96 protein-coding genes and 5 pseudogenes (1 of these 101 running past the window's edge) are annotated in these 115343 nt (G+C 44.4%); 40 read left to right on the top strand and 61 right to left on the bottom strand.

Annotated features, from left to right (window positions below; translation table 11 throughout):
* Both mfd and AC55NX_RS08990 read left to right on the top strand, forming a co-directional pair.
* Positions 1 to 1243: the 3' end of a transcription-repair coupling factor gene (mfd, locus tag AC55NX_RS08995; protein WP_496995411.1), read on the top strand. 2222 nt of this gene lie to the left of the window's left edge; only the last 1243 of its 3465 coding nucleotides appear in the window; the start codon falls outside the window, past its left edge; it ends in the stop codon at positions 1241 to 1243.
* Positions 1244 to 1299: 56 nt separating this feature from the next.
* Entirely contained in the window at positions 1300 to 2082 is a 783-nt protein-coding gene (locus AC55NX_RS08990; protein WP_496995410.1) for a peptidoglycan binding protein CsiV, read from the top strand.
* Between the two features lie 99 nt (positions 2083 to 2181).
* Here the strand turns inward: AC55NX_RS08990 and AC55NX_RS08985 are convergent, their stop codons facing one another.
* The 7 genes from AC55NX_RS08985 to hinT all read right to left on the bottom strand — a co-directional run bounded on the left by AC55NX_RS08985 (position 2182) and on the right by hinT (position 8188).
* Positions 2182 to 3471 carry an NAD(P)/FAD-dependent oxidoreductase gene (locus tag AC55NX_RS08985; protein WP_496995409.1) on the bottom strand — a complete coding sequence of 430 codons (1290 nt, stop codon included), beginning with the start codon at positions 3469 to 3471 and terminating at the stop codon, positions 2182 to 2184.
* Between the two features lie 333 nt (positions 3472 to 3804).
* Positions 3805 to 4344, bottom strand: a complete 540-nt coding sequence (gene ycfP / locus AC55NX_RS08980) for an alpha/beta hydrolase YcfP (protein WP_496995408.1) — start codon at positions 4342 to 4344, stop codon at positions 3805 to 3807.
* Between the two features lie 135 nt (positions 4345 to 4479).
* Entirely contained in the window at positions 4480 to 5349 is an 870-nt protein-coding gene (locus tag AC55NX_RS08975; RefSeq protein WP_496995407.1) for a phosphotransferase, read from the bottom strand.
* A gap of 23 nt (positions 5350 to 5372) precedes the next feature.
* Positions 5373 to 5963: a penicillin-binding protein activator LpoB gene (gene lpoB, locus AC55NX_RS08970; RefSeq protein WP_496995406.1), complete on the bottom strand. Its 591-nt coding sequence runs from the start codon at positions 5961 to 5963 to the stop codon at positions 5373 to 5375.
* A gap of 18 nt (positions 5964 to 5981) precedes the next feature.
* A complete protein-coding gene (locus tag AC55NX_RS08965) occupies positions 5982 to 6371 on the bottom strand; it encodes a YcfL family putative periplasmic lipoprotein (RefSeq protein ID WP_496995459.1) in 390 nt (129 codons plus the stop codon).
* Positions 6371 to 7774, bottom strand: a complete 1404-nt coding sequence (locus tag AC55NX_RS08960) for a COG3014 family protein (RefSeq protein WP_496995405.1) — start codon at positions 7772 to 7774, stop codon at positions 6371 to 6373. Before AC55NX_RS08960 ends, AC55NX_RS08965 begins: the two co-directional genes overlap by 1 nt.
* A gap of 63 nt (positions 7775 to 7837) precedes the next feature.
* Positions 7838 to 8188, bottom strand: coding sequence for a purine nucleoside phosphoramidase (hinT, locus tag AC55NX_RS08955; RefSeq protein WP_496995404.1), 351 nt, complete (start codon positions 8186 to 8188; stop codon positions 7838 to 7840).
* A gap of 395 nt (positions 8189 to 8583) precedes the next feature.
* On the opposite strand from hinT, the gene AC55NX_RS08950 reads away from it, so the two are divergent.
* A complete protein-coding gene (locus AC55NX_RS08950) occupies positions 8584 to 9747 on the top strand; it encodes a Card1-like endonuclease domain-containing protein (protein WP_496995403.1) in 1164 nt (387 codons plus the stop codon).
* A gap of 92 nt (positions 9748 to 9839) precedes the next feature.
* On the opposite strand, the gene fadR is transcribed toward AC55NX_RS08950, so the two are convergent.
* Positions 9840 to 10685: a fatty acid metabolism transcriptional regulator FadR gene (fadR, locus tag AC55NX_RS08945; RefSeq protein ID WP_496995402.1), complete on the bottom strand. Its 846-nt coding sequence runs from the start codon at positions 10683 to 10685 to the stop codon at positions 9840 to 9842.
* Positions 10686 to 11312: 627 nt separating this feature from the next.
* On the opposite strand from fadR, the gene nhaB reads away from it, so the two are divergent.
* Positions 11313 to 12893 carry a Na(+)/H(+) antiporter NhaB gene (gene nhaB, locus AC55NX_RS08940; RefSeq protein ID WP_496995401.1) on the top strand — a complete coding sequence of 527 codons (1581 nt, stop codon included), beginning with the start codon at positions 11313 to 11315 and terminating at the stop codon, positions 12891 to 12893.
* Between the two features lie 75 nt (positions 12894 to 12968).
* Complete coding sequence (gene dsbB / locus AC55NX_RS08935; protein WP_496995458.1) at positions 12969 to 13505, top strand: disulfide bond formation protein DsbB; 537 nt, start codon at positions 12969 to 12971, stop codon at positions 13503 to 13505.
* A 53-nt stretch (positions 13506 to 13558) separates the two neighbouring features.
* Here the strand turns inward: dsbB and AC55NX_RS08930 are convergent, their stop codons facing one another.
* Positions 13559 to 16309, bottom strand: coding sequence for a DNA translocase FtsK (locus AC55NX_RS08930; protein ID WP_496995400.1), 2751 nt, complete (start codon positions 16307 to 16309; stop codon positions 13559 to 13561).
* A gap of 175 nt (positions 16310 to 16484) precedes the next feature.
* Positions 16485 to 16979 carry a leucine-responsive transcriptional regulator Lrp gene (gene lrp / locus AC55NX_RS08925; RefSeq protein ID WP_021020090.1) on the bottom strand — a complete coding sequence of 165 codons (495 nt, stop codon included), beginning with the start codon at positions 16977 to 16979 and terminating at the stop codon, positions 16485 to 16487.
* A 149-nt stretch (positions 16980 to 17128) separates the two neighbouring features.
* Between lrp and AC55NX_RS08920 the strand changes: the two are divergent.
* Positions 17129 to 17447, top strand: a pseudogene (locus AC55NX_RS08920) (alanine dehydrogenase); the annotation flags it as partial.
* Between the two features lie 28 nt (positions 17448 to 17475).
* Here the strand turns inward: AC55NX_RS08920 and cysB are convergent.
* Positions 17476 to 18450: an HTH-type transcriptional regulator CysB gene (gene cysB / locus AC55NX_RS08915; protein WP_496995399.1), complete on the bottom strand. Its 975-nt coding sequence runs from the start codon at positions 18448 to 18450 to the stop codon at positions 17476 to 17478.
* 300 nt (positions 18451 to 18750) lie between these two features.
* Here cysB and AC55NX_RS08910 point away from each other — a divergent pair, with 300 nt between their 5' ends.
* Positions 18751 to 19512 (top strand): DNA repair protein, encoded by a 762-nt coding sequence (locus AC55NX_RS08910; RefSeq protein WP_496995398.1) that lies wholly within the window; start codon positions 18751 to 18753, stop codon positions 19510 to 19512.
* 73 nt (positions 19513 to 19585) lie between these two features.
* Positions 19586 to 20356 carry a tRNA isopentenyl-2-thiomethyl-A-37 hydroxylase MiaE gene (miaE, locus tag AC55NX_RS08905; RefSeq protein WP_496995397.1) on the top strand — a complete coding sequence of 257 codons (771 nt, stop codon included), beginning with the start codon at positions 19586 to 19588 and terminating at the stop codon, positions 20354 to 20356.
* A 124-nt stretch (positions 20357 to 20480) separates the two neighbouring features.
* On the opposite strand, the gene pyrF is transcribed toward miaE, so the two are convergent.
* From pyrF to cmk, 6 genes are all read right to left on the bottom strand, one after another.
* Positions 20481 to 21179 (bottom strand): orotidine-5'-phosphate decarboxylase, encoded by a 699-nt coding sequence (gene pyrF / locus AC55NX_RS08900; RefSeq protein WP_496995396.1) that lies wholly within the window; start codon positions 21177 to 21179, stop codon positions 20481 to 20483.
* 60 nt (positions 21180 to 21239) lie between these two features.
* A complete protein-coding gene (lapB, locus tag AC55NX_RS08895; protein ID WP_059120485.1) occupies positions 21240 to 22409 on the bottom strand; it encodes a lipopolysaccharide assembly protein LapB in 1170 nt (389 codons plus the stop codon).
* A gap of 9 nt (positions 22410 to 22418) precedes the next feature.
* Positions 22419 to 22703: a LapA family protein gene (locus AC55NX_RS08890; RefSeq protein ID WP_496995395.1), complete on the bottom strand. Its 285-nt coding sequence runs from the start codon at positions 22701 to 22703 to the stop codon at positions 22419 to 22421.
* 136 nt (positions 22704 to 22839) lie between these two features.
* Positions 22840 to 23124 carry an integration host factor subunit beta gene (ihfB, locus tag AC55NX_RS08885; protein ID WP_496995394.1) on the bottom strand — a complete coding sequence of 95 codons (285 nt, stop codon included), beginning with the start codon at positions 23122 to 23124 and terminating at the stop codon, positions 22840 to 22842.
* An 86-nt stretch (positions 23125 to 23210) separates the two neighbouring features.
* The gene (rpsA, locus tag AC55NX_RS08880) at positions 23211 to 24881 is read right to left on the bottom strand and encodes a 30S ribosomal protein S1 (protein ID WP_496995393.1); all 1671 of its coding nucleotides are present in this window, start codon (positions 24879 to 24881) and stop codon (positions 23211 to 23213) included.
* A gap of 117 nt (positions 24882 to 24998) precedes the next feature.
* On the bottom strand, positions 24999 to 25682 hold the full coding sequence (gene cmk / locus AC55NX_RS08875; protein ID WP_496995392.1) for a (d)CMP kinase: 684 nt from the start codon (positions 25680 to 25682) through the stop codon (positions 24999 to 25001).
* Positions 25683 to 25936: 254 nt separating this feature from the next.
* Here cmk and AC55NX_RS08870 point away from each other — a divergent pair, with 254 nt between their 5' ends.
* Together AC55NX_RS08870 and AC55NX_RS08865 are read left to right on the top strand one after the other, a co-directional pair.
* The gene (locus tag AC55NX_RS08870) at positions 25937 to 27097 is read left to right on the top strand and encodes an acyl-homoserine-lactone synthase (protein ID WP_496995391.1); all 1161 of its coding nucleotides are present in this window, start codon (positions 25937 to 25939) and stop codon (positions 27095 to 27097) included.
* A gap of 165 nt (positions 27098 to 27262) precedes the next feature.
* Entirely contained in the window at positions 27263 to 29656 is a 2394-nt protein-coding gene (locus tag AC55NX_RS08865) for a response regulator (RefSeq protein ID WP_496995390.1), read from the top strand.
* 66 nt (positions 29657 to 29722) lie between these two features.
* Here the strand turns inward: AC55NX_RS08865 and AC55NX_RS08860 are convergent, their stop codons facing one another.
* The 7 genes from AC55NX_RS08860 to tig form a co-directional block, all read right to left on the bottom strand.
* The gene (locus AC55NX_RS08860; RefSeq protein ID WP_496995389.1) at positions 29723 to 30031 is read right to left on the bottom strand and encodes a helix-hairpin-helix domain-containing protein; all 309 of its coding nucleotides are present in this window, start codon (positions 30029 to 30031) and stop codon (positions 29723 to 29725) included.
* Positions 30032 to 30165: 134 nt separating this feature from the next.
* Positions 30166 to 32019, bottom strand: a complete 1854-nt coding sequence (ppiD, locus tag AC55NX_RS08855; RefSeq protein ID WP_496995388.1) for a peptidylprolyl isomerase — start codon at positions 32017 to 32019, stop codon at positions 30166 to 30168.
* 249 nt (positions 32020 to 32268) lie between these two features.
* The gene (locus tag AC55NX_RS08850) at positions 32269 to 32541 is read right to left on the bottom strand and encodes an HU family DNA-binding protein (protein WP_038178520.1); all 273 of its coding nucleotides are present in this window, start codon (positions 32539 to 32541) and stop codon (positions 32269 to 32271) included.
* A gap of 192 nt (positions 32542 to 32733) precedes the next feature.
* Positions 32734 to 35085 (bottom strand): endopeptidase La, encoded by a 2352-nt coding sequence (gene lon / locus AC55NX_RS08845; protein ID WP_496995387.1) that lies wholly within the window; start codon positions 35083 to 35085, stop codon positions 32734 to 32736.
* A gap of 116 nt (positions 35086 to 35201) precedes the next feature.
* Positions 35202 to 36476 carry an ATP-dependent protease ATP-binding subunit ClpX gene (gene clpX / locus AC55NX_RS08840; RefSeq protein WP_059120473.1) on the bottom strand — a complete coding sequence of 425 codons (1275 nt, stop codon included), beginning with the start codon at positions 36474 to 36476 and terminating at the stop codon, positions 35202 to 35204.
* Positions 36477 to 36562: 86 nt separating this feature from the next.
* The gene (gene clpP, locus AC55NX_RS08835) at positions 36563 to 37189 is read right to left on the bottom strand and encodes an ATP-dependent Clp endopeptidase proteolytic subunit ClpP (protein WP_059120472.1); all 627 of its coding nucleotides are present in this window, start codon (positions 37187 to 37189) and stop codon (positions 36563 to 36565) included.
* 106 nt (positions 37190 to 37295) lie between these two features.
* Positions 37296 to 38600: a trigger factor gene (gene tig, locus AC55NX_RS08830; RefSeq protein ID WP_059120471.1), complete on the bottom strand. Its 1305-nt coding sequence runs from the start codon at positions 38598 to 38600 to the stop codon at positions 37296 to 37298.
* A 501-nt stretch (positions 38601 to 39101) separates the two neighbouring features.
* Here tig and AC55NX_RS08825 point away from each other — a divergent pair.
* Together AC55NX_RS08825 and AC55NX_RS08820 are read left to right on the top strand one after the other, a co-directional pair.
* On the top strand, positions 39102 to 40904 hold the full coding sequence (locus AC55NX_RS08825; protein ID WP_496995386.1) for a sensor histidine kinase: 1803 nt from the start codon (positions 39102 to 39104) through the stop codon (positions 40902 to 40904).
* A 9-nt stretch (positions 40905 to 40913) separates the two neighbouring features.
* Positions 40914 to 42257: a sigma-54-dependent transcriptional regulator gene (locus AC55NX_RS08820; protein WP_496995385.1), complete on the top strand. Its 1344-nt coding sequence runs from the start codon at positions 40914 to 40916 to the stop codon at positions 42255 to 42257.
* Between the two features lie 153 nt (positions 42258 to 42410).
* Here the strand turns inward: AC55NX_RS08820 and AC55NX_RS08815 are convergent, their stop codons facing one another.
* From AC55NX_RS08815 to nagE, 6 genes are all read right to left on the bottom strand, one after another.
* Complete coding sequence (locus tag AC55NX_RS08815; RefSeq protein ID WP_496995384.1) at positions 42411 to 43013, bottom strand: ATP-dependent Clp protease proteolytic subunit; 603 nt, start codon at positions 43011 to 43013, stop codon at positions 42411 to 42413.
* A 232-nt stretch (positions 43014 to 43245) separates the two neighbouring features.
* A complete protein-coding gene (locus AC55NX_RS08810; RefSeq protein ID WP_496995383.1) occupies positions 43246 to 44607 on the bottom strand; it encodes a TRAP transporter large permease in 1362 nt (453 codons plus the stop codon).
* 5 nt (positions 44608 to 44612) lie between these two features.
* Positions 44613 to 45284 carry a TRAP transporter small permease gene (locus AC55NX_RS08805; RefSeq protein WP_496995382.1) on the bottom strand — a complete coding sequence of 224 codons (672 nt, stop codon included), beginning with the start codon at positions 45282 to 45284 and terminating at the stop codon, positions 44613 to 44615.
* Positions 45285 to 45365: 81 nt separating this feature from the next.
* On the bottom strand, positions 45366 to 46370 hold the full coding sequence (locus AC55NX_RS08800) for a TRAP transporter substrate-binding protein (protein WP_496995381.1): 1005 nt from the start codon (positions 46368 to 46370) through the stop codon (positions 45366 to 45368).
* A 352-nt stretch (positions 46371 to 46722) separates the two neighbouring features.
* The gene (locus AC55NX_RS08795; protein ID WP_496995380.1) at positions 46723 to 48189 is read right to left on the bottom strand and encodes a protein adenylyltransferase SelO; all 1467 of its coding nucleotides are present in this window, start codon (positions 48187 to 48189) and stop codon (positions 46723 to 46725) included.
* 280 nt (positions 48190 to 48469) lie between these two features.
* The gene (gene nagE / locus AC55NX_RS08790; protein ID WP_496995379.1) at positions 48470 to 49972 is read right to left on the bottom strand and encodes an N-acetylglucosamine-specific PTS transporter subunit IIBC; all 1503 of its coding nucleotides are present in this window, start codon (positions 49970 to 49972) and stop codon (positions 48470 to 48472) included.
* A 288-nt stretch (positions 49973 to 50260) separates the two neighbouring features.
* Here nagE and nagB point away from each other — a divergent pair, with 288 nt between their 5' ends.
* The 7 genes and pseudogenes from nagB (at position 50261) to AC55NX_RS08755 (ending at position 55969) form a co-directional block, all read left to right on the top strand.
* A complete protein-coding gene (gene nagB / locus AC55NX_RS08785; RefSeq protein ID WP_496995378.1) occupies positions 50261 to 51073 on the top strand; it encodes a glucosamine-6-phosphate deaminase in 813 nt (270 codons plus the stop codon).
* Positions 51074 to 52225, top strand: coding sequence for an N-acetylglucosamine-6-phosphate deacetylase (gene nagA, locus AC55NX_RS08780; protein WP_496995377.1), 1152 nt, complete (start codon positions 51074 to 51076; stop codon positions 52223 to 52225).
* Between the two features lie 16 nt (positions 52226 to 52241).
* Positions 52242 to 53453 carry an ROK family protein gene (locus AC55NX_RS08775; RefSeq protein WP_496995376.1) on the top strand — a complete coding sequence of 404 codons (1212 nt, stop codon included), beginning with the start codon at positions 52242 to 52244 and terminating at the stop codon, positions 53451 to 53453.
* Positions 53454 to 53603: 150 nt separating this feature from the next.
* Positions 53604 to 54224: an esterase/lipase family protein gene (locus AC55NX_RS08770; protein WP_496995457.1), complete on the top strand. Its 621-nt coding sequence runs from the start codon at positions 53604 to 53606 to the stop codon at positions 54222 to 54224.
* Entirely contained in the window at positions 54199 to 54783 is a 585-nt protein-coding gene (locus AC55NX_RS08765) for an alpha-ketoglutarate-dependent dioxygenase AlkB family protein (protein ID WP_496995375.1), read from the top strand. Before AC55NX_RS08770 ends, AC55NX_RS08765 begins: the two co-directional genes overlap by 26 nt.
* A gap of 76 nt (positions 54784 to 54859) precedes the next feature.
* Positions 54860 to 55438 (top strand): annotated as a pseudogene (locus AC55NX_RS08760) (bifunctional transcriptional activator/DNA repair enzyme AdaA); the annotation flags it as partial.
* Positions 55430 to 55969 (top strand): methylated-DNA--[protein]-cysteine S-methyltransferase, encoded by a 540-nt coding sequence (locus AC55NX_RS08755; RefSeq protein WP_496995456.1) that lies wholly within the window; start codon positions 55430 to 55432, stop codon positions 55967 to 55969. The pseudogene AC55NX_RS08760 and the gene AC55NX_RS08755, both read left to right, overlap by 9 nt.
* A gap of 129 nt (positions 55970 to 56098) precedes the next feature.
* On the opposite strand, the gene AC55NX_RS08750 is transcribed toward AC55NX_RS08755, so the two are convergent.
* The gene (locus AC55NX_RS08750; RefSeq protein WP_496995455.1) at positions 56099 to 56893 is read right to left on the bottom strand and encodes a transporter substrate-binding domain-containing protein; all 795 of its coding nucleotides are present in this window, start codon (positions 56891 to 56893) and stop codon (positions 56099 to 56101) included.
* Positions 56894 to 57178: 285 nt separating this feature from the next.
* On the opposite strand from AC55NX_RS08750, the gene AC55NX_RS08745 reads away from it, so the two are divergent.
* Positions 57179 to 57502 (top strand): DUF1820 family protein, encoded by a 324-nt coding sequence (locus AC55NX_RS08745; protein ID WP_496995374.1) that lies wholly within the window; start codon positions 57179 to 57181, stop codon positions 57500 to 57502.
* Positions 57503 to 57766: 264 nt separating this feature from the next.
* Entirely contained in the window at positions 57767 to 59713 is a 1947-nt protein-coding gene (locus AC55NX_RS08740; protein WP_496995373.1) for a HAMP domain-containing methyl-accepting chemotaxis protein, read from the top strand.
* A gap of 176 nt (positions 59714 to 59889) precedes the next feature.
* On the opposite strand, the gene AC55NX_RS08735 is transcribed toward AC55NX_RS08740, so the two are convergent.
* The 14 genes and pseudogenes from AC55NX_RS08735 to AC55NX_RS08670 form a co-directional block, all read right to left on the bottom strand.
* The gene (locus tag AC55NX_RS08735) at positions 59890 to 60501 is read right to left on the bottom strand and encodes a glutathione S-transferase family protein (RefSeq protein WP_496995372.1); all 612 of its coding nucleotides are present in this window, start codon (positions 60499 to 60501) and stop codon (positions 59890 to 59892) included.
* A gap of 100 nt (positions 60502 to 60601) precedes the next feature.
* On the bottom strand, positions 60602 to 60904 hold the full coding sequence (locus tag AC55NX_RS08730) for a putative quinol monooxygenase (protein WP_496995371.1): 303 nt from the start codon (positions 60902 to 60904) through the stop codon (positions 60602 to 60604).
* Positions 60905 to 61083: 179 nt separating this feature from the next.
* The gene (gene catB, locus AC55NX_RS08725) at positions 61084 to 61716 is read right to left on the bottom strand and encodes a type B chloramphenicol O-acetyltransferase (protein WP_496995370.1); all 633 of its coding nucleotides are present in this window, start codon (positions 61714 to 61716) and stop codon (positions 61084 to 61086) included.
* Between the two features lie 49 nt (positions 61717 to 61765).
* Positions 61766 to 61903 carry a hypothetical protein gene (locus AC55NX_RS08720; protein ID WP_496995369.1) on the bottom strand — a complete coding sequence of 46 codons (138 nt, stop codon included), beginning with the start codon at positions 61901 to 61903 and terminating at the stop codon, positions 61766 to 61768.
* Positions 61904 to 61990: 87 nt separating this feature from the next.
* Positions 61991 to 62737, bottom strand: a complete 747-nt coding sequence (locus tag AC55NX_RS08715) for a metallophosphoesterase family protein (protein ID WP_496995368.1) — start codon at positions 62735 to 62737, stop codon at positions 61991 to 61993.
* A gap of 9 nt (positions 62738 to 62746) precedes the next feature.
* Positions 62747 to 63454, bottom strand: coding sequence for an NADPH-dependent F420 reductase (locus AC55NX_RS08710; protein WP_496995367.1), 708 nt, complete (start codon positions 63452 to 63454; stop codon positions 62747 to 62749).
* Positions 63455 to 63613: 159 nt separating this feature from the next.
* Positions 63614 to 64093: a GNAT family N-acetyltransferase gene (locus AC55NX_RS08705; RefSeq protein WP_496995366.1), complete on the bottom strand. Its 480-nt coding sequence runs from the start codon at positions 64091 to 64093 to the stop codon at positions 63614 to 63616.
* A 57-nt stretch (positions 64094 to 64150) separates the two neighbouring features.
* On the bottom strand, positions 64151 to 64777 hold the full coding sequence (locus AC55NX_RS08700) for a LysE family translocator (RefSeq protein WP_496995365.1): 627 nt from the start codon (positions 64775 to 64777) through the stop codon (positions 64151 to 64153).
* A 29-nt stretch (positions 64778 to 64806) separates the two neighbouring features.
* The gene (locus AC55NX_RS08695) at positions 64807 to 65028 is read right to left on the bottom strand and encodes a VF530 family protein (RefSeq protein WP_059120449.1); all 222 of its coding nucleotides are present in this window, start codon (positions 65026 to 65028) and stop codon (positions 64807 to 64809) included.
* 199 nt (positions 65029 to 65227) lie between these two features.
* Positions 65228 to 65365 carry a hypothetical protein gene (locus tag AC55NX_RS08690; protein ID WP_496995364.1) on the bottom strand — a complete coding sequence of 46 codons (138 nt, stop codon included), beginning with the start codon at positions 65363 to 65365 and terminating at the stop codon, positions 65228 to 65230.
* Complete coding sequence (locus tag AC55NX_RS08685; RefSeq protein ID WP_496995363.1) at positions 65347 to 66717, bottom strand: SecDF P1 head subdomain-containing protein; 1371 nt, start codon at positions 66715 to 66717, stop codon at positions 65347 to 65349. Before AC55NX_RS08685 ends, AC55NX_RS08690 begins: the two co-directional genes overlap by 19 nt.
* A 126-nt stretch (positions 66718 to 66843) precedes the next feature.
* Positions 66844 to 66963, bottom strand: a pseudogene (locus tag AC55NX_RS08680) (GNAT family N-acetyltransferase); the annotation flags it as partial.
* A gap of 104 nt (positions 66964 to 67067) precedes the next feature.
* Positions 67068 to 67433 carry a cupin domain-containing protein gene (locus tag AC55NX_RS08675; protein ID WP_496995362.1) on the bottom strand — a complete coding sequence of 122 codons (366 nt, stop codon included), beginning with the start codon at positions 67431 to 67433 and terminating at the stop codon, positions 67068 to 67070.
* Positions 67434 to 67542: 109 nt separating this feature from the next.
* Positions 67543 to 68412, bottom strand: a complete 870-nt coding sequence (locus AC55NX_RS08670) for an AraC family transcriptional regulator (RefSeq protein WP_496995454.1) — start codon at positions 68410 to 68412, stop codon at positions 67543 to 67545.
* A gap of 142 nt (positions 68413 to 68554) precedes the next feature.
* On the opposite strand from AC55NX_RS08670, the gene AC55NX_RS08665 reads away from it, so the two are divergent.
* Positions 68555 to 69709 (top strand): aminotransferase-like domain-containing protein, encoded by a 1155-nt coding sequence (locus AC55NX_RS08665; RefSeq protein ID WP_496995361.1) that lies wholly within the window; start codon positions 68555 to 68557, stop codon positions 69707 to 69709.
* Positions 69710 to 69779: 70 nt separating this feature from the next.
* Here AC55NX_RS08665 and AC55NX_RS08660 read toward each other — a convergent pair whose 3' ends face one another.
* Positions 69780 to 70256: a LabA-like NYN domain-containing protein gene (locus tag AC55NX_RS08660; protein ID WP_496995360.1), complete on the bottom strand. Its 477-nt coding sequence runs from the start codon at positions 70254 to 70256 to the stop codon at positions 69780 to 69782.
* A 798-nt stretch (positions 70257 to 71054) separates the two neighbouring features.
* On the opposite strand from AC55NX_RS08660, the gene AC55NX_RS08655 reads away from it, so the two are divergent.
* Positions 71055 to 73268: a glycoside hydrolase family 6 protein gene (locus tag AC55NX_RS08655; RefSeq protein ID WP_496995359.1), complete on the top strand. Its 2214-nt coding sequence runs from the start codon at positions 71055 to 71057 to the stop codon at positions 73266 to 73268.
* Between the two features lie 497 nt (positions 73269 to 73765).
* Here the strand turns inward: AC55NX_RS08655 and AC55NX_RS08650 are convergent, their stop codons facing one another.
* Positions 73766 to 75193 (bottom strand): aminotransferase-like domain-containing protein, encoded by a 1428-nt coding sequence (locus tag AC55NX_RS08650; RefSeq protein WP_496995358.1) that lies wholly within the window; start codon positions 75191 to 75193, stop codon positions 73766 to 73768.
* Positions 75194 to 75344: 151 nt separating this feature from the next.
* Between AC55NX_RS08650 and AC55NX_RS08645 the strand changes: the two are divergent.
* The 8 genes and pseudogenes from AC55NX_RS08645 to narL form a co-directional block, all read left to right on the top strand.
* Positions 75345 to 75839, top strand: a pseudogene (locus AC55NX_RS08645) (cytochrome ubiquinol oxidase subunit I); the annotation flags it as partial.
* Positions 75826 to 76029: pseudogene (locus tag AC55NX_RS08640) on the top strand (cytochrome d ubiquinol oxidase subunit II); the annotation flags it as partial. The pseudogenes AC55NX_RS08645 and AC55NX_RS08640, both read left to right, overlap by 14 nt.
* A 21-nt stretch (positions 76030 to 76050) precedes the next feature.
* Entirely contained in the window at positions 76051 to 76179 is a 129-nt protein-coding gene (locus AC55NX_RS08635; protein ID WP_077337172.1) for a DUF2474 domain-containing protein, read from the top strand.
* Positions 76180 to 76489: 310 nt separating this feature from the next.
* Entirely contained in the window at positions 76490 to 78451 is a 1962-nt protein-coding gene (locus AC55NX_RS08630; protein ID WP_496995357.1) for a glycoside hydrolase family 3 protein, read from the top strand.
* Between the two features lie 320 nt (positions 78452 to 78771).
* The gene (locus tag AC55NX_RS08625; RefSeq protein WP_496995356.1) at positions 78772 to 79158 is read left to right on the top strand and encodes a nitrous oxide-stimulated promoter family protein; all 387 of its coding nucleotides are present in this window, start codon (positions 78772 to 78774) and stop codon (positions 79156 to 79158) included.
* Positions 79151 to 79300 carry a hypothetical protein gene (locus tag AC55NX_RS08620; protein WP_496995355.1) on the top strand — a complete coding sequence of 50 codons (150 nt, stop codon included), beginning with the start codon at positions 79151 to 79153 and terminating at the stop codon, positions 79298 to 79300. The genes AC55NX_RS08625 and AC55NX_RS08620 overlap by 8 nt, the downstream gene beginning before the upstream one ends.
* The gene (locus tag AC55NX_RS08615; protein WP_496995354.1) at positions 79297 to 81126 is read left to right on the top strand and encodes a histidine kinase; all 1830 of its coding nucleotides are present in this window, start codon (positions 79297 to 79299) and stop codon (positions 81124 to 81126) included. The genes AC55NX_RS08620 and AC55NX_RS08615 overlap by 4 nt, the downstream gene beginning before the upstream one ends.
* Before the next feature lie 13 nt (positions 81127 to 81139).
* Complete coding sequence (gene narL, locus AC55NX_RS08610) at positions 81140 to 81808, top strand: two-component system response regulator NarL (RefSeq protein ID WP_496995353.1); 669 nt, start codon at positions 81140 to 81142, stop codon at positions 81806 to 81808.
* Positions 81809 to 81880: 72 nt separating this feature from the next.
* Here the strand turns inward: narL and narI are convergent, their stop codons facing one another.
* The 8 genes from narI to AC55NX_RS08570 all read right to left on the bottom strand — a co-directional run bounded on the left by narI (position 81881) and on the right by AC55NX_RS08570 (position 94826).
* Entirely contained in the window at positions 81881 to 82558 is a 678-nt protein-coding gene (gene narI, locus AC55NX_RS08605; protein WP_496995352.1) for a respiratory nitrate reductase subunit gamma, read from the bottom strand.
* The gene (narJ, locus tag AC55NX_RS08600) at positions 82558 to 83268 is read right to left on the bottom strand and encodes a nitrate reductase molybdenum cofactor assembly chaperone (protein WP_496995351.1); all 711 of its coding nucleotides are present in this window, start codon (positions 83266 to 83268) and stop codon (positions 82558 to 82560) included. The genes narI and narJ overlap by 1 nt, the downstream gene beginning before the upstream one ends.
* Positions 83268 to 84794, bottom strand: a complete 1527-nt coding sequence (gene narH / locus AC55NX_RS08595) for a nitrate reductase subunit beta (protein WP_496995350.1) — start codon at positions 84792 to 84794, stop codon at positions 83268 to 83270. The genes narJ and narH overlap by 1 nt, the downstream gene beginning before the upstream one ends.
* 10 nt (positions 84795 to 84804) lie before the next feature.
* Positions 84805 to 88569, bottom strand: coding sequence for a nitrate reductase subunit alpha (locus AC55NX_RS08590; protein ID WP_496995349.1), 3765 nt, complete (start codon positions 88567 to 88569; stop codon positions 84805 to 84807).
* 130 nt (positions 88570 to 88699) lie between these two features.
* The gene (locus AC55NX_RS08585; protein WP_496995348.1) at positions 88700 to 90121 is read right to left on the bottom strand and encodes a NarK family nitrate/nitrite MFS transporter; all 1422 of its coding nucleotides are present in this window, start codon (positions 90119 to 90121) and stop codon (positions 88700 to 88702) included.
* Positions 90122 to 90675: 554 nt separating this feature from the next.
* On the bottom strand, positions 90676 to 91005 hold the full coding sequence (gene nirD, locus AC55NX_RS08580) for a nitrite reductase small subunit NirD (protein WP_496995347.1): 330 nt from the start codon (positions 91003 to 91005) through the stop codon (positions 90676 to 90678).
* Complete coding sequence (nirB, locus tag AC55NX_RS08575) at positions 91005 to 93569, bottom strand: nitrite reductase large subunit NirB (protein ID WP_496995346.1); 2565 nt, start codon at positions 93567 to 93569, stop codon at positions 91005 to 91007. The genes nirD and nirB overlap by 1 nt, the downstream gene beginning before the upstream one ends.
* Positions 93570 to 93881: 312 nt before the next feature.
* The gene (locus AC55NX_RS08570; protein WP_496995345.1) at positions 93882 to 94826 is read right to left on the bottom strand and encodes an alpha/beta hydrolase; all 945 of its coding nucleotides are present in this window, start codon (positions 94824 to 94826) and stop codon (positions 93882 to 93884) included.
* A 218-nt stretch (positions 94827 to 95044) separates the two neighbouring features.
* On the opposite strand from AC55NX_RS08570, the gene AC55NX_RS08565 reads away from it, so the two are divergent.
* Both AC55NX_RS08565 and AC55NX_RS08560 read left to right on the top strand, forming a co-directional pair.
* Entirely contained in the window at positions 95045 to 96946 is a 1902-nt protein-coding gene (locus AC55NX_RS08565) for an FG-GAP repeat protein (protein ID WP_496995344.1), read from the top strand.
* 438 nt (positions 96947 to 97384) lie between these two features.
* Entirely contained in the window at positions 97385 to 98278 is an 894-nt protein-coding gene (locus tag AC55NX_RS08560; RefSeq protein WP_139344129.1) for an alpha/beta hydrolase family protein, read from the top strand.
* Positions 98279 to 98488: 210 nt separating this feature from the next.
* Here the strand turns inward: AC55NX_RS08560 and AC55NX_RS08555 are convergent, their stop codons facing one another.
* The gene (locus tag AC55NX_RS08555) at positions 98489 to 102109 is read right to left on the bottom strand and encodes a YobI family P-loop NTPase (RefSeq protein ID WP_496995343.1); all 3621 of its coding nucleotides are present in this window, start codon (positions 102107 to 102109) and stop codon (positions 98489 to 98491) included.
* Positions 102110 to 102869: 760 nt separating this feature from the next.
* On the opposite strand from AC55NX_RS08555, the gene AC55NX_RS08550 reads away from it, so the two are divergent.
* Together AC55NX_RS08550 and AC55NX_RS08545 are read left to right on the top strand one after the other, a co-directional pair.
* Positions 102870 to 103685 carry a HEPN domain-containing protein gene (locus tag AC55NX_RS08550; RefSeq protein WP_496995453.1) on the top strand — a complete coding sequence of 272 codons (816 nt, stop codon included), beginning with the start codon at positions 102870 to 102872 and terminating at the stop codon, positions 103683 to 103685.
* A gap of 49 nt (positions 103686 to 103734) precedes the next feature.
* Positions 103735 to 104253 (top strand): alpha/beta hydrolase, encoded by a 519-nt coding sequence (locus tag AC55NX_RS08545; RefSeq protein WP_496995342.1) that lies wholly within the window; start codon positions 103735 to 103737, stop codon positions 104251 to 104253.
* Positions 104254 to 104547: 294 nt separating this feature from the next.
* Here the strand turns inward: AC55NX_RS08545 and AC55NX_RS08540 are convergent, their stop codons facing one another.
* From AC55NX_RS08540 to idnD, 5 genes are all read right to left on the bottom strand, one after another.
* On the bottom strand, positions 104548 to 105882 hold the full coding sequence (locus AC55NX_RS08540; protein ID WP_496995341.1) for a TRAP transporter large permease: 1335 nt from the start codon (positions 105880 to 105882) through the stop codon (positions 104548 to 104550).
* Positions 105875 to 106453 carry a TRAP transporter small permease subunit gene (locus AC55NX_RS08535; RefSeq protein ID WP_496995340.1) on the bottom strand — a complete coding sequence of 193 codons (579 nt, stop codon included), beginning with the start codon at positions 106451 to 106453 and terminating at the stop codon, positions 105875 to 105877. The genes AC55NX_RS08540 and AC55NX_RS08535 overlap by 8 nt, the downstream gene beginning before the upstream one ends.
* Positions 106454 to 106515: 62 nt before the next feature.
* Positions 106516 to 107523: a TRAP transporter substrate-binding protein gene (locus AC55NX_RS08530; RefSeq protein ID WP_496995339.1), complete on the bottom strand. Its 1008-nt coding sequence runs from the start codon at positions 107521 to 107523 to the stop codon at positions 106516 to 106518.
* A 119-nt stretch (positions 107524 to 107642) separates the two neighbouring features.
* Complete coding sequence (gene idnO, locus AC55NX_RS08525; RefSeq protein ID WP_496995338.1) at positions 107643 to 108407, bottom strand: gluconate 5-dehydrogenase; 765 nt, start codon at positions 108405 to 108407, stop codon at positions 107643 to 107645.
* Position 108408: 1 nt separating this feature from the next.
* Positions 108409 to 109419 carry an L-idonate 5-dehydrogenase gene (idnD, locus tag AC55NX_RS08520; protein WP_496995337.1) on the bottom strand — a complete coding sequence of 337 codons (1011 nt, stop codon included), beginning with the start codon at positions 109417 to 109419 and terminating at the stop codon, positions 108409 to 108411.
* A gap of 111 nt (positions 109420 to 109530) precedes the next feature.
* On the opposite strand from idnD, the gene AC55NX_RS08515 reads away from it, so the two are divergent.
* The 5 genes from AC55NX_RS08515 to AC55NX_RS08495 all read left to right on the top strand — a co-directional run.
* Positions 109531 to 110067 (top strand): gluconokinase, encoded by a 537-nt coding sequence (locus AC55NX_RS08515; RefSeq protein WP_496995336.1) that lies wholly within the window; start codon positions 109531 to 109533, stop codon positions 110065 to 110067.
* Positions 110057 to 111799: a dihydroxy-acid dehydratase domain-containing protein gene (locus AC55NX_RS08510; protein WP_496995335.1), complete on the top strand. Its 1743-nt coding sequence runs from the start codon at positions 110057 to 110059 to the stop codon at positions 111797 to 111799. Before AC55NX_RS08515 ends, AC55NX_RS08510 begins: the two co-directional genes overlap by 11 nt.
* A 44-nt stretch (positions 111800 to 111843) precedes the next feature.
* Entirely contained in the window at positions 111844 to 112842 is a 999-nt protein-coding gene (locus AC55NX_RS08505) for a LacI family DNA-binding transcriptional regulator (protein ID WP_496995334.1), read from the top strand.
* Between the two features lie 579 nt (positions 112843 to 113421).
* On the top strand, positions 113422 to 115119 hold the full coding sequence (locus AC55NX_RS08500) for a KS-MAT linker domain-containing protein (protein WP_496995333.1): 1698 nt from the start codon (positions 113422 to 113424) through the stop codon (positions 115117 to 115119).
* A gap of 27 nt (positions 115120 to 115146) precedes the next feature.
* A partial coding sequence (locus AC55NX_RS08495) for a CoA transferase (protein WP_496995332.1) occupies positions 115147 to 115343 on the top strand: 197 nt, incomplete at its 3' end.

The raw sequence follows: 115343 nt of genomic DNA, 5'->3' as shown, positions 1-115343 counted from the left end.
TCAGAAAGAGAAAGTCAAGGCGATGCGGGCAGACGTGGATATCCTCACGCTCACGGCAACTCCAATTCCCAGAACGCTGAATATGGCGATGAGCGGCATGCGGGATTTATCCATCATTGCCACCCCACCCGCACGACGGTTAGCCGTGAAAACATTTGTCCGGCAAAGTGATCAGACGATTATCCGGGAAGCCGTGTTACGGGAAGTCATGCGCGGCGGACAAGTTTACTATCTGCATAATCAGGTTGAAACGATTGATAAAGTTGCGGCCGATCTTGAGAAGCTGATTCCCGAAGCACGGATTACAGTGGCACACGGTCAGATGCGTGAACGTGAACTGGAACGTATCATGAACGATTTTTATCATCAGCGTTATAATCTACTGGTTTGTACCACGATTATTGAAACGGGTATCGATATCCCGACCGCCAATACGATCATCATTCACCGCGCTGATACTTTGGGTCTCGCGCAGCTGCATCAGTTACGGGGGCGTGTCGGGCGCTCACACCACCAAGCTTACGCTTACTTACTGACACCGCATCCGAAAGCCATGACCAAAGACGCCGTCAAACGTTTAGAAGCATTGGCTTCGCTGGAAGATCTCGGTGCCGGATTTACGCTCGCAACACACGACCTTGAAATCCGGGGCGCAGGTGAGCTACTGGGCGAAGAACAGAGCGGACAAATCCAATCCGTCGGTTTCACCTTGTATATGGAAATGCTTGAGCAGGCTGTCGACGCGCTGAAATCCGGCAAAGAGCCATCTTTAGACGACTTACTCAAGACGCAAACAGAAGTGGAACTCCGGTTACCGGCCCTGCTGCCCGATGATTACATTCCGGATATCAATACCCGCCTGTCGATGTATAAACAGATCGCTAGTGTTTCGAATCCTGATGAACTGAATGAATTGAGAGTAGAATTGATTGACCGCTTTGGCAAACTGCCGGATGCCGCCCTCAACCTGTTAGAAATCAGTAAGCTGAAATTGGAAGCTGCAGCACTGAAGATTAAGAAAATTGAAGCGCACAGTAAAGGCGGTTACATTGAATTTGATCTTAATGCTAGTATTAATCCGGCATATTTAGTGCGGCTCTTGCAATCTCAGCCGAAACAATACGGCATGGATGGCCCAACGAAGTTTAAGTTTACCCTGCCGCTGGAAGAACGAAACCAGCGACTTGGTTTTATCCGAGATATGCTGAATGAATTTCAGCAAAATATACTACTGGCTTCCTGAGATGTCAGGGAGTAATCATGATGAAGAATCGCCTTCTAGGTCATAATGGAGTCATAATGAATAAGCTGATCCCACTGCTAATGTTATTAATTGCCATGCCTTCTTGGGCACAACGTCAATTTGACATTGAAGTGATCATTTTTAAGCGCGTCGTGAATGCTGAACAAACCAATGAGACATGGCCCAATGTACTCCCACCGATAGATTACCAAGATACAGGTAGTCTGAGTTCTCAGGCCTATTTAAATCAAAAAAGGGTTACACGGTTACCAGCCTCAGAATATCAGTTGAACAAACAGGAAGAGAATCTGAGAAGTCATGCAGGCTTTCAAGTATTGTTGCATACTGCCTGGCGTCAGAATGATGAAGGCAAGTCAAATGCCCCGGCTTTTCATATCTTGGCCGGCAAAGATTATTCATCTCAGTTTCACCCGGACGGTCGTGAAATTACACCTTCAACAACCACTCAACAATCTCCAATTGAAGATACGATTGAAAAAACCGTCCCGAAACCCCTTTATGAGCTAGATGGCAAGTTACAGGTTTATGTACAACATTATCTCTACGTGGACGCCCTCTTGGATCTGAAGGAACCGAGTGTTCGAGATATTGCTGTTGAAGAGACACCGATTGATTTTTCAAAAAATACGACGGACGGAGATGAGAATGTCCAGTTTGGTCATCTTCAATCGATCTCTCCGACGGTCACAGAAGAACGTTTTCTGAAGTCATATCGACTGGATCAAAAACGCAGAATGCGTAGTGGTGAAACTCTCTATTTTGATCATCCCCTGATGGGCATTATCTTACAGGTCAGAAAAGTTCAGGATGCATCATAACAAGACGATCAGAGCATACAGCGGTTTGATGTCGTCACAACCATAAAAAGAATGCCCGCTTACTAAGCGGGCATTTTTATGACAAATTCATCATCTGGTTTAATGAAGTTTCAAGTTTGGCCGGAGCACGCGGTTGATCCGCCCAACCAACAACATCAACGCAGTCTTAAACATCCCGTGTAGCGCCATCTGATGCATTCGATAAAGAGAAATATAAACCACTCGGGCAATTTTCCCTTCAACCATCATCGAGCCTTTCGTCAAGTTCCCCATCAGACTCCCCACAGTAGAAAAACGGCTCAGAGACACGAGAGAGCCATGATCTTTATAGATATAAGGCTTCATGTCGCGGTCATTTAATTTAGCAACAATATTTTTAAATGTCCGACTTGCCATTTGATGGGCAGCCTGAGCACGTGGTGGAACAAATGATCCATCCGGTTGTGTGCACTGGGCCAAATCTCCGATCACGAAAATATCTTCATCTCGGGTGGCCTGTAAGGTATTCGTCACCACCAGCTGATTAATCCGGTTGGTCTCCAGGCCCGCGATATCTTTCATAAAATCAGGCGCTTTAATACCTGCGGCCCATACCATGATTTTCGCTGGAATCTTTTCACCGTCTTTGGTCGTCAGGCCATCTTCTTCAACTTTCGTAACCATTGTTGAGGTACGGACATTCACGCCCAGCTTGGTGAGTTCATGATGGGCAGCAGAAGAAATTCGCGGAGGTAAGGCAGGAAGAATCCGCTCACCGGCTTCAATCAAGTGGACATTCAACTTACTTGAATCCAAATCACCAAAACCATAATTGCGCAGCTCTTTTACCGCATTGTGTAGTTCCGCAGAGAGCTCAACACCCGTCGCACCGGCACCAACAATCGCAATATCAACAGTACCGTGACCATTTTTTGCGTGAAGTTTCAGGAACTCATTATTCATCTCGGTCCGGAATAAATTGGCCTGCTCCGGGCTATCCAAAAAGATACAGTGATCTTTAACGCCCGCAGTATTAAAGTCATTCGATGTTGAGCCAATCGCCAATACCAGAATATCGTATTTTACTTCACGGCGAGGGATCAGCAGTTCACCATGCTCATCTTTCAACTCGGCTAAAGTAATGACTTTCTTATCCCGATCAATCTCTTCGAGATTTCCCATCTGGAAATCAAAGCTATGGTTTCTCGCATGAGCCCGATAACTCAATGCGTCAACGCCTTCATCCATAGAACCCGTTGCGACTTCATGCAATAACGGCTTCCATAAATGACTGGCATTTCTGTCCACTAATGTGATCTGGGCTCGCCCTTTTCTTCCTAATGTGTGGCCTAACTTAGTGACAAGCTCTAAACCGCCTGCACCACCACCAACAACAACAATACGAGTCACAACAAATTATCCTCAAAATGAATAAACATGGTATAGCCCGGAATAACCACTCCGAACTAGAAAAATAGGACGAGTAAAGAAAGTTGAAAGTCACTTTTCTGCGAGACACGCTGATATCGATAAAGCATCACTTTACTTCTACTTCACATAAACTGTCGTCAGGTTGATACCTGCTCTCATTTTATTTTGATTTTTATCAAATTTTAATTTAATAAGAAACATTATAAGGAGCAAATCAAGTCATGCAAGCCAAGATTGTAAGAAAAACCAGCCCTTTTCGGTGGCCTTTCCCAAAATTACAATCAATCACTTAACTTTATGAAAAATATAATATTATTTGTTTTTAAACTGACGAATCGTCTGAAGATGTTGAGATATCTTCTTGAATTTATGACTTTGTGTCTCGTCCCAAACAATATCGTAGTAATTGCCCAGCTCTTCAGCCGTTTTCCCGCTATCTAACGCTTCATCATGTTTTGACAGCACAACCAAGCAATGCTCTTTATTTTTCAATCTAAATTGAGAGACACACTTTGTTGCAATATCTTCATATTCTTCCGGGCGGTCAATCTTCCCTTGCATATTGTTTTCAGGGTGTAGATTCGGATTGAATAACACCTGTTTCATGCTGCATAAAAAACCAATTCGTTCAGACCAGTAGCCTCCCAGTCCGACCCCACAAATCATCGGGTGTGGGTCATCCGTCAATTCAATCGCTTTGTGTACTTCTTTCAGGAGATGCTGCATATCGTGTCTGGGATGAAGCGTGCTATAGCTGATAAAACGCACATCATCATCAATAAATTGTAATTGCAGTACCTTTTCATGATTCCCCGGACTGGTTGAATCAAACCCATGTAGATAAATAATCATAACAATATCCTTTCCAACATACAGACTGAACCTAGCATGAAATACACCGGTGATACAGTGAGTGCGACATGAAAATTGTCAATCAACCTCCTTGCTCTCTTCGAGGCTCTCCGTGTATTCGATGACTCTCCGTCGTCACGAAAATCCGTCTTCGAACTGTGCTTTTATCCGTTCGGCCGCAATTTGCATCTCTTTGTTTTCCCACATCTGAAAAGCAATCAGATACCATAACATAGCAAGCATTCGAACTCTGGGCAGCCAGGCTTTCACTCCCTCGATCCAGAAATCAAGCTCGGTAATATTCCGATGTTGACAATATTGCCCGACAGCCGTGAGTAAATTGGCATCGGACATATCAATCGTCATCGCTAAATCCATTCTTGGATCGGCCAGAGACGCGTACTCCCAATCAATCACTTTGATCCCTTGGGCCGTTTTGATCAGATTGTGGCAGCCCAGATCGAAGTGGCAAAGAGAGTGTGGGACTTCAGAAATATTGGGGAGTGTTCGCCAAGTTTTATAAAGTGGCTCAATCGCACTCAGCTCAGCAGACATCGACTGTAATTGAAACCAGTAATGGTCAATGCGTGCCGTATAAACAAAAGGAACGATAGGCAGCTTGGTAATCGGAAATTGATGAATCTGGCTCAGCAGACGGGTCATGACTTCAATGTCATTGACAACAATTCTATCCCCTTCAATCCACTGAACCAGTAACCCTTGTTCATTGATATAAAGCGGTTCAGGCGAAATTTGCGCGGCTTGCTCTTTCAACGCTGACAGGATGTGGAATTCCTGATGACGGGAGATTGAAAATGCTTGAGTGACATCCGTCGAAGGACGCCACACAGTGGAAGGAGACCCTGGCATGTCAATCTTCCAACAACGGTTTGTCAAACCCCCTGCGAGTGTTTGTGCAACCGTCGGTGTTTCTCGGAAAAAATGAGTCAGCGACGCCAGAGACGGATCTAATTGACATGCTTCGGACCATGACATACGTGCCATCGCTGACGCCTCAACTCAGTGGATTAAAATCCCAAAAAGCTCTTTTCCTGCTCTTTCCGAATTTCAGTTTCATCAGCCCATTCAATGAGCCCCGAACGTAAATCCATCAGACGCATGGTCATTTTATAGTACACATCTTTATCGCTGCCCGTATCTTTCACGATACTCGATAAATTCCCGTACAGCATATATTGTGCACCAACCATTTTACCAAACTGAATCGAGCTGCTCTTATCGACTAACGCATCATTATTCTGGAAATCTAACTGCTTTTTAACCGCTTCGATCCGTGTCATATCAACAAAACGAAACTTCCCTGAATTCAGCATCTTGGTACTAATTGTGTCCGTAATCGACTCGGTATCGATATGTTCACTGGTTTTGTTTTTAATACTATCGACAAACACAATTGGACGTGAATTACGGGTGATGGCTGCCACAGAACCAGACATCATCATACTATCGACCATATCCGCTGCAATCTTTTGTAAATCTGTCGAACCAAAATCCACTGTTTTCGTTTCTACGGCTTGAGCATCGCCATAGGAAACTTTATTTGCACAACCACTCATGAGAGCAGCCAATCCCAACACGAGGATTATACTTTTTTTCATAAAGACTCACCTTGTCACTTACTGATTCAATTCTCTAATCTGTACTCTGAAATTCACAGCTTTCGGAGCAACAGCCACTTCAGATAACGAAACTTCATCCATCCCTCTAATAATGGCTTGTCGCCATGGGCCCGGCTGACTATTCACTTCCAGTCCCTGTTGATCATACCAATAAAAGCGGTATTGAATATGCTGATCTGAGGCGGTCTTATTTTTTATTCTGACCACACCTCGTGTATGATCGTTCACTTCAGCCGTCGAAATATCTTTCACTTCAACTTCAGAAGCTAATACTTTGTCACCATACAAGATCCGTTGGTATTCACTCTCAACGGTCAAGCCGGCAGTATGTGTATTGGAACACCCGACCAAGGCGAGCATAACAAAACTGAAGAGCCATTTATTCATCATAACCTTCCCAACTGTTTGTGCCAAATAACGGCGTTTTCTCCCTGACGTGAAAGCCAGACAAATGTTGTTCCTTGTGCAGGAACATTGAATGTATACGACTGCTGTCCTACGGAGAGTGTTTGTTCACCGGCTGATACAACTTTTGTCGCACTGAAGACTGCACCGGGTAACGTAATCCAGCTTCTGGTATCCGGCTGCTCTGTCAAAGTGTTCCATACATTAAGCACCAGATTTGCGACTTCAGCACCGTTATTATCATCTTTTGTGGCTTCTTTGCGCAGCGTATTCTTTAACATTAAGCGTAATATTTGTCGAAAAACAATCGATGTAATCCTTTCATTCAGCTGTTTTCTTGCCATCAGATTGGTATCAACTAACCGTTGGCCTTCAACCATAACACCATCAAGCGTCACCGGGAGAGCATCTGATGGCTGATAACCTGAATAATAGGGCAACGCCAAAGAATACAGATTCATTCTGCCAAGGCTATCATAGATCGGCAAAGACAGCTGCCAACCTTTCAGTTGATCAACAACCCCTTGCTCCTGAATGACAATCACCCGTCCCTGATTTTGACTCAGCTGCGGCAAATGACCATATTTTTTTCGCAGTGAAACCACATCCTGATTCATACCCAGCTTTTGTGCACATCGGAGGGTACTCTGCGCCACACTGGTATTATCAGGCGCGACCGCGAGCGCTCGTCGATAATCGACGTAGGCATCATTCAAGTTACCACTGGCTTCATATAACAACCCGGACAGATAAAACAGATAACCATTCTGAATCGACTGAAGAGTGCTTCCCGTGCTGGGATAACGAGCCATCAACCCACCAAGGTTCGGCTGAACCCCCTCTTGTTTGAGACGATCCCGCTCTTTTATTAATTCATCCTGCCTCTGGTTTCTCGCTTTTTCCTGAACCTGATTCGCCCGTCTCAGTTCGACTAACGCATCTTCGAGCTGATTCTCATAAACATACGAGAGTGCGAGATACAAATGTAAAAAACCGAGTTCATAGTCTGCCGGGATGTATGTCGTCAAACTATCATTCGCAAACAGACTACCCGCATTGGCTGCCTCGCGACTGATAGAAATAATGGCTTCATCCTGCTGTCGTCTGGCTGCCTGATCACTCAGATTCAAAAATGACTGGCTTTTGGGCACATCTTTATTCAGAAAATAGATCCTGCCTTTTTCCAGATTATCTAAAATTTGTCCCCCGAGATGCTCAGGAAGTTCCTGACTCGCCTTCTGATAGTCACCTTGCTTAACAGCCCGATACATATCCTGATTTTGTTCGGAGTAGTGACTGAATAGGTTGCCAGCCGAAAAATTGGCGCAAGCACTGCTCCCTAGCGCCATACATATCACTGCAATATGTCGTATCCGTATTCTCACAACGTTTCTGTGTCCGCCTGTATCTATTATTCATATCATCGAGATTAACTCATCAGACACCCATTAGTTCATTAAGAGCGGCCCCAGCGGTTTTCCTCCCAGAAGATGCATATGAATATGATAAACCTCCTGCCCGCCATGCGCATTACAGTTTATAATGAGACGATAGCCATCTTGAGCAATTCCTTCTTGCTCAGCCAATTTTTTCGCCACGGTAAAAAGACGACCTAAAGCCGCTTCATCCGCATCTTCAACATCATTCACAGTCGGAATCAGTTGATTTGGCACAATCAGGATATGACTTGGCGCTCGTGGATTAATATCTCGGAATGCAGTAACCAATTCATCCTGATAAAGAATTTCTGCCGGGATCTCTTTGCGAATAATCTTACTAAAAATTGTTTCTTCGGCCATATAACGCCTCTCTATCTGTTTGTTTATAAACCCAGACTCATAAAGCCAGTGACAATGAAAAAGTAACTATGATTTGGATTCATCACAACCCGTTAAGTTTCGTCGTGTTTTCGTACCCAATGTATTTTAAGCACTTTTCTCATGTTAAATACAGCAGAATGTCACGGATGTTTGACTCCATGATAACATCGCTCTTTTCCGTCAACAGCTGATCGAATCCGATCCGAATTTGAATTTTAAGTGGGTGATAGGTAAAGATACCGTCATATTTCACGCTGAAATAGATATTTATCACCAACTGACCTTGTTTTTTACTCTGGAGACCTTTATATCCTAACCTATATCGCTTGTCTTTTTCCTTCCGACTCCTACAAGCGAAAGCACGAGGATAATTTATGACCATTCATGTTGGCATCCTTGACGACGATCCAGTTCGTCTGATAACTCCGTTGCTTGATCACCGCATCATCGGTTCGCATACCGTACTTATCGGTGACGCGTCACAAAAAACCATCTATTTCCGGTTGCATAATGTTTTAGAACAACATGGTATTAGTAGCGAGTTTTACGAGATCCCTTCAGGTTCAAGCGTGGCATTAATTAAACACTCTATCTATCAATTGGCCCACGACCTGAAAAACAGAAATCAGGATATTCAGCTCAATGCAAGCTGTGGTCTTCGCCACCGGCTCCTTTCCGTTTATGAAGTTTTCAGAACGTTCCAATGGCCCATTTTTGTAGTTGAGCCTAATTCTGACTGTCTGTGCTGGCTATATCCGGATGACTGTCAAGATACCCAAGTTCAGGATCGGATTACCATTTCCGATTATTTAACCATCTTTGGTGCCCGGGGTGAATTTGTTGAGCGGGACACACCACCAGAGCTGGATACAAAACTCTGCAACATCGGCGCATCATGGGCAGGCCGTGCACTCGAACTCGGCCCGGGACTGGCAACACTGAATTATCTGGCAACAACATGCAGAAAAGAACAATGCCTTGATGTCGCTTTATCAGAAAAACAACAAGGCTACAAAGAACTCAGTCTTTTGATCCAAGACCTCGTCGATGCAAACATTGCGACTTATGCACACGGTATACTAACATTTGCAAACGAAGATGCCAGAAGATTTGCTAACGGAGAATGGTTAGAAACACTGGTACACAGTATCGTCAGAAAAATTCAGTGCAACATGCCGACAATTCAGGATCGTTCTTTAAATGTGCAAGTCTATCGTCAGTTAGGTGAGCGTGAAGTACGAAATGAGCTGGATGTTGCTACGGTGGTGAATAACAAGCTACATATCATCGAATGTAAAACCAAGGGAATGAGAGATGACGGTGATGATACCTTGTATAAGCTTGAATCACTGAGAGACTTACTGGGCGGCCTTCAGGCAAGAGCAATGCTCGTCAGCTTCCGTCCTCTCCGGCAAAACGACATTACCCGGGCACAGGATCTGGGATTGGCCTTAATTGGTCCCGAAGAGTTAAAAGCGCTAGAAACACATCTATCGCACTGGTTCACTCAAGCCGGAGGCCGCGAGAAACTCTCCTGAACCTGAATAAGGGTCAGAAACAACAAAAAGGGCTCATCAGCCCTTTTTAAATCTCTAAACCAGTGTTCATCACTCATGACAAACAAACTTGATTAGCCGTCATCTTCAGTAAAACTTGTCGGCAATGAACGTTTCATTTCATTCCAAATTTGTCGACTTTCAATCCCGTACTGGCGAATACAAGCGGAAAGATGCTCTAACTTATCGGTCCCGTTCGAGCAGATCGATAATAAATCTTTATAAAATTCCAACGCGAGTACACGTGCTTTGGGATTCGAAAAATAGTAACTACCGACACGATCATACAGTTTTTTCAGACCGTTAAAGATCAGGCCGTAGATTTGATTGCCAGAATGGAAAGCCAAACGCTGGAACAACATGTAATCATAAAAATTGAACGTTTTCGCCAATAGTTTCTGTTCACGAGCTTCCTTATCCCCATCTCCATCATCTTTCACATGCTGTGAAATCTTTTCTGAGTATGGTGAATCAGCCATGAATTGCTCCCATGAATCTGCATCCAGTAGCGCTTCACATGATCCAATCACTCGTTTGATAGTTTTTTCAGACTGAGCCTGATTCAACCGAAATGCGTAACGCATGAAAATCGGACTGATATTGGTTCTTGCCGCCAGCAAGTCTTCAACAATACTGGTTGCATTTTCAGCATCCAGCGTCATTAAAGTATCAAGGATATGCAACCCAGAGGTTTCCATAAACTGATTCACTTTTGTCGGCTTACCGTGCTGTATTGTCAACCAGCCATCACGAGCTAACCGTTGCAGCACTTCCCTTAATGTCGTTCTGGTAACACCAATCAGTTCGGACAATTCTCTTTCTGCCGGAAGAATTGATCCCGGCGCAAACCGCCCATTCCAGATACTTTCAATAATATACTTTTCTGCAAAGCCTGCTGGGCTTTTCGCCTTAATGACCATTCAATACTTTTCCAGTTTTGTTTATTTACAAAGTCAGGTGGCATCCATCATATCACCAGTTTGTACACTGCGAAAACGTTCAATATTCAACTTGCCACACAAGCCAAATTATTACTCACTGCACAACAAGTATCTTATGCGCTTTTTGATTTAGCTTAAGATTACCATTCTGAAACTTGAATAAAATATAAAGGAAATTTAGTACGATGGACAGGTGAAAAGCATAAAATTTTCCATAGTAAACTTACAAATATGTCATATTATTTCACATCACCACTGTTGATATAGTTATGGATAAGAATATTATCTTCGACATTATTTCCAAAGTTGTGACGTCACAATGATTTTGTATGCATTATGTTCATAATATGGACTACTTTTATGTAAAAACTTCAAGGGAACTCTCACTAAGAACTTATTGTATTTCATGAAATAATTAACCTACTGTAGAGTTTCCGGCAAAACACCCATGTCGATACATTAATCAGGGAGCAATGTTCATCAGGCATCACTCATGAATATTTGCTGGGATGTATGTAACTTTGAATGGATATCTTTCGTAAATTGTTACGAAAAAGAAGTGATGGATATCAGTGTCTGTTCATAACAACTATAAGAGTCATCATCATGCCGATTTCGTTAGGAAACGCGTTCATTAAAAATTTTCTGGGTAAGTCACCAGATTGGTACAAAGTGGCGATTATTGCTTTTCTCATTGTGAATCCAATTGTCTTTTTCACGATAAGCCCCTTTGCCGCAGGTTGGTTACTGGTTGTTGAATTTATATTTACACTAGCAATGGCCTTGAAATGCTATCCGCTTCAACCCGGGGGATTGCTTGCAATAGAAGCGATAGTCATCGGAATGACAAGCCCAGAGCAAGTAAAACATGAGTTAGTGGCGAATATTGAAGTACTCCTACTGCTGATGTTTATGGTGGCGGGTATCTACTTCATGAAGCAACTGCTTCTTTTCATCTTCACCAAAATTCTTTTAGAAATACGCTCTAAAGTAATCTTATCTTTAGCATTTTGTGTCGCTGCTGCGTTTCTTTCTGCATTTCTCGATGCCCTCACGGTTATCGCCGTCATTATCAGTGTGGCCGTTGGATTTTATGCTATCTACCACAAAGTCGCCTCTGGACAAGGTGACCACACACAAGATGAGCATTTATCGGACCTAACCAGAGAAGATCTGGAAAACTACCGGGCTTTTCTGCGTTCACTCCTCCTCCACGCTGGTATCGGAACTGCACTTGGCGGTGTCATGACAATGGTTGGTGAGCCACAAAACCTGATTATTGCTGATCAGGCAGGATGGCATTTCGGTGAATTTTTAATTCGTATGTCACCAATCACTGTGCCTGTTTTTATTAGTGGAATGCTCACCTGTATTGTTGTCGAGAAGATGAAAATTTTTGGCTATGGTGCCAAGCTACCAGACCCGGTTCGGCAAATTCTACGTGATTATGATCGGACACAAACACAAAGCCGTACCAATCTCGACGTTGCAAAACTATGGATTCAGGGATTAATTGCGATTTGGTTGATTGTCGGGCTAGCGCTTCACCTTGCATCAGTTGGATTGATCGGGCTTTCTGTGATTATTCTGGCAACCACGTTCAGTGGTATTACTGAAGAGCACGCACTTGGAAAAGCATTTGAAGAAGCATTGCCCTTTACAGCTTTACTCGCGGTCTTCTTCTCGATTGTTGCGGTGATTGTTGATCAACATCTGTTTAAACCGGTGATTGATGCGGTATTACACCTGAAGAATGCAGATCTTCAACTCGCGATGTTCTACGTGGCTAACGGATTGCTTTCAATGGTTTCGGACAATGTGTTCGTGGGCACGGTTTATATCAACGAGGTTAAAACCGCACTCGCGGAAGGTATAATCTCACGTGATCAATTTGATCTGCTAGCGGTTGCTATCAATACCGGTACGAATTTACCTTCTGTTGCAACCCCCAATGGACAAGCTGCGTTTTTATTCCTGCTGACCTCGGCACTGGCACCGCTCATCCGACTATCTTACGGACGGATGGTGATAATGGCTCTACCATATACCATTGTTTTAACACTTGTTGGCTTGATCGGTATCATCTTTTTCCTTGAACCTGCAACTGCACACTATTATGATCTGGGATGGTTAACACACCATATCCCAAATGCATTAAAACATGCATCAGCATCACTGGGTCATTAATAATAGATTGAGTCTAAAACAGTTTCGCGTTAAAAAGCTCTGTAGAACAGAGCTTTTACTTTATAAGGATATCCCATAGTGATCTTTGCCAAACTCAACCAGTTTTCTCAGACCAGAACATCCTGGGTCTTGTTGCTGCTATCTATCCTCTTTTTTGAAATGTGTGCGCTCTTTTTCCAACATATTTTGATGCTCGCTCCCTGCGTCATGTGTATTTATGAAAGGGTAGCGATGCTGGGAATAGGCGGTTCGGCAATCTTGGGACTCATTGCCCCCCGGCTGGCAATCTTCCGTTGGTTAGGTCTTCTCTCGTGGGGATATACATCCTATTCAGGGCTGTTATTGGCGCACCAGCATGTAGAGTATCAGTTTCATCCTTCACCATTTGCAACTTGTGATGCTTTTGTTCAGTTCCCGCAGTGGGCACCACTCAATCAATGGATGCAGTGGATGTTTGAAGCATATGGCGACTGTAGCAAAATCGTGTGGCAGTTTTTAACTTTATCGATGCCACAATGGTTGGAAATCATCTTTGCCATCAATCTTTTTGTTGCCTTTATTTTCTTAATTGCTCAATTTTTCAAACCTAAAAGACGCGGCTTATTTGAATAACGACAAAGGGAGACCATCTGGTCTCCCTTTGTACTTGTCAATCAACGTCAAATTTAATCTCTGATCGGCGGTGGCGCTAACACTTCTCGATTACCGTTATGGCCGGGAGCACTCACGATACCCTGAGCCTCTAATTGCTCGACAATTCTAGCCGCGCGATTATATCCAATCTTAAACCGTCGCTGCACACCGGAAACCGACCCTCTGCGCGTTTCAACAACGTGCTCAGCAACCTGATCAAATAATGGATCGATATCTTCGTCACCTTCGAGTTGTTCTCCCGGTAACAGTGCTTCAGGCCCCTGATCCCCACTGACGATTTCTGAGATGTAGTTGGGTTGACCTCTGGCCTTCCAGTTGTTGACGACAGCATGAACATCATCATCAGAAGCAAATGCCCCATGAACACGTGTGGTATGACTGGATCCCGGCGGTAAATACAGCATATCCCCCATTCCCAACAGAGATTCAGCGCCACCCTGATCGAGAATGGTACGAGAATCCGTTTTCGTTGAAACGGTAAATGCAACCCGAGTCGGGATGTTCGCCTTAATCAACCCTGTAATCACATCAACTGAAGGGCGTTGGGTTGCCAAAATCAAATGAATCCCTGCAGCCCTTGCTTTTTGTGCCAAACGGGCGATCAGTTCTTCAACCTTCTTGCCAACCACCATCATCAAATCGGCAAATTCATCGACTACGACCACAATAAAAGGTAATTTTTCCAGCAGTGGTGGTTCTGCATCCATGCTATCACCGTCCTTCCAGAGGGGATCATGAATCGGATGCCCTGCCTTGGCAGCCATATCCAGCTTTTCATTGAAGCCTTTAATATTTCGCACACCCACAACCGACATCAGCTTGTAGCGACGTTCCATTTCTGCCACACACCAGCGTAATGCATTGGCGGCATCCTTCATGTCCGTCACAACCTCTGACAAAAGATGAGGAATCCCTTCATAGATTGAAAGCTCCAACATTTTCGGATCAATCATGATAAATCTGACTTCTTCCGGAGTCGCCTTATACAGCATACTGAGGATCATCACATTCACACCGACGGATTTACCCGAACCTGTCGTTCCCGCAACTAAGACATGAGGCATTTTTGCTAAATCGGCAATCACCGCATCGCCGGCAATATCTTGACCGAGTACAATCGTCGTCGGGGATTTTGAACGCTTAAATTTATCACTGCTCACGACATCAGAAAGGTAGACCGTCTGACGGCTTAAGTTTGGCAACTCCAAACCAACATAAGGTTTTCCCGGAATCACTTCGACAACCCGAACCGCAGGAGTTGACAGAGAGCGAGCCAAGTCTGTCGATAACCCGGAAATTCGGCTCACTTTGACGCCTGGGGCTAAATCGAGTTCAAACCGGGTAATGACCGGACCGGGATAAATTCCCACAACACTTGCCTGAATCTTATAATCCAATAGTTTAGACTCAACCAGTCTTGCCACTTCCGTTAGCATATCCTGATCAATAAAGTTTTCTCTTTTCTCTGGATGATACAACAACTCTAACGTCGGTAATGGCTCTGTCGGTGTTGGTAGATCAATAGTCGGCTGTACCAGAAATGGATTTTGCTTCGCCAATTCGGTTTTCTTGGCTTCAGACACTAAGTTTTGGAAAGCAACAACATCTTCATCCTCTGTCTCCTCGGAGATGTCAGGCTTATCATCTAATGCGTCTAAATCAGAGATTGTTGGTCCGTGGTCACTAACATCAATATCAAACGCTCCCAATGAATGACTGATCGACTCGGTAGCAGCCGCCTCATCCTCGATTGAGTCATCGTTCCAATCGCCTTCAGCAAAATCATCATGTTGCTGCGCGGCTTTATCCAGTTCTTCTATCGTTGCAGAAAATTGTTTATTCCGCTCAAGCCACTCATCATTGATATCCGATGTAAGCTGTTGCTGTTGAGATACCTCCTCAACATCTTGTTCACTCTGAGGTATGTGGATATTAAAGCGACGCACATCAGCAGGAGCGTTATCGCGAGGAGCATCGCTAGTAGGTGCTGATGCTGTATCCGTGTTATCCGATTCAACAACAGATTCTGTCGGTGACAGACGATTTTGAATGTCTCGTTCAAGCAAAGCAGCCGATGATTCAATTCCCGGGGACAGAATTGTCTCACTCTCCCCCTTCCGAAACAGTGCGACACCTTTTTGCGCGAATGCAATGGCTTGCTCCCCGAGCCATTCAACGATCGTTAACAATGAAATACCGGTGAGTAATGTAAAACCTGCGCCCCAGAGAAACAGAAAAATCAACGTACTGCCCAAGACATTAAATGTGGGTAGTGCCAGACTGCTCAAAACATCACCGACGACACCGCCGGAAGAGAAATACCACAAATCATCAAAATTGATGTCGGCCAGGCCACAACTTGTCAGCAGAACGACTACGAAACCGAGTAAACGAGTTCCCCAAAGCATAAAATCGAAGGGTTCATCCTCATCACGGGCGCGAAGCCCTCCCCATGCAATCAGCGTAATCACCAAAGGGAGCGGGTATGCCAGTGAACCAAAAATAAAGAAGAGTGTATCAGCGATCCAAGCACCGATATATCCACCGGCATTATGCAGTTCCCCTCCCCAAGCGGTCTGAGACCAAGACGGATCAGCAGGGCTAAATGTCAATAAAGCCACGGAGAAGAAAACGGAGAGGAGGACAGCCAAAATCAAAACACTTTCTTTTAGCCGCTGAACGCCATTTAAGCGAGCTGAAGTCGTGACCTCGGCTCTGGTTTTGATAATGGTTTCGACTTTACTTTTGTTCTCTTTGAACATAACCAACTTTTTGCCTAAACCTCATGTCAAAGCATTATGCGTGACATGAATTGAAATAAAAACAGTCCGAGCGGCCCAAGCCGCTCGGTTTATGTTGTGATTTAACCATAACATCAGTCAAAACCCAATGTCGTTAAGTCAGAATACAGAAAGATATTCGAAACATGCTTTCCGACTAACGGACTTTAATGACTAACTGATTTGTCTGTTTCACTTCTTCCATCACCACATAGGTTCGAGTATCGTTTACACCTGGCAGTCGTAGCAACGTATCGCCCAAAAGCTTCCGATAGGCTCCCATATCCGATACCCTGGTTTTCAACAGATAGTCAAAATCCCCTGAAACCAGATGACATTCCTGAATGTCGTCTAGTTTTTGTACCGCTGTATTGAATTGTTCAAATACATCCGGAGCCCCACGATTCAATGTAATTTCAACAAAAACAAGTAATGATGCATCAAGATACTGCGGATTCAGGAGTGCTGTGTATCCGGTAATATAGTTCTGACGCTCAAGTCGTCTCACACGCTCCAAACAGGGTGTTGGAGACAATCCAACACGTTTGGATAACTCTACATTTGAAATCCGGCCATCTTTCTGCAATTCATTCAAAATGTTGCGATCAATCCGGTCTAAATCCTTGGACGGCTTTTTATAGTTGTCTGCCATGTTTATTCCACCTTATTTACTTCCTTGCAAAAACATACAACAATTTTTTAACACAAAATATCTCAAACTACAGGACTAAAATAAGTCATATATTCGATATATTATACAAACACCCAGTGAATACAACCAAATACAAATAAGGGGTCAGGATGATGATTGGCATACCGAAAGAAATCAAACGTCATCAATACCATACCGGTATGACATCATCCCATGTATAAGAGAAGCGATATCTCAAGGTCACCAATACTATGTTGAAACGAACACCAATATTGGCATCCGCTTCTCTGACGAGAATGACATCACCGTAGGCGCATCCATTCTTCCTACTGCTGACGATATATTTGCGAAAGCAGGCATGATTGTAAAGGTCAAAAACCTCTGAACGTCAAACGTGAAAAACTACCAAAAGGGCAAATATTATCGATTTATTTACACCTTGCACCAAATTTTCCACAAACTGACGACTGAATCAAGAATAAAACTATCTCTATTATTAGCGGACAGGTAATTGAATGTCCTTAAACATTTCATCAATTTCCTGATTCGACTTGAGAGAAATTGCCTGCTCCACCACAGGGCGAGTCAAATGAGGTGCAAAACGTTCCATAAAATCAAACATATAAGAGCGCAGGAAGGTACCTCGACGGAAACCGATACTCGTGGTACTCGAACCAAAAATATGGCTGGCATCAATTGCCACTAAATCTGCATCACGCATTTTATCAACAGCCATGCTGGCAATCACCCCAACCCCCATGCCGATCCGGACATAAGTCTTAATCACATCTGCATCCGTTGCTGTAAATACAACTCGTGGGCTCAATCCAACCCGATCAAATGCCATATCCAGTTCAGACCGTCCGGTAAAACCAAAGACATAAGTCACCAAAGGATATGTGGCTAACTCTTCGATGCTCAACTTATCGCGTTGTGCTAAAGGATGCCCTTTTGGTACTACAATTGAACGATTCCAGTGATAACACGGTAACATGATTGCATCCTGATACAAATGCAGTGCTTCTGTTGCAATCGCAAAGTTAGCGATCCCTTTGGCAATCGCTTCTGACATCTGACTCGGCGTTCCTTGATGCATATGCAGAGAAACTTTAGGATATCTGGCGGTAAACCCTTTGATCACATCCGGCAGTGCATAACGGGCTTGTGTATGCGTTGTTGAGATATTCAATGTCCCCATTTCTGGGTGAGTATGTTCACTGGCAACGGCTTTAATACTTTCAACCCGGGACAGAATCTCCTGTGAAATTTTAACAATATCTTCCCCGGCAGAAGTCACCTGAGTCAGATGTTTACCGCTCCGTTCAAATATCTGAATCCCAAGCTCATCTTCAAGTAAACGAACCTGCTTACTAATTCCCGGTTGAGATGTGTACAAACTCTCGGCTGTAGCTGAAACATTCAGATTATGATTCACTACCTCCACGATGTATTTTAACTGCTGTAGCTTCATGTCAACCCCGTATTTCTGCAGCAAATTACAAACTTAGGCATTTTATATAATCATTAGTTATAATGCTTAATGAGGAGAATTTATACCCTTTTTTGGCTGCAAGTTGGAAAATAATTGGAACTTTTCTGCGAGTTGGAGCCTCATTCACTGAATAATTAAGTGATCTATTAAAGAATAATGGGGGATTCATTGGTAGAACACGATAAATTTTATTATGCTATACGAACTTACCGTCAAGGACTATGCCTCTTGAATCCTTCGACTGGTTGAATTCACGATGTACGGATTGATGCAGGAACTATGAGTATAGGATTAATCATTGCCTTGGTTGGCGTATTGCTCCTTCTGATTTTAGGCTACAACATTATGTTGCAGTATAAGGTCAAAGTTGAAACAGCAAGAAAACACGAGTCTACTCGTTATGTCGCAATCATTGATGCCACCGAGGATCTAATTGGTAACGCCCACCATGTCCCTTACAGTAAGGACTTGTTGCTGTGTTTGAATAATCGAATTCTAGATTCGCTACAAAATATGCATGAGCTGGACCCCAAAAATAAACAACTGGCACATCGTATCGAAAACATGCAAGGACAAATAAAAAATCTGCGTGAAAATCATCCGAATCAGGACAGTACAACATTCAAATCGCCAACCAATGATAAACAAGCGATTACAATGCTCAAGCTCGTAAAACGCCTGAGAGATACGATTCGCAGTGAGCATAATAAAGGGCGTTTAGATACTCAGTCATATGTGACAGAGAATGCGCGTTTGGAAATGATTCAGATACGAATCAATATTGAGAATGTCATAAAACGGGCCAATGAGTCGATTGTTCGAGGGCAACCGGGAACGGCGATTCAACTCTTGAAGAAAGGTATCGATGTGCTCAGTACAAAAAATGATGCTTATTCAAATCAAGCGCGGGAAAAACTGCAAGCCATGTACGATGAACTTGAGAACAAACGTCAACAGAAGAAAACGTCCGTTGAAAGTCAGGGCGATCGAGAGCGAGATGACGATATGGAAGCGCTCTTCGGTGAAAAGAAAAAATGGTAGCCACCTCCTTCTTTATTTGAATTTTATCTATTAATGACAGGTCGCTCTGGCGACCTTTTTAAGTTTAAGAACCATGACCAGTAACGACCAGTATCAGCAATTACTCCAACCTATTCATAATTTTCTACAATGTGAAACCCCCGAAGCGTGGATTAACGAGGCAAAAAAGCCAGAAAATTTAAAGATCATTCTGATTGATCATCTTTTGTGTGAATTGAAGGCCGGACAATCTGCAATGTATCTCATCCGTAAGTACGCAGTCGATACGGCAAGTGCATCAGCTCTGCTTGCATGGTTTCAACCTTATGAAGATTTTGCTTATCGCAAATTAGGCTCTCTCATTGAATTGAAAGGCAAAAGCCAACTCTCCAAAACAATCATGGCAAAAGCTCATTCGTCATACAGCCAAGATTTAATCGATAAAATGGTTTTACTGATCAAAGAAGAGCTCCATCACTTCTATCAAGTACTCGAGATAATGGAGAAAAAAGGAATTGCCTATGAGAATATTCCAGCCGGTCGTTATGCAAAAGGACTATTATCACAGGTAAAAACCTATGAACCAGATGCTCTCATCGATAAATTAATTATCGGTGCCTACATTGAGGCGCGATCATGTGAGCGTTTTGCCAAACTCGCCCCACACATGGATGACGATATAGCGAGGTTCTATATATCTTTATTACGTTCAGAAGCCCGTCACTATCAGGACTACTTAACACTGGCCCAGCAAATTGCTCATCAAGATATTTCTAAACGGATCGATACGATAGGAAAAGCCGAAGCAGAACTGATTCTCTCTCCCGACTCTCGCTTCAGATTCCACAGTGGTATCCCCTGCTGAACTACTGCTGACAGAATTTTCCGCTCACCATGAATAGATGTTAAAAAATAGATACGCAAAAACAGGAGCTAAAAGCCCCTGTCCCATAAAATCAATCTTGCCGTAAACAGAACAATCCACTCATTTATAGATGGAGTGAGTGATTAATACTCTCCAGAATCGCTGCTGGTTCTTGTGCTTGAGTAATCGGTCTGCCGATAACCAAATAATCAGAACCGGCTAAAATCGCTTCCTGAGGCGTCATAATCCGCAGTTGATCACCAACATCACTTCCTGCCGGGCGAATCCCTGGCGTCACTAACTGAAATGACTGACCTAATTGCTCTTTGAGCTGACGAGCTTCCTGAGCAGAACATACAACACCATCCAGCCCTGAATTCTTGGTCAATGTCGCAAGCCGAAACACTTGCTCTTGAGGTGACACATTTAACCCGATATCAGCCAAGTCATGTTGAGACATACTGGTTAAGACCGTAACACCAATCAATATCGGTCTATCTGCACCATAAGGTTCGAGTATTTCCCGAGCAGCAGTCATCATCCGTTCGCCACCACTGGCATGGACATTCACCATCCAGATACCAAGTTCAGCCGCAGCTCTGACCGCTTTAGCACAAGTATTGGGGATATCATGAAATTTCAGGTCCAAAAAAACAGAGAAGCCACGTTGATGTAATGCACGAACAAAATCAGGCCCAAATAACGTGAACATCTCTTTTCCGACTTTCAAACGGCAACGCTGTGGATCAATTTGATCAACAAAACGCAACGCTTCGGCTTGATTATCATAATCCAGTGCAACAATGACTCTTGGCTCGCTCATTTTTTCTCCTTTGTTTATTTTTATCTTCAATCAATCGAATTCTCGTTTCAAGAGCGATCCTTACTCTCCGTCTAAACCCCGAATCGGTTTAACCTCTCCCCAACTCTTACACGATGGACAGTGCCAATATAATGAGTGAGAAGAGAAGCCACATTTCCGACAGCGATAATAAGGTTTTATTCTCATCTGTTCACCGACCATGCTTTGCAATGCCGATAAACTTTTTTTCGCCCGCCCTTCTTCAGCTTCCGCTAAATGATAATCCATCAATCGGTAAAAGCCCTTCATAGTCGGATTTTTCACCAGTTGTTTCGTCAGTAAATCTAGCGCGGCCCCCACACCTTCATGGTGAGCGACCAACTGGGCTAGCATCAATTCAGCTGAGGCACCCGCTTGATGGGCAATACATTTCCTTAAAAAATCAATCAGTCCCTGTTCATGACCGGAACGGTGATAACACTCAGCAAGTGTCGGTAAAATTTCACCAACATAATCAACATCCTGCTCAAGCACCATCTCCATATAACGAATTGTATTCCGATAATCTTCTTTCTCTAAATAAAGCTTTCCTAGACCAATACTTGCCCTGACACATTTCGGATCTTCCGATAGCGCTTTTTTGTATATTTGTATCGCTTTCATGTCATCACGCATCGATTGTGCGTCCGCTGCAAGCTCACACCAAAAGTAAGCAATACTCTTACGCATCTTTTTACGGCCAAGTTTAACCAAGGCATGGGCACATTCTATTGCTTTCATCCACTCCCGGGTTTGCTGATAAATCGAAGTTAATTGAATTAACGCAGACTCTCGGTGCTCAGGCTCTTCAATGAGTTGTTCGAAAATGCGCTCTGCTCGATCCAAAAATCCGGCAACCATATAATCTTTTGCCAGTTGTTGCAGCGAGAGATTCTTTTGATCGATCGTCAACCCTGAGCGAGAGATCAGGTTCTGGTGAATCCGAATCGCTCGATCTACTTCGCCTCGAGAACGAAATAAGTTACCGAGCGCTAAATGCGTATCAATCGTCTCATCATCGACTTGGAGTAATTCGATAAAGTGATCAACCGCCTTATCCGATTGATCAGATAACAGCAGGTTAAGCCCCGTGACATATTGACGGGAGATTTGGTGGGATTGTTTCTGCTTGTCCTGCTGAGCGCTACGGTGCCCCATATACCAACCATAGGCAGCGGCGATCGGCAATAACAAGAAGAGTATTTCTAACATCGAGCTATATTATCCGATATTCAGTTTCTCTTTTGCAACCGGACGCTGAGTTTCACTCTTGCTCAGTTGCTTATTCAAACGACGAATTTGTAGTTTTGCTCTGAGATGCAAACTGCCAAAAATAAGCCACGCTATGGCAAAACCAGCGACAAAAACTGCTCCCAAAAGCCAAGATAAATGAAATTCACCTTTTGCTAATAAATAGTTGAACGTGACAACTTCTTGATTTTGAGCGCCCAGAGCTAAGGCAACAAGGAAGAGAACGAGAAGAAAAATGATTTTTAGGACTCTCATAATGGGCAAACCTGCATCAGTTATTGGCACCCCTGATTATGCAAGAAAATCACCATCCATACCATGATAATTGATAATATCGTATTCAAAAAAACGGCATATCGAATGATATGCCGCACAGATTCGTTTGCAAAAATCAGATCGCACTATTAACACGCTCTCTGAGCTCTTTGCCAGGTTTAAAGTGAGGGACATATTTACCATCCAATTCCACTTTTTCACCTGTTTTCGGGTTACGTCCAGTGCGAGGCTCACGATAATGCAGAGAGAAACTGCCAAAGCCTCGAATCTCTATTCTGTCTCCCTGTTCCAACGATGTTGCCATATGTTCGATGATATCTTTTACGGCATCTTCGATTTCTTTCGCGGACAGATGAGTTTGCTCTGCGCACAATCTTTCAATCAATTCAGACTTCGTCATAGTTTCCCTCTTCTTATTTGCAATATCAGCATCAAAATCCTAACTAAAAAAAAGGAGCCAAACCGGCTCCTTTTTTGCGAATTGCATTATTCGCCTTTAGCAGCCTTGAAAGCATCTGCCATAGCATTACCGAACGCGCCTTCTTCTTGCTTGTTCAGTGAAGCCATTGCTTCTTGCTCTTCTGCTTCATCTTTCGCTTTAACAGATAGATTGATAACGCGGTTCTTACGGTCTACACCAGTAAATTTCGCTTCAATACTATCACCAACGCTCAAGATGAGAGATGCGTCTTCAACACGGTCACGAGATACTTCAGAAGCACGGATGTAACCTTCAACGCCATCTTCTAGTTCAATTGTAGCACCTTTCGCATCAACTGCAGTAACAGTACCATTTACTAGCGTGCCTTTTTTGTTGTCAGCAACATATGCGTTGAACGGGTCATTCTCCATTTGCTTAACGCCAAGAGAAATACGTTCACGCTCTGCATCAACAGCAAGAACAACAGCAGAGATTTCATCGCCTTTCTTGTATTCACGAACCGCTTCTTCTCCAGGAACATTCCAAGAGATATCAGATAAGTGAACCAGACCATCGATGCCGCCATCCAGACCGATAAAGATACCAAAGTCAGTGATAGACTTGATCTTACCTGTAACTTTGTCGCCTTTCGCCTGAGCTTCAGCGAACTGTTGCCATGGGTTGGCTTTACACTGTTTCAGACCCAGAGAAATACGACGACGTTCTTCATCGATATCCAGAACCATCACTTCAACTTCGTCACCGACGTTGACAACTTTAGATGGGTGGATGTTCTTGTTCGTCCAATCCATTTCTGAAACGTGAACCAGACCTTCAACGCCTTCTTCGATTTCAACGAAGCAACCGTAATCAGTCAGGTTAGTTACACGACCAGTCAGCTTGTGGCCTTCTGGGTAACGTTTTGCGATTGCTACCCATGGATCTTCACCTAACTGTTTCAGGCCTAATGATACACGTGTACGATCGCGGTCGAATTTAAGCACTTTCACTAAGATTTCGTCACCAACGTTGACGATTTCAGATGGATGCTTAACGCGTTTCCAAGCCATATCAGTGATGTGCAGAAGACCATCAACACCACCCAAGTCAACAAACGCACCGTAGTCAGTCAGGTTCTTAACGATACCTTTAACTTCTGTGCCTTCTTGCAGTGTTTCAAGCAGCTCATCACGCTCAACACTGTTTTCAGATTCGATAACAGCACGGCGAGAAACAACAACGTTGTTGCGTTTTTGATCTAGCTTAATAACTTTGAACTCTAGCTCTTTATTTTCTAGGTGAGCGGTGTCACGAATTGGACGAACGTCAACCAGAGAGCCAGGAAGGAAAGCACGAATACCGTTGAGTTCAACAGTAAAACCGCCTTTAACTTTACCATTGATAATACCAACGACAGTTTCAGCTTCTTCGTATGCTTTCTCAAGAACAATCCAAGCTTCGTGGCGTTTCGCTTTCTCACGAGAAAGTTGAGTTTCACCGAAACCGTCCTCTACCGCATCCAGTGCAACATCGACTTCAGAACCGACTTCAACTTCAAGTTCGCCGGCAGCGTTCTTGAACTGTTCAGCAGGGATTGCAGATTCAGACTTCAGACCTGCATCAACAAGAACAAAACCGTTCTCGATAGCAACAACAGTACCCTTAACGATGGTACCAGTCTGGAATTCAGTCTCGTTTAGAAACTCTTCAAAGAGTTGAGCAAAAGATTCAGTCATTTATTTCATCTTCAAAATATTAAACTTCCACGGGTATCCTACCGCGTGGGGTTATGAATTTCGCCAATCATCATCCTTGAGACCGACGTTCTGCACTGGCCATTACTTAGCAAACTGCTAGCGAACTGCCAGTTTAGATTTAATATACTGTAGCGATGTTTCGAGAACCTGCTCGATAGACATAGACGTTGAGTCAAGAACCAATGCATCATCAGCGGGACGCAGTGGCGCAACGGGACGATTTCGGTCTCTTTCGTCACGTTCACGAATTTCGCTTAAAAGGTCATCAAATTTAACATCAAGCCCTTTAAGTTGCAACTGGTTATAGCGTCTTTTTGCCCGCTCTTCTGAGCTGGCATCCAAGAATATTTTGACTTCCGCATCAGGGAAAACAATTGTCCCCATATCTCGACCATCGGCAACGAGTCCAGTCTCTTTGATAAACGCACGCTGACGTCGAAGGAGCGCTTCCCGCACTCTGGGAAACGCGGCAACTTTAGAGGCTGCCATGCCCGTTTCTTCCTTACGGAGTTCTCCGGAAACATCCTCACCTTCCAGAATGACTTTGACCAAATCCCCTTCCGCAATAAATTCAACATCCAAATGCGTTGCCAAAGGTACCAAAGCATCTTCAGATTCGGTATCAACACCATGATGAATCGCAGCCAGAGCCAGTACACGATACAGTGCGCCGGAATCAAGCAGATCAAACCCCAACGTTTTAGCGATACACATACAAAGTGTACCTTTCCCGGCGCCACTCGGTCCATCAACGGTAATCACCGGTGTATAAGAAGACATGTCTTACTCCACTATTCAAATGATTGCGGCTAAAATCCGCACCTTGCCGGTGCCGCATTATAAAGACTCAACGGCTCAGGAGCCATAGGGGATTTTAAATCTTCCATATCCTTATTACTTTTCACAACATTTAGATAATAAAAAATTCATCACAAAAATATTTAAAACTATCAATAAGCAACTCGAATCATTAGAGTCTCGGTGGTAGCATAACGATAAGCATATGCTTTCCATAAATTTTAAGGCAGGTTACAGTGCATTCAACAACGTTAGGGCATTATCAAACAGACAACAGAATCTGGAATCAACAACATCTCGACAACTTGTTCATAGAAATTGGATTACAACTACAAAATACATCTGAGTTTTCTGGGTTTAATGAACTAGTCAATAGAAGAAAGCAAGATATTACGCGTATCTATCCAGAACTTGCCCATGGTAATTTAGCTGCGCTTTTTGAACACCCTCTGGCTATCCAACATATCCTGAATTTTCCTATCTCAACAATTCCCCAATTTTGGCATGATGTAGAAATAATCGCGATAAAAAGGTTTGGCAATATACTTGCCTGTTGGGCCGCTTATGAACGCTTTCTTATTTTACAACGGAGCCAGACAGTGTCGTTTACTTCCTGCTCTTCGCCACCAATAGAAGAATACGGCTATCAGTCTGAGATAGTAGATCGTATTGAAACTGATCAGCGGCTCTTTTTAACATTGCATAGCCATACAGCCCTGACACTTGTCGATGCTATAAGCTTAATTAATCTTGATGTTTTCATCATCGAGCAAAAGTGGTATGAAATGCTGTTCTGCCTTTATCTGTCGCAACGTGGCAGTCATTTCATTCTCTATCACACGAAAAACTCCCCATATCCACTGCTTGTTTCTACAGCCCTCATCCAGCACTGGCATGAGCGGGAAACTTGGTTAACATTCGATCCATTTTTTCAAGGAAATGGATGGCTCTCTTGTTTTTCGGCAGATATAGGGATGAACTTATATAGCACGGGGATATTTCACCCCCAAATTATTCAATTTACCGATTATAATTCTGAACTAGCGTTCTCTCAGTGCATCAAGGATACAAACGCAATTTGTGAAATTTTAAGGTTTTCAACAAGCGGCTCAAATCACATGAGATTGTTTTTTCTATATGTAGGGCAAAAGTATCTAATGAGAGAACTAATCAAATATGGAAAGGCTGTTTCATTAACTATCATTGAGCAGCAAGCTCTACTGCACTTATATGATGCACTAGATAGCATATGCTATTTGAAAAAAAGCTGTTATGATATTGTCGACGGTGCTGTTACTTACCAAGGTTTTTTACTTAATAGTTCCCTCTTAGGCGAGCTAACCAACTGTAATTACAAAAAATATAAATCACTTATTATCAAACAAAGAAAGAGATAGGGAGAACTTCTGTTGATAACACACATAATTCATCAGGTATCATACCCTAAGGCGCTTCTTCTATTAAGCATATCTATTTTATGTCTTCTTTGGCTTATCTATTTTTTACATTATTCTATAAAAAATAACTGGCATACACTAAGAACTATATATTATCCATATGTTATGTATACCTTTTTTGTTATATTATGGGTATTGACAAACGCCTACTTCCATACGGGATGGCTTGTAGAATATGGAGAAACAGGTGCTATTATTATAGCAAAGACCGCTAATATAGCTTCTTATATGTCATATTCTTCTGCCTTTCATTTCTCTTGTAGATTAAGATCGTCACGGAAAAATAACAAGATTCATTTTTGGCAATTCAGTTTACTTCTTGTCGCAACTTTATATTCACTTTACGCAAATATATTCACCGAAGATACAGTCACTGGTGTAACAATACGAGCACCAAGTGATTTTACAATCCATTTTGGTTCATTGACAGCAATTTTTTTCTCTACATCAATTATTTTTACTTCTTTATCATTCTTCAATTTACTATATTTAAGCTTTAAAGGGGATAACTTAAAAAGATTAAAATCAACTTATATGGTTATTGGAATGGTCATATTCATGACATCTACTGTATTAATACACATCCTAATTACTTATATCTATCATGATTTTTCTCTAACATGGCTTCCTCCTGCTCTTGCAATTAGTGAACTACTATTAATGGGATATGCCGTACTATGTCATCGATTTTATAGCTGGCGCTATTTATATTATATATCATTGACAGCTATTATTTCTACTTTGATTTATGTGATTCCTATAGTTATTTTTTATCATGAATCATATGAACATTATGTTATATTCATATCCCTCTGGTGTTTACTATGTGGTATTACTTGGCAAAAGACATGGAGCACTTCAGCCCAAATTATTAGCTTAATTATATATAACGATTCGACTCCACCTAGTGAAAAAATATCATCTCTTGATGCTGACTTTCAAAAATCTATTTCTCAAGCAATAGATCGATTAGCCCAAATTTTAAACTTATCTAAAGATGATATTACTTTAAATGATAATATTCGACACTATGGAATATATACTAATTATCTGCTTCATCACTCATCACCTTTACTTATAGAAGAAATAGAGCAACACATTAGTAATAGCGATAATTATAATCTTCGAAAAATTCATGAACAAATGTCTAAGGATCGAAGTGCTGTAATAATACCATTGTATGATGCAGAGAAATCCGTTTCACAACTATTCATGTCTCCCCATAAAAATGATGGTTCTTTATACTCAAATGAAGAAATACATGCTCTTCAAAAACTTTTAAAGAATTCTCAAATATATATTAACTATCAGTCTCGTATTAACCAATCTCAGGCAATGGCTAAATCGATAGCACATGAGATGAGAAATCCTCTTGCTCAAGTACAACTTCACTTAGAAAACTTAGCGAATTTTAGTTCTAACATGTCTCTTTCAACAGAGATTAAAAATGAAATTCAGCGAGGTATCGATGCAGTCCAACATGGTAATCAGTTGATTGATATCATTTTAAGAGAAGTGAACCAAACTCTGATCAATCATAAAAATATGGCGACATTTTCAATTACAGAACTGTTGAATTTTGCTATTAATGATTTTGCTTACGAATCAGAAGAAACGAAAGATCGAGTGAAAATCAAGTCAGATATTGATTTTAAAGTTCATGTTAATAAAACCTTATTTGATTTTATCATTTTTAATTTATTAAGGAATGCAATTTATTATTTTGATGATTATTCTGATAGTAAAATTGAACTGTCTCTTGAAGCTGGTGATGAATACAATAAACTTACTTTTACCGACTACGGCCCGGGTATTGAACCACAAATTGTACATAGAATCTTTGATGAATTCTTCACCTACCAGAAAAAAGGTGGCAGTGGCTTAGGCTTAAGCTACTGCAAAAGAGCAATGAAGCTCTTCGGTGGTGATATTCAGTGCCAATCAGTTTACGGTGAATATACAAGGTTTACCCTCACCTTTCCTCACATCAAACAAGAGGAGCAACTTGCACAACCAAAAATTGATGTGGCAGAAGCACCGACACCTGAACTGTTGCAATCAGCTCATACCGTATCTGCAAGTCAGAAACAGAGAATCGCGTTGGTTACTGATGATAATTCAACACAGCGAGCACTCGCAAAACTCTATTTGGAATCCCTTCATTTTACCGTTTATGAAGCTGAAAACGGGAAGGAAGCTGTTGACATGGTTCACCATAACACTATTGATATTGTTTTTATGGACGTTCAAATGCCGGTCATGGATGGCTTGAAGGCATGTACAATTATTAAAGAAACTCACCCGACGCTACCGATTCTTGCTCTTTCCGGAGAATCGGGTGAAGATGAAATTGCTCAGATAAAAAGAACGATGGATGGATGGTTGATTAAACCCACGACCAAACAGTTATTACAACAAACCGTACTCAAATGGTTGGAGGAGGATAGTCTTCAAGCGATAACACCAAAGCCCCAAACTAATACGATAGACACTTTATAGTCTGCTCTTCTTACATATAATCCGCCAACCAATAGCAAAACTGTTTTATCCGAACAATGGTCATCACTATAAGCTTATCCGACTACGGTTCTTCTCGAGAAGCGACATACCTATCCCCTTTACTGCCGTCACATCCTCTATTTGCGTGAATGGTCCATGTTCTTCTCTATAATTAACAATAGCTTGTGCTTTCTTTAAGCCAATCCCACTGAGGGTCGCGGCAACCTCTTCCGCCGTTGCGTTGTTGATATTGACGACGTTGGTGGGCTTAGCGGGTTGTTCCACTACGGCTGATACGGGCTTGTCTGCTGCATAAGCCGTTGGCAATGGCAGGCATACAATAGAAAGTACAGAAAGAAGTAATATTTTAAGCATAAGATTTATCTCCAAATCAAAAATTCAGATTCATCCTAGCGAAGCCTGCTAAAAATACGATAATGACCGATATAAATTAAGACGGGCTACAAAAGTAGCCCGTCTCAACAAACATATCAATTACATTCGGCTTATCATTGGGTCGCAAGATAATACTCGATATCGGTTTGTTCTCTTAAGATACTCAAAAGACCAGTGAGATCCTGTTGACGATTTAAACGTTGCATCTGGACAGCCAACTGCTGAGTTAATTGCTTATCGGTTGTCGATTCAACTTTCGTTAGCTTGACTAATACAATGTTTCCCTGACGATCTTTCGTCTGTCCATAAACAGGCTGGCCATCTTGTGGCTTTTGCATAGCAAAGACTGATCGTGCCAGCGGTGAGCTCCGATCAATCATCGTTAACTCACCAAATTCGAGCTGATTGTTCTCGAGCACTGTCATGTCACCCTGTTTTAAACCAGCAAGAACCTTCTCAGCAATTGCTTCTGTTTGCTGTTCAGCTTTCACTTTGGACAGTGCCTCAACCACCTGTGCTTTCACGGTATCGAAAGGTAGTAGCGTTTCTGGACGACTCTCTTCAATACGGACAACCACAATATCTTCAGGAGCGACCTCAAGTACAGATGAGTTCAAACCTTCGTTTTTGACTTCTGGGTTATTTAACGCTTTCTGAACTGGTGCAGCCCGTAGAATTTCTGGCAAATCAGTCAACGATACAAAATCAGTTGTATGAATCTTCTCTTGTATGGCTTTGGCAGCTTCATCTAAGGAATCCGGGCTTTCAAAAGCAACTTTTTCAAGATCGCTCTGTAATTGATAGAAACGATCAAGTGCCCGCTCATCGCGAATAGAAGCGATCACATCATTTTTAACTTCTGAGAAAGGTTTGACTTGAGCTGGTTTCACCGCATCCAACTTGATGATGTGATAACCAAAATTCGATTTCACAACACCAGAGAGATCACCTACATTTTTCAAGGCAAATGCAGCCTCTTCAAACGCAGGATCCATGACACCTTTTTCAAACCAGTCCAGCTCACCGCCCTTGCTAGCACTGCCCGGATCCTGAGAATCCTTTTTAGCCAGTGTTGAGAAATCAGCACCTTCTTTCAGTTGTTTCAGTAAAGCATCAGCCTGTTTCTCATCATTTACCAAAATATGGCTGACTTTACGCTGTGCTTTGATTGAATATTGGTCTGCATGATCCTGATAATATTTTTCAGCCTCATCATCAGTGACTTTTATCGATGACTTCAGTTTGTTTGCTGAAAGCTCAAGATAGGAGATTTTAAATTGCTCCGGACGCATGAAATTGTCTTCATGAGATTTATAATAAGCATTCAAATCATCATCACTGAGTTGAATCTTCTGCGCATAATCATCCATTGCAAGCGTAATCGTTCTGATTTCCCGCTTCTGAGCTAATAATGCGGCCTGAGCGTCAACTTCGCTGTCCAAAGTAAAGTCGCTCGATTGAACCGCTGTCAGAAGTTGGTTACGTAACAAATCACTTCTTAGGAATGTTGCAAAAGAATCAGGAGAAAAACCAGCACGACGCAATGCAGTTTGATAAATATCCTGATCAAACTTGCCGTTTGACTGGAATTGCGGCATATCCACAATCGCCTGACGGACTTGTTCATCACTAATTCTTAAACCCAGCGCTTCGGCATGTTGTTCAAGTAAAACATCATTCACCATTTTATCTAATACAGAACGGCGGAAAGATGCAACATAACTCGGATCAGCAAGCAGGTTCGAGAAATAATCACCCAATTGTGATTGCATTCGGTTCCGCTCATTTTGATAAGCTTGCTCGAACTCTGCCCGGCCTATCTTTGTGCCTCCAACCTTTGCTGCTGAATTATTGCTACCACCGACAAGGTAGCTACTGACTCCCGCAAATACAAATGACAAGATTATCAACCCAAGGATAATCTTAATCGCGATGCTATTCACACCCTCGCGCAACCGATCCATCATAATTTAATCATTCTCCGGCTTAATGGCCACTTACTCAGTAAAATACTCTGTTTCTCAAAACTATCTGTTCAAAAATCAATACTTTCCATCATCAAAAGACTTTCACAATTGATAGTTTTCAGAACCAACTATATTCAAAGCGAATGACGCGATAATATCAGAAAAAAGAAATGCGCATCACTATGATGCGCATATTTTCAAAACGTTTGACTTAATTTTGCCTCAATTAGCAAAATTCTGTGCACCAGATTAGTTACACGCGTCTTTCAGTGCTTTACCAGCTTTGAAAGCAGGTACTTTCGCTTCAGGGATTTGGATCTCATCCCCTGTTTTCGGATTACGGCCAGTACGGGCTGCGCGAGTACGAACGCTAAATGTTCCAAACCCAACCAGAGCAACTTGCTCACCAGACTCGAGTGTACCGCTCACTGCATCAATGAATGCATCAAGAGCACGGCCCGCAGATGCTTTAGAGATTTCAGCATCTGACGCAATTTTATCTATTAATTGTGTTTTATTCACTGTGATTCCCCTTTCTTCACCTATCGTTATATTTAAAGGTGATTTTTTGTTCCATTAAGTCCGAAAAATGGCTTAAAGCCTTGTTGTATCAGGGCTTAAGCCATAGTCAGTAACTATGGCCTCCAAAAAAAACGCTGACAAGCCTTTTTATGCGAATCAGCGTAAACTTTTAGTTATTTTTGCTGTACATCACTATTTTTGAGACTCAAACTCAACCCCCAACGGAGCTCGTTCCAGAGCCACAGTCAGAACCTCATCAATCCATTGCACAGGGATGACTTTCAGATCAGCAATGACATTTTCAGGAATTTCTTCCAGATCCCGTTCATTATCTTTCGGGATCAAGACGGTTTTTATCCCGCCTCGGTGCGCAGCAAGTAATTTTTCTTTCAGACCACCAATCGGTAACACTTCACCCCGTAATGTAATTTCACCAGTCATCGCGACATCGGCTTTCACTGGGTTACCGGTGAGACAAGACACAAGAGCAGTACACATTGCTGTACCGGCACTTGGGCCATCTTTTGGTGTTGCGCCTTCAGGAACGTGCACATGGATATCACGTTTTTCATGGAAATCGCTATTAATGCCCAATTTGTCTGCACGTGATCGAACCACGGTCATGGCGGCCTGAATAGATTCTTGCATCACATCGCCCAACGAACCGGTCTGAGTTAGTTTCCCTTTACCGACCATGGACTGCGCCTCAATCGTCAACAGATCGCCACCGACTTCCGTCCAGGCAAGGCCAGTCACCTGACCAATGCGGTTACTTTCTTCAGCTTTACCGTAATCAAAACGCTGCACGCCTAAGAATTCTTTCAAGTTGTCCTGTGTGACAGTCACAAGCTTGATATCTTTATTCAGCAGAATTTTCTTCACAGCTTTACGGCAAATTTTTGAAATTTCCCGTTCTAAATTACGGACACCGGCTTCTCTGGTGTAGTAGCGGATAATGCCGATGATCGCAGAGTCATCAATCTCAATTTCTGACGGTTTCAGACCATTTCGTTCAACCTGCTTAGAAACAAGATGACGTTTGGCAATATTCAATTTTTCATCTTCGGTATATCCCGAGAGACGAATCACTTCCATTCGGTCGAGAAGCGGTCCGGGAATATTCATTGAATTTGAAGTTGCCACGAACATCACATCAGATAAGTCATAATCGACTTCCAGATAGTGATCGTTAAAAGCGTTATTTTGCTCAGGGTCAAGCACCTCAAGCAATGCTGATGACGGATCCCCTCTCATATCCGATGACATTTTATCAATCTCATCCAAGAGAAATAATGGGTTTTTCACACCAACTTTGGACATTTTTTGTATCAGCTTACCGGGCAACGAACCGATATAGGTGCGCCGATGACCACGGATTTCAGCTTCATCACGAACGCCACCCAGTGCCATACGGGTATATTTTCGTCCAGTGGCGGCTGCAATAGAGCGCCCCAAAGATGTCTTACCAACGCCCGGAGGACCAACCAAACAAAGAATCGGACCTTTCAATTTCTGAATACGATTTTGAACTGCAAGGTACTCTAAAATACGCTCTTTCACTCGCTCCAGCCCATAGTGATCTTCATTTAAAATCACTTCAGCTTTCGCCAGATCTTTCTTCACTTTCGAGCGCTTCGACCAAGGAACATTCACCATCCAATCGATATAGCTCCGAACTACCGTTGCTTCAGCAGACATCGGAGACATCATCTTCAGTTTCTGGAGTTCCTGCTCGGTCTTTTCACGCGCTTCTTGAGGCATCTTAGAATCTTCAATTTTCTTCTTCAGTGTCTCAAATTCATCAGGCGCATCATCCATTTCACCCAGCTCTTTCTGAATAGCTTTCATCTGCTCATTCAGATAATACTCACGCTGGGATTTCTCCATCTGTTTCTTCACTCGGTTACGAATACGCTTCTCAACCTGTAGCAAATCAATTTCAGATTCCATCTGGCCCATTAAAAATTCCAGACGTTCAACCACATCAAGAATTTCAAGAACTTGCTGTTTATCCACTAGCTTCAAAGGCATATGGGCGGCAATGGTGTCAGCCAGACGGGCAGCTTCATCGATACCATTTAAAGCGGTTAAAACTTCTGGTGGGATTTTTTTATTAAGCTTAATAAACCCTTCAAACTGATTAATCGCACTGCGAACAATCACTTCTTGCTCTTTTTCATCCAGTTCAGGGGTGATTAAGTAGCGAGCTTGCGCTGAGAAAAAATCACCTTCAACAAAAGATTCAACCTTCGCTCGCTGTTGGCCTTCCACAAGCACTTTAACCGTACCATCGGGTAACTTCAGGAGTTGTAAAATCGTCGCAACCGTGCCGACATCAAACAAATCATCAATAGTCGGCTCATCCGTTTCTGCTTTCTTTTGAGCGACTAAAAGAACCTGCTTGTCATTATCCATTGCAGCTTCAAGACATTGGATTGATTTTTCACGGCCAACAAATAAAGGAATAACCATATGTGGATAAACCACAACGTCTCGCAGTGGTAATACGGGGATCTCTATACGCTCGGAACGTTCCAAGTTCATATTCTTCTCTCTTCCGCTTCTGTCTATATGGCAGTATATGGGGTCTAAACAATGGGATTCAATCGTAGAATAAAAAAAAGGAGGTAATCATACCTCCTTCGTGAGACTTTGCTGAATTATTCGGCACCGGCGGCCTGATTTTCATTGTTAGAATAGATGAGTAATGGCGCAGATTCACCATTAATTACCGATTCATCAATGACAACTTTACTCACATCATTGACCGATGGTAACTCATACATTGTTTCTAACAATACGCTCTCAAGAATCGAACGTAATCCACGGGCACCTGTTTTACGAGTCATTGCCTTTTTAGCAATGGCACGTAACGCATCTTCTCTGAACTCTAAATCAACATCTTCAAGTTCGAAAAGTGCACCGTACTGTTTAGTCAGCGCATTCTTCGGTTCACAAAGAATCTGTATCAATGCGGCTTCATCCAGTTCCGTCAGTGTTGCGGTCACGGGGAGACGACCAATAAATTCGGGAATTAACCCGTATTTCACCAAATCTTCCGGCTCGACCTGCGTAAACAACTCACCGACCGTCTTGATTTCATCTTTAGAACGAACTTCAGCACCAAAACCGATGCCAGTACCTGTCGCAACACGCTGCTCGATGACTTTATCCAGCCCGGCAAACGCACCACCACAGATAAACAAGATTTTTGATGTATCAACTTGCAAGAATTCTTGTTGCGGGTGTTTTCTGCCTCCCTGAGGCGGAACAGAAGCAACCGTCCCTTCAATGAGTTTCAACAGGGCTTGCTGCACACCTTCGCCGGACACATCCCGTGTGATCGATGGGTTCTCGGATTTACGTGAGATCTTATCGATTTCATCGATGTATACAATCCCGCGCTCTGCCTTAGCTACATCGTAATCACATTTTTGCAGTAGCTTCTGGATAATGTTCTCAACATCTTCCCCGACGTAACCTGCTTCAGTCAGTGTTGTCGCATCCGCCATTGTAAATGGCACATCCAAAAAGCGAGCCAGTGTTTCAGCCAATAAAGTTTTACCGCTACCCGTTGGCCCGATCAGCAGAATATTACTCTTACCTAGTTCAACACCTTCACTTGTCTTATCACCATTACGCAGACGCTTGTAGTGATTATAAACAGCGACCGCAAGCACCTTCTTCGCGTGCTCTTGACCAATCACATAGTCATTAAGATGATTCCGAATCTCATGCGGCGTCGGTAATGCCGTTGACTCTTTCTTCGGAAGTGCATCCTTAATTTCTTCTCGTATAATGTCGTTACATAGATCGACACATTCATCACAAATGTAAACAGAAGGACCTGCGATCAGTTTGCGAACTTCGTGTTGGCTTTTGCCACAGAAAGAGCAGTACAACAGTTTACTACTCTCTTTGCTTTTATCTGTCATTCGCTAACCTCTTAGCCTTTATCCATATGCTGAGTTTATATCAATTTGTATCAAATTGCGCTATTCAAATGAAAAGCACTATCAGCCTATTTGCCTCGATGCGTCAATACTGCATCCACCAGACCGTAATCGACAGCCTGCTGCGCAGACATAAAATTATCCCGATCTGTATCACGTTCAATCACATCCAGTGGCTGCCCTGTATGCTTGGCAAGAAGATCATTCAACTTTTGTTTAATCTTCAAAATTTCCTGCGTATGAATCTGAATATCAGATGCCTGACCACCGAAACCACCCAACGGCTGATGGATCATCGCACGTGCATTCGGCAGCATGAAACGTTTTCCGTCGGTTCCGCCTGCTAATAGAAACGCGCCCATAGAACATGCCTGACCCATACATACTGTACTCACATCGGGTTTGATAAACTCCATGGTATCATAAATCGACAATCCGGCATCAACACTTCCTCCCGGGGAGTTGATATACAAGAAGATGTCTTTATCCGGGTTTTCTGATTCCAGGAACAGGAGCTGAGCCACGATAAGATTTGCCATCTGATCTTCAACCTGACCGGTCAAAAAGATAATACGCTCTTTCAGCAGACGGGAATAAATATCGTAAGAGCGCTCTCCTCGGGAGGTTTGCTCTACCACCATTGGTACTAAGGCGTTCAGGATTGACGACATTTCATTTTTTTCTTGGTAGCTCATATTCTTATATCCCTAAAATAAATGGTCCGAATGACGGATATCATGCGGACCATTGTTATCAGAATAGTTAACCTTTAGTCAACCTTCTATGATACATATTGCCTAATTAAGCAGCGTTCTGAGAATTCATCAGCTCGTTGAAGCTTACATCTTTCTCAGAAACTTTTGCTTTAGCAAGGATCGCATCAATAGCTTGCTCTTCAAGTGCAACGTTACGCATGTTGTTCATGAGCTCTTTGTTTTGCTCATAATATGTTACAACTTCTTGCGGATCTTCATAAGCAGTTGCCATGTCTTCGATCAGCGCTTTTACTTTTTCGTCATCAGCTTCCAGTTCATCTGCTTTGATGACTTCACCCAAAAGCAAACCAACCACAACGCGACGTCTTGCTTGTTCTTCAAACAATTCACGAGGCAGTTGTGCCGCAGCTTCAGGATTGCCGCCGAAGCGTTGTGCAGCTTGCTGACGAAGCACTTCGATTTCTTGGTCGATCAATGCAGACGGCACGTCAATATTATTTTCTTTGACCAGACCATCAATTGCTTGTTGCTTGATACGCTGTTTCACCGCTTGCTTGAGCTCGCGTTCCATATTCTTACGAACTTCAGCCTGAAGCGCTTCAACACCACCTTCGTTCACACCGAATTTAGCCACGAATTCATCATTCAATTCTGGTAATTCACGCTCTTCAACTTTGCTGATCTTAATTGCAAATTTCGCTGCTTTACCTTTCAGGTTTTCAGCATGGTAGTCTTCAGGGAAAGTGACGTCGATTTCAAACTCCATACCGGCAGTCTTACCAACGATGCCATCTTCAAACCCAGGAATCATGCGGCCAGCACCCATTTCCAGAGCGAAGTCTTCCGCTTTTCCACCTTCAAAAGCTTCACCATCAATCGTGCCAACAAAATCAAGTGTTACACGCTTACCATCTTCAGCAGCCGCGTCAACTTCTTTCCACGTTGCTTGCTGCTTACGCAGTGTTTCAAGCATCTCAGCTACATCTTCATCTTTTACCGCAACGTTTGGCTTCTCGACTTCGATATTTTCCAAGCCTTTCAACTCAACTTCAGGATAAACTTCAAACGTCGCGTTAAAAACTAAATCTTGATTCTCTTCATTTTCAACAGGAGTAAATGTCGGCGCGCCAGCAGGGTTCACTTTTTCTTGGATAATCGCTTCGATAAAGTGACGCTGCATCACTTCACCAAGGATATCCTGACGTACTGCTTTGCCATACATCTTAGCAACCATTTTCATCGGCACTTTGCCTTTACGGAAACCATCGAAACGACGGTTTTTTGCGATGTTGCGCAGTTCTGCTGTAACAGCATCTTCGATGTTAGCAGCAGGAACAGTAATATTCAGACGGCGTTGTAGGCCTTCTAGCGTTTCAACAGTAACTTGCATTCTATATAAACCTCAAAACTGGCTCAGTTCTTCTGAGCATCATGAGCCTAGATCGCATTCGCTGATCTCGGCTGCATCCATGTTCCGTACTCTTTCAGAGTACATCTATAACGAAATAAAATAGTGAGCAGTGATGTGGAGTAATCATCACTCCACAACAGGAGATACTCCAGATATGCTCCTATCAGACTCAGGACATACTTTTCAGACGCGACATTCTAACGACCAGAGCCACAACTGTCGAGTCTATCTCAGTAGACGAATACCTGATGCTCAGAATTTATTCTCCTACCTGGCAAAAATTCCACCCGTATTGCTCCGTAGATTGACAGGTTGGGGGTAAAATTGTGCTTTTCAAGGGAAAAGCAGCTTTTTTTCAGTGAAATATTGAAAAAGAGATCCTGATCTTACTTTTTCGCTCTTCCCGAAACCGTTTATCACCGTTCTTAAGACAAACCCAGTAAAATAAAGGACTGGCTCTTCTCACCGACAAGTGCAGCGATGTTATCTAAGTTCCGTTTCAATCTTATCTTTATTGTTGTTTTTATTGTGACGACAGCATACGGTGCGCATCTTGTATGGCAGTATAGTTATCAGTCCTTGCTCAGCGAACATCAGGCACAGTTAGAACGTTTTGCCAGTCATGTGGTCACCAAATTGGATAAGTTCGCTCATATCCCCCGGTTACTCGCCAAAGACAAAAAACTGGTTGATGCACTCACCATAGCTGACAATTCCGCTCAAATCGATATCACCAATCACTATCTTGAACAGGTCAACGATGCCATTAAAGCCTCTGATACCTATCTCCTGGATATTCACGGAAATACCATTGCTGCGAGTAACTGGAATCTGACCCGTTCATTTATTGGTAGAAATTTCAATTGGCGTCCGTACTTTCAAGTCGCCGTTCAAGGTAACGAAAGTCAATACTACGCACTAGGCTCAACTTCCGGAGAACGCGGATACTACTATGCATATCCGGTGACTTATGCTGCGACAATTCTCGGTGTCGTGGTGGTTAAAATGGATCTCTCGTCGATTGAAGAGAATTGGAAAAGCAAAAACAGCTACTTTGTCGCCACCGATCCGTACAACATCATTTTTATGTCAAGTCAGCCGAACTGGCTGTTCAAAAGTGTCACTTTTATTGACCCTGAGATCCGCGCAAAAATCTTTCATTCCCGTCAGTATCTCGATCAAACGATACAATCACTGGGGTTACTCGGGAAAATGGATCAAACGACTACCGAATGGATTAATCCGAAACAGGGATGGATCAAAGGAGACTTTATTGTCAGCAGCCGGCCGTTGAAGAACATCCCCCTGAATATTCGCGTTCTGTCACCGAAGATTCAGGTGTTTTGGAGTAGCTTCGGTTTTGTCGTCATTTCGTGTATGGTATTTGCCATTATTTATCTGATTATGCTGCTCGTTCATCATCGTAAAAATAAATTGCGTCAGATTGAGCAACTTCAGTCTGAAGCGAAGCAAAAGCTTGAGTTTTTGGTGATGGAAAGAACTGCTAAGCTACATCTTGAAATCGAAGAACGGAGTAAAACGGAACAACGACTACGGCAAACACAAGATGAGTTGATTCAAGCCGCAAAACTCGCGGTACTTGGACAGATGTCTGCCAGTATCAGCCATGAACTGAATAACCCGCTCGCGGCAATCCGCAGCTTTGCGGATAATGGCCGACGTTTTCTTGCCAGCGGAAAAATTGATCGGGCAGACGAAAACCTGAATCGCATCTCGGGCCTGACTGAAAGAATGGCAAAAATCAGTACTCAGTTACGTTCTTTTGCCCGCAAATCAGATCATGACGAACGTGCTGTCGTCCAGCTTTATCCCATTATCTTGTCTACCAAAGAGTTAATCCAGTCCCAAATAAAATCAAACCTAATCCATTTCGAAATCCAGACACCGGAACAACCAATTTGGTTGAATATTAATCCAATCCATTTGGAACAAGTCCTGATTAATCTTTTAACCAATGCGATTCAGGCACTTGATGATCGTGCGGATAAACAGATCATCCTCAGCTTTACTGAAGACAACCTTCAGCTCACGATTCATATCGACGATAACGGTGAAGGATTAGGTGATAAAACGCTATCTCAGTTGTTTGACCCTTTTTATACCACCAAAAAAAACGGGCTTGGGCTGGGTTTGTCGATCTCTCAGCAAATTATTCAGAGTATGGGGGGACAACTGAATGCCTCATCATCACCGCTTGGCGGTGCGCGATTTAGTATTCAGTTACCGGCGACCTCGCCTACCTCCCCTGAAACTGCCTCATAAGGACATGTTATGTGCGATGTATTTTTTATCGATGATGAAGCGGACATTCGTATTGCAATCGAACAGAGTTTTGAACTGGCAGACATTCAAGCCAGATTTTTTGACAGTGCCGAAGAAGCGCTGCTGGCTATCAAGCAAGACGGACTGCCGCTGGTTATTGTCACAGATATTCAATTGCCCGGGCTCAGCGGACAAAGCTTACTGCATTCGGTTCATCATCAAGACCCGGACTTACCGGTCATTCTGATTACAGGACACGGTGATATTTCTATGGCCGTTCAGGCGATGCATGATGGTGCCTACGATTTTATCGAGAAACCATTCGCGCCTGAACGACTGATGGAGACAGTACACCGAGCCATTGATAAACGCCGACTGACCCTGGAAAACCAAAAGTTGAAGCGCAGTCTGAAGGCCAGCCAGACCCTCGGCCCGCGGATTATTGGTGAAACCGCCAGTATTCAGTCACTGAAAGAAACGATTAGTCAGATTGCGGATACCAACGCTGACATTTTACTCTTTGGAGAGACCGGCACCGGCAAGGAGCTGATTGCTCGTTCTCTGCATGAATTGAGTTCCCGGAGAGAACGGAATTTCGTTGCCGTCAATTGCGGTGCGGTTCCGGAAAACTTGATCGAAAGTGAATTATACGGGCATGAGAAAGGCGCATTTACCGGAGCTGAAAGTCAACGTATCGGTAAATTAGAACATGCACAGGGCGGCACGTTATTTCTCGATGAAATCGAATCGATGCCGATGTCAGCACAAATTCGGCTCCTGCGGGTGTTACAAGAGCGATTGATTGAGCGTGTCGGATCCAATGAATTAATTCCGCTGGACATTCGGGTAATTGCAGCCACCAAGGTCGATCTGAAACAGGCGGCTCAACAAGGAACGTTCAGGGAAGATCTCTATTACCGACTGAATATTGTGACCTTGGATATTCCCCCGCTACGGGAACGTAAAGAAGATATTCCCGCACTGTTCCATCATTTTTTACTGGTTGCCGCTGCCCGCTATGGAAAAGCCGCCAATTCGATCTCAAAGCAGGACATGCAATCATTAATAAGTCATAACTGGCCGGGAAATGTCCGCGAATTGAGAAATGCTGCAGAACGCTATGTTCTGCTCGGTAAACTGATTCAACTGGGTCAGGAAACACATTTGGTGAACGGGCCGATACTCAGTTTGGCCGATCAGGTTGCCGAGTTTGAGAAGTCAGTTATCGAACAGGCATTGATCGAATGCGGAGGAAGTATTAAAGACACCATGGAAAGTCTGAATCTGCCACGGAAAACACTTTACGATAAAATGCAAAAATATCAGCTGGATAAGGAAAACTATAAAAACTAAATGCGACTTAGAGCACGCTTCAATCAACCCTATCGTTTCATGACGGAAGATGGCTCTATCCATAAAAAATATGGAATGAAAGTTACCTTTCATTCCATATCTTAACTGGCTTACAAAACGTTATCAGTCAACTGAAAAAACGTTCCGATTCGATTAGTCTTGCAGTTCTCTGATATTACTCACGACCCGGCTGACCAAACCATACTTTATGGCTTCTTCCGGACTCATCCAGAAGTTGTAATCTGTATCTTTCTCGACCTGTTCATAAGGCTGCCCGGTGGCTTCACTGATCAGCTTATTCACTCGGCTGCGCGTACGTAAGATCTCATCCGCTTCAATTTTAATATCTGAGACTTTACCACGCACCTGACCCAATGGTTGGTGGATCATAAAACGAGTATTCGGTAAACAGACACGGTTTTCTTTTTTCGCGGCAATGTAGATAGTCACACCAGCACTGGCGACCCATCCGGTTCCAATCACGATAACTTCCGGTTTGATAAATTTAATCATGTCATGGATAGTATCACCGGCTTCTACATGTCCACCTTGGCTATTGATATACAGATGAATCGGCTCATCGCTGATTTCCTGCAATACCAGTAACTGAGTTGCAACTTTTTGGGCCAGCTTCTGGTCAATCTCACCAGAAATGAAAATAGAACGAGACGCTATGAGTTTTTCCTCTACCATTGAACCAGAGTTCCGTTCATCATTGGCCTTATCATTTTCATCATTTTTTAATATGAAATTCATAGACATTCTTCTTTAATTAACCATGAGATTCATTGTAACGAATTACAATTAACTAGCAAGGCATATCTCCTGCCTTTTAAGAAACAAATCTCATAACTCACCATCGTCATAAATCTGAGCGATCACCTTACCACACATTATATATGTAAAAATCCCCCCACCGCCTTCTCATCGACTGTGGGGGGATTGACAGACAAAGCATCGCTGGATGCATTCAACACCATCGGACGGATTATTTAGTGATAATTTCCGGCCCCATCAGTGACGTTGGCAGCCAGGTAGAAACCCACGGCACATAAGTGACAATCAACAGGAACAAGAACATGACCGCCACCCACGGCAACGCGGCTTTGACCACGTTGAGCATCGACATCCGTGCCACCCCGGCCGTTACAAACAGGTTCAGCCCGACTGGCGGAGTAATCATCCCGATTTCCATATTCACCACCATAATGATCCCAAGATGAATCGGATCAATACCGAGTTGAATCGCAATCGGAAAGACTAACGGCGCAACAATAATCAACAGACCCGATGGTTCCATAAATTGTCCGCCAATCAGCAGTAACAGGTTGACCACAATCAGGAACGTGATTGGCCCTAAACCGGCAGAAAGCATGGAATTGGCAATCATCTGCGGCACTTGCTCTTCAGTGAGCACATGTTTGAGAATCAAAGCATTGGCAATGATAAACAGTAACATAATCGTCAGCCGACCCGCTTCACACAGGGTTTTCTTGGTGTCCGGATGAACAAATGTCTGCAACACTTTCACCACACCCGGCAACTTATTGTCCCGGTCAGCAAACGGTCCCATGTCTTTATAGACAAAGTTGGCAATCAGGAAAGCATAAACCGCAGCCACCGCAGCCGCTTCAGTCGGGGTGAAAATCCCCCCATAAATACCGCCTAAAATGATGACGATTAAAAACAGTCCCCAAATTGCCTCGCGTCCGGCTGCCATCAGTTCACCCCAACCGACAAAAGGTTGTTTCGGCAGGTTTTTAACCCGGGCTGCAATATAAATGGCAATCATCAGCATGGCACCGGCAAGTAAACCGGGAATCACCCCGCCAAGGAACATCCGGCCGACAGAAACATCCGTTGCCGCAGCGTAGACCACCATAACAATTGATGGCGGAATTAAAATCCCCAGCGTACCGGCATTACAAATCACCCCGGCGGCAAATCCTTTGGAGTAGCCGTTTTTCACCATCCCGGCAATGACAATACTCCCGATAGCAACGACCGTTGCAGGAGAAGAGCCAGACAGCGCGGCAAACATCATACAGGCCATAACCGACGCAATGGCAAGGCCACCGCGGAACCAGCCGACCAGCGCAATCGCAAAGCGGATGATCCGTTTTGCCACACCACCGGTGGACATGAAACTAGAAGCAAGAATAAAGAATGGAATCGCTAACAGTGTGTAGTGACCCGCAAAAGCATTAAATAGTGTTTGTGCAACTGATGCCAACGATGCATCAGAATGCAACATCAGAAACACAATACTCGATAAACCCAGTGAAACAGCGATCGGCACACCGATAAGCATCAGGGCAATCACCATTAAAAAGAGAAATAAAACGGCCATGATGACTACTCCTTGCTATCCGATGACGACGTTGATTTTGCAGAATCTGCATCACTGTCTTGCTGCAACTCTGACTTCAGTGTCTCTAACTCGTCTTCCCCTTCATGCGAAGCAATCAGACGATCCATCTTGCCAGTCAGAATCTGATAAGCCGCTTGCGCAAACCGTAACGTCAATAGCCCCATCCCGATAGGCAGCGCCATATACGGAATAAATCGTGGCAATTTCTCGTAAGCTTCCCCTTCATTGAGCCAATCGGCTAAAAACTGGAGGAACCCCGGCATCGGAATATCATCGGTTTCATACCAAGCCCGCTCGGTAATAAACGGATGCCAATAATTCCATGAACCAATCAACAGCAGAACGGCGAAACTCAAACAAGCAAATGCGGACATGACTGCGAAGGTTTTCTTTAACCCCGGTGGGGCAATGTTGATGATCACATCAACACCAATATGAAAGTGTTTTTTTACCCCATAAGAAGCGCCGACCAGTACCATCCAGGCAAACATAAAGACTGTCAGTTCAAGGGCCCACAATATGTTGTCATTAAATACATAGCGACAGATGACATTGATAAACGTCAGTAATGTCATCGTGCCTAAAAAGAATGCGATCAGAAATTCTTCAACCGAATCTGTAAAACGACCGACTTTAGAAAAGAAAGAATTTTCCATAACTATCTTCGCTCTCATTGTTATCATTAAGGTACCCCACATCAACGTTGTGGGGTACGTGTTATAGCGTGACTACGACAGTTATTTCTTGTTTGCTGCGAGTGCATCATTGATCAGATCATGACCGATGTTTTTCTCGAATTTCTTCCAGACAGGCTTCAGCGCTTCAACCCATTTTTGACGCTGAGCAGGTGTCAGGGTTCGCACCACACCGCCGGCATCGATAATGTTCTGACGGTTGGCCAGGTTGACTTTGGTTGATTCAGCATTACGGGTTGCAGTGACTTCCTTGAGAATCTGTGCAAACTGATTGCGCACATCATCAGGCAGACCGTCCCAGAATTTGGCGGAAGTCACTACAAGGTAATCAAGGATGCCGTGGTTGGTTTCGGTAATGCCATCTTGCACTTCGAAGAATTTCTTACCGTAAATGTTTGACCAAGTATTTTCCTGACCATCGATAACTCCGGTCTGCAAGCCACCGTATACTTCTTTGAACGACATTTTCTGTGGATTAGCACCAAGCTGCTCGAATTGAGCAACTAAAACATCGGAAGCCTGAACGCGGAACTTCAGTCCTTTGGCATCTTTTGGATCAATCAGCGGCTTGTTGGCAGACAACTGTTTCATCCCGTTATGCCAGAATGCCAATCCCTGCAGTCCACGACGCTTCATCGCATTTTTCAGCTTATCTCCGGCAGCCGAATTCTGGAAACGGTCAACCGCTGCAACGTCGTCAAACAAAAATGGCAAATCGAAAATACGGTATTTTTTGGTGAATTTTTCAAACTTGGAAAGAGAAGGGGCTGCGAGTTGAACATCGCCGTTTAAAAGGGCTTCCAAGACTTTGTCATCATCATACAGGGTTGAGTTCGGAAAAACTTCCATACAAACTTTTCCGTCCATCTCTTTGTTGACTCGCTTGGCAAGCAAAGCAGCAGCTATCCCTTTCGGGTGTTTGTCTGTATTGGTTACATGGCTAAACTTAATCACGGTTTCACCCGGGTCACAGCCTTCAGAGGCGGCAGCGTTGAAACCGGTAGCAGCAAGTATGGATACAGTCAGTAATTTGAAAGGCTTGAACATCTTTTTCTCCTTGTTATAGAAACAGAATACCTGCTTGGTATTCACGTTATTGACAACAAGGCAAGTAACGAGCCAACAATCATAAACAAATGAAACAAATTAGTAACAACAGCAACTTAAAGACAACACCGCCGAGAAATCGGTCAACATCATTACATCATATCAGGCAATAATGGGTGAAAATCCCTCCATCCCAAACACATTAATGGGTCAGAAATGACACATCGGAACAGGCGGCATTCAGACATGAGGGACAGGTTATGAGCTGCGGTTGATGTTGAGCTATGGTTGATGCTGAGCTGCGGTGATAGTTCAGTCATCGGTAGCAGCGCATCGGTAGAGACTCATCCGTTTATGATGAACAACTGATTTCGAGACATTTTCCCCATTCAGGGGGTAACTCCGCATAATGTTCATGCTGCGGCTGCTCATCATAGGGGGCGCTTAAAACCGCAACCAATTGTTCTAACGGCAGAAAGTCGCCCTGTTCAGCAGCATCAATCACTTGCTGGGCAAGATAGTTACGGAGAATAAATTTCGGATTAACCTGACGCATTGACTGGCAGCGCTGTTCTACCGTATCCGACTCCTGCTCACAACGATCAAGATACTGTTGTAACCACTGCTTCGCGGCATCTTGGTTCTCAAATAATGTCGTGACCGTTTCAGGCGGTTGGTGATCCAGCGATGAAAGTCGCCGGAAAAACAGCGTGTAGTCAACCCGGTTGTCCGCCATCAGTTTGAGCATCTCATCACACAGTTCGCTATCTCCGTCCCGACGCTGTTGTAATCCGAGTTTACTGCGCATCAAACGGCTGTATTCCTGATTAAGCTGCTCGGTATAGGTTTGTAACGCGGCTTCCAGTTGTTCTTTATCAATCAGTGGCGTCAACGCCTGTGCCAATGCGGTCAAGTTCCACCAGCCGATCCCCGGTTGCATATCAAATGCATAACGCCCCTGATAATCGGAATGGTTACAGATAAAATGGGGATCATAATCATCCAGAAATGCAAATGGCCCGTAATCGAAGGTCTGGCCGAGAATCGACATGTTATCGGTATTCATGACCCCATGCGCAAAGCCGTACGCTTGCCAGAAGGCAATCATCTCGGCAGTCCGTCGGATGATTTGCCGGAACATCGCCAGATATACCGGATCTCGCGGTGATCCTGATGAGGGTTCAAGTTCCGGGAAATACCATACGATGACTTTGTCTGCCAGTAAGCGCAGGTCATCATGCTGCCCGGTATAGAAAAAGTGTTCAAAGTGGCCGAAGCGGATATGCGTTTCGGCCAGACGGATCAGTAAAGCGCCCTGCTCAGCGCGTTCGCGATATACCGGTGTATCACTGACTATCATCCCTAAAGCCCGGGTGGTTTGATTCCCCAGCGCTGCCATCGCTTCACTGCAAAGATATTCACGAATCGTAGAGCGTAATACGGCCCGGCCATCACCCATTCGGGAATACGGTGTCAATCCGGCCCCTTTGAGATGCACATCAAACCAACGCCCTTGTTGATCGGCAATCGCACCGAATAACAACCCGCGTCCATCGCCCAGTGCCGGGTTATAGATACCAAACTGATGCCCGGCATACTTCATTGCCAGCGGTTGAAAATAATCCGGAATTTCACCATCGGAAAAGATCTGTAACCAGAGATCATCAGGCGTCTCGCCCAGGCCAAAATTGGCAGCGAGCGGCGCATTCCAAGTCACCCAGCGAGGATTGTCCACCGGCGTCGGCATGACCCGGGTGTAAAAGCTTTGCGGCAGCTCAGCATAACGGTGGCTGATCGGTAATTGTTGCCAAAGAGACATAAGGTGTTTCCGTTTCAATCTATCTCTGTCAACCTTACCAATTACCTGACTTGTTTGCTAGGTTATTTAATGCATTGAAAGCGTGTGAGTCAGCCTCTCTCCGGCAGATAAGACAGAATCCGGTCAGTTCTCCGCCTGTCAATCAGAATCAATTTGTCAAAGCACATTGGCAAAAAAAAAGAGCATGCAAAATCGCACGCTCTTTTTATGACTATCACTTTTTATGACTATCAGTGGAACACCCGAGTCCCGATCATTCACACTGAGCCCGCACATTCACTTAGTCATACTCAGCATCGCCTTTCATCGCATTCGCGACCAATTCAGCCTTAGTGCCCAATACAACCTGCAAGTCGGTGCGATTGAGCTTCACAACCCCGCTGGCACCCAGTGCTTTGATTTTCACTTCATCAATCCGCGCCATATTGTTCACAGAAAGACGCAAGCGCGTAATACATGCATCAATTTGCTTCAGATTATCACGGCCACCCAAGGCTTGGACATATTCATCTGCCAGCGTCTGAATATCTTCAGAGGCTGCGGACGGACGGACTGCCGCTTCATCTTTTTCTCTGCCCGGGGTCGGAATATCAAACCAACGGATAGCAAAGTAAAAGATACAGAAGTAGATCACACCAAAGCATAATCCCACCACCAGCAATAGCCCCGGTTTGGTTGCCAGTCCCCAGTTGATCACAAAGTCAAACAGACCTGCGGAGAAGCCGAAACCATCGAGAATCCCCAGATAGTTGGTCACAACCAGCGAAATCCCGGTCAGTATCGCATGGATGATATATAGCACCGGTGCGAGGAACATAAACAGGAACTCAAGCGGCTCAGTCACACCGGTCAAAAATGCGGTTAATGCCACAGACAGCAGAATCCCACCCACTTGCGGACGACGACTTTTCGGTGCAGCCATATACATTGCAAACGCAGCACCGGGCAAACCAAACATCATGATTGGGAAGTAACCGGCCATAAATACCCCAGCCGATGGATCACCCGCGAAGAAACGGTTGAGATCGCCTCGGGTCGTCTCGGCCGCAATACTCTGAATCACACTGCCGTCAATAGTTGAAATAGCACCACCAACACTTAATGTTTTCGCCATCTCAGGTGCAAGACATAAGTTATGGAGTCCACCGGCCAACTCATAAGTAACTTTGGTACACTCACCCAATCCGAACCAGAAAATAGAATTTAAAACATGATGTAATCCGACTGGGATCAAAGCACGGTTTAATGTCCCATAGACAAATTCGCCCCATGCACCAGAGTGCGCCACAGCATGGCCAAATGAATCAATACCATGTTGAATCGCAGGCCAAACCACACCACTGATACCGGCCAAAATAAGTGTAATCAAACCCGTCATGATCGGCACTAATCGCTTACCGCCGAAAAATGCAAGATAAGCCGGCAGACTGGTTTGATGAAAGCGGTTATAGGCATGGCCGGCAACCACCCCAGCCACAATACCGCCAAAGAATGACATATTGATATCAGCATTGATGGTTTTGGCTGCCTCCGTCAGTACCAAATACCCGACGGCACCGGCTAAACCGGCAGCACCGGCATCACCTCGAGACAATCCAACCGCAATACCAATCGCAAACAGCAAAGGTAACTGACCAAAAATTGCGCCCCCCGCCTGAGCCATAAAAGCAATATTCAACATATCCGGTTGTCCGAGCCTCAATAGAATCGCGGCCACCGGTAAAATAGCAATCGGCAACATAATTGCCTTGCCAAGTTTTTGTAAATACCCCAGTACGTTCATTGCATCCTCCATCACATGATTCGTACATTACACAGATATCTTAATTCATCCAGTAAACTAAGACCTAATATATATGTCACACAAATGATAATTTTGTAAAGCAATACGACATTTTATTTGCACTAATCGGAAAGTTTATTCAATATATAAATTAAGTCCACCTTACTCTGATCTCCTCAGAAAGTGATTTCCCGAGGCAGTGCATGATCAATACAGATGCGATGAGCCAATTGAACACGCAATCACCGCGACGAATCAGAGTGTCAGTATGATGCATGGAGAGAGAAAATGCGTTTATTACCTTTACAAAATAAGCAACAAGTCGGCAACTGGACCGCTCACTACATCGTTGAAAAAATCAAAGCTTTTCAACCGACGGCTGAGCGTCCTTTTGTGTTAGGCTTACCCACCGGCAGTACCCCACTCACAACGTATCAGTCTCTGATTCAGCTATATCAGGCTGGCGCTGTCAGTTTCGAACATGTGGTGACTTTCAATATGGATGAATATGTCGGACTTTCGCCGGAACATCCTCAAAGTTATCACCACTTTATGTTTGAAAACTTTTTTAACCATGTTGATATCCAGAAGAAGAATATTCACATTTTAAATGGCATGGCACCTGATTTAGAGGCAGAATGTCAGGCCTATGAAGCAACGATAAAACAGTTCGGCGGTATTCATCTTTTCTTTGGCGGTGTCGGCAGCGACGGCCATATCGCCTTTAATGAACCAGCCTCGTCTTTAGCATCGAGAACCCGTATCAAGACTCTGACCCAAGAAACCATGATTGATAACGCCCGTTTCTTCGACAACGATGTCAATCAAGTTCCGAAAATGGCGCTCACCGTCGGTGTCGGCACATTACTGGATGCCAAAGAAGTCTTGATTCTTGCCACGGGGCCGAACAAAGCATTGGCAGTACAGGCTGGTGTTGAAGGCGCAGTCAATCATTTGTGGACCATCTCTGCTTTGCAGATGCATCCCCGGAGTATTCTGATCTGTGATGAACCTGCGTCCATGGAACTGAAAGTCAAAACATTACGCTATTTTCAGCAACTTGAAGCGGCTGAGATTGATAAATTTGGAGGAACAGAGTAAATGTTCGCACTATGTCACGGTGAGATTCTGACAGGCGATGAAAGATTACTGGATACTGCGGTTGTCATCAACAAAGGAAAAATTCACGCTTTAGTCCCGATGTCAGAACTGTCTGAAGATATCCCCCGGTTCGATCTGCATGGCCATATTTTATCTCCCGGCTTTATCGACTTACAGCTGAACGGCTGCGGTGGCGTGATGTTCAATAGCGCTCCGACCGTGGCAACGCTGGAACACATGCATCTCACCAACCTGCAAACCGGTACCACCAGTTTTCTGCCGACATTGATCAGTGACAGTGACAACGTGATTCGCCAAGCGGTAGAGACAACACGCCAGTACATGACCCAATATCAACATCAGGTATTGGGGATGCACCTTGAAGGCCCTTATACCAATCCGGTCCGTAAAGGTATTCATCCGCTCCAGCAGTTACGTCAGCCAGACAATGACATGATCAACTGGTTGTCGGAACAGGCACCGTGGCTGAAAAAAGTCACTCTTGCACCCGAGATGAACCACAGCGAACATCTGAGACAATTGCATAAAGCCGGTATCGTTGTCAGTATCGGTCATACAGCAGCAACCTATGAGCAAGCCAACCACGCCTTTGAACAGGGCGCGAGCTTTGCAACACATCTGTATAATGCAATGACCTCAATGGAGAATGGCCGTTCTCCCGGTGTTGTCGGGGCAGTCTTTGACCGTAATGACGTTTATGCCGGGATTATTGCTGATGGTTACCATGTCCATTGGGCTAACGTCCGGACCGCGAAGAAAGTCATGGGTGATCGGCTGTGTCTGGTCACAGACGCGACCGCCGCCGCAATGCCACCGCCGGAGATGACTGAGTTTGATTTCTGTGGCACGCCGGTATTTATTCGTGACGGCAAGTGCGTCGATCAGGATGGAACACTGGGCGGCTCCGCACTCACCATGAATGAAGGGATTCGTCTACTGGTGGAACAGGCCGATATCTCACAGGAAGAAGCCTTTCGGATGGCAACACTCTACCCGGCCCGAGCTATCAAAATGGATCACCTGCTCGGTGCGATCCGTCCCGGTATGATTGCCAATCTGACCATTCTCGATCCGGCTTATCAGGTGATTAACACGCTGGTCAACGGTGAATGGACAAAAGATACGCACTAACAAGGACATGCAGTAAATGGTCAAACGTAGCAGACAAGTGACGAATCATGAGCAACTCAAACAGGTCAATGCAGCGCTGGTTTATCAGTTAATCGACCAAAACGGGCCAATCTCCCGCGTCCGGATTGCTCAACAAAGTGCACTCGCACCTGCCAGTGTCACCAATATCACGCGTCAACTACTGGCTCATAACCTCATTACTGAGGTTGAACAACAAGCATCAACCGGAGGACGACCGGCAATCTCGCTGACCACCAACCAACGGGATTTCTACTTTGTCTCCTGCCGATTGGGACGGGATATGATCCAAGCCAGCCTGATGGATTTATCCGGACAGATCCATCATGTTCAACAAACACCGATTGAATCTCACGATACACAAGGCATTGTTGACACACTCCGCGATGAAATCTGTCAAATCCGCGCTCGGTATGCGACACATAAGTTGATTGCGATTGCCATTACCATGGCTGGGCTGGTCGATCCCACATCCGGAATGATCCATTACTCTCCCAATCATAAAATTGCCGGTCTCAAGTTATCTTCAGCCCTGGAAGATCTGGGACTGCCTATCTATATCGGCAATGACATTCGGGCCAGAGCACTCTCTGAATACTATCTGGGAGAAGCCAAACAGTGTGATGACTTCATCCTGATTAGTGTTCATCACGGGGTCGGTGCCGGGATTATCACCGATGGTCAATTACTCTTGGGTAAACACCGCCCGATTGGCGAGATCGGACATATTCAGATCGATCCATTCGGCCAACGCTGCCACTGCGGTAGCTTTGGTTGTCTTGAGACGGTTGTTTCCAATCAAGCGCTGTTGAAGCAAACGGAAGAGCTGCTGCAACGAGGTCATCAGAGTGTACTATCCCCGGACAATCTCACGATTGAACAGCTCTGCCATGCCGCGATTCAGGGTGACCCGGTGGCAACACATATTATCGGGCAAGCCGCCCAATATCTCGGCCGTGTGCTGGGGATGCTGGTGAATGTATTCAATCCGGAAAAAATTCTGTTTGCCGGAGAAATGATTCAGACAGCCCCGGTTTTGTTTCCTTTGCTACTGGAACAAATTCAGCGTCAAACGCTCCCCAGTTTTGCCGGAGATTTACGCCTTGAACAAGCTCGTTTTCAACAACAGGACACCATCGGTGGTTATGCCTTAATTAAGCGGGCACTGCACGAAAGTAACCTGCTCCAACAGATCATGGCAGACGAGTAACACATTATACTCACGATTGAATGTAACAAAACTGAGCCAATTTAGAATGACTGGATATGATAATCACATCATGATCAGCAATATTGCACATGATCCAGTTTCTCCATACGATGCAGTTCAGTCTTTAGGAAATCTGACATGAAAGAGTCTATGAAAATCATTCTCCTCCACGGTTTGTATATGCATGGCATCGCGCTACAACCTCTGCGTCAGCGATTAAACCAGCTCGGTTATACTACGGAAGTTCTCAGCTACAATACCATCGCCATCGATGATGAAAAGTTATTTGGCGAAATTGATGCGGCGCTCGATCAGACCCACACCAATATTCTGGTCGGTCACAGCCTCGGAGGGTTGATGATCAAAAACTATCTCGCCTCCCGCAAGCCGCCCACGACTCAAATTTCTCATGTGGTGACGATTGGTTCACCACTTCAGGGAGCGTCGATTATTAGCAAAATTCAGGCAATGGGATTCGGCATGATCCTCGGTAATTCACCCAATTATGGATTACAGCAGCACGAAGATGAATGGCGCTTTCCTCAAAAACTCGGCAGCATCGCCGGCACCGTTGCTTTTGGGCTTCGCCCGATGCTATTGGGTAATGACTCCGCATCGGACGGCACAGTCACCGTTGAAGAGACCAAAATCCCCGGGATGACCGATCATCTTGAAATTCGCTATGCGCATACCACGATGCTGTATGCACAAACACTTGCCTCACAAATCGATGGATTCATCCGCTATGATCGTTTCCAACAAGAATCCTGAAATCATCGATCTGCCGAATGGCAGATTACGCTATGTGAGTCCGCTGCTTAGCGAGACGGATGCACTGACACACACCTTGAAGACCTCACTGAACTGGTATCAGGGTGATGTCTATTTGTTTGGCCGCCATTATCACACCCCCAGACTGCAGTGTTGGTATGGTGATAAAGCCTATACTTATTCTCAAGTGCGCTTGGCGCCAACCCCATGGCCACCGTTATTGAAGCAACTCAAGACCATTGTTGAAAATGCTTCAGGATATGCATTTAACTCCGTGCTGGGTAACTGGTATCAACACGGACAACACAATATGGGGATGCACGCTGATAATGAACCCGAATTAGGAGAAAACCCGGTCGTCGCGATGCTCACTTTTGGCGTCGCCAGATCTCTGCAGTTCCGACACCGGAATGGTGTGGACCGCTTTGCCATTGCCCCCACGGATGGTTCATTGCTGATCATGGAAGGCCCGATTCAGCATTACTGGCGACATGGGATAAACAAAAGCAAAAAGATTCATGAGTCACGGCTAACACTGACGTTTCGCCAGATCTTATAAGCAAGTCATACCATCGCGCTCCCGGAACGCGAAAAAATAGTTGTCCATTTATTGGTTGTCACACTGTTTTTTTTCCATGTATGGTTTCTTCATCAAAGACCACAGAAGATCGCGCCTGATGCAAACACACGGACAGCCAATCACTGACCCACAACAGATAAACCGTTATTATCAAGCTTTGGTGGACAAAAATCCGCATTACGTAGGGATCTTCTATGCAGGTGTCAAAACCACATCCATTTTTTGTATTGCCACTTGTCGGGCCCGCAAACCGAAACAAGAGAATGTTGATTTTTACCCGACATTCAAAGCAGCGCTTGATGCAGGCTTTCGCCCCTGTAAGATTTGTAAACCGACTGAAAATGCCTGTGAAGCTCCCTCACCTGTTGCACTGGCTATCGAGCTGGTCCGTCAGCACCCGAAAGAAAAAATATCAGACAGTCAGTTGAGACAGCACCAGATACAACCGGAGATGGTCCGCCGCTGGTTTAAGAAAAACTATGGCATTACTTTTCATACTTTCCAGCGGATGTATCGTATCAACAACGCGCTGGTCGAACTCAAAGAAGGAAAGAAACTCATGGACACAGCCTACGACATGGGATATGAATCACTGAGTGGATTCGGATATACGTTTAAGAAAGTTATGGGAAAATCACCAAACCAAAGTACCGACAGTCAGGTCATTCTGATCAGCCGCTTTACCACACCATTAGGCCCCATGTTCGTCTGTGCAACCGATGAAGGCGTCTGTTTGCTGGAGTTTGTCGAACGGCGCATGCTGGAAACGGAATTCCGAGATTTACAACGTTTGCTGAAAGCAACCATTATCAATGGAGAAAATGACCATATTCGCCAAGCCAAACAAGAGATTGCCGAGTATTTCACCGGGACACGCAAACAATTTGACGTAAGCATTCACTCACCGGGAACACCCTTCCAAAAACAGGTATGGCAGGCGTTACAGCAAATCGAATATGGCTCAACGGCATCTTACCAGCAACAAGCGGAAGCCATCAATAAACCCACCGCAGTCCGGGCAGTTGCTTCCGCCAACGGCCATAACCGCATCGCAATCATTATCCCGTGTCATCGCGTCATCGGCAAAAATGGAAAGTTGGTCGGTTATGCCGGGGGGCTGGAACGTAAACGCTGGCTACTGGAACATGAAAAATCTAACTGTTGATTGGATATACCCCAGTTGCAGGAAGGGTTACACCTGCAACTGCCGCCGGTCTCAAAATATCCGCCCATAAAAAAACACCGAAGCAGTCGGTGTTTTTTTGAGAGGACTCCGTTGACAGCTCCGGATAGATTACTGAACGCTTTTTATCCATTTATCGGATTTAAACCATTTGGTGTAAATCCGATCATAAGTGCCATCACCACGAATCTGTTTTAAATAATTATTCAGGAAGTTGACAAATTCCGCATCGCCCTGACGTACAGCCCAGCCGAGGGGTTCGAAAGTGAATGCTTCATCAAGATGAACCACCTGCTGTGAATGCTGCGCAGCGTACATCGCGTTATAGGGCAGATCGTAAACAAAAGCATCGGCCCGGCCATTGGCAACCTGCAACACCGCATCGGCAGAAGTATCGTAGAGATCCACTTTTGCTTTGGACAGATATTTCTTCGCTGCTTCGGCACCTGTCGTCCCCATTTGAGTCGTCACCGTATACTTGGGATCATTCAAATCACGATAACTATGAATCTTTCCGGCTAGTTTCGGTGACAGCAAAACCGTCTGACCAATCTGCATATAAGCATCGGCAAACGACACCTTCAGATTGCGTTTCGGTGTCACCGTCATTCCCCCGATGAAATCACACTTTCCGGTCTGTAACGCCGGGATAATGCCGTCCCATGCCGTATTGACCGGCACAAATTTTACATCGATCGAATGCGCCATATGTTTCGCAATATCGATATCAAAACCAATGAAGCGACCATCTTTACTGGTCATCTCAAACGGCACATATCCAGCTTCAAAACAAAATTTAAGCTCACCTGACTTTAAAATACCCTCAATGGTGGATGCTGTCGCAAGTGTCGTCGTCGCAGAGAAGGCAGCAGTGCCGATGACCAAACCGGTCAACAACCGACGCATTCCTTTTTTCACTAGATGAATTGTCATGATGAATAATTCCGTAACTTGTTGTGCTTTAAGTAATATTATTTTTAAATAGATAATCAACATCATATCATTCCTGAAATCAGGTCATGGATATAATGAGCACCGCATCATCAGGGAAAAACGTCATAATTTCAATCCATTCTCATTATATCTTATGCCCAAATATCGCCCCTTCGTTTCAAATCAATCGGCAGAATTGTCAACTTCAATTGAGAATCGGTATAATCAAGTATATTTAACCGACTCATTTCAATTTGTATGAATCAACAGAACCCATTATTTAAAGTCACATTCTTACAAGCGGGAAAACAGTACGAAATTTTTGTCCGGGAACTGATCACCAGTAACCTATTTGGTTTTATTGAAATTGGTGATTTTGTCTGGGATACCCATACCTCTATCGTGATCGATCCGAGTCATGAAAAACTGAAAGATGAATTTACGGGCGTAGAACGAACTTACCTCCCCATGCATAGCGTTCTAAGAATTGATCAGGTTGCCCGGCAAGGCACCGCCAAAATCGTTGATCTGGGAGATAAAGTGACCCACTTTCCCAACCCTATTTATACTCCGAAAAAGTAATATCGATTGGGTGCAGCAGCACGACCACATCATACATTGCCGCTGCGGCACCCAATTAACCTGTTGCTGATCAAACCATCAGTATTATCTTCCAGATATTTTCAATCCAGCTCGCTCAACTACTCTGACGTGTTATCAATAGTCTATAATTTGTATATTGGTCTGATATCATGTGTTGTGTATTTTGTCGCTTCTCTGGCACGTATTTGATTGCCAAAAAATAACGTCAAAAAGAATTATCAAAACAGATGAATAGGTGAGAATATGTTTAGAGATTTAAGGCTAGGCTTCAAAATTGGCGCAGGGTTTGCTGTCGTACTGATTTTATTATCGATTGTTTTAGGGGCGAGTATCTTCGCATTACAATCGGTCAGTGACGGGATCAACAAGTATAGAGATTTGGCCCGAGAGACAAATATTTCAAGCCGATTACAAACGAACATGCTGATGGTTCGCATGAATGTGAAAGATTTTCTGATCACCAGAGACACTGAAGACATCACAACCTATCAAAATTATCTTGCCAAGATGCGGGAATTCTTAGACGAGGCAAAACAATCTGTTCAGTCTCCGGAAAGAAAAGACTTGATTGATCAAGTCAATCGCTCAATTGACACCTACGATAATGCCTTTAAGCAAGCTGTTGAATTAGTCAGACAACGCAATGCTCTTGAAACACAATTAGGCACCTATGGCGAAGATATGCGCAAGGCTATTGCTCAAATTATCAACACAGCCTATCAAGAAGGTAATACAAAACTCACCTACCATGCCGGTCAGGCGCAGCGCGGTATGCTCGTTGGACGTCTGTTTGTGGTTAAATATCTGCAGAGCAGTCGTGATGAAGATTTCACTATCGCGATTACCAATATGGATCAAGAGCTACAGGATGAACTATCGGCACTGAAGCAGGATCTGCAAGGAACACCGCAGCAAAACCTGTTAACCACTTTCCTGAACGCACATCAAGATTATCTCAAAGATATGCATGACATCCACAACCGGATCACACAGGCCAATACGATTATTGTAGAAACACTGGATAGACTCGGCCCTCAGATTGCGACAGATGTCGAGAAAGTCACCCAGTTGGTGATGCAAGAGCAGGACACACTCGGACCGCAGTTAAAAGACAGTACTAACAGAAGTATTGAAATCACCATGTTGTTATCTGTGCTGGCAATTTTGTTGGGGATCGCAGCCTCCTATGTGCTGACTATTGCGATTACCAAACCGGTTCATAAAGCCGTCAGTGCTGCCAATCGGCTGGCAGAAGGCGATCTAACGGTTGATGTCGGAAAAACCAGTAAAGATGAAACCGGGTTGCTGCTTGCCGCAGTGCAAAACACAGCGATGAATCTGAAACAGATGATAACCACGATCTCCGGAGCCAGTACCGAGCTTGCATCAGCCTCCACTGAACTGGCAGCTGTCACCGAGCAAAGCAGTCAAAGTATTATCCGCCAAGAGTCAGAAACAGAAATGGTTGCAACCGCGATGAATGAGATGACGGTGACCGTTCATGACGTTGCGAACAGTGCATCTCAGGCAGCCAGTGCGGCCGATAAGGCCAATCAGGAAGCTGAATCCGGAGCGAATGTTGTGGCACGAACCATCACTGCCATCCATTCACTCTCAGACAGCGTCACACAATCTTCGGAAAAACTCAGCGAAGTAGAACAGGAAGTTCACAACATCAGTACAATTCTGGATGTGATTCGGGGAATTGCTGAGCAGACCAACCTGCTCGCCCTGAATGCTGCAATCGAAGCTGCCCGGGCCGGAGAGCAAGGCCGCGGATTTGCCGTTGTGGCTGATGAAGTTCGCTCACTGGCATCCAGAACACAGGATTCCACTCAAGAGATTCAGAATATCATTGAACAACTCCAACAAGGCACGCAAAGCACCGTCGATGCGATGAATCAAGGAAAAAAACAAGCAACTGCATGTGTTGCACAAGCTGATGAAACCAATGAAACGTTACAGGCCATTATCCATGCTATCGGTGTCATCAATGATATGAACATGCAAATTGCCAGTGCTTCTGAGCAACAAAGCACCGTAGCGGAAAGCATTAACGAAAATATCGTCAATGTGCGTCAAATCGCTGAGGAAAATGCCGTTGCATCCGATGAAGCCCGCCAATCCAGTGGTGAAATCGCCCGACTGGCAGAGCAACTGAATCACTTAGTTGCACGCTTTAAAATTTAATACCGAACGCGCCTCAACAGATACATCTCAACAGCAAGAGGGGAAGCCATCCATGGCCTCCCCTCTTTAATATCAAACGTACCAAACAGCAATATCAAACGCACGGCCCCATCACTGTACGCATCATCACTTCACAACCGTAAGTCAGTAATACGCGACATCGAATAGGATGACCGTCAATTGGGTTTGTATGCCGGTGGTTCTGAAGCCGCAACCTTTTCATTGTTGCGAATAAACATCAGATGTTCATTGTAGAATGCATTGCCACGACAACCATGTTGCAGCGCTTTTTTATATATTGAAGCAACAAATATATCCGCAAGACTAAATCCATGACCAATTGCATACCCAGACTCGTGACAGATAGATGAACTTAGCTTCGCGAGACAATGCATAATCCACTCGCCACGAAGTTGACGTTTCGAAGCCTCATCAAGTTCCGGGCGCAAAAATTTAAGCACTGTTCTGTTTTGCGGTGAATGAATACTGCCATTAACATATTCACAGACACGACGGATATGGGTCTTTTCATTAAGATTTTCACCAAGTAAAGGGGGGTGAGTAAATCGTTCTTCGAGATACTCTGCAATCGCCATTGACTCAGAAAACACGAAACCATCTACCGCGAGTGACGGAACATAGCCAAACGGATTAATTGCGAGATAAGTTGAGGTCAACTCTTGCGAGCTGACCTCAATCACTTGGTAAGGGATACGCTTAAAGTTAAGCGCCCACTGTACTCTTTCTGAGCTATTGGAGCCCTTCGCGCTATACAGCAAAACATCCATATTCCTATTCCCTCCTGAAAAAGCCGACAACAACAGCCAAAGCTTCAGTGAGCGCTGCTTTTGCTTGGTTCGGCCTTAATTGCCTTTCAGTTCATTGGCATTAAATAGTCACAACATTGAAGTCTTTTGTTTCAATCAACTGAACTGAAAGCTCACCGCCCTCAACACATTCTTTGAGCTTAGGTACATACGTTTTCATATGTTCTGTTTCAAGATGTTTATTGAGGTAAGATTGATCCGTCCAACGCTCAATGGTTAAAAATACGTCGCCATCAATGTAAGACTCATACTGCTCACATCCCGACTCATCTACCGAATATTGATACTGCAGTATATTCGCGATTTCTCGCAATTTCTCATGCATACCGGGTTTTATCTTCGCTTTTACAATCGCAACAATCATTGTATTTCTCCTGCGTTTTTACACAAATCAGTGTATCCGTTGATGAATGGTAAACCCTCAATGCTCGAGGAAGTCACAACCGAGCTTGTATAACGACTTCTTTTTATATTAATAATATTGTCAATTGGCAAAAGACCGCGCCACAAGCTCAGACATCAAGACGCGGCAATAACCGTAGGTTAGAGGTTTGAACTTTGCCAGTGATGGTAAAGATTTGTAATATCAGATGAACACAAAAACGGCATCGCTTCTTTAATTTGCGCCAATGGCCAATCCCACCACGCCATTTCCAGCAACATGGCAATTTCCTGTTCCGAAAACCGTTTCCTGATTGGTTTGGCCGGATTGCCGCCTACAATCGTATAGGGCTCTACATCCTTTGTAACTAAAGCCCGGCTGCCGATCACTGCACCATGACCGACCTTGATACCGGGCATAATCATGGCCTCAGACCCAATCCAGACATCACTGCCGATCACCGTATCCCCCGCACTTTGATAGGCATCCACAGCACCTGAAAACGCAGGCTCTTCGCTCATATAAAAGAAAGGAAATGCAGTTGCCCAGTCATATCGGTGTCCTTGATTACCAGCCATCATAAATGCAGCACCGGTTCCGATAGAACAGAAACTGCCAATAATCAACTGATCAACATCATCGCGATCAGGCAACAGATAACGGGCACAATCATCGAATGAATGCCCGTGATAATAGCCTGAATAGTAACTATAACGTCCCACCTTGATATTGGGATTGGTCACCTGCTCTGTGAGCGGTTTGCCCTTAAAGGGACTTGCAAAATAATTTTTCATTGAAGACTCAATTCAACCAGAAAATAGTGCCTCAATGTCTGCCCAACTGTTACGCATGAGCATACTTGTCGAATTGGCAGCGAACATAAGGCACAGAAAACACAATTGAACCGATCTGCATCGGCCAGCCGGACACCAGATTAAACGTGACGAGACTATCGGCATTGATCGGATATAACGCGAACAACAACAATGCTTTGGCAAGATATGCGATGACCCATATATGGTAGCCGAGAGATCATCACAATACGAGTTCAATTGCACTGTCTGGTCATCAGCATCGTCCGGTGCGTAAAAATTTGACCCAATCGGTACGACCCTGCTTGTGAGCCGCATCAATGGCTGGCAATACATTGTAACCGACCCGATGAAACGCAATATTCCATTCACCGCCAACATATTGGGACAACGTGACATACGATGCGTGAGACGAATAGTTTTGCATGGTATGAATCATCGGTTCTTCGTCACGATACGCTTGCAATCCGACGCTGCCGGGATTAATGACGATCTGACCGGTCGATAGTTCAACACATCTTGGGATATGAGTGTGGCCACAAAGAATGATTGGCGAGGAAATACCCGCCAATAATTCTATAATTTCCTGATCCGCCCGTACCTCAGGTTTCCCTGACTCAACATTTTCTAATAAATAAACCAGATCGTTGGTTGGCGTCCCGTGACACGCATAGATATCATCGGTGATCTGTAAATCAAACGGTAACTGCCGCATCCAGTCTAACGGGCCTTGTCCCAACTCATCGAGGATGAACGCCATAGTGGGATTCGATTCGATTTCTTCCGGGGTGGCTTGATAGATCTGTCGATCCTGATTACCCGAGATTGTTACAGCATCCAGCGCTGACAAATATTCATAAGTTTCTCTCGGTGCAATCGGTCCATACAAGATATCGCCAAGATTGATAAACCGGGTCGCCCCTTGCGATTTGGCATGATTGACCACGGCATCAAGGGCAAAGACATTGCTATGAATATCAGATAATACGGCAAATTTTATCACGTGATTCTCTTATATTGATTGCGACTGATGATCCAGTTTATGGTCATGTAAAGCCGACTGAATCCGGCCACTGAATGCTTGTTGTACTTCCGGGAGATCAATCAATGAAAATGCCTTCCACGGTGTTTGTGCTTTATACATCAGCATTCGAATCAAATCTGCGGCACTTTCTATCAATCGTGACTGCCTTAAATCACCACAATCTACCGGGGTAAATCCTATCTGCCCGATTAACTGTGACACCCTGTTTTTTGCTTCAGGCGCATCCGATGCCACAAAACAGCAGACATTCAGCGCATCCAGTCCCTGCTCCGCAAGTTCAAATGTTTCTTGAGTAATCGTATTGAACGCAGTCACAACATGTGCAGATGGAATCTGACGCTGTAAAATTTCAGCCTTTGAACAAGTAATCACTTCAAATTGAAAGTCTTGCGGGACGGTACCATTGTGTGAACAGATCACGGGTTTTCCTGAAAGTGCATTGATGTCGGTTAACACTTCATTTGGCGCAACATCTCTCGGATTGTAATAAATCACGTCACCATAATCTGCCGCTGCTTGGTTCGAGCCGCATTGAACATTCACCCCATAATCCGCAGCAAACCCAGCGACTTTGCGAAGATCTCTCGCTCCAAAAAATACCGAATGGCCTTGTCGTGCAAGCGTTAGACCGATAACCTTTCCCATATTTCCTGTGCCAACAATGCCGATTTTCATGACACTCAATTCCCCACTCCAAATAAAATAACGTTTACAACTATGGCTCCGAGGGAACCACTGACTTGTTTTATGCGTCAATGCATGATGTTAAGTCTGATACTCGCCACTCTCGCCATAAAGAAAGGTTGTGACTGAATACTGTTCCGGTATATCACTCTATACGGGTTCATCAACCAGTTCTAGTGCCATCGGGATATCGACCATCCCATTCCTGTTTCTGACACCATCGATACGCTTGAAACCAAAACGCAAATAGACATGTTCTGCGTTCACCGCAGAATTTACCGTAAAATAACCGTGATTACCGTGGTTGAGAGATGCTTGCTTCACCACGTCCCATAGCTGACGTGAAAGCCCCTGCCCCTGATAATTATCATCGACAAAGAGATGATAGAGATGTGAATAATCCCGGATGCCGGCAACACCAATCACGTCGTCATTGCAGTTAACGGCAACCACATAGAAATAATTGGCCGATAAATAGGTTTCAATCTTTTCCTGCGCCATAGACCCCAGCAAGAACTCATGAGTCGAGACCTCGAAAGTGGGGCAAACATACTTTCTGGTCAAAGGGACGATCAACTCACTGATGGCCTTGGCATCGCTCATCATTGCTTGTCTAATCTTAATGCTCATTATTTTTTCCTGATACAGTGATTTAAGACTGAATGTCTGATCTGTATGATAAGCACCCTACTGTTTACTGAAAACGATTTTTCCGGCCAAGCCAATAAGCAAAACCCCGGAGAAACCTTCGATAATGCGTGAATAACGATTGGCTTTGGCACTTTTTAATAACCAACTTCCGACAAACGCATAAATCATATTACACAGGGTCGCCAATCCGCTAAAACACAATCCCAAGATAAATAATTGCATATTGACTGAGCTTGCTGAGGTATCAATAAACTGCGGCAGAAAAGACAGGAAGAACAGCGCCACTTTCGGATTCAGGACACTGACAATGATCCCTTGTTGAAAGACACTCCCTTGTGACTGAGCATGTGCTGCTGAAGTTAACTTTGAACTGCCCTGCCACATCGACTTGAGAGAACTGAATCCCAAATACAGCAGATAGATTGCCCCCAGCCACTTAACGACACTGAATGCCAGTGCAGAGCTCATGATAATGGCAGATAAACCGAGTACCGCAGCCAAGGTGTGGACGAAATAACCGACACCTAACCCTAGCGCAGCTTTCACTCCCCCGACCATTTTGCCTTTCATCGTGTTGGACACGATATAAATCACGTCTGGTCCAGGAATTAAATTGATTGATAAACATGCGATTGCGAACAGTAAAATCGTGTGTAATTCCATGAATTGAATACTCCTTATCAGATATTTACTTATTTGCAGAAAGTTTCAATATACAGAGCTTCGACCTTCTCTCTTGCCCATGGCGTTCTGCGCAGAAACTTCAATGACGACTTAATGGATGGGTTGTTGTAGAAACAGTTAATTTGAATGGCTGCATCTAATCCTTCCCAGCCATAGTGCTCTTGTAAGCGCACCAGGATCTTTTCTAAAGTCAGACCGTGCAGCGGGTTCTTGGGTTGTTCTTGGCTCATGTTGGATTGTTCCTGAGGTGCATTGATTGAAGCACCGAGTTGATTGAACTGCTGTTAATTTACTGTTTTTCATTCCAATTGTATGTTTTTTCTCATCTGCAGTGAAAAAATATCGAGTATATCCACACAATTCCGATCAAACCGGTTCGCTGAACAGTCGGTTTAGGGCAGCCGTCAATTGCTGCCCTGCTGCGCATCTCTAGTATGGCAGTTCCGTTTTATTATCCGACACAACTGGCTGCGGCCGATAATGCTGACTGGTGAGCCCCAACCATTCGGGCAATGATGTCCCCACGGCAATCGAGGAGAATGTGCCCGTCAGGATGCCAATAAACATCGCGATTGAGAATCCTTGTAGGTGACGGGTGCCGTCATTGAACCGGCACGGAGTAGTAACGCCAGCTGCTGCGCTTGTTGGTGCGTCCCGACCCCGGTGATCCTGAATCGTTCCGACAATGCAGACTGAATAGTTGCGACGCTGATAACTTTATTTTTCTGAGTCAACGTCCCGTCAGGCTGCCGGCTATATTCACTAAATACCGTCGCCATCGGCTTCCCGATATGCGTGCCGGAAAACGTCATCATCTGTTTCCCGCCTTCACTATCTAAGGTGATATTCACTTCGGCTTGTCCCAATTCTCCGGCACTTGCTCTCGCATCGAGAATATGTGTCCCGGTCAACACTGGTTTTTTGCCAACAATCACGGTCTCACCTTGAACGTTCTTGATGAACTGCGTCTTGCCATCAGCCATCGGAAAGGCTTCATAAAACGCCAACGTTGCCGTTGAGCCAATCACATCTTTGGCAACGGCCGGATCCTGCACGCCCGGCAGTTCAATCCGAATGCGATGTTCCCCCTCGCGCTGAACCAAGGCTTCGGTCACGCCCAACGCTTCAATACGGGTCCGCATGATTTGTAAATTTTGCTGCACCGTCCTCACTCGCAGATCGGTTTTCTCTTTGGGGTCGAGCTGAAGCTTTAACATTTTCCCGTCACGCATGACTTGCCATTGAGGAAAATGGCTGGCGAGATAATTGCTCACGGCCTCTCTTGCCTCGTGAGGTAAAATGAGTTGCAGTTGCCCGTCGTTGGTGTTTCTCAAATGTAGCCCTCGAATCCCTTGCGTCTGGGCAAAATCCCGGACCGCATTCGCAAGCGCTTCTGCCTGAAGGCGGTACACGGGCGTTGTATCAACATCTAATAAGAATTGAACCCCGCCCCGTAAATCCAATCCGAGCTTGATGGGCGAAAATCCAAGTTTGAGCAGCCAATCCGGTGCGGACGGGCTCAAAGCCAGAGTCAGTTTTTCAGGATGGGCTGCGTATCCGGCGAGTATCTCTTTGGCCTTTGCCTGCATCGTCGGCGCAGCTAAAACCACTTGGGTAACCTGCGGATTCGAATTAATTTTTTTGACCGATATATCATGTTGCAGCAACACACGATGAATCCCCTGAGGGTCAAGCGCTAACGTCGCAGACGTTGGTATTTGAATGGCGGCATCTTCACCATACCAAGTCGGAATCGCGCTCAGTGCCATAATCATGAGGGTGGTGATTAATACTAAGTATTTCCATACGGCATTGCGATTGCGCAACACTGAGAATAGACAGAGACTAACAAGCCAACAAATAACAGTATCGTCAGCTTGCGAAACAGAGAGAGTAAGCTCGTTTTCATGCCTAATCATATTGGGGCAAAGACTTGAATTTCAATGCCCGGGCTTTATCTGGGTTCGGGGCGCGATGGCTTGTTTTAAATTCATCACGACCAATAGATGACCGAGTAGCATGATGAGGCCCCCGACAAACAAGGCTAAGTAACTTGCGATGCTTTCTCTTGAATCAGCATCGCGAAGACCCAATCCCTCAGATTGCTCCCAAAGAGCAATCACTTTGTCATAGTCTGCGATACCCATTTCACGAATACTGATCACTTTACCACCCTCCTTGTGTATCACGTCTCAACCACTGGCACAGCCCGATGTCTGTGTGTTTGTTGTGAATTGAATTATCCAGCAATGAACAATCGAATGTTCCGCTAAATCCATTCTTGCTGATCTGAAGAGACGGTAACTTCACTTTGGATCTCCCCGGTATGAGCCGTCGATGCCGGCTCAACCATCATAAAATGTGTATCCGGCTCTGCTTTCGGACAGTGCTCGACACCTTTGGGGACGATATACATTTCACCGGGGTTGAGCACAATATTTTTATCCTTCAGTTGTAAAGTCAGCTGGCCTTGAAACACAATAAACAGTTCATCTTCATGCTCATGTGCATGCCATACCAGTTCACCACTCCCTTTGGCGATTTTTACCAGCTGACCGTTGGATTCAGCGATAATTTTTGGTGTCCACACTTCGGTGAACTGTCCGAATTTTTCACGAATATTAATTTTATTCACTGACCTTCTCTCCTCTATGACCGTAATGACACAACGTATGATTAAAATGCCATTTCTTCATCATGAATGCCACGAGAATCACTCATGGAAAAATAGTTAGCCCGTCGCCTTAAAAGAATTTCACCGGCAAATAAAAATCTAACTCAAACTGTTCATCAGGATGGAGAAAGTGATTTTGATGATAGTGAACATAAGCTGGTGTCGAGCGTAGCTTAAACCCAGACGTCGGTAGCCACTGCTCCATGATCAGGCTGATGTACGGCAGCAATTCACCATACATCCCCTGTAAATGAAACACAGCATGTAAACCGCCGGGGATTATCATTTGATTGACCACACCGCGAAACGGCAAGGGGCGGTCAATTTCAAGGCAGGCCACGTAGCGGCATTTGTCCAGCGCGACCCAGGCGGGGTTCGAATGGTGTAAGCCAAACTGAGTCGTATCATCACGCCCTTCACTCTCCGCCCACGCTTTCAAAACCAACCAAGCATGGCGAATGGAGCGGTTGTACCCCGTATGTCGCACGTAAGCCGCCATGCGATCCGGGACGTCTAAAATTTTGGGCGGCTGTAATACCCGACTTGCTACACGCTGATAGCCGGCTGCGATTTCCGGATCTCTGAGATAAGGTTTTTCAGCAGTCCCCATATCATGCTGCCGCCACTGACCGGGATACATCTGGAATGTCGCTTTAAAAGCCCGGCTGAATGAAGACGCCGAACTGAACCCACAGTTATTGGCAATTTCCAATACCGAAGAAGTCGGGTCAAACATCAGCTGATTGGCTGCATACTCCATCCGTGTGCGCCGGATATACTGATGAATCGACTCACCGACCGTCTGTTTAAACACTCGATGAAAATGCTGCTCGGAATAAGCCGCCACATCGGCTAACGCCTTGGCTGACAACTCTTTACTGATATCTTTATGAATATAAAAGAGAACATCATTGATCCGGGAAATATGATGGCGGCTCATGACAGATAAATCGCATAAATGGACATATTGTTCAGCATAAATGGACATTTGCATTTAAGCAATCCCCTGTACTATCTCTCCTCTAGAGGCTGTGCTCCATAGAAAACAGCCCGATACAATAAAACAGCAAACAGGAACAGACATGGAAATTGCGCACTCATTACAACAAACCCGTTCATCTTATATCCGAGAGATCCTCAGTGCCGCCACCGATAAAAATGTAATTTCACTGGCCGGAGGGCTGCCGGACGAACAGACATTCCCGATTGCGCTGATGCAACCAACGCTGGAAAAACTGGTACACATGCCGGAGATCTTTCAATACGGTGCAACCGCCGGTTATCAACCCCTCATCAACTATCTGCACGAGCTTTATCAGTTACCTGACACGCACACTGCCATGATCTGTACCGGCTCACAGCAAGGGTTAGATCTCATCGCCAGAGCTTACTTCAACCCGCAAGACACTATTGCGATGGAAGCCCCCAGTTATCTGGGTGCCATGCAGGTTTTTAATCTGGTTCAGGCCAATATTGTCACCGTGCCACAGACAGAACACGGCCCGGATATCGCGTTGCTCGAACAGTGCTTCCAACAACAGCAACCCAAAGCGTTCTATGCAGTGCCTGATTTTCACAACCCGACCGGGGTGTGCTGGAGCCTGTCGGTTCGCCAGCAAGTCGCAGCACTCTGTTGCCAATACAATGTGGTCTTGATTGAAGATGCGCCCTACCGCGAGCTACGTTTCAGCGGTGAAGCGCTGCCGCTGGTTTCTGATTTCTGTCCGAACCATTCGATTGTCTTACGTTCGTTTTCTAAAATTGCCTCTCCGGGGCTGAGAATCGGTGTGGTTACAGGGAAACGCAGTGATCTGGAGCCATTAATCAAAGTCAAACAGGGTGCGGATCTGCACTCCAGTGTCCCGATGCAAGCGCTGCTGCTCGGGCTATTGCAACACCCCGATTTTGAGCAGCATATCCAGCGTATCCGTCATTTATATCAGTCCCGTTATGACTGTCTGTATACTGCCCTGAGTCAACAACTGCCTCAAGGTTGTCATCTCAAACCAATTAACGGTGGAATGTTCATCTGGCTTTCTCTGCCGGATTGCGACACATTTGCGCTGGCAAAAACGATGTTGGATAAAGGTGTGGCGGTCGTACCGAGCCCGGTCTTTTATCCCGATGCTGCGCCATCGCCTGCGGCATTACGACTGAATTTTACCAATGCCAGTCCGGAAGAACTGACCGAAGCCGTCAACCGTCTGGCCGACGGGCTAAAAGCTTATTTAGATTAAACGCCGCTGCGCAAATCACAATTCATTGCACTCCGCGGCTATCTGCGTCCGCGGAGGCGCATGCTGAGTCTTATGCCATCAACAGCTCAGCATCAATCGGAATATATTGACTGGCCGCTTGCATCAAAGTAACCGAGGTCAGTTCAGGGACACCATACACTTCAACCCATTTCCCTTTGTCACCGGATAACTTTTTCACCAACACATCAAAATCACCATCTCCGGAGACCAACACGATAATATCGACATCTGCTGCATACTCTATTGCATCAATGGTAATCCCGACATCCCAGTCCCCTTTTGCTGAACCATCCGCACGTTGAATAAAGGGTTTCAGTTTGACCTCGAAACCGATCGCTCTCAGGATATTCTGAAATTCCTGTTGCTTCGGGTCCCCCCGGTCAATTGCATAGGCAATCGCCTTCACGACTTGTCTGTTCTCAGTCAATTTGGCCCATAACTTGTTGTAATTCAGGTGACGTTGATAGGCTTGTCGGGTGGTGTAATACACGTTTTGTACGTCAACAAGTAACAGAACTTTTTTCATCTGGGCAGGCCTTTGATTGTTGGTCGTGTTTCTGAGAGGTGCAGTGTAATATGAAACGCGGTCCCGACCCAGAGAAAATCGTTGCATGTCACTTATATCGAGACCAGACACCAATATTTATCGAGACCGAACACCAATATTGAATGAACGATTATCCCCCAGAATGATGCCATCTGTCGATTCACACCAATACTCATCAAATTGCATAAATAACATTCTCTCAATTCATTCACTGTTATTTAAAAATGATACAACGAAAGCACATGCCGCTCATAATAATCAGTGATAAGCATTCCAAATATTTGTAACACACACTCAAAACACATCAAAAAATAGCATAAAAATTAAAAACCGCCTCAATATAGAGTACGTCATCTCATAATATTGATGCATGATAACATCATAAAAATATCATATTAAAATACAATAATTTAAATAAAAAAACGAAAAAACATAAACGAAATATTAAAAAACAAAAATAAAAAAAATCAAACACTTAAATAGAAAATTTATAAATGAAATTTTGTTTCATTTTAATTAAAACCCCCCAATAAATGTTGATTACTTGCTTATTCATCGCTCTTTATTTCGTGGCTCGACTCACAATAAATAGAATTATTTATATTATTTCATCGCAATTTCTTGACGCTAATATAATAGCCATCTAGAACCAAGTATTATGAATGTTTGTTGATAATACCATTCATACAAATAACATTTTAATCAGTAGTATAAAAAGAAAATCTTAATCAGGAAGGTTGAGAAAATATGCATAAAACTAACCGTAGGAGGCTAGAAATGAGAAAAAGGCAGAAACAACTCCGGTTGTTACCGCTGGTCTTTGCACTCGGTGCAGCATTGTCGTCAATCGGCGCACAAGCTGCATCTTGTTCGTATTCATTAACCAATGAATGGGAAGGCGGATTTCAAGGCGTTGTGACCATCAACAATGATGAGAATGCAGATATCAATGGCTGGCAGATTGGGATGAAATACCCAGCTGGCGTAGCTGTCACACAATCCTGGAGTGGCGCACTTTCAGGGAATAACCCCTATTACATTGTGAACACCGAATGGAACGGAACCATTAAAAAAGGCCAAAGCTTGGCGGTTAACTTTATGGGAACCCGCAATAGCACCAGCGCTGCCAATGTTGAATTAATGGGCTCAACCTGTAGTGGTGGAGACACCCCGCCACCAAATCACTTACCTGACGCTGTTGCCGATGCAACACCGGTTTCTGGCATTGCACCGCTCGAGGTCAGCTTTAGTGCCGGTGGTTCAACCGATGCGGACGGAGATGCATTAACCTACATCTGGGATTTCGGTGACGGAGAAACCGGTACAGGCAAAGATGTACTGCATACCTATACCGAACCCGGCCAGTATACCGCCAAACTCACTGTCAGTGATGGCACAGGTGTCGATACCGCCAATGTGGTCATTAATGTCACGACTGAATCAGGCAATACACCACCTGTGGCGGCCATGACTGTAACACCGGCATCCGGACAAGCCCCGTTATTGGTCAACTTTGATGCGTCTGCTTCAACCGACGCGGATAACGATGTTCTTACCTATATCTGGGACTTCGGTGATGGTGCAACGGGTTCTGGTGTCACAACGTCACACACTTATGCGGATCCCGGTAAATATACAGTCTCGTTAATCGTGACCGATGGTATTGATACCAGCAAGATTATCAAAACTGTCAACGTGACGGATGACGATGTCCCACCAACAACTGAACGAGTAGACAACCCATTCCGTAGTGCAACTTGGTATGTCAATCCGGAATGGTCAGCCAAAGCAGCAGCAGAACCGGGCGGTAGCGCTATCTCTGACCAAAATACTGGGGTCTGGCTCGACCGCATCGGTGCGATTGCAGGAACAGACAGTCAAATGGGCCTGCGGGCACACTTAGATGAAGCCCTAGAACAAGGTGCGAACCTGTTCACTGTCGTGGTCTATGATTTACCAAACCGTGACTGTAAAGCACTGGCATCCAATGGTGAATTGCTCATTTCTGAAGGCGGTATGGTTCGCTATAAAAATGAGTTTATCGACCCAATTGCAGAAATCTTTGCTGATCCGAAGTATAAAAACATCCGGATTGCTGCGATTATCGAGATTGACTCTTTACCGAACCTCGTCACCAATATGGATGTTCCAAAATGTAAAGAAGCAGCCGGTGAAGGCGGTTACCGTGAAGGGATTACCTACGCACTCAATAAGTTTGCCCCCATCAAAAACGTCTATTCATACATTGATGCGGCTCACTCTGGCTGGCTAGGCTGGGATAGTAACTTTGATCCGGCAATCACCATGATTTCTGACGTGATCAAAGGGACAGATGCTGGTTGGGAGAGCGTTGCCGGTTTCATCACCAACACGGCTAACTACAGCCCACTGGTTGAAACTTACCTCCCAGATCCAACCAAAAACCTCGGAGGTGGTCCGATCCGGAGTGCGGATTTCTATGAATGGAACCCATACTTTGATGAGAAAGACTATGCGATTGAATTTCGCACACGGATGATCGCCAAAGGTGCACCAACCACCATCGGGATGTTGATTGATACCGGACGAAATGGCTGGGGCGGTTCTGACCGACCAACACATGTCAGTTATTCATCCGATAAAAACACCTATGTGGATGAATCACGGATTGACCGTCGTTACCACCGCGGTAACTGGTGTAACCAACCCAGTGGTATTGGCTACAAACCATGGGCTGATCCTTATGCCGGCGTTGATGCTTTCGTTTGGGTAAAACCACCGGGTGAATCAGACGGTATCTCTGAACCAGACTATCAGCCTGACCCGGATGATCCGGCGAAGCAGTACGATGCAATGTGTGACCCAGACAAAATGAGCACTTCTGCACCATTGCCCACAGGTGCAATGGATAATGCGCCACACGCAGGTCGCTGGTATTCCGCAGGGTTCCAACACCTGTTAGAAAATGCTTATCCACCGGTTGATCAGCCAGCAGGTCCCCCGGCTGAGTAAGGTCAATCAACTATCCACCATCTGAATACCGACTCTGTTTCGGTCAATCAGATAACCCCAACCGCCGGATCCTGTCACAGGATCCGGCCTTTTATTACTGTTCTATTGATTACATTCTACGCGTGAATACCGGTGTTCTCACTCACCGACCTTGGCATAAAGGATTCATAGCCGAGTGCTTCAAAAAGAAAACGTACATCAAGCTGAAAAAAACAACACGTTGAGATAGTTCTGCTTTCGTCATCGCCAATCCTGTCTACTCAACAAGATGGAAATCAATGGTCGAGTTCAGGACGGGTTTGACCAGGCCGATTCTGATTACAAAATCACCAAATATTTCGTACCGATTTTCCCTTCAGAGATAAGGGCTTAAACCGACTTGATGGTGACGCTTTTTTTCTTCACTCACATCGACTTGTAAGGAGAACACATCCGGGCGCGTATCATGCCCAACGGCATCAAAGTCATAGTGAGACAAAAGTCATCGCGTGACTTCGCTATTTTTGAGTGCTGTCGTTAATTTGCGTCACAATACTGCTCGCCAGAATATCCAACGCTCTCATGCGATGATGATCAAGCTCGAAAGATGCATTGAGCCGGATGCAGTGGTTATATTGATCGTTCAAACCAAACATTTTCCCCGGTGCAATACTGACATTTTCTTTTAATACCGCATGGTATATATCGGTTGCATCAAGATGTTCGGGGAGTTCGAGCCAGACGAAATATCCCCCTTTCTGGCTGATGATATTTACAGCTCGGGGCAACTGTGCTCTTAATCGTTCTGTGATTTTTTTCTTGCGCTCTGCAAGTTTTTTGCGTAACTGTTTGAGGTGTAATTCGTAATTGCGACTGGTTAAATAATGCACCAATGTTGTTTGAATCGGCGCACTGGTGGCAAAGGTACTCATTAATTGCAGTTTCTGAATATCGAGTGCTCTTTTACCCGCCACCACCCAACCGATACGCAACCCTGCGATTAAAGACTTCGAAAATGATGAACATAACATAGTGTTTCCGGTGTCATCGTACATCTTCATCGAGGTAATCGGTTCACTGCCCTCATACAGCTCGCTGTATACATCATCTTCAATCAAAGCAACGTTATAGCGATTCAAAATATCGACAATCCGCTTTTTCTTTTCATCGGTTAATGTAAACCCGAGCGGATTCTGATGATTGGACATCAACCAACACGCTTTCACCGGATGGGTTTGCAACGCCCTCTCCAATGAATCAATGTCAATACCGGTCACGGGATCGGTTCTGATGGAAAGCGCTTTTAATCCCAAACGCTGCAATGACTGGAGCGCGCCATAAAATGTCGGTGACTCAACGACAATCCAGTCACCGGCAGAGGCACAAGCCTGCAAACTCAAATTAAGCGCTTCTAATGCACCGGCAGTGATGACAATTTCATCCGGTGAGATTTCAATCCCCCGTGCGGCATAACGTTTCGCGATCAGTTGTCTGAGTTGCTCATTACCGGGAGGAAGGTTATTGAATGTATTTGAGACTGGCATATTGCGTGCCGCACTCGAAAATGCACGCGTCACATGGTAATGGGGATATAAATCCGGACTGGGATAAGCAAACCCGAAATTGACTAACTGCGGATTTTTGCTGGCCTGAAGCACTTCAAAGATAAACTCATTAATATCAACATGTTCTATTGAAGAGACCGCGACTTGAGGGGGATGAGCATTCTTGGTTTTGACTCGGGGCGCAACCCGATATCCTGATCGCGCTTGCGACACAATCCATCCCTGAGATTCCAGTAACTGATAAGCATGAAGCACAGTCATCAAGCTGATCCCCGTGTGTTCAGACTGCTTTCGTAATGAGGGCAGCTTGTCGCCCGGATTCCAGATACCGCACTGAATCTGCCGTTTGAGTTGATCGACTAACGCCTGATACTTTGCCAAAAACCCAACCTCCGCTGTAAGCCATTACCACTGATCATAACAATTAATATAAAAAACTGTTATAGGTTTATGTATTTTTCTGTATCTACATACTGACCCAACCAACGATTAACATAGCAAAGAAAAATAATATTCAGCTCAAAGGAAATCTATGTTTGGTCTCGATGCATTTATGCTGGCAAGGATACAGTTTGCTTTTACTGTTTCCTTCCACATCATATTTCCCGCCATTACCATCGGCTTAGCAACTTACCTCGCTGTGCTTGAGGGTTTATGGCTCAAAACCCGCAATCCGGATTACAAAACTCTTTATCACTACTGGTCGAAAATTTTCGCCGTCAACTTTGGTATGGGCGTTGTGTCTGGTTTGGTGATGGCTTACCAGTTCGGCACCAACTGGAGCGGTTTTTCTGATTTTGCCGGCAGTATTACCGGCCCGCTGCTCACCTATGAAGTGCTGACCGCATTCTTTCTTGAAGCCGGCTTTCTCGGTGTGATGCTGTTCGGCTGGAACCGTGTGGGTGACAAACTACACTTTTTTGCAACCTCAATGGTTGCTCTCGGCACAATTATTTCAACCTTTTGGATTCTGGCATCCAATAGCTGGATGCATACGCCACAAGGCCATGAAATTATCGATGGCCGGGCTTGGTATCAGTATCTGGCCGAATATCATTCCACCGAATATTTCCATCTGGGAAGCCGCAGCTCCGGCAAGCAGCCAGAGTTTCATGTTGTACGGTGCAGCACTGATTTTGCCGGTGATTCTCGCCTACACATGCTGGAGCTACTCTGTCTTCACCGGCAAAGTCAAAGAAGGTGAAGCCTACCACTAATCTCAGGTTGAGGAGCTAACAATGAAGATAAAACGCGGCATTGAACAATGGGCTTGGATGATTGGCATCTGGGCACTGAGTGTTGTGGCTTTAGGGGTCGTATCGATGGGTTTTCGCCTGTTAATGACTGCCGCAGGACTCAAGTCTTAAATTCTTGAATGGCATGTTTAAGCTTGAAATATCACTGGATATCCCCGTTATTCACTGAATGACGGGGATATTCACTTTAATCGCTTTAAATGGATCTGATATACGATAAGAAATAAGTAGAAAAAATTGATCGCTAAATAGCGACCCGTTTTTGTTATATATAAAAATGAATAACTGTATATAGATTTTTTTAATTTTACCTATTGATAAACACTGTTCACACTTTTAAAAATAAAGATAGTTTCTGTCGCTGAGTTCTTTGATATTATTAAAATTAATAATCCAGTGAAACAACTCTGAGATATATCCTATGACGATAATAAAGCACAATTTCCTACTTAAGTCCTGTTTGGCACTCCTTATATTTCCCATCGATTCTTTCGCGAATACGGATGTTCATTTAGATAGCAATAACCTCAAAATATTGAATATTGATGGTCAAACTTTTAAAGATTTAAATAAAAATGGCAAACTCGACCCATACGAAGACTGGCGGCTCCCCACAGAAGAAAGAGCTAAAGATCTCTTGTCTTTAATGACACTAGAAGAGAAAGCAGGGTTAATGATGCATGGTTCTGCGCCCAGTTCAGACATATTGGGTCGAGGTGCAAGTTATGATCAAGAGAAAGTGACAACGCTGATTAAAAATAATCATGTTTCCCATTTTATCACCAGGCTGCAAGGTAAGGTTCCCAGCCATCTGGCAGAACAAAATAATAGTTTACAACGGATTGCTGAAACGACTCGTTTAGGGATACCGATTACCATTAGTTCAGATCCGAGGAATTCGTTCCAATATTTAGAAGGTGCATCCGTTGCTTCAGGCAAATTCAGCAAATGGCCGGAAACACTGGGAATAGCAGCCATTAATGATGAGGCACTGACTGAAAAATACGCCAATATTATCCGGCAAGAATACCGGGCAGTCGGGATTACAGAAGCTTTATCTCCCCAAGCAGATATTGCGAGTGAACCACGTTGGCCTCGGATTAGCGGAACGTTTGGGGCAGACCCGGATATCGTTGGCAGAATGACTCGCAGCTATATTACCGGTATGCAGTCTGGATCACATGGTCTCAACAAAGATAGTGTTGTCACAATCGTGAAGCATTGGGTTGGTTATGGTGCAGCAAAAGACGGTTGGGATAGCCATAACGCTTACGGAAAATACGCAGATTTTAAATCAACGTCGTTAGATACACATATCTCCCCCTTTATCGAAGCATTTAAAGCAAACCCGGCTGGGGTGATGCCAACCTATTCGATACTACAAGGGGTCACCCACAATGGAAAAGAAATCCCACAAGTCGGTGCAGGATATAACCGTTTTTTATTACAAGATCTATTACGTGATACTTACGGGTTTAAAGGTGTAATCTTAAGTGATTGGTTAATCACCAGAAATTGTAAAGAAGATTGTATCAACGGTTTCAAAGCGGGAGAAAAAATCCTACCGAGAGGAATGCCTTGGGGCGTCGAAGATCTCTCCGTTGAAGATCGGTTTGCCAAAGCTATTGATGCGGGCATTGATCAATTCGGTGGTGTCGTTGACTCGGCAATATTAGTCAATGTGGTGAAAGATAAGAAGGTATCGGAAAAACGACTGGATGCTTCCGTGCTGCGTATTTTGAATCAAAAGTTCAACATCGGTTTGTTTGAAAATCCATATGTGGATGCGAAAAAAGCAGATGAAATCGTTGGCAACAAACAGTTCTCAACTTTAGCGAATACCGCTCAGTTTAAATCTCTTGTTTTATTAAAAAACGACCATGTTCTACCGCTCAAGACTGGCAACAAAATATGGTTGTATGGCATTCATAAAGATGTTGCAGAGAAGTATGGTTTTCAGGTTGTTGAGCAGTTACAAGATGCTGATCTTGCACTTTTAAGAACCTCAACCCCGTTCGAAAGACCGCATAAGAATTATTACTTCGGCAAAAAGCATCATGAAGGTGCATTGGACTTCAAACCTGATAATGAAGATTATCTTGCGATTCAGAAAGCCAAGCAGCATGTGCCAACGATTGTGACCATTTACTTAGATCGCCCGGCGATTTTAACCAATATTTTAGATGATGCAGATGCCTTAATCGCCAACTTTGGTGTCAGTGATGAGGTGTTATTTCAACGATTAACATCTGATAAAATCTATACCGCGAAAATGCCATTCGAGTTACCAAGAACAATGCAGGCGGTCTTATCACAAGATCCGGCCAAACCGCATGATTCCAATAACCCACTATTTCCCATTCATTATGGAATGAGCCAATGATTTTATATTCTTTATAAAATCCAATCGTGACGGTTATTTTGCCACTGATTATTTTACAACTCATTGATGTTTAATTTAAAACCACCATTACTGATAAAGTAGCGGTGGTTTTTCAGAAATGGCATGGATAGCAATAACCCAATCGTGCCAGAAAAACCTTTGCCATCAGCTCTTTCAATGTCGTCACTTCACCTTGTAAATACACCAGTTCATCTACGGTAATTTATAATGCAGTAGTAACGGGCATCGATATAAACGCGTTGCAGACGAACCCTCGCTCTGTCGTTATACTGGTGCTTTCAACACGTGACGATGAATATATGCCTGACAGTACAATTTTGCATGGCAAACTAGCCACAGAATTCAAAACCATCCGTGCAATGATGAAAATATACTGTGCGAAATATCACCATGGCACACCTTTGTGCGAGGCATGTGCAACGCTGTTACAGTATGCAGAACAAAAGCTGGATCGTTGCCCGTACGGACAACAGAAACCGACATGCAATCAATGTCCGATTCACTGTTATAAACCTGAGCCGAAAGCGCAAATCCGGGTCATTATGCGCGATTCAGGCCCGCGGATGCTGCTTCATCATCCGATTCTGGCAATACGGCACCTGTACCATGAAAAGCAGGCTTGCCCCGACAAGCCGCAAATCAACGCCTCCAATCGCCATCAACGGAAACAGAATGCGGATGAGTAGAACGCCGCAACCTTACGGCATTTACGGCATCCACGATTCACACCAACGACGGAGTTGTTCATTGGGTGAGCAAGTCAAACCAATCGACAAACGATACACCGGCCTCAATGAAGATTTATGTGATATCCGCAGATATCTTTGACGAATCGGCCGAGTCTTGCATGGTATAATCATCAACTCCTCTTGATGAATATTCGTGCGTCTATGTCGATTAAAAACCTTATGTTCTGGCGTCAGTTTTCTTTTGTCAAAAAGATCAGCATTATCATACTCTGCCTTGCATCACTCTCGATTACCGGCATGCTTATCAGTGCCAATACCAGTGAAAGCATTCAGGGCAACGCGCATATGATTAATCAGGTCGGTGCAATACGGATGCAAAGCTACCGGTTACTCGCCTTGAGCAATGGGCAACAATCCATCACTCCGGATATCTCCGTCCTTGAAAATATGTTAGAAGCAGCGTCTTTTCAGCGCTTTATCCAACATGAAAAGTTCGAAAAGCCCTATTTAGAAATTCTTCAGCTCTGGTATTCAGACATCAAGCCAACGCTACTCACCTCTCAGGACAAAGATGAAAAATTGCAGGCGGTCGAATCTTTCATCGTGCAACTGAATGTTTTAATCTCACAAATAGACAATCATACCGAACATACCATTAGCACGATTTCACAAACGCAGAATATCTTTATCGCCCTGACGATCATTTTCCTTTTTCTTGCCTTTAAAGGTTTGCATAAAAGGTTATTTACCCCTTGGCGAGAGTTACTGACCATTGCCAATGCCATTCGCAATGGTGACTTTGAACAACGGTTTGATTCGCGTCATTATCGGGATGAAATGGCCGTTTTAGGTGAAACGTTCAATGATATGTCGGTGGAATTGAAAGTGATGTACGATGACTTAGAAGAGAGAGTCCATCAGAAAACATCCGAATTAAAACAGCAAAATGATTATCTGGATTTCCTCTATCGCAGCGGACAACGCTTTAACCGCCATCACTTAAACATCAATACATTATCTCCGCTGTTTCAGGAGTTAATTTCATTGTTAGAGTTACACAGTGTGACATTCAACCCGAGCGACAAGCTGCGCTATTTCATTGATGAACAAATTCACTACCATCAAACGATCGACCATCAAATAAGCGACTATCAAACCACCGATGAACAACGAAACAGTGCTTTTACGCCACAAAACTGGCCGGTCAGTGACGATTATCATGAATACGGCATCTTACAAACCACCTACCGCGATGAGGTGCTCCCGTCAGAAAAACAAAAGCTGATCGAAACGTTTTGTGATCTCTTCACTCAATATCTTGCAACACGGTTTCAGGAACAACGTAAACATCAACTTCTGGTGCTTGAGGAGCGTCATACCATCGCACGCGAGCTGCACGATTCTATCGCGCAATCCCTGTCCTTTTTAAAAATAAAAAGTGGGATTTTACGGATGCAAAGTGATAATTTTTCTGCCACGCAACACACATTACTTGAAGATATCAGTAAAGAAATTAACTCGGCTTACCATCAGTTAAGAGAATTACTTGTCACATTCAGATTAAAAATCGATGACTCCGATTTATCCAATGCGATTAAAAATAGTGTTGATGAATATAGCGAAAAGCTGGGATTTTCAATTCAGATCAACAATCAGTGGCAGGATAACAGTATTACACCTCACCACTTTATCCATATATTGCAGATTATCCGCGAAGCATTGAGTAATATTTATAAACATTCAAAGGCAACGGAAGTTATGATCCACTTAACGCAAGACGAAAATAAAATGTGTCATTTAAATATTATGGATAACGGTGTTGGTATCGAACCACAACAACAAGCAATGACGAATCATTACGGCTTAACGATTATCGCCGATCGAGTGAAAGCACTGGCCGGTCACTTAACGATTGATTCTAAACCCGATCAGGGCACAGAAATCGCGATTCAGTTCTATCCATAATGAGGGAAGCGATATGCATACAACCAACGCAACAACCGTATCACCGGCAACGGTCATGCTCGTCGATGATCACCCGATGCTCCGGCAAGGGCTCAAGCAGCTGCTGCAATTAAACCCGCAAATCGAGGTTGTCAAAGAGTGTAATAACGGTCCGCAAGCCGTCAAACTCGCTCTCGATGATGAGCCTGATGTGATTTTACTTGATATTAATATGCCTGATATTGATGGTATTCAAACACTCAAATTACTGCGCGAAAATGATATTACCAGCCGTATTATCATTTTTACGGTTTCCAATTATGAGGAAGACTTAGTCCGGGCGATACAAGCCGGGGCAGACGGATATTTATTAAAAGATATGGAAGCGGAAGATCTGCTCCACGCCATCGAACAAGTTTGTCTCGGTGAGTTGGTCGTCAGCCCTAAACTTGCCAATCTGTTGGCAAAACAGCTGCGCAGTTCTCCTCATCAGGCGCAACGAGAAATCGATACCTTAACCACGCGAGAGCTGGATGTACTCAAACTACTGGCACAAAGTTTACCCAACAAGTTAATCGCCCGAAAACTCAATATTGCCGAAACAACCGTGAAAGTGCATGTCAAACATATCCTGAAAAAGCTGCAACTACGCTCCCGGGTTGAAGCCGCAGTCTGGGTGCACCAGCAAGGGATTGATCAATAATATCGATGGCTACATGGTGAGCCATCGATAGGTTATTATCGAAGTGTTGTCATCGACGAGATGTGGGGAGGGTCAACGCCGGGATCTGACTACCTGATAGCGGCGGCTGATATACTCTATCGGCACGCTCCAGATGTGAACCAAACGGCAGAACGGAAACGCAACAAATAAGCTCATACCAAGCACAATATGGAGTTTAAATATCCATGCGACATCACTTAGATGCTCGGCTGCACCGCCATGAAAATAGACGATTGCCTGTGCCCATTCCATAAACTTCACCATTTCTGAGCCATCCATATGTTGTGCAGAAAACGGTATCGTCAACAGCCCTAAACACACCTGAGCGACTAATAATCCCAGAATCAGAATATCAGCAAATGATGATGTCGCCCGGACTCTCGGGTTATATAAGCGACGTTTCAGCAACAATCCGCCACCGATTAATGTCATCACGCCAAACATCCCTCCGCCAAACATGGCGAGTTTCTGTTTCAATGCAATGGACAGAAAACTTTCATACACCCAATGCGGGGTTAGCATCCCGAATGCATGTCCGCCCAGCACGCCGATAATACCGATGTGGAACAGATTTGAGGCCAGCCGCATCCCTTTGTTGTCCATCAACTGGCTTGAACCGGCACGCCACGAATATTGCCCGTAGTCGTAACGCAGCCAGCTGCCGAGTAAGAACACCGCCGCAGCGATATAAGGATAGACGCCGAATAAAAATTGATTGAAAAAGTCCATTATGCTTCTCCTGTCAGTTGGCTGATATCCAGATACTGGGGCTGAATGGTCTGCGCAAACCGCTGCTGATGCTGCCGGGTCTGGCTGTCGCACGGGGTGTTGTCCATAAAGGTGATCTGCTCTTCTTCCCACACTTGATCCAGTGCTGCAACACTGTCGTCCCGCTCCTCTTGCTTGACCTTTTCAGCAATTGAAGCCGTATTTAACTGGGCAGCACTCAGAGAGAGCAACAGGGACATCAGCGCGGCATAGTCACTGTCTCTTTGGCGCAACCTTTCTGTCAGCAATGCCAAAATCGGGGCAATATCTTTCAGCCCCTGCACGGCCTCGTCTTCAGAGAGTATCGACAAATATTCGAGATACATCGGTAGATAATCGGGTAGCTCTTTAGAGTCGAGCTCTAACCCCTGTTGCTGATACTGCCCCATCAGATCGACCATCGCCTGACCACGCTCCCGGGACTGACCGTGCACGTGTTCAAATAGCAACAGTGATAGCGATCTGCCGCGGTCAAACAGCGCACAATATTGGGCTTGCACATCAAATAAGCGCTGCTCGCAGTAAGTGCTGATCCACTGTTTTAAATCGCTTTTTTGCGCCAAATTTAATTCAGTGCATTGATCCGTTGATGCAATCAGCTCGTGATATTCAGACCACAGCATCTCTTGCGGGTAATCCAGCAGGTGCGCAATCATTCGTAAACTCAGCATTATTGATCCCCCTTGCTAATGTCGATTGCATCAATTCTCTGGCTATTAAACAGATTGACTCGGTTATCACTACCATGACAGCCGTCGCCGAAACTGAAACCACAACCATTTGATTCAGCATAAGCATGATCCGCTTCCTGACGCATCCCGGATGGTACGACAAAGCGATCTTCGTAGTTGGCAATTGCCAGATAACGGTACATTTCTTCCACTTGCATGGCCGTCAAACCCACCGCCTCAATCGCGCTGGTGTCAATGGTGCCTTCCACGGTCTCGCTACGCTTGTAGTGACGCATGGCCATCAAGCGTTTGAGAGCCAGTTGCACCGGTTGAATATCACCTGCAGTCAGCAAATTGGCTAAATATTGCAACGGAATCCGCAACATATCGATATCCGGCAATCCGTTGCGCAGCGGCAGGTATCCTGAATCTGCGGCAGATTGAATCGGCGATAGCGGCGGTACGTACCACACCATCGGTAACGTGCGGTATTCCGGATGCAGTGGTAACGCAAGCTGCCACTCCACCGCCATTTTGTATACCGGGGACTGCTGTGCCGCATCTAACACACTTTGACTGATGCCCTGCGCTTGCGCCTGACGAATCACTTCCGGATCATGCGGGTCAAGGAAAAGGCTCAACTGACTGGTATAGAGATCATGTTCATGTTCAACAATGGCGGCCTCTTGAATGCGATCCGCATCATAAAGCATCACCCCTAAATAGCGGATCCTGCCGACACAAGACTCGGAGCAAGCCGTAGGCATACCTGCTTCAATACGGGGATAACAGAAGATGCATTTTTCGGATTTACCGCTTTTCCAGTTAAAGTAGATTTTCTTATAAGGACAGCCACTGATACACATCCGCCATCCGCGACACTTATCTTGGTCGATCAGGACAATACCATCTTCTTCCCGTTTATAAATCGTGCCGCTCGGGCAGCTCGCAACACAGGCGGGGTTCAGGCAGTGTTCACATAAACGCGGCAAATACGTCATGAATGTATTTTCAAATTCGCCATACATCTGTTTTTGAATATGGTGAAAATTGTAGTCAGCGGAACGGGCTGTGAATTCTCCGCCGAGCGTATCTTCCCAGTTCGGCCCATGATTGATTTTTTCCATTCTCTGCCCGGTAAGCAGAGAACGCGGACGGGCAATCGGTTGATGACGTTGCTTCGGCGCCTTTTGTAAATGCTCATAATCGAAGGTAAACGGTTCATAATAGTCATCGATTTCTGGCATATGCGGGTTGTTAAACAACTTGGACAACACACCGATTTTGTTGCCCTGACGCAAGGTGAGCCGGCCTTTAATGCCACGAATCCACCCACCTTGCCAGCGTTGCTGATTTTCCCAGTCTGTCGGATACCCGACGCCCGGTTTCGTTTCTACGTTGTTAAACCACGCATACTCGACACCCTCGCGACTCGTCCAGATGTTTTTACAAGTGACGGAGCAGGTATGGCAGCCAATACATTTATCCAGGTTCAGCACCATGGCAACTTGCGAACGAATTTTCATACCCTTTCTCCTACTGACTGATTGGCTGAGTTGTGGCGTGATCTGATGTCTGTTCATCATCGAGCCAATCGACCCGATTCATCCGCCGAATCACGACGAATTCATCCCGGTTAGAACCGACGGTTCCGTAATAATTGAAGCCATACGCCTGCTGGGCGTATCCGCCGATCATATGGGTCGGTTTAGGGCAAATACGTGTCACTGAATTGTGAATACCACCACGCTGTCCTGTCACCTCTGAGCCGGGCAGATTGATTAACCGTTCTTGTGCGTGATACATCATCACCATGCCTTGAGGAACACGTTGACTGACTACGGCACGTGCCGTTAATGCGCCATTGGCGTTGTAGGCTTCAATCCAGTCGTTATCTTTGATGTTCAGGGTTTGCGCATCGACTTCACTGAGCCAGACAATCGGCCCGCCCCGTGATAACGTCAGCATGAGTAAGTTGTCACTGTAGGTTGAGTGAATCCCCCATTTTTGGTGCGGGGTAATAAAATTCAGCGCCAGTTCGGGCTGACCGTTATGATGGCGTTGCTCGATTTGCTGAACCGCCCGGGTATCAATCGGTGGCCGGTAAACGACCAGACTCTCGCCGAAATCTCTCATCCAGGCATGGTCTTGATAAAGCTGCTGACGCCCGGTCAGCGTGCGCCACGGAATCAGCTCATGAACATTGGTATAACAGGCATTGTATGACACATGTTCATCTTCGATACCTGACCATGTCGGGCTGGAAATGATCTTGCGCGGTTGTGCCTGAATATCGCGAAAGCGTATTTTTTCATCGGCTTTGCTCTGGGCTAAATGGCTATGATCCCGCCCGGTAACTTGGCTTAACGCCTGCCATGCTTTGACTGCGACTTCACCATTGGTTTCCGGTGCGAGCGTCAGAATCATTTCTGCCGCATCAATTGCAGACGCCAGTTTTGGCCGGCCTTGGGTCGCGCCGGATTGATGCACCTGATTTAATTTCTTGAGTAGCGTGAGTTCCGACTCGGTATTCCAGGAGATCCCTTTGCCGCCGTTGCCTAATTCCTCAAGCTTCGGACCAATTGAAGAGAAACGGGCACCGGTGTTCGGATAATCACGCTCAACCGGAATAATTTTGGGTGCCGTTTTGCCCGGGATCAGCTCACACTCGCCATGACGCCAGTCTTTACCACCGAATGCCTGCGCAATTTCACTGTCACTGTCGTGTTGATTGGCTAGGGTTACGATATCCGTTTCAACGCCTAAGTGACCGGGACAAACTTGCGAGAAGCTTTGCGCGATATCCCGGAAAATATCCCAGTCTGATTTGGCCTCCCAAGCGGGATCAACGGCCTTCGAAAACGGATGAATAAACGGGTGCATGTCTGATGTATTCATGTCGTTTTTTTCATACCATGTTGCCGTCGGTAACACGATATCGGAATACAAACAGGTGCTCGACATGCGAAAGTCTAAGGTCACCACCAAATCAAGCTTGCCTTCAGTGGGTTGGTCTTCCCAATCCAGCTCTTGGGGTTTGGTCTTGGCGTAACTGCCTAAATCTTTCCCTTGAATGCCATGCTCGGTTCCCAGCAGGTACTTCAGCATGTACTCATGCCCTTTGCCGGATGAGCCCAGCAAATTGCTCCGCCAGATAAACATGTTGCGCGGATAATGTTGTTCCGGTTGCTCACAGGCAAAACGAATCGAGCCCTCTTTTAACGCAGAAACCGTATAATCCACCGGATCCATATTGTGCTGCTTGGCCATGTTGGCAATGGTCAACGGGTTGACATTTAATTGCGGTGCCGATGGCAACCATCCCATCCGTTCTGCTTTAATATTTAAATCAATCAGATGGGCGCTATAACGTTCTTTTTTTGCCAGCGGTGACAATAGATCATGGGTTTGCACGGTCTCATAGCGCCATTGGCTGGAATGGTTATAAAAATAAGATGTGGTATTCATTTGCCGTGGCGGGCGTTGCCAGTCTAGTGCAAAGCTCAGCGGTAACCACCCTGTCTGCGGACGCAACTTTTCTTGTCCGACATAGTGAGACCAACCGCCACCGCTTTGTCCGACACAGCCACAAAATACCAGCATATTAATCATTGCCCGATAAGACATATCCATGTGATACCAGTGGTTTACCCCGGCACCGACAATGATCATTGAACGGCCTCGCGTTTTTTCTGCGTTGTGTGCAAACTCTCGGGCAATTTGGATAATCCGATGACGATCCACCCCGGTGATCGCTTCAGCCCATGCCGGAGAGTATGCTTTCACTTCATCATAAGATGCCGCGGCAGACCCATCACTCAACCCACGATCACCTCCACGACGATCAACCCCATAGTTGGCCAGCATTAAGTCATAGACCGTCGTCACTTTAGCAATGTTACCGTTGGCTAAAGTGACCGATTTGACCGGCAAGGTGTGCTCAATAATGTCGGACAACGGCACAGAATCAAAATGGTCTGACTCAATCCCGCCAAAATAAGGAAACTGAACACATGCGTATTCATCCGTATCGGCTATTCCCAGCGCCAAGGTTGTTTCTTGCCGGTGTTCGCCAGCTACAGATTCTAAATTCCAGCGGCCCTTCTCACCCCAGCGGAATCCAATCGATCCCTGCGGAACGACCATCTGATTGGTTTTGCTGTCAATCGCGATGGTTTTCCATTCAGGATTGTTATGTTCGCCTAAATCATCAACCAGATCAGCGGCGCGTAAAAAGCGCCCGGCGGTATATGTGCCGGATTGGGTTTCTTCCAGCATGACCAGCATTGGCATATCGGAATAACGACGCAGATATTCCTGAAAATATTCAACTTTTCGCTGCTGATGGAACTCAGTTAAAATCACATGCCCCATGGCCAGTGCCAGTGCACTGTCGGTGCCCTGTTTCGGATGAAGCCATTCATCACTCAGCTTGGCGACTTCTGAATAATCCGGGCTTACGGCAACGGTTTTGGTGCCTTTGTAACGCACCTCGGTGAAGAAATGGGCATCCGGAGTGCGTGTCTGAGGAACATTCGACCCCCATGCCATGATATAACCTGAGTTGTACCAGTCCGCCGATTCCGGGACATCGGTCTGCTCACCCCAAGTCATCGGAGAGGCCGGCGGTAAGTCACAATACCAGTCATAGAAACTTAAGGCGGTGCCGCCAATCAATGATAAATAGCGGGCTCCTGAAGAATAGGACACCATCGACATCGCCGGAATCGGAGAAAACCCGACAATCCGATCAGGGCCGTGCGTTTTGGTGGTATACACGTTTGCTGCCGCGATCAATTCGTTGAGCTCTTGCCACGTTGAGCGGATCATGCCGCCGCGTCCCCGGGCTTTCTTATACCGTTCGGTTTTCTGTTTATCTTCAACAATCGATGCCCATGCCGCGACCGGATCAGTCTGTTGCGTTTTTGCCTGACGCCAGAGCTCTAATAATTCTTGGCGAATCATCGGGTATTTCACCCGGTTCGCACTGTAGAGATACCATGAATAACTGGCACCACGCGGACACCCGCGCGGCTCATGATTCGGCATGTCCGGACGAGTACGGGGATAATCCGTTTGCTGCATTTCCCATGTCACGAGCCCGTTTTTGACAAAAATCTGCCAGCTACATGAACCGGTGCAGTTGACACCATGCGTTGAACGGACAACTTTATCGTGCTGCCACCGATTACGATAAGCATTTTCCCAGTCTCGGTTCACGTTATATGACTGCCCATGCCCATCCGAAAAGGTTTCGCCTCGCTGTTTAAAATAACGGAAACGGTCCAGAAATTTACTCATTGAGCTTTCTCCTTTGCTTTTGATAGCTTGACGCTATCTCACATTGCTTATTGGTTATTGGTTATGACTGATTCGTCATTTCTTATTGGTATTAACTTATTGGGTATCAGCTTATTGCTATCGGGCATCGTCAGACTTTCGCTGCGGCTTTTTTCGTGGCTAACCGATCGAGATTGCGGCCGTAAACAAACCAAGTAATAAATACGCAACACACATAAAAAACCAAAAATACTTTCATCGCCGTGAGCGGCGAACCGGTTAATGACAGCGACAGACCAAACCCTCTGGGAATGAAAAATCCGCCGATAGCCCCGATTGCTGAGATAAATCCCAAAGCGGCAGCCGTATCGGTAGAAGCTTTTCGTAGCGAAATTTCTGGGGTCATACCTTGCTTGGCGGCTTTATCCAGCGAAATTTTGCGGAAAATCACGGCAATCATCTGAAACGTAGAACCACTGCCTAACCCGGAAGCAGCAAAGAGTCCCATAAAGGTGGCAAAGAACAGATAAAAGGAGCCTTGGCTTGATGCCGATGGCAGGGTGACAAACACGGCACCGGTCAGTATCGCCATGACAACAAAGTTGACCAGCGTCACCCGAATCCCGCCGAGCCGGTCAGAAAGGGCACCGCCTAACGGACGGGCAAGTGCGCCGACCAAAGGCCCGAAAAACATATAAGATAAGATGTCATGTGCCGGAAACTGTGTTTTAGACAGCATAGAAAAACCGGCAGAAAAGCCGATAAAAGAGCCGAATGTGGCTAAGTAAAGAATACTTAATCCCCACAAGTGCGGTTCTTTTAACACCGGTAGCTGTGCTTTGATCGATGTCTGTGCGGCCTTGAGGTCATTCATGCCGAACCAGGCAGCCACAGACAAAATACACAGCAAAGGTACCCAAACTAACGCCGCATTGGCGAGATAAAGCACTTTCCCCGAAGGCTGAATCACACCCGAAGAAAGACCGCCGAACACCCCGGCTGACACCACCAGCGGCACCACGAGCTGCATGACACTCACACCGAGGTTGCCCAGTCCGCCATTTAATCCAAGCGCTTTGCCCTGTTGTTCTTTGGGATAAAAAAAGCTGATATTCGCCATACTGGACGCAAAATTAGCACCGGCAATCCCGCACAACAGCGCAATCATGACGAATTGTTCGAATGGTGTATCCGGATGCTCAACAGCATAAGCCAGCCATAAGCATGGAATGGTCAAAATCAACGTACTGAACACCGTCCACTTCCGTCCTCCGACAACCGGGACAATAAATGCATACGGAATCCGGCCAATCGCCCCTGACACGGCGGGTAAAGCCGTTAATAAAAACAGCTGATCCGTTGAAAAGTGGAATCCGACTTGATTGAGGTTGACCGCGACGGCAGAAAATAGCATCCAAACGCAAAATGAGAGTAATAAGCACGGAATGGATATCCATAAGTTGCGATTCGCAATGGTTTTACCACTTTCGGCCCAAAACTGAGGATCTTCCGGATGCCATTGCGTGAGCATTTTCGATTTCACATCACAAGCGTTAGAGTTGGCATGAGACATGTTTACGTCCTTCATATTGATGAATAGGCGTTCACTTTTACCGATTGCGCAGACGTGCTTGTTGACCGATATCAATATCAAATAGGAACTCTATCAATACGAATTAGGGTTATACTCCCAAAGGAGTACGACAAAAATAAAATATAATCTATAATTATCAATTAGTTAAAAAACCACACTATTACTATGGTATAAAAATCTTGTATCGGGACTATTTAGGAGTACACCCCATCGTCTCGCATCATCAACCCGGAAAATCCGCACAAAAATGCAGTTATCCGTGATGTTGATCAACCCGGCATCGGTCTAAGTCATTGGATTGGGCGGATACGCAAGAGATGTATCTGATAAGCAGATCATTCGGCTCAGCGTTCGTGGCATCTATCCACATCCGGCTTGAGGAGAAGGATAGGAATGAGGGGAAATGCAGCAGCGTTTGTGGTTGTATTTTGGGGCTGAACTTTTACTTCACGCTTTTATTGCCAGCCTTTACTTCAAGGAACGGGCAGGCATCGGAAACAGCACCGGAATGCTGTCTCCGATGCTGACGAATATCAGGTTGTTAATACCTCAATGGTATGGTCAACAACCCGGACATCATAAGCGCGAATATTGAATTGCTCATCTTCCAGACAGCGCCCATCGCTGAGATTAAACCGCTGCTTTTTAACCGGACTTGCAACCCAAAGCTCGGCCAGATGTTCACAGATGATCCCCCGGGATAACACATTGGCTTGTGCAATCGGATCATAATTATCGATAGCAAATACTTGCGCATCCGCATAAGGACGGAAGAGTGCCACTTGTATCTGATTGACTAAGGCACAGACACCGGTTCCCGGAGTAATTGCATTGATATCACATATTTTCTGCCACTGGCTCATTACTCAACCTCCCGTTCAATATGTAAAATTTCACCTTTAATGTGCGGATGCTTCTCCAGATAAGTCGCAGGGCGATGTTGCTGACGTTGGGATACAAACTGAATATTGTCATCACGTAAGTCGCTATTAATAAAATGGGAGAATCGTGATAATAAATCAGGCTCATCCAGTGTTTGTTGCCATTCACAACGATAATTTTCAATCAGTCGGGCCATATCAGTTTCGAGTTGTTGGTTGATCCCCAACTTATCATCAATAATCACCGCTTGCAGATATTCGATACCGCCTTCAAGATTCTCCAGCCAGACGGATGTGCGTTGTTGTTTGTCCGCAGTCCGAATATAAAACATCACAAAGCGGTCAATATATTTGAGTAAGGTTGGCTCATCTAAACCGGCCGCGAACAAATCAGCGTGTCTCGGCTTCATCCCTCCGTTACCGCACACGTACATATTCCAGCCGGAATCGGTGGCAATAATCCCGAGATCTTTTCCCTGCGCTTCCGCACACTCCCGGGTACACCCGGAGACCCCCATTTTCATCTTATGGGGTGTCCGAATCCCTTTATAGCGATTCTCAATCCGTACTCCGAGTCCAAGGCTATCTTTCACCCCGAAACGACACCAAGTGCTCCCGACGCAGCTTTTCACCATCCGCAACGCTTTGGCATAAGCCTGACCGGTTTCAAACCCTGCGGCGATCAATTGTCGCCATATTGCCGGCAGGTCATCTTTCTGTGCACCAAATAATGCGATGCGTTGTGCACCGGTGATTTTGGTGTAGAGTCCATACTGTTGTGCCACCGTTGCTAACGCTTGTAACCCCTCAGGAGTGACTTCTCCGCCCGCCATTCTCGGGATGACGGAATATGTGCCGTCTTTTTGCATATTGCCGAGGAAGTTGTCGTTGGTATCATGTAATCCGACTAACTGAGGATTTAAAATATGCTCTCCCCAGCAAGACGCGAGAATCGAACCGACTGTCGGCTTACAAATTTCACAGCCATAACCATGGCCGTATGTCTCGATTAATTGCTCAAAGCTTTTGATGCCGTGTGTTCTGATGATGTGGAACAGCTCCTGCCGCGAGTAGGCAAAATGTTCACACAGATGATGACTGACCGCGATGCCCGCTTTTGCCAGTTCAGTATTGAGCACAGAGCTGATCAGGGGGAGACAGCCGCCACAGCCGTTGCCGGCATTGGTCGCAGCCTTCACTTCAGCCAGTGTATGTTTACCCTCACTAATTGCGGTGATGATCTGCCCTTTGGTCACATCAAAACATGAACACAGCACCGCCGAATCAGGTAACGCATCCGCACCGAGGGCGGGCTTTTCGGCTCCCGCGTAAGCAGGAAGAATCAGGCTATCCGGATGTTCAGGCAGTTCGATACGATTCAGTTTGAGTTGTAACAGATGACCATAATCCGCGGTATCACCGACGAGTACAGCCCCAAGTAAGTGTTTCTCATCCTGTGACACAATGACGCGCTTATAAATTCCCTCAGCTTCATTGAGATACACATAACTTTTGCTGCCCGGTGTCTGACCGTTTGCATCCCCGATACTACCGACATCGACCCCCAACAACTTCAATTTGGCACTCATATCGGCACCTTCAAACCGGCTATGCTCTCCCAGTAAGTGGTCAACCGCGATGGTCGCCATTTTATAGCCCGGCGCAACGAGCCCGAAGAAGTGCCCTTGCCATGAGGCACATTCACCAATGGCATAAATATTGGGGTTTGAGGTCTGGCAATGATCATTAATCACCACACCACCGCGTGGCGCGATTGCCAGCCCGGCTGCTTTTGCCACACTGTCTTGCGGCCGGATACCGGTTGAGAAGACCATAAAATCAACCTCCAGTGCCGTGCCATCTGCAAAATTGAGTGTGTGACGGGCTGACGTGCCTGAATCGACAATTTCGAGGGTATTCTTACCGGTATGCACCTGAACGCCGATACTTTCTATTTTCTGGCGAAGGAGTTCGCCGCCTTGTTTATCCAGCTGTTCCGCCATTAATATCGGTGCAAACTCAACGACGTGGGTTTCAACACCCAACGCTCTTAAGGCTCCCGCAGCTTCGAGGCCAAGCAATCCTCCGCCAATCACAGCACCTTTCTTACTGTGGTCTGCACACGCTTTGATCGCATCGAGATCGTCGATTGTCCGATACACAAAACAATCGGGGTTATCGGCACCCGGAATGGGGGGAACCCAAGGATATGATCCGGTCGCAAGAATTAACTTGTCAAAAGCAATCTGTTCCCCACTTGCAGCCACGACAAATTGCTTTTCACAATCAATCCTGACGGCCTGCTCTCCGAGCAATACCTGAATTTGATGTTCACGATAAAAACCCGGAGAAACTAACGTTAATGCATCTGCATTGTCATTTTCAAAGTAAGAAGACAGATGAACACGGTCATAAGCAAGGCGGGGTTCTTCACTCAGAACCGTCATCTCGATGTGATTCGCACCATCTCTGCGCATCAGGTCTTCAATAAATCGATGTCCTACCATCCCATTACCAACGACCACCAATTTTTTCTTTCGCTGCATAAATATGCTCTGCCTGTAATCCATAACTTGCCGCCAGTCTAATGAAATAGATCCAGTTATTTTTTGATATAAAACAAGATTGGTATTTAGCTACTCCGAAGGTAGTAGGCTGTCAGACAGTTGGGTTTAATCAGGGAAAAAGACTGACGACGTTAGTCATGAGCAAGCTCATAGTTAGTGAGGAGAAATAAATATCGTTGGGTTGGTGAACAATATCGTGTCCCCCAACCTATCGGTGCATTGAATAAAGTGAATCATCGGGTTTACCTGACATTGCCCAACGGTATGAAAACCAATCGATTCTATCGTATCTCAACGATGAAACGACATTGTCGTTTGCTTAATCTCTTCGGCAATATGACGGAGACAGCGGGCGGCACTGACACTGACGCCGGATAATTGATGAAATCCGTGGATCACACCAAAATAACGTTCACAATATGCCTCGACGCCGGCATTGAGCAACTGTTTATAACATTGCTCTCCTTCATCTCTTAATGGGTCAAATTCTGCGGTGATGATATGGGTTGGTGGCAGCCCTTTAAAATCGGCACACGCAAGTGGGTGAAGCTCCGGGTTTTGAGCAATCGCCGCTTTGTCCATATCACCCGTGTACATTGAAAATCCCGAAAGCAGCATATTTGCGGTAATGATGTAGTCGGTGCCGTTTTCAACATAGCTCATCGATGTCCCGAAGGGATCCAGCATCGGATAGATCAAAATTTGCTTGTCAGGAAGCCAGTTCTGGGTTTGTTTTAAACGCAAAGATGTCGTCAGTGCTAATTGGCCACCGGCACTATCGCCGACGAAGACTATCTTGCTTGTGTCTCCACCATACTGATTGCCGAACGCCTTTATCGCCAGTACGGCATCGTAGACATCATCGTGCGCAGCCGGATAACAATGCTCCGGCGCTAAACGATACTGAATACAGATAACAAGACTGTTCGATAAACTTGCTATCTGTCTTAGTTGCTGCTCATGCGTTTGAAATCCCCCGCTGATGAAACAGCCACCATGAAAATAAATCGTAATGGGTAATCCTGTTGCACCGTTGGGTTTGTATACTTTTAAGGGAACCCCGTTTAATTCATCAATGAACTCTTCATACATCTCCGGGCTGGGCCCCGATAAATATGTACTCGCGAGATACCCCGCTCTTCGGCTATCAAGATCAAACGTCGAAGGGCATGGTTTTCCTGCAACGATAAAGTCTTCGACCAACGCTTTAATGCCCGGCTCTAATTGATTCAACACTGAAACCACCTGTGAACTATCCAATTATTTTCCATCATTATGCGCCATTCATGTATATACGAACAGTAAAAATCTGAATTGGCTATTGGATATTCTTTGTTGAAGCGTCACAAACCGTCTCAAAAAAGGAAACTCATGACATTGTTTTAATTCTCAGTAATACATACGATGCCATCAAACATATACCCATTCTATTAAACTTCGACTGTATTATTATCATGATGAATCCCCTATTTAAAGCAACACTATTTTTATTTACATCAATCACGCTTGCCGGATGTAATTCCGGTTCTTCTAATCTTTCCTCATTAAATGCATTCAATCTTACGGATATAAACAATTCTGCAACTGAGGTGAAGTCCATTATATTTACCTGGACACCAGCATTCGATAATTCAGGTGTGACATATAAAATATGTAAAAAAGATATTTTTCAGGAGAATAATTGTAACGCCCTCACTTCCGTGACTGACAGACTTTCTGCAACCATATCTTTTAATAGTTTATTTGACATCCTGCCGCATGACTATTTCATTTTGGCAACCTCGGGACAGAAAACTCAGGCATCAAATGAGATGGATATCCCCCACGATACAATCACCAGAATGATTACATTTTTTAAAGCCTCCAACCCCGGTAAAAACGACAATTTTGGTCAAGCTATCGCACTCAGTGCCGACGGCAACACATTAGCTGTTGGCGCTTATCGTGAAAGTAACGGGGCGACCGGGGTGATCACCGATGGCTCAGAAACTACCGATACCCTTCAACAAATAAGTTCAGGGGCTGTTTATTTGTTTAGCAACAGTTCCGGTAGCTGGCAACAAACTGCCTATGTCAAACCATCCAACACCGATGAAGGCGACTGGTTTAGCTACTATAGTATTTCACTCAGCAGTGACGGCAGTATGCTCGCCGTTGGTGCTTTGTATGAAGATAACGCGGCAACCGGGGTGATTACCGACGGCTCAGAAATCACCGACTCCGGTACAGCAGCGAATTCAGGGGCTGTTTATTTGTTTAGCAACAGTTCCGGCAGTTGGCAACAAGTGGCTTATGTCAAAGCGTCCAATACCGGCGCCGGTGATGACTTTGGCAGTAGTGTCTCGCTCAGTGGAGACGGAAACATGCTCGCTGTCGGGGCCTCGGCAGAAAGCAATAGTGCAACGGGGGTGATTACCAATGGCTCGGAAGTCACCGACTCCGGCACAACAACTGAGTCAGGTGCAGTCTATCTGTTTAGCAACATCGCCAATAACTGGACGCAGATCGCCTATATCAAAGCCTCTAATCCCGGAGAAAGCGATGGTTTTGGTGATCCTGTCAAACTCAACCATGATGGCAGTGTACTGGCTGTCGGGGCTCCGGGAGAAGATAATGGTGCAACAGGGGTGATTACCGACGGCTCGGAAATCACGGATACCGGCACAGCAAATCAGTCAGGTGCAGTTTATCTGTTCAGCAACCGTTCCGGTCAATGGAAACAGACTGCTTATGTGAAAGCGTCGAATACCAGTGCTGAGGATAAATTTGGTTTGAATATTGCCCTCAGTGGCGATGGGAAAACTCTGGCCGTCGCAGCGCCAGGTGAAATCGGTTCAGCATCCGGGGTGATTACCGATGGTTCAGAAATCACGGACACCGCCACCGAAGGCTACAAGGGTGCTGTCTATCTGTTTCGTCACAATTCAGATCAGTGGAGACAGATCGCCTATATCAAGCCCTCTTTTATCGTGGATAGTTACTTTTCCAATAACAGCATTGCACTTAGCAATGATGGTAGCACCCTTGCGGTTAGCGCCCCACAGGACAACACCGGTTTAACCGGCGTGATCACTGACGGCTCAGAAACTCTGGGTTCTGGTGTGACAGGCGACGCGTATCACTCTGGTGCAGTTTATCTGTTTAGCAACCGTTCCGGTCATTGGGAAAAGACAGCCTTTGTCAAGGCATCCAACCGCAGTTCATTTTTTGGCAGCAGTGTTGCTCTGAATGAAGATGGTAGAATTTTGGCTGTCGGCACGGCATTGGAAAACAGTGACCTAACCGGGGTCATCACGGATGGCTCAGAAATGACCGCACCCGAGGGATCAGGCACTGGCGCAGTTTTCCTCTATTAATTTCATCATTTTTAATATTGAAAGTCAGCAGATAACGCCTGCTGACTTTTCATTTTCATGACTGATGGTTTGCTTGCACAACGTCACCTTCGTGTAAACCATCTCTGAACGTATTGCATCCATCCTCAGTATTTTCTGAGGAGAGACCAAGTTGGTATGACTGCATCTGACCTGCTCTCCTTAATCTAATTTTTCTATACCTTCTCATAAGTGTCACACTGATTATCTGATTCATTCTTTATTCATAATGATATTAATAATTTGTTTTTATTTCTTAACAGATACCAAAAAAGCATAGATAAGCTGAATATATCAACATTGAATTGTTGAAAAAACGAACAACCTCTCTAGTTTTTGTAGTAGACCATATATGCACCAAGATGCATTATTAGTGGTGCCAATGTGATGTTAATGCTCAAAACACATAATGGAGTGATTATGAATGTTTTAACAAAAGGTAAGCTAGCATTGGGAATCATAGTCGTATTTTTTTCCTCGCCAATTTTTGCGTTGCCATGTTCGGACTGTGCCAATGGGTTTGAACGTGGCCCGGTTCCTCGAATGGATCAGTTAGAAGCCAGCCGGGGACCTTATTCGGTCAACACTATCAATGTTTCCAGACTCGCCAGAGGATTTGGTGGAGGAACGATTCATTACTCAACGGAATCGGGAGGACAGCAAGGAATTATTGCGGTAGTTCCGGGCTATGTTTCATTTGAAAGTAGTATTCAATGGTGGGGATCGCGTCTGGCATCCTGGGGCTTTACCGTAATTACCATAGATACGAATACAATTTATGATCAACCTGATAACCGGGCAAATCAGCTCAGTGCGGCAATCGACTATGTGATTGATAAGAATAATGACCGAAGCTCTCCGATATATGGATTAGTGGATCCAAACCGAGTGGGTGTCATTGGATGGTCTATGGGTGGTGGTGGAGCCCTCAAACTGGCAACAGACAGAAAGATTGATGCAGTGATCCCTCAAGCACCTTGGTATGTCGGATTAAGCCGTTTTTCCAGTATTACTTCACCGACCATGATCATTGCATGTCAAGCCGATGCTGTAGCACCAGTGGGTATACATGCTTCCCGATTTTATAATCAAATCCCGGAAACCACGCCAAAAGCATTTTTTGAAATTGCCTTAGGCAGTCATTTTTGTGCGAATACCGGCTACCCTAACGAAGATATTTTAGGGCGCAATGGTGTTGCATGGATGAAGCGCTTTATTGATAAAGATAAACGCTATAATCAATTTTTATGCGGACAAAATTTTGACCGCAGTTACAGAGTGAGTGAATATCGAGATAACTGCGATTACAACTAGTAGTGTATATAACTCATTGTAAATAGATGATTATTTAAAGTCAGAACACGTATGTTCTGACTTTTTTATGCGCTGAATAAGCAGAATTTTACGCCCTGCCGTTTTTGAACATTTGGTAAAAACTTCAACCATGCATGTCGATGTTTCATTTGACGGGACCACTCTAAGGAAACGAAACTTACAGACAACCTTCTGACTAATTCATCTTATTCAGCTCCTGTAAAGATTTACTTTAATTTCGTCATTGAAGATACCCTCACTCCATGACGAAATAATTTTTCTTGAATCAAGCCATTTGACTAATTCCCGATTCTCGGGAGTATTTTGTAGTCTCGGGGAATAATATCCAGTATTTATTTCGGAAAAAGGTTCCGGAAGATTAGCCAAAACGTAACGCACTTCGTCATCCTCCATTAGTTCGTGATACTTGTTAAAGAGTGAAATTTGCGTATCTATAGGTTGAGAGTGTATGACCAGAGATTGAACAATATTTCCATTAAGGTTGGACATCTTAGAGTCCGTGCTGTTAATAATAGGGCCGACAAGGGCGGCTCGCTCTGGAAGGTTCACGAGTGCATCCAGATCCATCAATTTTATTACCCCCAGCTTAGCTACGTTATCAATTTCAGATTGAAGAAGCGCTTCCAGGAAGTCATCGTCGAGTTCAAAGTTGTCTGGATTAGCCAAGTATATGTTGATATTGGCCACTACGAATCGTACCTGTAAATCCCTGCTGTCAGAGAGCGCTTCCAAACTCTCCCTAGTGAATGTAATTTTTCCTTCATCTATAAGAATTCGAAGCTTTGTTAACTCGAACTCTGTAGGAAACTCTTTGAAATGCTTGGGTAAAGCACGCACATACTCTGTATAACTGACATCAGACAACGAACCCGCATGAAGTATCAGCTGACGCAACTTCAATGAATCAGAATCGCTGGGTATTGGATGCTTCAGGATAGTTGAACGGACAACATCTCGATCAAGGTACCCAACCAAACTCTCCGCTTCAAAACCTTCACTTTCCATAAAAGCAAGACAATTCAACCAAGTTGGTTCGATCATGCATAGCTTAAACAGCATTTCATACAATCTTTCAGGAACATCCTCTAAAGATGGGAGCTGTATTGTCTGCCGCTCAAGAAATGTTCTCAGATCATCTTGCTCAAGCTCATCGTGGCAAATGACAGCCAGAATAGTGGAAGCATCCTCTTCTGAATTCTCTTGAATTACCAAAAGAATATCACGTAAATAGCGGTCAAAATCGCGTTCAACTCTCTGCAATAAAATTGGGCTATGCATCGATCGTATGGTCGTGAAATTCTTCTTATGTAGCGGCTCAAGATCGCTCTCTCCCTCAAATGCCTGATAAATATATTCCATATTTGCAAGCGTGAGTTCGAAAAGTCCCCGCTCGAACATGACGTTTACGACTTCATGATGTCCTTTTATTGCGGTCAGATCTTTAACTTCAAAACCAAGGCAAACAAGTCGTTCTGACGCCAAGCCAGGTACATTCAGCAGAATCTCAGGAAGGTTTTCCGCAACAAACGTCGGAAATTCTGCAAACTCCATTGCAAGCTTTTTGAGTAAATTTTCCGGTAAGTTCGAAACTATCTGGATAACGTGAGAAATATTATTGCCGCTGGCGATGGCCGTTGGAACAAAATCATCCCAACTATTAGCCAGCCCCGAAAGTAAACCCGCAACATTTTGGCCACTGCTGTAATAAGCATCGAAAAAGTTTTCACAGCTTTCGAATTCTGACGAAAGAAATTTAAAGAGCTTTTTCGTTTGCTCAAAGTAAAGCGTCCGGTCACTCAGAAGATTATCGACAAGTTTGACGTTTAAGACATAGCTTTGTCGAAAATCCTCATCTCGCATAGCGGCGATAACCTCTTTGGGATTATCGATCGGGAAACCTGGTTCAGGCGTGGTAAATGCCCGTATTTGAATCAAAAACTTATTGTCATTAGGAGACATACGGCCAGAGTGGAAGAGCGACGTGTATTGATAATAGGTATCGTCGATATGACCTTCTAGGATAAGAAAACGGGCAAGCTCTCCGTTTTCTCCAAAATTCTCAAAAAGATCCCGTATGCGGTCAGTATTCACTCGTAATAACTCGTTCAACTTTGTTGTACGAAGTGTTGAGAGTTTAACTCTTAGATCTCGTATTTGGCTTAAGATCTTGTTTTTATTATCAGTTGTCTTGTTTTCGAGCTCTTCCTTGCGCTGCTGGTAGGATTTTTGAGAATCTATCTCTTTTTGCCATTGGGACACATTGACTTGGCTCGAATGACCTCTTCTGCCTGAGTAGTAGTTTAATTGAGACGCTTCTATCAATTGCTCAAACTCATCATGGCTAACAAGATTTTTAAGTGAAATCCAACCGTGATTTAATCTAACACTGGCAGTATCCTCTGGAAGCTTCTCAATTAGTGCCATAGCATAAATTTGCCGTAATTCTTTCAGGTCTGATGGCGTCTGCCGCTCAGCGGCTTCAAGCTGCGCTTCAAGTTCCGAGATCTCCGCTTTATACGCTGCCCCACTCTGTTCGATCAGTTCATCCTGGTGGCTCAATATTTTGGCAAGCATACCCTCACCACGGTGTAGCTGCTCAAAATCCCTTGGGTAAACATTTTTATAGATCAGAATTGCGAGGAGTTTGTTGGGGTCGAGCAGATTCTCTTCATCTTTTTCTAAATTAGCAACATAAACGGCATACTCATTAAAAATATTCTGAATTAACCGCAGATCGTTCAGGTATCTCGATACCTCTCTCAGGAATTGCGGTTCAAGGCGCTCATCGAGTTTAAGTCTTTTTCCCTGAGCTAATACCATATCGATTGAATTCGATGTGTTGATAATCGGAATGACAGGGATAATAAATTCGAAAAACTTAGTGCGATCCGTATTCACAAACATATCGTCACGCAGAGCATAAAGAAATCTTATAGTACGCTTTACTCCTGCATTCTCGTTTACCAAGCTATTAATTTCACGCAGTGTGACGAAAATATCAGCGTCATTAAATCGGTCTAAGTCCTCTATAATGACCAGATCGTAATTGGTTGATTGAAAGAAGTAGACTATTTCGTCCAGGTGACGGTTTAGTATGGAAGTCTGATCCTCATGTGCTGGCTTTATCTCTACGCTCTTCAACGAAATACTCTTGAGTGATAAGCCAAAACTGGCAACATACAAGTGATGTAGTATCACCCAAAAGAATATGACCGCGAACCCAAAAATCCCTAAATTAAGCCAATTACTGAGGGTCAGAGGTTCGAAAAAAGTGCCGCTGATAATTTTTTCTCGCTGATGAAATACAAACCAAAGCGAGACAATGCCAAGCATCATATAAAAAGATTTCAAAATCGACCAAACGCCGGGCGACTGAATTCTTTTGAACCGTGATAATGGCAGCTTATTAGCGTCTGCACCATAGAGCATTTGCTGAAGAATGCTTCTTTCAATCTCTTGACGGCTCACCTTTCTCTCATCTGCTTCATCATCTACGTCAATTTCAGGAACAAACGCAGCGAGAGAGATATGAAGCGCAGGCCGCCGATACTTTTTCAAGAAGGATTGAATGATGCTGCTCTTACCTGAACCATAAGGGCCAGTCAGAGCAATATTGGAGACTTTCTCATTGTTTGTCGCAAATAGAATCGCTTCGGAATATACGCCATCTTTGTCTGCTTCATCAGTAGGCGCAAGGTCTACGAATTTTGATTGGCTGCTGGCAGAGTTATCTTTGCTTTCGAGCCATAACGCAATACTATTCATGCTGTTGGCAAGCCAACGAGTTAGGGAAATGATGGTCTTTGTCATACGATGCTTAACTTTTTAAAACTTCTTTAATTAATGGCAATGTTGCTTCTAGAAAAACTAATTCTGCTAGCGGGTTGAACTTAATGAATGGGAAAGCAATTATGTTTTCAATCTCTGTTATTATAAATACAGTCTAATACAGACTAAAAAAACTCAGTAGCGATTATTGATTTCTAACAACTTTGGCTAAAAAGGACAAGCAATAAGTTCAAGTTCCGTCGGTGACCAATTCGAGAAAGTATTTGTACTGAGGGCTTTTGCATCATATCTATGGCATAACTTCGTCGATACTTAATTACGCATAACATCTTATTTATGGAAAAGGAAGCTGAAAGCCTGATTCCGGCAACCCTATATAATCCTCTGCCCCAGTCCTACCTGTTATTAGCATCGACGGTGTAAAATTTCCAAATTGACTACGACGTACAATCCAATCCAGACCATCGAATATCTGCTGTACATCTGAATAATTAACAAACGAATCATGGTCGTAGGTTAATAGATCATCGATAGAAATTTATTGTTCACCAGATAGGTTCATTGTTTACGCGCTTATCAGGACACACACCTTAAAGTGCGTCATATTTCGGTGCCGGAGGCTACAACAAGACAAACCACTAAAACCGAACTCCGTCGCATTTCCCTAGACAACGCCACTAAAACCATGACAAACAGTGTTTTTTGCCGCTCGCTTCTTTTATCCTATGAGCCATTCAATCCACACCGACCGAATACCGCTTTATGAAAACATCTCTCGACCATTCTGCGCGATACGCTGGAAGATTATCTTCAGGGTAAAACGGCGAGTAAAAGCGAGTTTCGTATTGTGAAAATCATTCTGTTCGGCAGCCATGCCAAAGGCACTTGGGTCAACGATCCGGTCAATGGCTATATCAGCGATTATGATATTCTGGTGATTGTGAATAAAGCCGCACTGGTTGAAGAAGATGTCGTCTGGCAACGGGCCAAAGAGCAGATCGACCGTAAAGTCACTTCGGCACCGCTGGGATTGATTGTCCATGATTTGCAGGAAGTGAACGAGCGGCTACAGCAAGGGCATTATTTCTTCAAAGATATCCGCGAAGAAGGGATTGAACTGTTTGCCGCCACCCCAAAACCGCTGGCAGAGCCGGGGGATTTAACCGAAGCAGAGCAACGGGAGATCGCTCGTAAGCATTATGAACAGTGGTTTACGAGTGCCAACGAATTCTTTATGTGTTTTGAACTCATGACTGCGAATCATCATCTGAAGACTGCGGCGTTTCAGCTTCATCAAGTCACTGAAAAACTCTTTGCCTGTACCCTACTGACCTGCACCAATTATTTACCCAAATCCCACAATATCGAAAAACTGGGGAAACTCTGTGCTCAAATCGATACCGAGTTCGCTGCAATTTTCCCGCTCGACAACAAATTCCACCGCCGCTGCTTCCGCCGTCTGCAACGCGCCTATATTGAAGCTCGTTATTCGGAGCATTATGAGATCACCGAGGAAGAATTGGCATATCTGGAAACAGAAGTGCAGCGGTTGAAAGGATTGGTGGAACAGGTTTGTTTGAAAAGAATAATTCACTAACTTGAATATGTAATAGATAACAGGAGCGTCTTGAATAGTAAGTCTTAGTTTGGAGAAGGGGATAAAAGAGCTTGTCGAAGGTTTTATCAAGGCAGGATGCCCTTCCGTCAGGAATCAGTCTATTGCTGAGCGGCGACAAGGCTACTTGGACAGTGTCTCTCTTGCAGGGGAAAGCGAGCCTGTATATCAAGTAAGAGAGGTAGAGATTGATGGTTCAACGCTACGCATCTATAAACCATCGGCTGAAGAAAAACTACCAGTAACGATATATTTTCATGGTGGTTGTTTTGTTAGTGGTGGGTTCGATACCCATGATCAACAACTTAGAAAACTGGCTAATGTTTCTGGTGCAATTGTCATAGCAGTAAAGTACCGATTAGCGCCTGAGTATACTTATCCAGCAGCACACGATGACGCATATAACTCAACTTTGATTATACGTGACCACTGTGCTGAGTGGGGTGGTGACCCACATAATATAAGTCTTGTTGGAGATAGCGCAGGAGATCACTTATGTCTCGTAACATCTTTACGATTAAAAGAAAATTCTGACTGGCAACCAACATAGTCGCTCAATTGTTATTTTACATTTTATAACTAATTGATTATTTTCAATAAAGAACTTAACAACCATCTTGTCTATATCTGCAGCAACGACAGTTCATCCCGCTTGATGCCCTGATTCAACGAGATGGGAATATGTGATTCGGATATGCGAAAAGAGCGATTCTCTCCGCATATCCGTTGATATTGCGTGGTGTTGCGAGGGGGAAGTGTCAATACACGATATGATGGATGCGGTTCAACAGCCGCTACAATGTTCAATACGCTTTAAGGTTGAACTGAATCCATTCCTTTGATCTTATAGGAACCCGGTGACAAATTCCGGGAAAGTCAAAATCGTTGCTAACACAATCAGTTGCATGATGATAAAAGGCCATACTGATTTAAAAATATCCGTCAGTTCGATTCCCTTCGGCGCGACACTTTTCAGATAAAAAGCGGCCGGGCCAAATGGCGGACTCAGGAAAGACACTTGCATATTCACACAGAACAAAACACCAAACCAAATCGGGTCAAAGCCTAGGCTCGTTATAATGGGAACAAAGATAGGCATGGTTAACATTGCAACCCCAATCCAATCTAAGAACATCCCTAAGACCAGTAATACCCCCATCATGATCAAAATAATAAAAATCGGGGGTGCATCCAGCCCCATGAACATATCAGCAATATATTTATCTCCTCCCATGAGGTTATAAACGCCAATAATCATCGTTGCACCGATACCAACCCAGATAATCATCCCGACAGTTTTCATCGTGTGTGTCAACGACTCAACAATGATGTTTTTATTCAGCTCTTTGCGATGCCATGCAGCAAGTATTACACCGACGACACCAACACAGGCAGATTCGGTTACTGAAGCGATACCGCCATAGATACTACCTAGAATCCATCCGGCAATCGCTAATGGAATCGCAATATCGACCAGAATTTTCTTTTTATCTTCCTTGGTTAAATTTTCAAGTTCAGACTGATCAATCGCAGGACCATAGCCCGGATTTAATTTACATAACACGTAAATATACAGCATGTACAAGCCGGAAAGGAGCAGCGCTGCAGGAACCGAAGCAAGGAAAAGATCACCGATGGAAACATTGGCAGTCATGCCATAAATAATTAATACGATGCTCGGCGGGACCATTGTTCCTAATGCACCGCCGGCAACGACCGAACCAATCGCCAGATTCTTGTTATAACCGAGTCGTAGCATCTGTGGTAATGCGAGCATGCCAAGTAACACAGTTTCGCCACCAATGATTCCGGACATGGAAGCTAAAAGCACCGCGACAACCATGCTTTGCAACGCTACGCCACCATTTATTCTGCCGGCCATCACTCGCATTGCATTATATAAATCGCGAGCGATACCAGTTTTGTCAAGCATGGTTGCCATCAATACGAACATTGGAACAGCAACAAACGTATATGATGAAGTAAAATCGGTAACCCGAGAAGCAACCATTTGCATGATTGTTGTTGTATCAAACCATAATACAGAAGATGCAAGTGCCACAAACCCGGTTAAAAAGCCTAATGGCATCCCAATAAACAAGAGAAAAATCATCGCGATGAAGATAAAAGCTGTCCCCATCCCTATGCCAACCGCACCAAACCCCAGAGCACTAAGCATTGTTTCCTCCTTGTTTTAATAACGATTTCTCATCGTCTTCACAATGTACTTCAATAATTTCATCGTTTTTTTTGAGAATATGCCGAGTGATATGAAGAATGCACAAAATAAGCATAGCGACACATGTTAATAAGAAAAAACCTTTATTCAGTGCAGGGAACGGTGTGTCTAACACAGTACCTGATGTTTGCATCTTAAAAGTACCAAATGGTGAGACAAAGGCATCTCGAGCAGAACAAAAAGCACCATAAGTAAGCATTAAAATAAAAATAATCATAAATATTTCAACGAGTAGTTCCATGTACCATTGAACTTTTTTGCTAAATATTTGTTTTATAAATTCCATGCGGATATGCTTATTATCTGCATAACAGGCAACACCACCATAAAGTAACGATAAACTAATAATAAATGTCGTTGTTTCATGAACCCAAGTTGTTGGACTATCAAAAGCATATCGCATGACAACTTCGAAAAAACTGATTACCACTACACAGAAAAATATAATTGAAAGCCAGTCACCCAAACGAATAAATATCGAGTCAATCTTTGCTATTACATCATTTTTCATGATAAATCCCTCACTCAGCCTGACAATTAAATACATTGTCAGGCTAAGGTTTCACCGCTAACTTATAACATTCCTTGACTATCTAAGAAATTAAGTAGTGTATCGTAATACATTTTACCTAATTTGGATTCGTCTGCGATTTCCTTCCAAATCTCTTTTGCATAAGATCGGACTTTATCTCTTTCTTCAGCACTCCAATTGACTGGCGTTACACCTTGCTTAATCGCTTCTTTATAAGCAATTTGGTCTTCATAGTGAGCCTGAAGGAGAGACTCCAATGCCATTCCTTTAAAGTGCTCAATCAGAAACGCTTGATCATTTTTAGAGAGTGCATTCCACTTGTTCAGATTCATAATCGTATGAACGGCTGGGGATGAGTGAATCCCAGGATAAATAGGAAATTTAGCGATAGCATGAACACCTTGTTTTTGGTTATTTGCGAAGGTTGAGAAATCTGCCGCGTCAATAATTCCTTTTTCTAACGCGGTATAAATTTCGGAGCCTGGCAAACCAACCGGTGCAGCGCCCATTCGTGCAAATAGCTTTTGAATCGGTCCGGAAGGCGCTCTAATTTTCACACCTTTGAAGTCTTCAACTTTTTCTATTTTTACTTTTGCAGGTAAAGATTCGGCCCCGGTAACGGAAACACCAATTAATTTTGCACCATATGCCTGGAATATTTTATCGACAACTTCGAAACCACCACCGTAATAGTAAAATTTCAGGATATCTTCATCACTATTCCATGCGGAAATCGTATCACCAATGAGGCCAAATCCTGGATCTTCCCCCGAATACATCGCTGCCGTAGCAACTGCACCATCAATAATTTTATTTCTTACGCCGGTTAACATATCCGAAGATTTCAAAACGGAATTTAAAGGAAGTAAATCAATGGTGATGCGACCATTTGATGCTGCTGCCGCACTATCGGCCCATTTTTTTTGAATCGTGTAGACTTGTTCTCCTGTGAAATTTGAACTTTGAAACTTCAGATGGACGCCTTCAGCTAATGCTGAGCCAGCAATAACCAGAGAAGCCGTAGCAATAATGAGTTTTTTTAGTTTCATATGGGTAGACCTTTTGTTTATTGTTAGTCGTTTAGTTATTGTTAGTAATGTGTTTATTGTGATGAATGAATGATGTGTAGAGCTTTTGTTTTTATTAATCATTCATATGGGTAAGCGGTTTAAACCGCCGCGAGCATACCACCGTCGACAAACAGCAAATGTCCATTCACGAAATCTGATGCCGGAGCTGATAAATAAACAGCCGCCCCGATCAGTTCATCGGGATTTCCCCAACGATTTGCTGGCGTACGTTTACATAACCAAGACGTGAATTCTTCGTTGTCGACTAATGGTTTAGTCAATTCAGTAATAAAATAGCCGGGTGCAATACCGTTAACCTGAATGTTATGTCTTGCCAGTTCAACACACCCTCCCCGAATTAACATTTTTACCGCTCCCTTAGATGCAGCGTAAGGCGTAATTGTGTCTCGTCCGAGTTCACTTTGCATCGAACCAATATTGATAATTTTGCCTCGTTGCCGTTTAACCATATATTTCCCAACGGCCTGCATCATCAGGAAAACCGCTTTTTGGTTGACGTTAATCACATCATCCCAGTCGTTTTCAGGAAACTCTAAAAATGGATGACGACGTTGAATTCCCGCGTTATTGATTAATATATCAATTTCACCGATATCTTGTTCAATTTGTCTGACTGCTTTTTCAATTTCAGTCTTATTTGTTACGTCAAACGCAATGCCGGTTGCCTTTAACCCTTGATTGACGAATTCATTCGCTGCTTTTTCAGCGCGTTCCTGAGTAATATCGTTAATAATAATTTCAGCACCATACTCCGCTAAACCACGCGCTAACAAATTGCCAATCCCTTGAGCCGAACCTGTAATGAGTGCTTTTTTCCCTGTTAAATCGAATAAGTTCTTCATATTAATCCTCAAATGATAATTGAATTTTCATTGCCTTAGACTTATCTGCCGCCAGATCCAGTGCCTCAATAATGTCTGTGAAGGAGAACACTTTAGTGAGTAGGGGCAATGGATTAATTTTTCCTGTTTCTAACCACTTGACTGCGGTTTCAAACTCAGAAATGAATCGGAATGAACCTTTGACATTGATTTCTTTTGCAAGACATTTGGTTAATGGAAAATCAACCATTCCAGGTCTCATCCCTACAAGAACAAGAGCACCTGCCGCTTTAGTCATATCAATGCATGAGTGGAATGCTGGTACTGCACCTGATGCTTCAAATGAAACATCAAAATAACCTTTCTCTTTGATATACAGATCCGGAACCGTATCCATGGGTGAAAAAGTAGAAGTTGCCCCCATTGCCGTTGCGATATCCCGACACCTTTCGGATAAATCGGACCCGACAACCTCACTCGCTCCCGCGGCCTGACAAGCCGCAATAATAAGGCTACCGATAGGCCCACATCCTGTAACCAGCACCTTTTTGCCGACGACACCTCCGGATTGATTGACGGCATGAATGGCGACGGCAAGAGGTTCAGCAAAAGCCATAATATCTTGCGACTTGTTCTCATCATAAGGGACGATTTGGTCCTTTCTGACTTTCACATACTCGGCGAAACCGCCATCAACATGAGGAGTTCGCATAGCACTACCGAAGAATTCCATCTCCAAACACTGATTAGACCGACCTGACTTACAGTACTCACATGCGCCACATGGTTTACTCGGGTTAACTGCTACAGTTTCATTGGATGGATATAAACGGCCGATAACTTCATGTCCAAGCGTCATAGGATGCTGTAAAGAAAAATCACCGATACCACCATGCTGGTAATAATGGATATCGGATCCGCAGATCCCACCTCGTGTAATTTTTACCAGGCATTCATTTTCATCAGCCTCGATGGACGTATTCTCAATACTGACTTGATGCTTCCCGGAAACTTTTATCGCTTTAATTTCCATGCTCATTCCTATTATTTCGTTTTCAATGTTGATTTGGCAACCGCTTGCCATGCTATATTTAGATCGGTTATATTTAAAGCAGATGATTAAAAAAATGTGAGACAAAGCAAAATGAAAGATAAAAATATAATTTTTGTAATGGGTGTTTCAGGTTGTGGTAAAAGTAGTGTTGGAACCCTAATATCTAAAGAAAAATCATATAGATATGAAGATGCGGACAATTTTCATCCAATTGAAAATGTGGAAAAAATGAGAAGTGGAATACCGCTCACCGATTCAGACAGAAAACCATGGCTGCACTCATTGAACCAAATGGCAACAATATGCAACAAAGAAAAGAAAGGCCTAGTTGTTGCCTGCTCTTGCCTTAAGCCTGAATATAGAATGTTGCTGCAAGAAGGGATTCAAGAAAATGTTCTGTTTATCTATCTGAAAGGGTCATTTGAGGTCATCAGTGAACGAATGAAAAAACGAGCAGCCCATTATTTCTCTGGCGATGAAATGCTAAGAAGTCAGTTCCAAACCTTAATTGAACCGCGTCCTACTGAATCCATTGATTATGTTGAAATCGACATAGATTCAAGAAATTTAGAAGAAGTTGTTGATATTGCTTTAAAAGCAATTAATGGGGTTAATTATGCTGAATGAAGCGATTGAACATTTGACACAAACAATAGAAAAGCGCTCGGAAGTATCCAGAAAAGCCTATTTAACAAAAATTAAAGCATTAAAAAGTGAACATATGAGCATTGATGCTATTGAACCCAGTAATGCTGCTCATGTGCTGGCTGCAATTGACACTGATCGCAGAGTCATCATGAGATCAAAATCAACCTTCAAACTTGGGATTATCAGTTCTTATAATGAAATGGTATCAGCCCATGCACCGTATGTTCATTACCCTGAGTTGATCAAGAAAATTGCGTCCCGGCTGGGGCACAGTGCTTCATTTATCGGCGGTGTTCCTGCGATTTGTGATGGCGTTGTTCAGGGCTATAAAGGCATGGAACTATCGCTTATCAGCAGAGATATCATCGCGATGGCGACAGCCATTCCATTAACATGCTCGACGGCTGATCGGGCTATATTATTAGGCACATGTGATAAAATCGTCCCGGGAATGCTTATCGGTGCCTTATCACGCGGTTATTTGCCATCATATTTTATCCCTTCCGGGACAATGCCCACAGGAATCAGCAATTCAGAAAAATCTTCAGCCCGGCAAAAATTTCACCTCGGAGACATGGATTCGTCACAACTTTTAGACACTGAATGTCAATGTTATCACGGTGAAGGAACCTGTACGTTCTATGGGACAGCCAATACGAACCAGGTGATGCTTGAAGCATTGGGTATTCAGCCGATAGATTCGGGATTATCGAGTGTTTGCAACGACAAATCTGCGGTGATGGAAGAAGTGATACAAGCGATCTTGTCCACTGAAGCACCGGCTTTATATGAACTGATAACCGTAAAATCAATCATAAACGCCTGTGTGGTCTGGCTGGCAACCGGCGGCTCGACAAATCACACATTACATCTGGTCGCGATTGCTCGTTCCGCCGGGATTATGCTTTGCTGGGAAGACATGAACGCATTGTCTTCCGTTGTTCCCCAACTGGCAAAAATTTACCCGAATGGCGAAGCGGATGTGAATCAGTTTCATCAGGCTGGTGGCGTTTCTGCAGTGATGCATGAACTCTTAGGTGCCGGGCTTCTTCATGGGGATGTGAAATGCTTCGACAACCGTACGATAGCCGAGCAAATACATAGGAAAACAACTGGTATCAGTAACAATTCGATTATCCGCACAATAAAAGAACCTTTCAGCGCAACAGGTGGTATCAAGCTTCTGCAAGGAAACATTGGTCAGGGAATCATGAAAGTTTCCGCTGTTGCGCCATCAAAGAGAAAAGTAACCGCAAAAGCCAGAGTGTTTGAAAGCCAGCAAGCTGTCTACAACGCTTATAAAAATAATGAATTATGGTGTGACTGCGTAATCATTTTGAAAAATCAAGGCCCTGTTGCAAATGGAATGCCTGAACTGCACAAACTCATGCCGTTATTAGGTAACGTTTTAGATAAAGGATATCAGGTCGCACTTTTAACGGATGGCCGCTTATCTGGCGCTTCAGGAAAAGTCCCAGCGGTTGTTCATATTACTCCTGAAGCAAAAAAAGGTGGCCCAATAACCGAAATTAAAGACGGGGACGTCATAGAAGTTGATGGAGAAAAAGGAATCATCCATAACCTGAAATTTAGCCCGACACTATCATTGACTCACTCTCTAACACACGAGGATGACCATGATTTATTTGATGTTATACGCATTTCATTAGATCACGCGAATAGTGGTGCCATGAGTAAAATAGTACAATGATAAAAATACCGAGTCATCGGATGCATCATAAAAGAGTACACACAATGAACAAACGAACAACAATTGCCGATGTCGCTGCTTATTTGGGTATTAATAAATCGACTGTATCCAGAGCGCTAAACAATCCAAACCGGGTATCAACTGAGCTCAAAGAACGGATTGAGGTTGCATGTAAAGAGCTGAATTACATACCAAACATAGCAGCAAAAACACTGGCTTCATCTTCGAGTAAATCAATTGTTTTAGTCGTACCCAGTTTTACCAACTCGGTCTTCGCAGAGATTATTAGCGTCGTCAAAGCAGAATGTGATGAACTCGGATACAACCTGCTGATTGGTGATGCGACCTATACAAAGTTTGGGGAAGAAAAAGTGGTTGAAAACTTCTTATCCAGAAATGTTGATGGTTTTATTTTAAGTGAAACAGAACACACTTTAGATACCAAAAGGATGATTGATACAGCGAATCTTCCAACGGTTGAAATTATGGATAGCATTGAAAAACCGAATTTCAATGCTAATTTTGGTGTGAACCAAATTGAGGCTGCCTCTTGTTTAACAGAGTATTTAATCTCCAAAGGGCGTAAAAATATTGCATTTTGCTCAACGTGGTTGGATAGACGGGCCATGTTAAGAAAATTAGCATGGGAAACCACTTTGGAAAAACACGGGATGGAATCCCATCGCTTTTTTCAGACGAAAGAAACAACATCATTTCATAATGGTGAGAACGCGATATCAGCAATTTTAAGTCAATGGCCTGAAACCGACGCTGTATTTTTTGTCAATGACGATATGGCGGCCGGAGCAATCATGCAATGCCAGCGTTTTGATATTAAAGTGGGTAAAGATCTCGATATTGTTGGCTTCAATGACCTTGATTTTGCTGGTGTCATCAATCCCAGACTGACGACGATCAGAACACCACGGACTAAAATGGCAAAACTCGCCGTCAAGACGTTGGTTGATATCATTGAAGGCAAACAGGTTACCAGTCTATCGAAGGAACTCCCTTTTGAGTTAATGATTCGTGAAAGCGCGTAATATCTAATCACTTCAGATAGGGGTCTGACAGTTGCCTATTTTTTAAACCGGGACTGTCAGATTAAATCTGGGGCTCGTTTTTCTGCCACTCATATTCATTTCCCGTTTTCTAATAGTCCTGCAGATATAATCTGCCATACCTATGCGACTAACCTATTCTGAATGGGTCTGACATTACCACTATGCTAAAGCTAGTCTTTTTACGCTGGATATAGTTGATTTACTTAATAAAGATATAATTTACTGAGTAGCAATAGTGATGCGTGGTATGACGATGGATAGGCTGAATAGGATAACGTGCAATACAACAGCTCACGAGTTCTACAAAAACCAAAAATAAAGCGATGAGGGTCATCCAGCATACAAATGTGCTGACAGCGTTTATTGACTGTAGCACCTCGCAAGTATTTAGGCTTTTGCTCATTAGCTGATTTTCTCAATCAAGTGAGTCTCCAACAAACCCAGAGCAATTCATACTTGTTTTTACATTTACATTACGACATTATATGCAACAATGTTATAACAACTAGTTTATTAATGAGTTAACTGTCACTCACCCGTTGCTCAGGAAGAATCAATATGACTGAATCGGAATTAAATAAGAGCAAACCCACAGAGATTGGCGACATCGCAATTATCGCTACCATTCAGCAATATAAATCCCATTTAAGCCAACACCATTTTGGACAAAATTATCTAAGTAGTGGAAAATCATTTTTATTTGATACATCAACCAACGTTGAGTTTAATCACAATACATGTACTGCGCTTCCCGATCCGAGTTTTTTTGAGAATTTATATCAATCAGAATCCCCCATAGATAAGCATCTCAGACGCTATCTCGAAACAATCTGGCAACTATTTGAATCAGCTGGACTTACAAGATCTTTTTTCAAAAAAAACTATGGAAAAAATGTTGTATTCTACACCAGCCTTGAACCAAACTTTGCGGCAGATACACACTTAAGTTATTCCAATCTCAGTAATTCTAAAGAATATAAGACTCTTTATAAAAATCTAAAACATCATGTCTCCCAATTGTTCGATTTACCTTCTTCTTGCTTTTTAAACGAATGCTCTCTGCCTACATCTATTAATTCATCCTATCAGTTATATCGATACCTACTAGAAGGAAATACCCAGATTGCTATCGTACTTGGAGTATCCATACCTCAAGAATCCGATAAACTAAAATCAAATATACACGTTCCCGGTGCTTCTCCTTGGGCCGTTATGCTAAGCAAATTACCCGAAGATCATAAAACCAATGAAACACCTGTCTTAGCTATTATGCCATCTGACTCATTTAGGAACGGTAAATCAGATGCTTCTCTTACTTATTTAAAACCCTACTCTACGAGACAAATACCTCAACAAACAAACACAACTTGGGAAGCACCAGAACTTATTGTTTTGTCAGCCAATACCCCTCAAGCCCTACAGCTTAGAGCTTCTCTGCTATTGAGTCATATCATGAATAACATGTCTATCGTGGAGAGCAATGACTCTAGTTCGACTTTCATCAAAACTGAGAACACTATTTCCCTACAAAATTTGGCTTATACTTTACAATGTGGTCGAGAGGCCATGAGTTATAGATTAGCTATGGTTGTCAATAACTTAGATGAGTTACTTCTCGGGATTGCACAATTTCTCGTCAGCGAAGGAGAAACAACCACCTCAGTACAAACTGTCTTGAATATGAATCAATCTCAAGTACCGGTTAATCTTTATCGTGGCTACCCAAACAGCAATAATCAGTTTCAGACTCTTCTGTCCGGCAGTAGCGGCGAAACTATGATTAAGGCATTAATACAAGAAGGAGACCTAAACAGTCTTGCTCTATATTGGACAAAAGGAGGTGATATTTTATGGAGAGAAATAAAAAGAGAGATAACTCCGAATAAAATTCACCTGCCCGTTTATCCTTTTTATATACCATCCACATGTACACATCCAAATGCTGAACATGCCCCCTTGTCGTCCAAGATAACAATCGATTCTGTCGAAGCTGACTTGACTACTATCTGGCAGCAACTTCTAGGCAGACCCCAAATCGGAAGACACCAGAATTTTTTTGAAGTGGGAGGGGACTCTCAATTGGGGATGCATATGCTCTCCATGATACGTAACACTATGAATGCAGATCTGCCGCTCAACAGCCTCTATGAAACGCAAACGATCGCGAAGATGAGTGAAAAGATTGTTCTCGTTCTGGCGCGCTCATCATCGAATCACTCTCAAGAACACGAATATGAAGAAGGCATTATTGTCTAATATTTTTCGAAATTAAGGGAACTCTAAATGTTAAATCAACCACCCCCACTTAAAGGGATTCGAGTTATTGATTACAGCCACTTTCTTGCTGGCCCTTATGTTTCTCGCTGTTTAGCTGCTTTAGGCGCGGAAGTCATTAAGGTTGAACGTCCTAAAGCGGGAGATGCGGGAAGGAACCATCCGTATTTTATTAAGGGGCATAGTGGATATTTTCTACAACAGAA

It is taken from the genome of Vibrio rubrogenes (genome assembly GCF_059641415.1).
The sequence above is the reverse complement of the archived record's forward strand: the minus strand, read 5'-3'. Positions and strand labels throughout refer to the sequence as shown.

What these genes read in the sequence shown, in the direction of transcription:
- AC55NX_RS08990 (WP_496995410.1), top strand. Translation starts at nt 1,300, where the DNA reads ATGAATAAGCTGATCCCACTGCTAATGTTATTAATTGCCATGCCTTCT.
- ycfP (WP_496995408.1), bottom strand. Translation starts at nt 4,344, where the DNA reads ATGATTATTTATCTACATGGGTTTGATTCAACCAGTCCGGGGAATCAT.
- AC55NX_RS08975 (WP_496995407.1), bottom strand. Translation starts at nt 5,349, where the DNA reads ATGGCACGTATGTCATGGTCCGAAGCATGTCAATTAGATCCGTCTCTG.
- lpoB (WP_496995406.1), bottom strand. Translation starts at nt 5,963, where the DNA reads ATGAAAAAAAGTATAATCCTCGTGTTGGGATTGGCTGCTCTCATGAGT.
- AC55NX_RS08965 (WP_496995459.1), bottom strand. Translation starts at nt 6,371, where the DNA reads ATGAATAAATGGCTCTTCAGTTTTGTTATGCTCGCCTTGGTCGGGTGT.
- hinT (WP_496995404.1), bottom strand. Translation starts at nt 8,188, where the DNA reads ATGGCCGAAGAAACAATTTTTAGTAAGATTATTCGCAAAGAGATCCCG.
- AC55NX_RS08950 (WP_496995403.1), top strand. Translation starts at nt 8,584, where the DNA reads ATGACCATTCATGTTGGCATCCTTGACGACGATCCAGTTCGTCTGATA.
- fadR (WP_496995402.1), bottom strand. Translation starts at nt 10,685, where the DNA reads ATGGTCATTAAGGCGAAAAGCCCAGCAGGCTTTGCAGAAAAGTATATT.
- nhaB (WP_496995401.1), top strand. Translation starts at nt 11,313, where the DNA reads ATGCCGATTTCGTTAGGAAACGCGTTCATTAAAAATTTTCTGGGTAAG.
- AC55NX_RS08930 (WP_496995400.1), bottom strand. Translation starts at nt 16,309, where the DNA reads ATGTTCAAAGAGAACAAAAGTAAAGTCGAAACCATTATCAAAACCAGA.
- lrp (WP_021020090.1), bottom strand. Translation starts at nt 16,979, where the DNA reads ATGGCAGACAACTATAAAAAGCCGTCCAAGGATTTAGACCGGATTGAT.
- cysB (WP_496995399.1), bottom strand. Translation starts at nt 18,450, where the DNA reads ATGAAGCTACAGCAGTTAAAATACATCGTGGAGGTAGTGAATCATAAT.
- AC55NX_RS08910 (WP_496995398.1), top strand. Translation starts at nt 18,751, where the DNA reads ATGAGTATAGGATTAATCATTGCCTTGGTTGGCGTATTGCTCCTTCTG.
- miaE (WP_496995397.1), top strand. Translation starts at nt 19,586, where the DNA reads ATGACCAGTAACGACCAGTATCAGCAATTACTCCAACCTATTCATAAT.
- pyrF (WP_496995396.1), bottom strand. Translation starts at nt 21,179, where the DNA reads ATGAGCGAGCCAAGAGTCATTGTTGCACTGGATTATGATAATCAAGCC.
- lapB (WP_059120485.1), bottom strand. Translation starts at nt 22,409, where the DNA reads ATGTTAGAAATACTCTTCTTGTTATTGCCGATCGCCGCTGCCTATGGT.
- AC55NX_RS08890 (WP_496995395.1), bottom strand. Translation starts at nt 22,703, where the DNA reads ATGAGAGTCCTAAAAATCATTTTTCTTCTCGTTCTCTTCCTTGTTGCC.
- ihfB (WP_496995394.1), bottom strand. Translation starts at nt 23,124, where the DNA reads ATGACGAAGTCTGAATTGATTGAAAGATTGTGCGCAGAGCAAACTCAT.
- rpsA (WP_496995393.1), bottom strand. Translation starts at nt 24,881, where the DNA reads ATGACTGAATCTTTTGCTCAACTCTTTGAAGAGTTTCTAAACGAGACT.
- cmk (WP_496995392.1), bottom strand. Translation starts at nt 25,682, where the DNA reads ATGTCTTCTTATACACCGGTGATTACCGTTGATGGACCGAGTGGCGCC.
- AC55NX_RS08865 (WP_496995390.1), top strand. Translation starts at nt 27,263, where the DNA reads ATGTATACCTTTTTTGTTATATTATGGGTATTGACAAACGCCTACTTC.
- AC55NX_RS08860 (WP_496995389.1), bottom strand. Translation starts at nt 30,031, where the DNA reads ATGCTTAAAATATTACTTCTTTCTGTACTTTCTATTGTATGCCTGCCA.
- ppiD (WP_496995388.1), bottom strand. Translation starts at nt 32,019, where the DNA reads ATGATGGATCGGTTGCGCGAGGGTGTGAATAGCATCGCGATTAAGATT.
- lon (WP_496995387.1), bottom strand. Translation starts at nt 35,085, where the DNA reads ATGAACTTGGAACGTTCCGAGCGTATAGAGATCCCCGTATTACCACTG.
- clpX (WP_059120473.1), bottom strand. Translation starts at nt 36,476, where the DNA reads ATGACAGATAAAAGCAAAGAGAGTAGTAAACTGTTGTACTGCTCTTTC.
- clpP (WP_059120472.1), bottom strand. Translation starts at nt 37,189, where the DNA reads ATGAGCTACCAAGAAAAAAATGAAATGTCGTCAATCCTGAACGCCTTA.
- tig (WP_059120471.1), bottom strand. Translation starts at nt 38,600, where the DNA reads ATGCAAGTTACTGTTGAAACGCTAGAAGGCCTACAACGCCGTCTGAAT.
- AC55NX_RS08825 (WP_496995386.1), top strand. Translation starts at nt 39,102, where the DNA reads ATGTTATCTAAGTTCCGTTTCAATCTTATCTTTATTGTTGTTTTTATT.
- AC55NX_RS08820 (WP_496995385.1), top strand. Translation starts at nt 40,914, where the DNA reads ATGTGCGATGTATTTTTTATCGATGATGAAGCGGACATTCGTATTGCA.
- AC55NX_RS08815 (WP_496995384.1), bottom strand. Translation starts at nt 43,013, where the DNA reads ATGAATTTCATATTAAAAAATGATGAAAATGATAAGGCCAATGATGAA.
- AC55NX_RS08810 (WP_496995383.1), bottom strand. Translation starts at nt 44,607, where the DNA reads ATGGCCGTTTTATTTCTCTTTTTAATGGTGATTGCCCTGATGCTTATC.
- AC55NX_RS08805 (WP_496995382.1), bottom strand. Translation starts at nt 45,284, where the DNA reads ATGGAAAATTCTTTCTTTTCTAAAGTCGGTCGTTTTACAGATTCGGTT.
- AC55NX_RS08800 (WP_496995381.1), bottom strand. Translation starts at nt 46,370, where the DNA reads ATGTTCAAGCCTTTCAAATTACTGACTGTATCCATACTTGCTGCTACC.
- AC55NX_RS08795 (WP_496995380.1), bottom strand. Translation starts at nt 48,189, where the DNA reads ATGTCTCTTTGGCAACAATTACCGATCAGCCACCGTTATGCTGAGCTG.
- nagE (WP_496995379.1), bottom strand. Translation starts at nt 49,972, where the DNA reads ATGAACGTACTGGGGTATTTACAAAAACTTGGCAAGGCAATTATGTTG.
- nagB (WP_496995378.1), top strand. Translation starts at nt 50,261, where the DNA reads ATGCGTTTATTACCTTTACAAAATAAGCAACAAGTCGGCAACTGGACC.
- nagA (WP_496995377.1), top strand. Translation starts at nt 51,074, where the DNA reads ATGTTCGCACTATGTCACGGTGAGATTCTGACAGGCGATGAAAGATTA.
- AC55NX_RS08775 (WP_496995376.1), top strand. Translation starts at nt 52,242, where the DNA reads ATGGTCAAACGTAGCAGACAAGTGACGAATCATGAGCAACTCAAACAG.
- AC55NX_RS08770 (WP_496995457.1), top strand. Translation starts at nt 53,604, where the DNA reads ATGAAAATCATTCTCCTCCACGGTTTGTATATGCATGGCATCGCGCTA.
- AC55NX_RS08765 (WP_496995375.1), top strand. Translation starts at nt 54,199, where the DNA reads ATGATCGTTTCCAACAAGAATCCTGAAATCATCGATCTGCCGAATGGC.
- AC55NX_RS08755 (WP_496995456.1), top strand. Translation starts at nt 55,430, where the DNA reads ATGGGAAAATCACCAAACCAAAGTACCGACAGTCAGGTCATTCTGATC.
- AC55NX_RS08750 (WP_496995455.1), bottom strand. Translation starts at nt 56,893, where the DNA reads ATGCGTCGGTTGTTGACCGGTTTGGTCATCGGCACTGCTGCCTTCTCT.
- AC55NX_RS08745 (WP_496995374.1), top strand. Translation starts at nt 57,179, where the DNA reads ATGAATCAACAGAACCCATTATTTAAAGTCACATTCTTACAAGCGGGA.
- AC55NX_RS08740 (WP_496995373.1), top strand. Translation starts at nt 57,767, where the DNA reads ATGTTTAGAGATTTAAGGCTAGGCTTCAAAATTGGCGCAGGGTTTGCT.
- AC55NX_RS08735 (WP_496995372.1), bottom strand. Translation starts at nt 60,501, where the DNA reads ATGGATGTTTTGCTGTATAGCGCGAAGGGCTCCAATAGCTCAGAAAGA.
- AC55NX_RS08730 (WP_496995371.1), bottom strand. Translation starts at nt 60,904, where the DNA reads ATGATTGTTGCGATTGTAAAAGCGAAGATAAAACCCGGTATGCATGAG.
- catB (WP_496995370.1), bottom strand. Translation starts at nt 61,716, where the DNA reads ATGAAAAATTATTTTGCAAGTCCCTTTAAGGGCAAACCGCTCACAGAG.
- AC55NX_RS08710 (WP_496995367.1), bottom strand. Translation starts at nt 63,454, where the DNA reads ATGAAAATCGGCATTGTTGGCACAGGAAATATGGGAAAGGTTATCGGT.
- AC55NX_RS08705 (WP_496995366.1), bottom strand. Translation starts at nt 64,093, where the DNA reads ATGAGCATTAAGATTAGACAAGCAATGATGAGCGATGCCAAGGCCATC.
- AC55NX_RS08700 (WP_496995365.1), bottom strand. Translation starts at nt 64,777, where the DNA reads ATGGAATTACACACGATTTTACTGTTCGCAATCGCATGTTTATCAATC.
- AC55NX_RS08695 (WP_059120449.1), bottom strand. Translation starts at nt 65,028, where the DNA reads ATGAGCCAAGAACAACCCAAGAACCCGCTGCACGGTCTGACTTTAGAA.
- AC55NX_RS08690 (WP_496995364.1), bottom strand. Translation starts at nt 65,365, where the DNA reads ATGTTTATTGGCATCCTGACGGGCACATTCTCCTCGATTGCCGTGGGG.
- AC55NX_RS08685 (WP_496995363.1), bottom strand. Translation starts at nt 66,717, where the DNA reads ATGATTAGGCATGAAAACGAGCTTACTCTCTCTGTTTCGCAAGCTGAC.
- AC55NX_RS08670 (WP_496995454.1), bottom strand. Translation starts at nt 68,412, where the DNA reads ATGAGCCGCCATCATATTTCCCGGATCAATGATGTTCTCTTTTATATT.
- AC55NX_RS08665 (WP_496995361.1), top strand. Translation starts at nt 68,555, where the DNA reads ATGGAAATTGCGCACTCATTACAACAAACCCGTTCATCTTATATCCGA.
- AC55NX_RS08660 (WP_496995360.1), bottom strand. Translation starts at nt 70,256, where the DNA reads ATGAAAAAAGTTCTGTTACTTGTTGACGTACAAAACGTGTATTACACC.
- AC55NX_RS08655 (WP_496995359.1), top strand. Translation starts at nt 71,055, where the DNA reads ATGAGAAAAAGGCAGAAACAACTCCGGTTGTTACCGCTGGTCTTTGCA.
- AC55NX_RS08635 (WP_077337172.1), top strand. Translation starts at nt 76,051, where the DNA reads ATGAAGATAAAACGCGGCATTGAACAATGGGCTTGGATGATTGGCATC.
- AC55NX_RS08630 (WP_496995357.1), top strand. Translation starts at nt 76,490, where the DNA reads ATGACGATAATAAAGCACAATTTCCTACTTAAGTCCTGTTTGGCACTC.
- AC55NX_RS08625 (WP_496995356.1), top strand. Translation starts at nt 78,772, where the DNA reads ATGCCTGACAGTACAATTTTGCATGGCAAACTAGCCACAGAATTCAAA.
- AC55NX_RS08620 (WP_496995355.1), top strand. Translation starts at nt 79,151, where the DNA reads ATGAGTAGAACGCCGCAACCTTACGGCATTTACGGCATCCACGATTCA.
- narL (WP_496995353.1), top strand. Translation starts at nt 81,140, where the DNA reads ATGCATACAACCAACGCAACAACCGTATCACCGGCAACGGTCATGCTC.
- narI (WP_496995352.1), bottom strand. Translation starts at nt 82,558, where the DNA reads ATGGACTTTTTCAATCAATTTTTATTCGGCGTCTATCCTTATATCGCT.
- narJ (WP_496995351.1), bottom strand. Translation starts at nt 83,268, where the DNA reads ATGCTGAGTTTACGAATGATTGCGCACCTGCTGGATTACCCGCAAGAG.
- narH (WP_496995350.1), bottom strand. Translation starts at nt 84,794, where the DNA reads ATGAAAATTCGTTCGCAAGTTGCCATGGTGCTGAACCTGGATAAATGT.
- AC55NX_RS08590 (WP_496995349.1), bottom strand. Translation starts at nt 88,569, where the DNA reads ATGAGTAAATTTCTGGACCGTTTCCGTTATTTTAAACAGCGAGGCGAA.
- AC55NX_RS08585 (WP_496995348.1), bottom strand. Translation starts at nt 90,121, where the DNA reads ATGTCTCATGCCAACTCTAACGCTTGTGATGTGAAATCGAAAATGCTC.
- nirD (WP_496995347.1), bottom strand. Translation starts at nt 91,005, where the DNA reads ATGAGCCAGTGGCAGAAAATATGTGATATCAATGCAATTACTCCGGGA.
- nirB (WP_496995346.1), bottom strand. Translation starts at nt 93,569, where the DNA reads ATGCAGCGAAAGAAAAAATTGGTGGTCGTTGGTAATGGGATGGTAGGA.
- AC55NX_RS08565 (WP_496995344.1), top strand. Translation starts at nt 95,045, where the DNA reads ATGATGAATCCCCTATTTAAAGCAACACTATTTTTATTTACATCAATC.
- AC55NX_RS08560 (WP_139344129.1), top strand. Translation starts at nt 97,385, where the DNA reads ATGAATGTTTTAACAAAAGGTAAGCTAGCATTGGGAATCATAGTCGTA.
- AC55NX_RS08555 (WP_496995343.1), bottom strand. Translation starts at nt 102,109, where the DNA reads ATGACAAAGACCATCATTTCCCTAACTCGTTGGCTTGCCAACAGCATG.
- AC55NX_RS08540 (WP_496995341.1), bottom strand. Translation starts at nt 105,882, where the DNA reads ATGCTTAGTGCTCTGGGGTTTGGTGCGGTTGGCATAGGGATGGGGACA.
- AC55NX_RS08535 (WP_496995340.1), bottom strand. Translation starts at nt 106,453, where the DNA reads ATGAAAAATGATGTAATAGCAAAGATTGACTCGATATTTATTCGTTTG.
- AC55NX_RS08530 (WP_496995339.1), bottom strand. Translation starts at nt 107,523, where the DNA reads ATGAAACTAAAAAAACTCATTATTGCTACGGCTTCTCTGGTTATTGCT.
- idnO (WP_496995338.1), bottom strand. Translation starts at nt 108,407, where the DNA reads ATGAAGAACTTATTCGATTTAACAGGGAAAAAAGCACTCATTACAGGT.
- idnD (WP_496995337.1), bottom strand. Translation starts at nt 109,419, where the DNA reads ATGGAAATTAAAGCGATAAAAGTTTCCGGGAAGCATCAAGTCAGTATT.
- AC55NX_RS08515 (WP_496995336.1), top strand. Translation starts at nt 109,531, where the DNA reads ATGAAAGATAAAAATATAATTTTTGTAATGGGTGTTTCAGGTTGTGGT.
- AC55NX_RS08510 (WP_496995335.1), top strand. Translation starts at nt 110,057, where the DNA reads ATGCTGAATGAAGCGATTGAACATTTGACACAAACAATAGAAAAGCGC.
- AC55NX_RS08505 (WP_496995334.1), top strand. Translation starts at nt 111,844, where the DNA reads ATGAACAAACGAACAACAATTGCCGATGTCGCTGCTTATTTGGGTATT.
- AC55NX_RS08500 (WP_496995333.1), top strand. Translation starts at nt 113,422, where the DNA reads ATGACTGAATCGGAATTAAATAAGAGCAAACCCACAGAGATTGGCGAC.